The organism is Psychroflexus salinarum, from assembly GCF_042677225.1.
GTDB classification, from domain to species: Bacteria; Bacteroidota; Bacteroidia; order Flavobacteriales; family Flavobacteriaceae; genus Psychroflexus; species Psychroflexus salinarum.
This window is the reverse complement of sequence record NZ_JBHTIV010000005.1, coordinates 1-115,343: the sequence shown is the minus strand read 5'-3', so window position 1 is coordinate 115,343 and position 115,343 is coordinate 1. Positions and strand designations below refer to the sequence as shown.

107 protein-coding genes, 2 tRNA genes and 1 pseudogene (1 of these 110 running past the window's edge) are annotated in these 115,343 nt (G+C 35.1%); 73 read left to right on the top strand and 37 right to left on the bottom strand.

Annotation, left to right across the window (positions count from 1 at the left end; all coding sequences use genetic code 11):
- The 5 genes in view from ACFQ0R_RS02805 to ACFQ0R_RS02785 are tightly spaced (at most 10 nt apart) and all read left to right on the top strand, a layout consistent with a single transcriptional unit that may run on beyond the window.
- Positions 1-1,673: the 3' portion of a PAS domain-containing protein gene (locus tag ACFQ0R_RS02805; protein WP_379656854.1), read on the top strand. 1,837 nt of this gene lie to the left of the window's left edge; the window shows 1,673 of its 3,510 coding nt (coding positions 1,838-3,510); its start codon lies beyond the left edge, outside the window; the stop codon is at positions 1,671-1,673.
- Positions 1,651-2,850 carry a GAF domain-containing sensor histidine kinase gene (locus tag ACFQ0R_RS02800; protein ID WP_379656853.1) on the top strand — a complete coding sequence of 400 codons (1,200 nt, stop codon included), beginning with the start codon at positions 1,651-1,653 and terminating at the stop codon, positions 2,848-2,850. The genes ACFQ0R_RS02805 and ACFQ0R_RS02800 overlap by 23 nt, the downstream gene beginning before the upstream one ends.
- Before the next feature lie 10 nt (positions 2,851-2,860).
- Positions 2,861-3,298: a response regulator gene (locus ACFQ0R_RS02795; protein ID WP_379656852.1), complete on the top strand. Its 438-nt coding sequence runs from the start codon at positions 2,861-2,863 to the stop codon at positions 3,296-3,298.
- Positions 3,295-4,308 (top strand): response regulator, encoded by a 1,014-nt coding sequence (locus ACFQ0R_RS02790; RefSeq protein WP_379656851.1) that lies wholly within the window; start codon positions 3,295-3,297, stop codon positions 4,306-4,308. The genes ACFQ0R_RS02795 and ACFQ0R_RS02790 overlap by 4 nt, the downstream gene beginning before the upstream one ends.
- Before the next feature lie 3 nt (positions 4,309-4,311).
- The gene (locus ACFQ0R_RS02785) at positions 4,312-4,713 is read left to right on the top strand and encodes a response regulator (protein ID WP_379656850.1); all 402 of its coding nucleotides are present in this window, start codon (positions 4,312-4,314) and stop codon (positions 4,711-4,713) included.
- 3 nt (positions 4,714-4,716) lie between these two features.
- Here ACFQ0R_RS02785 and hflX read toward each other — a convergent pair whose 3' ends face one another.
- Entirely contained in the window at positions 4,717-5,949 is a 1,233-nt protein-coding gene (gene hflX / locus ACFQ0R_RS02780) for a GTPase HflX (RefSeq protein WP_379656849.1), read from the bottom strand.
- A gap of 177 nt (positions 5,950-6,126) precedes the next feature.
- On the opposite strand from hflX, the gene ACFQ0R_RS02775 reads away from it, so the two are divergent.
- The 6 genes from ACFQ0R_RS02775 to ACFQ0R_RS02750 all read left to right on the top strand — a co-directional run bounded on the left by ACFQ0R_RS02775 (position 6,127) and on the right by ACFQ0R_RS02750 (position 12,929).
- On the top strand, positions 6,127-6,516 hold the full coding sequence (locus ACFQ0R_RS02775; RefSeq protein WP_379656848.1) for a T9SS type B sorting domain-containing protein: 390 nt from the start codon (positions 6,127-6,129) through the stop codon (positions 6,514-6,516).
- Positions 6,517-6,540: 24 nt separating this feature from the next.
- Positions 6,541-7,449 (top strand): PorP/SprF family type IX secretion system membrane protein, encoded by a 909-nt coding sequence (locus tag ACFQ0R_RS02770; RefSeq protein WP_379656847.1) that lies wholly within the window; start codon positions 6,541-6,543, stop codon positions 7,447-7,449.
- An 18-nt stretch (positions 7,450-7,467) separates the two neighbouring features.
- Positions 7,468-9,366, top strand: a complete 1,899-nt coding sequence (locus tag ACFQ0R_RS02765) for an OmpA family protein (RefSeq protein WP_379656846.1) — start codon at positions 7,468-7,470, stop codon at positions 9,364-9,366.
- A gap of 82 nt (positions 9,367-9,448) precedes the next feature.
- Positions 9,449-9,799, top strand: coding sequence for a hypothetical protein (locus tag ACFQ0R_RS02760; protein ID WP_379656845.1), 351 nt, complete (start codon positions 9,449-9,451; stop codon positions 9,797-9,799).
- Entirely contained in the window at positions 9,799-12,120 is a 2,322-nt protein-coding gene (locus ACFQ0R_RS02755) for a M20/M25/M40 family metallo-hydrolase (RefSeq protein ID WP_379656844.1), read from the top strand. The genes ACFQ0R_RS02760 and ACFQ0R_RS02755 overlap by 1 nt, the downstream gene beginning before the upstream one ends.
- Complete coding sequence (locus ACFQ0R_RS02750; protein ID WP_379656843.1) at positions 12,117-12,929, top strand: NAD(P)-binding domain-containing protein; 813 nt, start codon at positions 12,117-12,119, stop codon at positions 12,927-12,929. Before ACFQ0R_RS02755 ends, ACFQ0R_RS02750 begins: the two co-directional genes overlap by 4 nt.
- A 65-nt stretch (positions 12,930-12,994) precedes the next feature.
- On the opposite strand, the gene ACFQ0R_RS02745 is transcribed toward ACFQ0R_RS02750, so the two are convergent.
- From ACFQ0R_RS02745 to ACFQ0R_RS02725, 5 genes are all read right to left on the bottom strand, one after another.
- On the bottom strand, positions 12,995-14,314 hold the full coding sequence (locus ACFQ0R_RS02745; protein WP_379656842.1) for an HTTM domain-containing protein: 1,320 nt from the start codon (positions 14,312-14,314) through the stop codon (positions 12,995-12,997).
- A complete protein-coding gene (locus tag ACFQ0R_RS02740) occupies positions 14,307-15,245 on the bottom strand; it encodes a bifunctional riboflavin kinase/FAD synthetase (protein ID WP_379656841.1) in 939 nt (312 codons plus the stop codon). Before ACFQ0R_RS02740 ends, ACFQ0R_RS02745 begins: the two co-directional genes overlap by 8 nt.
- Positions 15,246-15,251: 6 nt before the next feature.
- On the bottom strand, positions 15,252-15,878 hold the full coding sequence (gene pth, locus ACFQ0R_RS02735; RefSeq protein WP_379656840.1) for an aminoacyl-tRNA hydrolase: 627 nt from the start codon (positions 15,876-15,878) through the stop codon (positions 15,252-15,254).
- Positions 15,879-15,949: 71 nt separating this feature from the next.
- Positions 15,950-16,612 (bottom strand): 50S ribosomal protein L25/general stress protein Ctc, encoded by a 663-nt coding sequence (locus ACFQ0R_RS02730; protein ID WP_379656839.1) that lies wholly within the window; start codon positions 16,610-16,612, stop codon positions 15,950-15,952.
- Between the two features lie 27 nt (positions 16,613-16,639).
- Complete coding sequence (locus tag ACFQ0R_RS02725; protein ID WP_379656838.1) at positions 16,640-17,581, bottom strand: ribose-phosphate pyrophosphokinase; 942 nt, start codon at positions 17,579-17,581, stop codon at positions 16,640-16,642.
- A gap of 132 nt (positions 17,582-17,713) precedes the next feature.
- On the opposite strand from ACFQ0R_RS02725, the gene ACFQ0R_RS02720 reads away from it, so the two are divergent.
- Positions 17,714-17,795 (top strand) — tRNA-Leu (locus ACFQ0R_RS02720).
- Positions 17,796-18,006: 211 nt separating this feature from the next.
- Here ACFQ0R_RS02720 and ACFQ0R_RS02715 read toward each other — a convergent pair.
- Positions 18,007-18,408: a hypothetical protein gene (locus ACFQ0R_RS02715; RefSeq protein WP_379656837.1), complete on the bottom strand. Its 402-nt coding sequence runs from the start codon at positions 18,406-18,408 to the stop codon at positions 18,007-18,009.
- Between the two features lie 239 nt (positions 18,409-18,647).
- Positions 18,648-18,791 (bottom strand): hypothetical protein, encoded by a 144-nt coding sequence (locus ACFQ0R_RS02710; protein WP_379656836.1) that lies wholly within the window; start codon positions 18,789-18,791, stop codon positions 18,648-18,650.
- Positions 18,792-19,007: 216 nt separating this feature from the next.
- Here ACFQ0R_RS02710 and ACFQ0R_RS02705 point away from each other — a divergent pair, with 216 nt between their 5' ends.
- A complete protein-coding gene (locus ACFQ0R_RS02705) occupies positions 19,008-20,015 on the top strand; it encodes a zinc-binding alcohol dehydrogenase family protein (RefSeq protein WP_379656835.1) in 1,008 nt (335 codons plus the stop codon).
- A gap of 77 nt (positions 20,016-20,092) precedes the next feature.
- Positions 20,093-21,094 carry an NADP-dependent oxidoreductase gene (locus ACFQ0R_RS02700; protein WP_379656834.1) on the top strand — a complete coding sequence of 334 codons (1,002 nt, stop codon included), beginning with the start codon at positions 20,093-20,095 and terminating at the stop codon, positions 21,092-21,094.
- 46 nt (positions 21,095-21,140) lie between these two features.
- Here the strand turns inward: ACFQ0R_RS02700 and ACFQ0R_RS02695 are convergent, their stop codons facing one another.
- From ACFQ0R_RS02695 to ACFQ0R_RS02675, 5 genes are all read right to left on the bottom strand, one after another.
- Complete coding sequence (locus tag ACFQ0R_RS02695) at positions 21,141-22,052, bottom strand: patatin-like phospholipase family protein (RefSeq protein WP_379656833.1); 912 nt, start codon at positions 22,050-22,052, stop codon at positions 21,141-21,143.
- A gap of 95 nt (positions 22,053-22,147) precedes the next feature.
- Positions 22,148-24,655 (bottom strand): M14 family metallopeptidase, encoded by a 2,508-nt coding sequence (locus ACFQ0R_RS02690; protein ID WP_379656832.1) that lies wholly within the window; start codon positions 24,653-24,655, stop codon positions 22,148-22,150.
- A gap of 86 nt (positions 24,656-24,741) precedes the next feature.
- Positions 24,742-27,258, bottom strand: a complete 2,517-nt coding sequence (locus ACFQ0R_RS02685; protein WP_379656831.1) for a TonB-dependent receptor plug domain-containing protein — start codon at positions 27,256-27,258, stop codon at positions 24,742-24,744.
- Entirely contained in the window at positions 27,255-28,163 is a 909-nt protein-coding gene (locus ACFQ0R_RS02680; protein ID WP_379656830.1) for a FecR family protein, read from the bottom strand. Before ACFQ0R_RS02680 ends, ACFQ0R_RS02685 begins: the two co-directional genes overlap by 4 nt.
- 44 nt (positions 28,164-28,207) lie before the next feature.
- A complete protein-coding gene (locus ACFQ0R_RS02675; RefSeq protein ID WP_379657437.1) occupies positions 28,208-28,732 on the bottom strand; it encodes an RNA polymerase sigma factor in 525 nt (174 codons plus the stop codon).
- A 79-nt stretch (positions 28,733-28,811) separates the two neighbouring features.
- On the opposite strand from ACFQ0R_RS02675, the gene ACFQ0R_RS02670 reads away from it, so the two are divergent.
- Both ACFQ0R_RS02670 and ACFQ0R_RS02665 read left to right on the top strand, forming a co-directional pair.
- On the top strand, positions 28,812-29,465 hold the full coding sequence (locus ACFQ0R_RS02670) for a hypothetical protein (RefSeq protein ID WP_379656829.1): 654 nt from the start codon (positions 28,812-28,814) through the stop codon (positions 29,463-29,465).
- Between the two features lie 120 nt (positions 29,466-29,585).
- Positions 29,586-31,418 carry a fasciclin domain-containing protein gene (locus ACFQ0R_RS02665; RefSeq protein ID WP_379656828.1) on the top strand — a complete coding sequence of 611 codons (1,833 nt, stop codon included), beginning with the start codon at positions 29,586-29,588 and terminating at the stop codon, positions 31,416-31,418.
- Between the two features lie 76 nt (positions 31,419-31,494).
- Here the strand turns inward: ACFQ0R_RS02665 and ACFQ0R_RS02660 are convergent, their stop codons facing one another.
- The 3 genes from ACFQ0R_RS02660 to surE are packed head-to-tail and all read right to left on the bottom strand — an operon-like array spanning position 31,495 to position 33,041.
- Positions 31,495-31,977, bottom strand: coding sequence for an acyl-CoA thioesterase (locus ACFQ0R_RS02660; protein WP_379656827.1), 483 nt, complete (start codon positions 31,975-31,977; stop codon positions 31,495-31,497).
- 4 nt (positions 31,978-31,981) lie between these two features.
- A complete protein-coding gene (locus tag ACFQ0R_RS02655; protein WP_379656826.1) occupies positions 31,982-32,263 on the bottom strand; it encodes a hypothetical protein in 282 nt (93 codons plus the stop codon).
- Positions 32,256-33,041, bottom strand: a complete 786-nt coding sequence (surE, locus tag ACFQ0R_RS02650; protein ID WP_379656825.1) for a 5'/3'-nucleotidase SurE — start codon at positions 33,039-33,041, stop codon at positions 32,256-32,258. Before surE ends, ACFQ0R_RS02655 begins: the two co-directional genes overlap by 8 nt.
- Before the next feature lie 158 nt (positions 33,042-33,199).
- Between surE and ACFQ0R_RS02645 the strand changes: the two genes are divergently transcribed.
- Both ACFQ0R_RS02645 and ACFQ0R_RS02640 read left to right on the top strand, forming a co-directional pair.
- Complete coding sequence (locus tag ACFQ0R_RS02645) at positions 33,200-35,347, top strand: carboxy terminal-processing peptidase (protein WP_379656824.1); 2,148 nt, start codon at positions 33,200-33,202, stop codon at positions 35,345-35,347.
- A 21-nt stretch (positions 35,348-35,368) separates the two neighbouring features.
- Positions 35,369-36,457 carry an ABC transporter permease gene (locus tag ACFQ0R_RS02640; RefSeq protein WP_379656823.1) on the top strand — a complete coding sequence of 363 codons (1,089 nt, stop codon included), beginning with the start codon at positions 35,369-35,371 and terminating at the stop codon, positions 36,455-36,457.
- Here the strand turns inward: ACFQ0R_RS02640 and lepA are convergent.
- Complete coding sequence (gene lepA / locus ACFQ0R_RS02635) at positions 36,454-38,250, bottom strand: translation elongation factor 4 (protein WP_379656822.1); 1,797 nt, start codon at positions 38,248-38,250, stop codon at positions 36,454-36,456. The genes ACFQ0R_RS02640 and lepA overlap by 4 nt on opposite strands.
- A 149-nt stretch (positions 38,251-38,399) precedes the next feature.
- Here lepA and dusB point away from each other — a divergent pair, with 149 nt between their 5' ends.
- The 3 genes from dusB to ACFQ0R_RS02620 all read left to right on the top strand — a co-directional run bounded on the left by dusB (position 38,400) and on the right by ACFQ0R_RS02620 (position 41,419).
- Positions 38,400-39,395: a tRNA dihydrouridine synthase DusB gene (dusB, locus tag ACFQ0R_RS02630; protein ID WP_379656821.1), complete on the top strand. Its 996-nt coding sequence runs from the start codon at positions 38,400-38,402 to the stop codon at positions 39,393-39,395.
- A gap of 74 nt (positions 39,396-39,469) precedes the next feature.
- Entirely contained in the window at positions 39,470-40,531 is a 1,062-nt protein-coding gene (locus ACFQ0R_RS02625; RefSeq protein WP_379656820.1) for a serine hydrolase domain-containing protein, read from the top strand.
- Between the two features lie 339 nt (positions 40,532-40,870).
- Positions 40,871-41,419: an HNH endonuclease gene (locus ACFQ0R_RS02620; protein ID WP_379656819.1), complete on the top strand. Its 549-nt coding sequence runs from the start codon at positions 40,871-40,873 to the stop codon at positions 41,417-41,419.
- Between the two features lie 2 nt (positions 41,420-41,421).
- Here the strand turns inward: ACFQ0R_RS02620 and ACFQ0R_RS02615 are convergent, their stop codons facing one another.
- Positions 41,422-42,237 (bottom strand): endonuclease/exonuclease/phosphatase family protein, encoded by an 816-nt coding sequence (locus tag ACFQ0R_RS02615; protein ID WP_379656818.1) that lies wholly within the window; start codon positions 42,235-42,237, stop codon positions 41,422-41,424.
- A gap of 146 nt (positions 42,238-42,383) precedes the next feature.
- Between ACFQ0R_RS02615 and ACFQ0R_RS02610 the strand changes: the two genes are divergently transcribed.
- Positions 42,384-42,995, top strand: a complete 612-nt coding sequence (locus ACFQ0R_RS02610) for a DUF4136 domain-containing protein (RefSeq protein WP_379656817.1) — start codon at positions 42,384-42,386, stop codon at positions 42,993-42,995.
- A 131-nt stretch (positions 42,996-43,126) separates the two neighbouring features.
- On the opposite strand, the gene ACFQ0R_RS02605 is transcribed toward ACFQ0R_RS02610, so the two are convergent.
- A tRNA-Ile gene (locus ACFQ0R_RS02605) sits at positions 43,127-43,203 on the bottom strand.
- A gap of 71 nt (positions 43,204-43,274) precedes the next feature.
- Positions 43,275-43,679: a methylmalonyl-CoA epimerase gene (gene mce, locus ACFQ0R_RS02600; RefSeq protein ID WP_379656816.1), complete on the bottom strand. Its 405-nt coding sequence runs from the start codon at positions 43,677-43,679 to the stop codon at positions 43,275-43,277.
- Positions 43,680-43,742: 63 nt separating this feature from the next.
- Between mce and rbfA the strand changes: the two genes are divergently transcribed.
- From rbfA to ACFQ0R_RS02575, 5 genes are all read left to right on the top strand, one after another.
- Positions 43,743-44,135 (top strand): 30S ribosome-binding factor RbfA, encoded by a 393-nt coding sequence (gene rbfA, locus ACFQ0R_RS02595; protein ID WP_379656815.1) that lies wholly within the window; start codon positions 43,743-43,745, stop codon positions 44,133-44,135.
- On the top strand, positions 44,132-45,328 hold the full coding sequence (locus tag ACFQ0R_RS02590) for an ABC transporter permease (protein WP_379656814.1): 1,197 nt from the start codon (positions 44,132-44,134) through the stop codon (positions 45,326-45,328). The genes rbfA and ACFQ0R_RS02590 overlap by 4 nt, the downstream gene beginning before the upstream one ends.
- Positions 45,329-45,442: 114 nt before the next feature.
- The gene (locus ACFQ0R_RS02585) at positions 45,443-48,454 is read left to right on the top strand and encodes a T9SS type A sorting domain-containing protein (RefSeq protein ID WP_379656813.1); all 3,012 of its coding nucleotides are present in this window, start codon (positions 45,443-45,445) and stop codon (positions 48,452-48,454) included.
- Between the two features lie 4 nt (positions 48,455-48,458).
- Positions 48,459-48,662 carry a hypothetical protein gene (locus ACFQ0R_RS02580; protein ID WP_379656812.1) on the top strand — a complete coding sequence of 68 codons (204 nt, stop codon included), beginning with the start codon at positions 48,459-48,461 and terminating at the stop codon, positions 48,660-48,662.
- Positions 48,663-48,843: 181 nt separating this feature from the next.
- Complete coding sequence (locus ACFQ0R_RS02575; protein WP_379656811.1) at positions 48,844-50,898, top strand: T9SS type A sorting domain-containing protein; 2,055 nt, start codon at positions 48,844-48,846, stop codon at positions 50,896-50,898.
- A gap of 57 nt (positions 50,899-50,955) precedes the next feature.
- On the opposite strand, the gene ACFQ0R_RS02570 is transcribed toward ACFQ0R_RS02575, so the two are convergent.
- From ACFQ0R_RS02570 to ACFQ0R_RS02560, 3 genes are read right to left on the bottom strand one after another with little or no spacing between them, the layout of a single operon-like run.
- On the bottom strand, positions 50,956-52,782 hold the full coding sequence (locus ACFQ0R_RS02570; RefSeq protein ID WP_379656810.1) for a M1 family metallopeptidase: 1,827 nt from the start codon (positions 52,780-52,782) through the stop codon (positions 50,956-50,958).
- Between the two features lie 2 nt (positions 52,783-52,784).
- Positions 52,785-54,464, bottom strand: coding sequence for a S8 family serine peptidase (locus tag ACFQ0R_RS02565; RefSeq protein ID WP_379656809.1), 1,680 nt, complete (start codon positions 54,462-54,464; stop codon positions 52,785-52,787).
- Positions 54,465-54,477: 13 nt separating this feature from the next.
- Positions 54,478-55,338 carry an MBL fold metallo-hydrolase gene (locus ACFQ0R_RS02560; RefSeq protein ID WP_379656808.1) on the bottom strand — a complete coding sequence of 287 codons (861 nt, stop codon included), beginning with the start codon at positions 55,336-55,338 and terminating at the stop codon, positions 54,478-54,480.
- 99 nt (positions 55,339-55,437) lie between these two features.
- Here ACFQ0R_RS02560 and ACFQ0R_RS02555 point away from each other — a divergent pair, with 99 nt between their 5' ends.
- The 14 genes from ACFQ0R_RS02555 to ACFQ0R_RS02490 all read left to right on the top strand — a co-directional run bounded on the left by ACFQ0R_RS02555 (position 55,438) and on the right by ACFQ0R_RS02490 (position 67,457).
- Positions 55,438-57,387, top strand: a complete 1,950-nt coding sequence (locus ACFQ0R_RS02555; protein ID WP_379656807.1) for a cation:proton antiporter — start codon at positions 55,438-55,440, stop codon at positions 57,385-57,387.
- Between the two features lie 17 nt (positions 57,388-57,404).
- Positions 57,405-58,505, top strand: coding sequence for a DNA-processing protein DprA (dprA, locus tag ACFQ0R_RS02550; protein WP_379656806.1), 1,101 nt, complete (start codon positions 57,405-57,407; stop codon positions 58,503-58,505).
- 10 nt (positions 58,506-58,515) lie between these two features.
- A complete protein-coding gene (locus ACFQ0R_RS02545; protein WP_379656805.1) occupies positions 58,516-58,983 on the top strand; it encodes a hypothetical protein in 468 nt (155 codons plus the stop codon).
- A gap of 184 nt (positions 58,984-59,167) precedes the next feature.
- The gene (locus ACFQ0R_RS02540) at positions 59,168-59,497 is read left to right on the top strand and encodes a HesB/IscA family protein (RefSeq protein ID WP_379656804.1); all 330 of its coding nucleotides are present in this window, start codon (positions 59,168-59,170) and stop codon (positions 59,495-59,497) included.
- Between the two features lie 16 nt (positions 59,498-59,513).
- Positions 59,514-60,959 (top strand): Fe-S cluster assembly protein SufB, encoded by a 1,446-nt coding sequence (gene sufB, locus ACFQ0R_RS02535; protein ID WP_379656803.1) that lies wholly within the window; start codon positions 59,514-59,516, stop codon positions 60,957-60,959.
- Positions 60,960-60,965: 6 nt separating this feature from the next.
- A complete protein-coding gene (locus ACFQ0R_RS02530; protein ID WP_379656802.1) occupies positions 60,966-61,277 on the top strand; it encodes a hypothetical protein in 312 nt (103 codons plus the stop codon).
- Between the two features lie 87 nt (positions 61,278-61,364).
- Positions 61,365-62,126 (top strand): Fe-S cluster assembly ATPase SufC, encoded by a 762-nt coding sequence (gene sufC / locus ACFQ0R_RS02525; RefSeq protein WP_379656801.1) that lies wholly within the window; start codon positions 61,365-61,367, stop codon positions 62,124-62,126.
- Between the two features lie 33 nt (positions 62,127-62,159).
- The gene (gene sufD, locus ACFQ0R_RS02520) at positions 62,160-63,473 is read left to right on the top strand and encodes a Fe-S cluster assembly protein SufD (protein ID WP_379656800.1); all 1,314 of its coding nucleotides are present in this window, start codon (positions 62,160-62,162) and stop codon (positions 63,471-63,473) included.
- 49 nt (positions 63,474-63,522) lie between these two features.
- Positions 63,523-64,761, top strand: a complete 1,239-nt coding sequence (locus tag ACFQ0R_RS02515; RefSeq protein WP_379656799.1) for an aminotransferase class V-fold PLP-dependent enzyme — start codon at positions 63,523-63,525, stop codon at positions 64,759-64,761.
- Positions 64,758-65,198: an META domain-containing protein gene (locus tag ACFQ0R_RS02510; RefSeq protein WP_379656798.1), complete on the top strand. Its 441-nt coding sequence runs from the start codon at positions 64,758-64,760 to the stop codon at positions 65,196-65,198. Before ACFQ0R_RS02515 ends, ACFQ0R_RS02510 begins: the two co-directional genes overlap by 4 nt.
- A complete protein-coding gene (locus ACFQ0R_RS02505; RefSeq protein WP_379656797.1) occupies positions 65,191-65,625 on the top strand; it encodes a SufE family protein in 435 nt (144 codons plus the stop codon). Before ACFQ0R_RS02510 ends, ACFQ0R_RS02505 begins: the two co-directional genes overlap by 8 nt.
- A 4-nt stretch (positions 65,626-65,629) precedes the next feature.
- Positions 65,630-65,953, top strand: coding sequence for a DUF59 domain-containing protein (locus ACFQ0R_RS02500; RefSeq protein ID WP_379656796.1), 324 nt, complete (start codon positions 65,630-65,632; stop codon positions 65,951-65,953).
- Positions 65,954-65,956: 3 nt separating this feature from the next.
- The gene (locus ACFQ0R_RS02495; protein ID WP_379656795.1) at positions 65,957-66,466 is read left to right on the top strand and encodes a DUF2480 family protein; all 510 of its coding nucleotides are present in this window, start codon (positions 65,957-65,959) and stop codon (positions 66,464-66,466) included.
- Between the two features lie 85 nt (positions 66,467-66,551).
- Positions 66,552-67,457 carry a DUF3078 domain-containing protein gene (locus ACFQ0R_RS02490; protein ID WP_379656794.1) on the top strand — a complete coding sequence of 302 codons (906 nt, stop codon included), beginning with the start codon at positions 66,552-66,554 and terminating at the stop codon, positions 67,455-67,457.
- A gap of 118 nt (positions 67,458-67,575) precedes the next feature.
- On the opposite strand, the gene ACFQ0R_RS02485 is transcribed toward ACFQ0R_RS02490, so the two are convergent.
- The 3 genes from ACFQ0R_RS02485 to ACFQ0R_RS02475 form a co-directional block, all read right to left on the bottom strand.
- The gene (locus ACFQ0R_RS02485; protein ID WP_379656793.1) at positions 67,576-67,842 is read right to left on the bottom strand and encodes a hypothetical protein; all 267 of its coding nucleotides are present in this window, start codon (positions 67,840-67,842) and stop codon (positions 67,576-67,578) included.
- 192 nt (positions 67,843-68,034) lie between these two features.
- On the bottom strand, positions 68,035-68,274 hold the full coding sequence (locus tag ACFQ0R_RS02480; RefSeq protein ID WP_379656792.1) for a hypothetical protein: 240 nt from the start codon (positions 68,272-68,274) through the stop codon (positions 68,035-68,037).
- Between the two features lie 7 nt (positions 68,275-68,281).
- Complete coding sequence (locus tag ACFQ0R_RS02475) at positions 68,282-70,489, bottom strand: bifunctional alpha,alpha-trehalose-phosphate synthase (UDP-forming)/trehalose-phosphatase (protein ID WP_379656791.1); 2,208 nt, start codon at positions 70,487-70,489, stop codon at positions 68,282-68,284.
- A gap of 80 nt (positions 70,490-70,569) precedes the next feature.
- Here ACFQ0R_RS02475 and ACFQ0R_RS02470 point away from each other — a divergent pair, with 80 nt between their 5' ends.
- Entirely contained in the window at positions 70,570-72,339 is a 1,770-nt protein-coding gene (locus ACFQ0R_RS02470) for a glycoside hydrolase family 15 protein (RefSeq protein ID WP_379656790.1), read from the top strand.
- 1 nt (position 72,340) lies between these two features.
- On the opposite strand, the gene ACFQ0R_RS02465 is transcribed toward ACFQ0R_RS02470, so the two are convergent.
- From ACFQ0R_RS02465 to ACFQ0R_RS02450, 4 genes are read right to left on the bottom strand one after another with little or no spacing between them, the layout of a single operon-like run.
- Positions 72,341-73,384: a cytochrome-c peroxidase gene (locus tag ACFQ0R_RS02465; protein WP_379657436.1), complete on the bottom strand. Its 1,044-nt coding sequence runs from the start codon at positions 73,382-73,384 to the stop codon at positions 72,341-72,343.
- Between the two features lie 5 nt (positions 73,385-73,389).
- A complete protein-coding gene (locus tag ACFQ0R_RS02460; protein WP_379656789.1) occupies positions 73,390-74,154 on the bottom strand; it encodes an MbnP family protein in 765 nt (254 codons plus the stop codon).
- Between the two features lies 1 nt (position 74,155).
- On the bottom strand, positions 74,156-75,520 hold the full coding sequence (locus ACFQ0R_RS02455) for a hypothetical protein (protein ID WP_379656788.1): 1,365 nt from the start codon (positions 75,518-75,520) through the stop codon (positions 74,156-74,158).
- On the bottom strand, positions 75,520-76,935 hold the full coding sequence (locus ACFQ0R_RS02450) for a choice-of-anchor B family protein (RefSeq protein WP_379656787.1): 1,416 nt from the start codon (positions 76,933-76,935) through the stop codon (positions 75,520-75,522). Before ACFQ0R_RS02450 ends, ACFQ0R_RS02455 begins: the two co-directional genes overlap by 1 nt.
- Before the next feature lie 139 nt (positions 76,936-77,074).
- On the opposite strand from ACFQ0R_RS02450, the gene thiL reads away from it, so the two are divergent.
- The 13 genes from thiL to bioA all read left to right on the top strand — a co-directional run bounded on the left by thiL (position 77,075) and on the right by bioA (position 87,886).
- Positions 77,075-78,124 carry a thiamine-phosphate kinase gene (gene thiL / locus ACFQ0R_RS02445; RefSeq protein ID WP_379656786.1) on the top strand — a complete coding sequence of 350 codons (1,050 nt, stop codon included), beginning with the start codon at positions 77,075-77,077 and terminating at the stop codon, positions 78,122-78,124.
- 11 nt (positions 78,125-78,135) lie between these two features.
- Complete coding sequence (locus ACFQ0R_RS02440) at positions 78,136-78,339, top strand: putative signal transducing protein (RefSeq protein ID WP_379656785.1); 204 nt, start codon at positions 78,136-78,138, stop codon at positions 78,337-78,339.
- A gap of 84 nt (positions 78,340-78,423) precedes the next feature.
- Positions 78,424-78,834 carry an OsmC family peroxiredoxin gene (locus ACFQ0R_RS02435; RefSeq protein ID WP_379656784.1) on the top strand — a complete coding sequence of 137 codons (411 nt, stop codon included), beginning with the start codon at positions 78,424-78,426 and terminating at the stop codon, positions 78,832-78,834.
- Between the two features lie 155 nt (positions 78,835-78,989).
- Positions 78,990-81,296: a putative monovalent cation/H+ antiporter subunit A gene (locus ACFQ0R_RS02430; RefSeq protein ID WP_379656783.1), complete on the top strand. Its 2,307-nt coding sequence runs from the start codon at positions 78,990-78,992 to the stop codon at positions 81,294-81,296.
- A gap of 1 nt (position 81,297) precedes the next feature.
- Positions 81,298-81,711: a Na+/H+ antiporter subunit B gene (locus ACFQ0R_RS02425; RefSeq protein ID WP_379656782.1), complete on the top strand. Its 414-nt coding sequence runs from the start codon at positions 81,298-81,300 to the stop codon at positions 81,709-81,711.
- Complete coding sequence (locus ACFQ0R_RS02420; RefSeq protein WP_379656781.1) at positions 81,712-82,065, top strand: Na+/H+ antiporter subunit C; 354 nt, start codon at positions 81,712-81,714, stop codon at positions 82,063-82,065.
- On the top strand, positions 82,062-83,570 hold the full coding sequence (locus tag ACFQ0R_RS02415) for a proton-conducting transporter transmembrane domain-containing protein (protein ID WP_379656780.1): 1,509 nt from the start codon (positions 82,062-82,064) through the stop codon (positions 83,568-83,570). Before ACFQ0R_RS02420 ends, ACFQ0R_RS02415 begins: the two co-directional genes overlap by 4 nt.
- Positions 83,571-83,576: 6 nt before the next feature.
- Complete coding sequence (locus ACFQ0R_RS02410; protein ID WP_379656779.1) at positions 83,577-84,059, top strand: Na+/H+ antiporter subunit E; 483 nt, start codon at positions 83,577-83,579, stop codon at positions 84,057-84,059.
- Complete coding sequence (locus ACFQ0R_RS02405; protein ID WP_379656778.1) at positions 84,056-84,331, top strand: cation:proton antiporter; 276 nt, start codon at positions 84,056-84,058, stop codon at positions 84,329-84,331. Before ACFQ0R_RS02410 ends, ACFQ0R_RS02405 begins: the two co-directional genes overlap by 4 nt.
- Entirely contained in the window at positions 84,324-84,728 is a 405-nt protein-coding gene (gene mnhG, locus ACFQ0R_RS02400) for a monovalent cation/H(+) antiporter subunit G (RefSeq protein WP_379656777.1), read from the top strand. The genes ACFQ0R_RS02405 and mnhG overlap by 8 nt, the downstream gene beginning before the upstream one ends.
- Positions 84,700-85,875 carry an aminotransferase class I/II-fold pyridoxal phosphate-dependent enzyme gene (locus tag ACFQ0R_RS02395; RefSeq protein ID WP_379656776.1) on the top strand — a complete coding sequence of 392 codons (1,176 nt, stop codon included), beginning with the start codon at positions 84,700-84,702 and terminating at the stop codon, positions 85,873-85,875. The genes mnhG and ACFQ0R_RS02395 overlap by 29 nt, the downstream gene beginning before the upstream one ends.
- Entirely contained in the window at positions 85,868-86,491 is a 624-nt protein-coding gene (gene bioD / locus ACFQ0R_RS02390; protein WP_379656775.1) for a dethiobiotin synthase, read from the top strand. The genes ACFQ0R_RS02395 and bioD overlap by 8 nt, the downstream gene beginning before the upstream one ends.
- A 72-nt stretch (positions 86,492-86,563) precedes the next feature.
- Positions 86,564-87,886, top strand: a complete 1,323-nt coding sequence (gene bioA, locus ACFQ0R_RS02385; RefSeq protein WP_379656774.1) for an adenosylmethionine--8-amino-7-oxononanoate transaminase — start codon at positions 86,564-86,566, stop codon at positions 87,884-87,886.
- Here the strand turns inward: bioA and ACFQ0R_RS02380 are convergent.
- Entirely contained in the window at positions 87,883-89,709 is a 1,827-nt protein-coding gene (locus ACFQ0R_RS02380; RefSeq protein ID WP_379656773.1) for a T9SS type A sorting domain-containing protein, read from the bottom strand. The genes bioA and ACFQ0R_RS02380 overlap by 4 nt on opposite strands.
- 44 nt (positions 89,710-89,753) lie before the next feature.
- On the opposite strand from ACFQ0R_RS02380, the gene ACFQ0R_RS02375 reads away from it, so the two are divergent.
- Positions 89,754-91,181, top strand: a complete 1,428-nt coding sequence (locus ACFQ0R_RS02375; RefSeq protein ID WP_379656772.1) for a hypothetical protein — start codon at positions 89,754-89,756, stop codon at positions 91,179-91,181.
- Here the strand turns inward: ACFQ0R_RS02375 and ACFQ0R_RS02370 are convergent.
- Positions 91,178-91,816 (bottom strand): porin family protein, encoded by a 639-nt coding sequence (locus ACFQ0R_RS02370; protein ID WP_379656771.1) that lies wholly within the window; start codon positions 91,814-91,816, stop codon positions 91,178-91,180. The genes ACFQ0R_RS02375 and ACFQ0R_RS02370 overlap by 4 nt on opposite strands.
- Positions 91,817-91,955: 139 nt before the next feature.
- Between ACFQ0R_RS02370 and ACFQ0R_RS02365 the strand changes: the two genes are divergently transcribed.
- The 7 genes from ACFQ0R_RS02365 (at position 91,956) to ACFQ0R_RS02335 (ending at position 99,889) form a co-directional block, all read left to right on the top strand.
- The gene (locus ACFQ0R_RS02365) at positions 91,956-92,510 is read left to right on the top strand and encodes a YeeE/YedE family protein (protein WP_379656770.1); all 555 of its coding nucleotides are present in this window, start codon (positions 91,956-91,958) and stop codon (positions 92,508-92,510) included.
- Between the two features lie 3 nt (positions 92,511-92,513).
- Positions 92,514-92,927, top strand: a complete 414-nt coding sequence (locus ACFQ0R_RS02360; protein ID WP_379656769.1) for a DUF6691 family protein — start codon at positions 92,514-92,516, stop codon at positions 92,925-92,927.
- Between the two features lie 140 nt (positions 92,928-93,067).
- Positions 93,068-95,557, top strand: coding sequence for a zinc-dependent metalloprotease (locus tag ACFQ0R_RS02355; RefSeq protein ID WP_379656768.1), 2,490 nt, complete (start codon positions 93,068-93,070; stop codon positions 95,555-95,557).
- Positions 95,558-95,646: 89 nt separating this feature from the next.
- On the top strand, positions 95,647-96,276 hold the full coding sequence (locus ACFQ0R_RS02350) for a hypothetical protein (RefSeq protein ID WP_379656767.1): 630 nt from the start codon (positions 95,647-95,649) through the stop codon (positions 96,274-96,276).
- A gap of 290 nt (positions 96,277-96,566) precedes the next feature.
- Positions 96,567-97,430: an immunoglobulin domain-containing protein gene (locus tag ACFQ0R_RS02345; protein ID WP_379656766.1), complete on the top strand. Its 864-nt coding sequence runs from the start codon at positions 96,567-96,569 to the stop codon at positions 97,428-97,430.
- 35 nt (positions 97,431-97,465) lie between these two features.
- On the top strand, positions 97,466-98,536 hold the full coding sequence (locus tag ACFQ0R_RS02340; RefSeq protein WP_379656765.1) for a hypothetical protein: 1,071 nt from the start codon (positions 97,466-97,468) through the stop codon (positions 98,534-98,536).
- Between the two features lie 12 nt (positions 98,537-98,548).
- The gene (locus tag ACFQ0R_RS02335; RefSeq protein ID WP_379656764.1) at positions 98,549-99,889 is read left to right on the top strand and encodes a T9SS type B sorting domain-containing protein; all 1,341 of its coding nucleotides are present in this window, start codon (positions 98,549-98,551) and stop codon (positions 99,887-99,889) included.
- A 44-nt stretch (positions 99,890-99,933) separates the two neighbouring features.
- Here the strand turns inward: ACFQ0R_RS02335 and ACFQ0R_RS02330 are convergent, their stop codons facing one another.
- On the bottom strand, positions 99,934-101,094 hold the full coding sequence (locus tag ACFQ0R_RS02330) for a serine hydrolase domain-containing protein (RefSeq protein ID WP_379656763.1): 1,161 nt from the start codon (positions 101,092-101,094) through the stop codon (positions 99,934-99,936).
- A gap of 279 nt (positions 101,095-101,373) precedes the next feature.
- Complete coding sequence (locus ACFQ0R_RS02325) at positions 101,374-102,090, bottom strand: phenylalanine-4-hydroxylase (RefSeq protein WP_379656762.1); 717 nt, start codon at positions 102,088-102,090, stop codon at positions 101,374-101,376.
- A 282-nt stretch (positions 102,091-102,372) separates the two neighbouring features.
- Between ACFQ0R_RS02325 and ACFQ0R_RS02320 the strand changes: the two genes are divergently transcribed.
- The 8 genes from ACFQ0R_RS02320 (at position 102,373) to ACFQ0R_RS02285 (ending at position 110,615) form a co-directional block, all read left to right on the top strand.
- Positions 102,373-103,368, top strand: coding sequence for a Gfo/Idh/MocA family protein (locus tag ACFQ0R_RS02320; protein ID WP_379656761.1), 996 nt, complete (start codon positions 102,373-102,375; stop codon positions 103,366-103,368).
- A 156-nt stretch (positions 103,369-103,524) separates the two neighbouring features.
- A complete protein-coding gene (serS, locus tag ACFQ0R_RS02315) occupies positions 103,525-104,796 on the top strand; it encodes a serine--tRNA ligase (RefSeq protein ID WP_379656760.1) in 1,272 nt (423 codons plus the stop codon).
- Between the two features lie 88 nt (positions 104,797-104,884).
- Positions 104,885-106,699 (top strand): tetratricopeptide repeat protein, encoded by a 1,815-nt coding sequence (locus ACFQ0R_RS02310; RefSeq protein ID WP_379656759.1) that lies wholly within the window; start codon positions 104,885-104,887, stop codon positions 106,697-106,699.
- A gap of 1 nt (position 106,700) precedes the next feature.
- Positions 106,701-107,009 (top strand): DUF4286 family protein, encoded by a 309-nt coding sequence (locus ACFQ0R_RS02305; protein WP_379656758.1) that lies wholly within the window; start codon positions 106,701-106,703, stop codon positions 107,007-107,009.
- On the top strand, positions 107,009-107,875 hold the full coding sequence (rsmA, locus tag ACFQ0R_RS02300) for a 16S rRNA (adenine(1518)-N(6)/adenine(1519)-N(6))-dimethyltransferase RsmA (RefSeq protein ID WP_379656757.1): 867 nt from the start codon (positions 107,009-107,011) through the stop codon (positions 107,873-107,875). Before ACFQ0R_RS02305 ends, rsmA begins: the two co-directional genes overlap by 1 nt.
- Positions 107,865-109,214: a magnesium transporter gene (gene mgtE / locus ACFQ0R_RS02295; protein WP_379656756.1), complete on the top strand. Its 1,350-nt coding sequence runs from the start codon at positions 107,865-107,867 to the stop codon at positions 109,212-109,214. Before rsmA ends, mgtE begins: the two co-directional genes overlap by 11 nt.
- 2 nt (positions 109,215-109,216) lie before the next feature.
- The gene (locus ACFQ0R_RS02290; RefSeq protein ID WP_379656755.1) at positions 109,217-109,627 is read left to right on the top strand and encodes an acyl-CoA thioesterase; all 411 of its coding nucleotides are present in this window, start codon (positions 109,217-109,219) and stop codon (positions 109,625-109,627) included.
- A gap of 40 nt (positions 109,628-109,667) precedes the next feature.
- Positions 109,668-110,615 carry a 2-hydroxyacid dehydrogenase gene (locus ACFQ0R_RS02285; protein ID WP_379656754.1) on the top strand — a complete coding sequence of 316 codons (948 nt, stop codon included), beginning with the start codon at positions 109,668-109,670 and terminating at the stop codon, positions 110,613-110,615.
- A gap of 48 nt (positions 110,616-110,663) precedes the next feature.
- Here the strand turns inward: ACFQ0R_RS02285 and ACFQ0R_RS02280 are convergent, their stop codons facing one another.
- Positions 110,664-111,002, bottom strand: coding sequence for a single-stranded DNA-binding protein (locus ACFQ0R_RS02280; protein WP_379656753.1), 339 nt, complete (start codon positions 111,000-111,002; stop codon positions 110,664-110,666).
- A 620-nt stretch (positions 111,003-111,622) separates the two neighbouring features.
- Here ACFQ0R_RS02280 and ACFQ0R_RS02275 point away from each other — a divergent pair.
- Positions 111,623-112,192, top strand: coding sequence for a hypothetical protein (locus ACFQ0R_RS02275; RefSeq protein WP_379656752.1), 570 nt, complete (start codon positions 111,623-111,625; stop codon positions 112,190-112,192).
- 348 nt (positions 112,193-112,540) lie between these two features.
- On the opposite strand, the gene ACFQ0R_RS02270 is transcribed toward ACFQ0R_RS02275, so the two are convergent.
- Positions 112,541-112,879, bottom strand: a complete 339-nt coding sequence (locus ACFQ0R_RS02270) for a single-stranded DNA-binding protein (RefSeq protein ID WP_379656751.1) — start codon at positions 112,877-112,879, stop codon at positions 112,541-112,543.
- A gap of 725 nt (positions 112,880-113,604) precedes the next feature.
- On the opposite strand from ACFQ0R_RS02270, the gene ACFQ0R_RS02265 reads away from it, so the two are divergent.
- A complete protein-coding gene (locus ACFQ0R_RS02265; protein ID WP_379656750.1) occupies positions 113,605-114,207 on the top strand; it encodes a hypothetical protein in 603 nt (200 codons plus the stop codon).
- A gap of 105 nt (positions 114,208-114,312) precedes the next feature.
- On the opposite strand, the pseudogene ACFQ0R_RS13275 reads toward ACFQ0R_RS02265, so the two are convergent.
- A pseudogene (locus ACFQ0R_RS13275) lies at positions 114,313-115,343 on the bottom strand (transposase); the annotation flags it as partial.

Sequence of the window (115,343 nt, the reverse complement as noted above, 5' to 3'; positions counted from 1 at the left end):
AAGAAAAAAATAGAATAAAATTAAGTTACGGATTTCAAATTCGATCTCATGAAGTATGCTTAGGGGTTGTTATTCTTGGATTTCGTGACACCTATTCAAGAGAAGAGACTTTGGCTTCTATTTTTGATGAATTCTCGATTCAGCTTGCAAATGAGATTTTGAGAAAACGAACTGAAAAAGAAATGAGTATCTTTTTTGAATATACTCCAGACTTTTTAAGTGTTGCTGGGAAAAATGGATATTTGAAAAAAATAAATAAAAGAGCTTCTGAAATTTTAGGTTACAGTAATGAATTCTTTTTGGCAACACCGCTATTAAAATTTATAGAAGAAGGTGATCGACAAAAGGCTTTAGAATTATTAAATAAAGCAAGAGAAAATAAAGGTTACTATTCCGATGAGATACAAATCATATCTCAAAATTCTGAAATTCTGAATGTACATTGGACGGCTTTTAGTCTTGAAGGCGGTAACGATGTTTTCTGTGTTGGGAGAGATATTACGGCTTATAAAGAGAATTTAAGTGTTTTAAAAACTGAAATAGAAAAATTCAAAATAATAGCAGAAACAGTAAAAGATGCTGTTTGGGACTTTGATATAATCACAGAACAAATGAATTGGGGAATAGGTCTCAAAAAACTTTTTGGCTATGATCCAGATGACTTTGGCAAAGCCGAGGAAATATGGCTGGGAAAGATTCATCCAAAAGACAGAAGTCGTGTTAAGAAATCTTTTGATTCAGCAATAGCAAACTTTGAACAAGATGAATGGAAGGAAGAATATGAGTTCAGAAAAAAAGATGGTTCTTACGCCAATGTTTATGATAGAGGAAAAATTATAAAGAGCGAGAGCGGAAAACCGGTTAAAATGGTCGGTTCCATGCAAGATATTTCAGAATTTAGACAATATGAAAACATGCTTGAAAGTCTCAATCGCAGGCTTATAATTCAAACGGAGTCCTTAGCAAAGTCAAATAAGGATCTTGAAGAGTTTGCATACATAGCTTCGCATGATTTGCAAGAGCCACTTAGAATGGTTACTGGGTTTTTAACACGTTTGGAACAGAAGTATTCAGGGAAACTTGATAAAAAGGCAGAAGAATACATTAATTTTGCTGTAGATGGAGCTAAGCAAATGCGCCAAATCATTTTAGGATTGCTTAATTTCTCTAAAGTAGGTAGAAGTGACCTTACTTTAACAGAAGTTGATATAAATTCAGTTATAAAGGATGTTGAAATACTTTTACATGATGCAATTAAAACAAAAGGAGCGAAGATAGAAGTCGGTAAACTTCCTGTAATCTATACTGTTGAAGATGAGTTAAAAGAAGTGTTTTTAAATCTTATTGAGAATTCAATTAAGTATTCTCAACCCAACATCACTCCAAGAATTTATATTGATTATGAAGAACTTCAAGACTATCATATATTAAGTGTTGAAGATAATGGCTTGGGTATTTCAAAAGAATATTTCAAGAAGATCTTTGGAATTTTTCAAAGATTACATGGTCAAAGTGAGTATTCGGGTACCGGAATAGGCTTAGCAATTGTTGAAAAAATAATTAATAATTTCAAAGGTGAAGTTTCCTTAGAATCAGAACTTGGAAAAGGTTCAAAATTCATAATTAAACTTCCAAAAAAGTATATAGATAATGAAAAATCCACCGATTCCTAGTAATGAGGCAGATAGGCTGAAAGAATTATATAGCCTGAAATTGCTAGACAATCTCCCTGATGAAGATCTTGATTTGATTACCAAATTAGCTTCAGATATCTGCGGAACTAAAGTTTCCCTGGTGACTCTTATTGATACAAATACCCAGGTGTTTAAATCTAAGCACGGGACTGAGCTAGAAAAAACTTCAAGAGACATTGCATTCTGTTCACATGCTATCAATACTCCAGATAAAATGCTTATAGTTAACGATGCTACTCAAGATGAGCGTTTCAAAGACAATCCTTTGGTCACTGAGCAACCTCATATTGCTTTTTACGCTGGAATGCCGCTTTCGACAAAAGATGGTCTCGCACTTGGTACACTATGTGTTCTCGATTCCAAACCTAAAGTTCTTTCAGCATCTCAAATAGAATCTTTAAAATCTCTTGCAAAATTAGTAGAGCGATTGTTTGAGTCTAAGCAAAAGTCTCTTGATCTTGAAAAAGTTTACGATCAACTAAAATTACACAAAGACCAAACAGAAGAGGTTGCATATACAATTGCTCATGATCTCAAAAATCCACTTGATAGTATTCATGGATTTTTAGAATTATTACAACATGAGTCTGGCACTAGTCTAGGAGATGAGGCTCTTGAATATATTGATTATGCAAAGCAGAGTACTCAAAAAATGACAAGTCTTATATATGAAATACTTGCATTTGCTAAGGTTACATCACAACGCGATGAAAAGGAACAAGTTGATGTAGAATCTCTTATTCAAAACATCATGGAGCTCAATCTACCAACTATTAGATCAGAAAATATAGAAATTGAGTTTAATAACTTGCCTGTAATAAATACTTCAAAAGTTTCACTTTCTTCAGTTTTAAGAAACTTGATAGGTAATGCTATTAAATATAGAGCTGCTGAAAGACCACTAAAGATTAAGATCACCATTAAAGATAAGATCGACGAATGGCTTGTGAAAGTAAGTGATAATGGTAAGGGGATAGAAGAGCGAAATCTTGAAAAGATTTTCAGACCTTTTTATAAAGAGAATAATGCCAATACTGATGGAGTAGGTATGGGTTTGGCTACATGTAAAAAAATTATATTAAATTTAGGTGGTAAAATTTGGGTAGATTCTCAATTTGGTGAGCGAACTACCTTCAGTTTTACAATTCCAAAATAGAATATTTATAATGAACACTTTCAAAATTTTAGTTGTCGAGGATAATGATGGAGATGTTTTGATGATTACTGAAGCTTTGGAAGATTCAGAATTCGTAACTAAACAATGGGTTGTGAAGGACGGGAAGGCAGCTCTAGATTTTTTATCAAAAAAAAATTCATATAAATCTGTAGAGACTCCAGATCTGGTATTGCTCGATCTTAATTTACCTAAGTACAACGGACTTGAAGTTTTAAAGATTATAAAAAATGATGATGTTTTGAAGACTATTCCTGTTGTCATTTTTACAACATCATCTTCAAAAACTGATGTAATTGAGAGTTATCAAAATCATGTAAATTGCTATATAACCAAACCTCAAGACGCAGCAGGTTTTATGGAAGCTGTTACAAAAATAGAAGAATTTTGGATAAACCATGTAATCTCACCAAGCTTCCCTAGGCCATGACTACAATCAGAAAAGTGCTTAATATTCTTATCGTTGAAGACAACCTCGGCGATTACACGCTTGTGAAGGAATATTTGGAAGAGCGTTTTCAATATTTGACTTGTCAACATGCTATAAATTACAAGGAGGCAAAAGCTTTACTTGGTAGTGAATCCAAATTTGATGTCATTTTTCTAGATTTAACACTACCAGACTTATCTGGAAAGCCACTTATAAAAAAAGTTGTAAAGATTGCAAGCCAGACTCCTGTTACCATTTTGACAGGTTCACTTAATCTTAATTTTTGCATAGAATCGCTTCAGCTTGGAGCTTCAGACTATTTATTTAAAGATGAATTGAATCCGAATTCACTTTTCAAAAGCATTAATTATACGATTGAAAAGCAAAAACAAAGATTAAAACTACTTGAGTCCGAGAAAAAATACAGTGATTTATTTCATTTTTCACCGGTAGCTATGTTTGTATATGACGTAGATACATTAAAATTCTTAGATGTAAATTCAGCCGCAACAGAGCTATTTGGGTACGAAAAGGAAGAATTCCTTTTAATGTATCTTCATCAAATCCTTTTTTCAAAAGAAACAGATGTGTTTCTGGGAGCCCTCAGGAAAACAATCCATAAGGATAATTATCGTTTCGATGATTATTTTTTATACAGAACAAAAACAGGAGAGGAAATAAGAGCAGAAATTACAATAAAAACTATTATTTTTCAAAATAGAAAAGCTAAACTCGTAGTTGCCAAGGATATTACAGAGCGTTTGCTACATTATAAAGCATTAGCCTCACAGAATGAAAAACTGAAACAAATAGCTTGGCAACAATCTCATGAGATGCGTTCACCTGCCTCTAAGATTTTAGGTATTGTAGAGTTGTTGAACACAGATACCTGCTCTAAGGAAGAACAAGAACTTCTTATTCAGGAAATTGGCAGTACAATGAAAGAGCTAGATGATGTTATAAGGTCTATTTCTAAAAATGCAAAACAAATTGAACCAAAAAATAAGTAAGGAATGAACTTAGAGGTTTTAAACGTAGACGACGATAAAATGGTGCTTTTTATTCATGAAAAAATGATGATTCATTCAGAGTTTTCAAATTCACCAAAATCATTTGAAAATGGTTATTTAACCTTAACCTACATTTCGGAAAATAAATCTGAAGATAAAAAATTTGTCATTTTTCTAGATGTCAACATGCCCAATCTCGATGGATGGGATTTTATGGATGAGTTAGAAAAGCGTGAATTGGACAGCTATTGCTATATTTTCGTGGTTACTTCTTCTATAGATTCTAGTGATAAAGACAGAGCAGCGACGTATGACGCTGCTATAGGATTTGTCGAAAAACCATTAAGTATAGATAGACTTAAAGAGTTGAAGAAAACAAAAGAATTACTTCCGTTTTTTGATTAAGCCTTAATCTTCTAATTCTTCATCTCCAGTATAAGCATCATATTCTGGGTATAAAAAGTTGTTATAAGGAAACCTTGTGATGTGAATATCTCTTACAGTTTCGTAAACTTTTTTTCTGAATTCTTCAATATTTTCTTTTTCTGTAGCAGATATGAAAAGAACTTTGTCACCTTGTCTTTGCATCCAAGTCTTCTTCCATTCTTCTAACGTATAATGTTGGTAAGATCGTTCTACCATCAAATCGTCATCATCTATAGTTTCTGGCTCATAATTATCGATTTTATTGAATACCATAATACATGGCTTATCTCTAGCTTCGATGTCATCTAGAATACTGTTTACAGATTCAATGTGATCTTCAAAGTTCTCATGAGATATATCTACAACGTGCAAAAGCAAATCTGCTTCTCTGACTTCGTCCAAAGTGGATTTAAAAGACTCTATCAGTTGAGTTGGAAGTTTTCTAATAAAACCTACGGTGTCAGTTAATAGAAAAGGTAGATTTCTTATCACCACTTTTCTAACTGTCGTATCTAATGTGGCAAACAGCTTGTTCTCAACAAAAGCTTCACTTTTACTTATAACATTCATCAATGTAGACTTACCAACGTTGGTGTATCCTACCAAAGCAACTCGCACAAGACTACCTCTGTTGCCGCGTTGGACAGCCATCTGTTTATCGATAGTTTTTAGTTTTTTCTTTAGTAAAGTGATTTTATCTCTAACGATACGTCTATCGGTTTCAATTTCAGTTTCACCAGGACCACGCATACCGATACCCCCACGTTGACGCTCAAGGTGAGTCCAGAGTCCTGCAAGTCTTGGTAATAGATACTCGTATTGAGCAAGCTCTACTTGAGTACTGGCATAACTTGTTTTGGCCCGTTGAGCAAAAATATCCAGTATAAGGTATGTCCTGTCTACAACTTTACATTTTAGAATTTTTTCAATATTTTTCTGTTGAGCTGGAGATAATTCATCATCAAAAATAGCTGTACCAATTTCATGCTCTTCAACATAATCTCTTACCTGCTCTAGTTTTCCCTTGCCAATAAAGGTTTTGGGATGAGGTACATCTAATTTTTGTTGAAATCGTTTTTTAACCTCACCTCCTGCTGTGTAGGTGAGAAATTCTAATTCGTCAAGGTACTCTTTGGATTTCTCTTCATCCTGAGATTGATTTATGATACCAATGAGAACTGCAGTTTCGTATGTTGTAGTTTTTGCTTCTAGCATAGAATAATTTGTTATGTAAAATTATGAAAAATACTTCAGTTAATTCTGAATTTAAGATTTCTGAAGTATATGTAACTTTTGAAGATAAATTTATTTTCTATTCAACTTTTGAAAGTAAGTATAGCTTAAATACTAAAAATTCGCTTAATTCGTTTATTGTAATAAAATAAAACTATCATGAATCTCAAAAAGTACCTTCTAGCTTTCTCATGTGTCATATTGTTCTGTTCTTGTAGCTCAGATGATTCAGATGAAATTGATAATGCACAGGCAGATTGTAAGATATCACAAGGAATATCTCCCAATCAAAATCCAGATGGATTGAATGATAATTTTGATTTGTCTTGTCTGGCAGATCGAACTGGTATTGCAACTCTAGAAATTTTCGACAGAAATGGCTTGAAAATTTATGGAAGAGCTAACTACAGAGATGAATTTGTTGGTCAAAACGACAATGGAGATGATCTTGTCACTGGAACTTATTTTTACACCATTACTTTTGAAGCAGAAGATCCAGAATATGGCGTAACCAATAAAGGCTCGCTTTACATAAATGTTGAACAATAAATTAAATTATAAAGCAATTTCTCTATGAAAATTAGATATATCCCAATTTTAGGAGCTTTGTTGTTGCTGGCTACACAAGAAATCTCTGCACAGCAAGACCCTCAGTACACCCAATACATGTACAATATGAACGTTGTTAATCCTGCCTATGCTGGTTCCAAAGAAAATTTATCGGTAGGAGCTTTGTATAGAGATCAATGGTCTGGATTGGAAGGGTCACCACAAACATTCACATTCAATGCACATTCTCCGGTGGGGAACGGTTTTGGTTTAGGTGTTTCGGGTATAAATGACCAAATTGGTGATGTAGAGCAAACTAATATTTTTGCAGACATATCTTACACTTTAGACCTTGGTAAAAGTAGTAAGCTAGCTTTTGGTATAAAAGCAGGAGCAAGATTTCAAAGTATTGGGTTTACAGATTTATATTTTCAAGATGGTGCAGATCCTGCTTTTCAAGAAGATATTGATGAAACTTATCCAAATTTAGGTGCAGGTCTTATGTATTATACAGACAAATTTTACGTTGGTCTTTCCGTACCAAACTTTTTAAGCTCAACTCACCTGGAAGTTGATGGCAGAGAATTTGGCTCCGAACAAAAACATTACTTCTTGACTGCAGGTTACGTTTTCGATGTGAACGATAACATAAAATTTAAGCCTTCTACTTTAGTCAAATCTGAATTTAATTCAGACATATCTTTTGACGTAAATGCAAACTTCTTGTTTTATGATAAGTTTGAAGTTGGCGCTTCCTACAGATATGAAGACGCCATTAGTGGTTTGGCTAGTGTAAGAGCTACAAACTGGATGCAGATCGGTTTTGCATATGATGCAACTCAGTCTAATCTTAAAGAACCTTCCTATGAAGCTTTTGTTATTTTCGACATCTTCTTCAAAAAGAAAACCTATGTCTCGCCTCGTTATTTTTAATTTGAAATGATTCCACCAATGAAAAAATTATATATTCTTAGTATGTTTTGTTGTTTGTTCACCATTAGTTTATGGTCTCAAAATAGCGACACCAAAAAAGCAGATAAGCATTTTGATAGATTTGAATATGTCGATGCTATTGATGCTTATGAAAAACTAATCCGCAAAGGAAAAGCAAATAGCCATGTATATAAGCAACTAGCGATAGCAAACTATAAAACATCAAACTTTGAAGATTCTGAAAAATTTTATAAGCGATATCTAAGAAATAGTAGAAATGCTTCTTCTGAAGATTATTACAACTATGCTCAAACGCTTTTAATCAACCAAAAAACTGAAGATTACAAAAAGGCGATGCTCGACTTTTCTGAAAAAGCACCTAGTGACTCTAGAGCCAAAGCTTTTTTAGAAAATCCTGATTATCTTGAAGATCTGAAGTCAATGACTCCTAGATTTCAGTTGAATCCATTGAGTTTAAATTCTGAATATTCCGACTTTGGCGCTTATGAGCATGGAGGTAAATTATATTTTGTGTCTGCTAGGAATGAAACTAGAAAAACCTACGGCTGGAACAAACAGCCAACTTTAGATCTTTTTGTTGCAGATAATGTTGCTGGAACCTTCAAAAATTCTAAAGAGATAGAAGGTGAGATTAACACCAAGTTTCATGAAGGTTCTGTTGCTATAACAAATGATGGCTCCACTATATATTTCACTAGGAATGACTATGTTAATGGAAATTATAGAAAAGATGACGAGGGTATCAATCACTTGAAAATTTACAAAGCAACACTGGTTAATGGTAGTTTCCAGGATATTCAAGACCTGCCATTCAACGATGTTTCTTTCTCCAATGCCAATCCTGCATTGAGTCCCGATGAAAGCAAACTGTATTTTTCTAGCGATAGGCCAGGAGGTTATGGAGCTTCAGATCTTTATGTTGTTCAGATAGAAGGTGATGGAAGCTTTGGTAAGCCAAGAAATCTTGGACCTACAGTCAATACAGAACGAAGAGAGAGTTTTCCGTTTATTGATCAAGAAAATACGTTATACTTTTCTAGCGATGGTCATTTAGGCTTAGGCGGTCTTGATGTATATTATGCTAAAAGAGACTCTGGAGGTTTTCTTCCTCCTCAAAATTTAGGTTCACCTCTCAATAGTAGATCAGATGATTTTGCTTTCACCTATAATGGGAGTGTAGAAAAAGGCTATGTATCTTCTAACCGAACAGAAAAGAAGAAAGGAGAACGAATAGATAATATTTACAGAGCAAATTTGATACATCCATTAGAGCAAACATCTCTTTTGGTAGAGGTTGTTGATGCCAAAACAGACAGATTTTTAGAAAATGCACAAGTCATTTTTTATGGTGAGGATCAAAATGAATTTTCTAGAAGCCGAACAAATGACAGTGGTTTAAGTAAAAACTTTTTACCTACAGGTCAAAAATTTGATTTACAGGTAAACATGAAAGATTATCAAAGCCAATCGATTTCAATGCGTGTTCCTGAGACCCAAATGTTAATAAAAGTAGCTTTAGAACCCGAAGTTTCTCAGGCAGAAGCTGAAATGTTAATCTTGCAAGAACGTATATTTTTCGAATATGACGATGCAACTATAAGACCCGAAGCAGCTCTGGAACTTGATAAATTGATCTCAATTTTGAAAGAAAATCCAGAACTGAATATCAAGGTTATAAGTCATACAGATGAAAGAGGCTCTAAAGCTTATAATATGGAGTTATCTCAAAAAAGAGCTGAGAATACTGTAAACTACTTAGTAGAAAATGGTATTGATGCAAGTAGGTTAACTTCAGAAGGAAAAGGAAAGACAGAGCCTGTCAATAATTGTGATTCTGGCTGTAGTGAAGAAGAGCACGAAGAAAATAGAAGATCTGAATTTAAAGTTGTTGAGTAATTCTAAAAATTTAATCGCAAAAATCCTTCAGCATTTTAGTTGAGGGATTTTTTTATATTTACTAAGCGGTAAATAAGCCATTATGGAAAAAACTAAATGCCTTTCTTGTGAAGAACCCATTACAGGGAGAATTGACAAAAAGTTTTGTTCTGATTATTGCAGAAGCACATATAATAATCGGCTTAATAGTGATGCCACCAAGGTTGTGCGAAATATCAACAATAGGTTGAAAAAAAATTATAGAATTTTAAAAAGCATTAACAAAGATCAAAAAACAAAAACTACTCGGGATAAATTATTAGAAAAAGGATTCAATTTCACCTATTTCACAAGTCTTTACACTACTAAAAGCGGTCGTGTTTATTACTTTGTTTACGATCAAGGTTACTTACCTTTAGAAGATGATTACTACGCATTAGTAAAACGAGATTAATGAGAAAAAGTTCCTATAAAGCCATTGTCAGTCTGCTAGTGATAGCAGCTTCAATTTGGTATATTTTCTACGATTTATATCCTTCAGAAATTACAGATTTATCAACTCAGCCTTCAGAATTTTCAACCCTTAGAGCATTTGAACATGTTAAGAGTATTGGAGATGAGCCACATTATATCGGTTCTCGCGCACATAATTCCAAGCGAAATTATATCGTCAACGAGCTTGAAAAGTTAGACCTTCAAGTTCAGACTCAGCAAGGTTTTGTTTTGTCAAAAAACGGAGTTCTTACTGCACCACAGAATATTATTACAAGGTTAAAGGCCAATAATTCACAAGAAAACTCCAAAGCTCTATTATTATTAACACATTACGATTCTGCAGTGCATTCATCTCCTGGAGCAGCGGATGCAGCTTCTGGTGTAGCTACAATCCTGGAATCACTTAGAGCTTTTAAGGCTTCAAATTCTTCTTTTCAAAATGATATTATAATTGTCTTTACAGATGGAGAAGAAGTTGGGCTTTCTGGTGCAGAACTTTTTGTAAAGGAACATCCCTGGATAGATGAGGTTGGATTGGTTCTTAATTTTGAATCTCGTGGGAGTGGTGGCCCTAGTAACATGATTGTAGAAACCAATTATGGCAATTCCGGTTTAATTGAACTTTTTGGAAAAGCTCAGGGAGAACACCCATTGGCAAATTCACTTATGTATAGTGTTTACAAACTTTTACCGAACGACACCGATTCTACGATTTTCAGAGAAATCGCAGATGTTCCAAGTTTTTTCTTTGCGTTTATAGATGACCATTACGATTACCACACAGCTTTGGATATCCCAAAGCGTCTCGATAAACGATCTCTTGCTCACCAGGGCGATTACTTGATGTCTACATTGGATGAATTCTCCAATTTAGACTTAACAGATTTGAAATCAGATCAAGATAATGTTTATTTTACTGTTACTGGTTTTGGTCTTTTTGATTATCCGTTTTCCTGGGTTTGGTTCATTTATACAATTGCTCTCGTCGTTTTTGTTGCTTTACTAATTTTTGGTTTCAAAATTAATTCTTTAAACAGAAGAGAAGTCTTTTTAGGCTTTGTGCCTTGGTTTTTAAGTTTAGTTATCGCTGGATTAGTAACCTATCTCGGGTGGCAATTTATTTTAGAATTATACCCGGATTATTCAGCTATTCTGCAGGGATTCACTTACAACGGACATGATTATATTGTGTTTTTTGTAGCGCTAACTTTATTTATTCTGTTTTCGATTTATCAGTCATTTGATGAAAAACTGAACCCGAAAAACGCAATGGTAGCACCACTATTTACTTGGTTCGTTGTTATTTTTCTATTGAATATCTTTTTGAAAGGAGCTGCATTCTTCATTATTCCTTTATTATTTACACTCTTAGCTTTTTTCTTGATGATCAGGTTTCAAGTCCCTTCCTATCTTTTTCTTCTGATTTTAATACTACCATCTTTAAGCATTATAGCTCCATTTATTCAGTTTTTCCCTGTTGGACTTGGTCTTAAGATGACAGTGGTTAGTGCTGTTTTTACGGTTTTACTTTTCGGAAATTTGCTTCCTGTTTTTGGCTACTTTTCTGTAAAAAGAGGAGTGGCAGCTATGGCTTTGCTTGTAGCTATTGGCTTTTTTATCAAAGCTCATTTACATTCAAATTTTACAGAAGAAAGCCCTAGACCAAATAGTTTAGTTTACACTTTAGACACCGAATCCAACTCTGCCACTTGGAATACTTACGATGAAAATTTAGACTCATGGACTTCACCTTATTTTGAAACCTATGAGGATCTGACTAGTGCAATTGATTATCAAAGCAAGTACAATACAGCTTACACTAAAGCCTCTGAAGCGGAAATGATTCCTGTTAAAAGCTCCACCATTCAAGTTGATACTTTAGAAGCATCTCAATCTTATTTGAAAAAATTCAGAGTTCAGTTAAATTATAAAAGGAACCTTAACAGAATAATTGTTTCAGAACCTTCCCAGTTTAATTTTAGATCGTTCAAGGTCAATGGAGAAATTGCAGATAATTATGGAAATGATCCCCATAAATATCATGTTCATAAAAACCGTTTCAAGGATAACATTATTGATTATTATGTGGTAAACCAGGAGCCACTATATTTTGAATTTGAGGTCGATAAAGACCAAGACATAGAATTTGTTTTCAATGAAATAAGTTTTGATTTGTTTTCACATCCGTTATTTTCTGTAAAAAAGAGACCAAAAGATAAAATGCCAAAACCCTTTGTTGTAAACGATGCCATTATCACCAAGCAGAAATTAAGATTATGATAAAACAACAAGTATCAATTTTAGGTTGTGGATGGTTGGGATTACCGCTTGCTAAGCATTTAATAAAAAATGGATGGGAAGTTAAAGGATCTACAACATCTTTAGAAAAAATTGAAAAGCTCGAATCTGAAGGCATTCAAGCTTTTAAAATTGAACTTCAGGAAGACAAAATCATAGGAGAGATTCATAGTTTTTTAGAAAACTCTGAACTTCTCATTATTGACATTCCACCTGGATTGAGAAGTGATCCAAATTCTAATTTTACCGCTAAACTCAAAAAGCTCTCGGAGACAATTCCAGAATCAAGTATTAAAAACATCCTCTACGTAAGTTCCACGGGAGTTTTTCAAGACCACGAATCCATTCCAACCTTTACTGAACATTACAAGTTTACACAAAGAGAAGTTGCTAATAACCAATTGATCCAGGCAGAACAATTATTACTGACTTTCAAAAAAGCTGAAACTAGTGTAATAAGGTTTGGAGGTTTAATCGGAAACAATCGACATCCTGTTAAATACCTTGCAGGCAAACCAGACATCAAAAACCCTGAAGCCCCCGTAAATTTGATTCATCTTGACAATTGCATTTTACTGATTTTAGAGATAATTCAGCAGGGAAAATTCGGAAAGATTTTCCATGGGGTTGAAGCCGTTGATTCTACAAAAGAAGAGTACTATACCAAAAAGGCTAAGGAATTTGATCTCCAAACTCCTGAATTTGATCACGAAATAATTTCAGTAGGCAAAAACATCAGTATGACGTGGACTGCTAAAGAGTTAGATGTAGGGGTTCCAAAAAAGGTGTGAGTGATATTTCTTTATTTTTTTAATTTTTACTCATCTCCAATAGCTATCTGGATGAGACTTACAGCTTAAAAATTAAGACTTTTAGGCTCTGGAAGAATCCAGTCATTGTGAAAGAAATAATTCCACTCTATGGTTGTCAAATCTAGTTTTGGATCTATTAGAAATTCTGACTTTCTCCCGTTTAAACTAACTTTTATTCGGGTGTAAATTTCAATAGGAATGTTTTTTTCAGCGTATTCTTTTCTCAGCTTTTGGGTGAATTGATAAATGCCATCTGGTTTTAAAAGATTGCGTTTTTGTTTTGGGGTTAAATACTCATCAAGTTTGACATATTCAGTTTTGCCCGTATTCAAATTTTTGACTTGAAAACTGGCATAGCCACTTTTCGACCTAAGCATCATCCTCCAGCTCATTCGGTGACCTTCTTCTGTCCAGAAAACATTGCTATTAATAAAATGATGGCGAATGGGAAGTAGCAGCTGTATTGTAAACCAAATCACAAAAAAGGTTTTAAGTACTGGTGCTAAATTTGGAATTTTAGTTTCTGATGATTTGTAAAAGGGTTTGAACTTGAGGAATTTCCTGTGAATGTATTCTTTTGGGAAAAAGAACACTGTAAATGCTAGAGACATGTATGGGAAAATCCCAATTTGAAAGACGATGCTGTTAAATAAATGGAAAAACACACTTATCCAAAACATAGGAACCCTTGTTCGTTTCCACAAAAGCAATGGAACAACAAGCAAGTCAAATAAAACTCCAAAATATACAATACTCATGTGCACCCAGGGTTCTTGGAGCAAGTCACCAACCAGCCAATAGTGTGCTTTGCCTTTCATCAAAAGTTCTGGAAAGGTGCCGTTGAGCCAATCTGGATATAGTTTAGCAAGACTCGCATAAGTATATACAATCCATATTTGACCTATAAGAAACAGAACTACCCAATTGGGCATACTGATGGATTTCAGGTCTGGATTTTTTCTTGTATCTGCAGAAAAGTATCTATGTGCAGGAACGATGCACATGAAGATAAGCAGAAGAATGAGTAAATAGTAATGGTTGTTGTAAGACGTTTTCTGCATCAGGTAAACGCAGGTCCAGAGGAGTGTGTAAGCAATTATACTGAATCGATATTTGAAGCCCAGCATCACAAAAACTCCAAACAAACCCATAAGTGCAAAATAAAAATACATCCCGGAGCCAGGTAAAGGCTGCAGGAAGTCAAAACCAATAAAATTAAAAGTGAATTGAGGATCAACAAGCGTTCGTTTAACCCAGCCAGTGGCAATCGCCCCCCAGGCCTCTAAGGCAATAAGCAAACCGAATAAAATTCTAAACACAATGAGTGGAGAATTGTCAACATGCTTAAAGAGAAGCTTATTCATTATTGCGATTTTTAATATAGTTTCTTGCAAAAACTTCGTCAGCTTTCATCGCATCTATTAAAGCTTCTAAACCATCGAATTTCACTTCACTCCGAATACGCTTGAGTAGTTGTATGTGAAGGTGTTTGCCATACAAATCTTTATCAAGATCAAAGAAATAAGTTTCTATGCTCCGCTCTTGCCCGCCAACTGTTGGGTTGGTTCCAATATTCATCATGCCAAAACGCTTATCTCCATCAATGACAGAGGCTACAACGTAAACGCCTTGTTTGGGGATAAGCTTGTAAGATTCTGGAACTTTAAGGTTAGCTGTAGGGTAGCCCATGTTTTTCCCTAATCCTTTTCCACGGATTACTTCTCCGGAGAGGAAAAATGGTCTTGTGAGGTATTCATTTGCTTTTTCGAGGTCGCCTTCCTCAAGAGATCGTCTAATTTTAGTAGAACTTACCGCCACATCTTCGATATCTTGTTTTGAAATTTCATCCACTTCAAAACCATATTCTTTTCCGAAGGCTTTCAAATCTTCAATGTCTGCAGTTCTGTTTCTTCCGAAGTGATGATCGTAACCTATGACAATCTTTTTGGCGTTTAGTCCTTTTGCTAAGATTTCTTCAACGTATTCCCTGGCTGTTAATCGTGAAAATTCTAGTGTAAATGGATGAACGATGAGGTGTTCTAAGCCAGTTTCTTTAAGAATAAGTTTTCGCTCATCAATGGTATTTATCAGTTTTAAGTCTGCACTCTGTTGCAACACCATTCTTGGATGAGGGTAGAAGGTGAGCAATGCAGTTTGTAAATTCTCTTTTTTGGCAGAATTGACCAGACGCTGAATTATTTTTCTATGTCCTAGATGTACTCCGTCAAAAGTGCCAATAGTGACCACAGTTGGAATTGAAGAATTGAATTCTGAAACTTTATTATAAATCTTCACGTGTGTCTATTTTCCGTTAAAGCTGTTCATAGTATTGTTTATGCCAGCTGTTCCAAATGAAAGAATCAATTCTGATGACGTTTCCAAGCGTTCTTTCAGTTTTTCATTTTCTTCTGAAGTCCATTCGCTCAGGACATAATCTATTTGATTGCCTTTAGAAAATTCGTCACTTATTCCGAATCTAAACCTTGGATATGCCGTAGTCTGTAGTAGTTCCTGAATATTTTTTAACCCGTTATGTCCACCATGACTTCCTTTTGCTTTTAATCTTAATGTGCCAAAAGTTAAGTTAAGATCATCAGTGATAACCATCAAATTTTGAACGGAAATCTTCTCTTTGTCCAACCAGTAGCGAACTGCTTTGCCGCTGAGGTTCATAAACGTACTAGGTTTTATAAGTACAAATTTTCTTCCCTTAAAATTAAATTCTGTTTTATCCCCGTAGCGATCAGCTTCAAAAGTGATATCTCTTTTTTCTGCTAAGGTGTCCAAGATTTTGAATCCAATATTATGTCTTGTATTCTCATATTTCGGGCCTGGATTACCAAGTCCAACAATCAAAAACTTTTTCATAGGGTCTTTCTCTTCTTCTTTTTTGTCTCTGGATAAAAGTCTAGCGAAAAAAGCTCTCATCTACATTTTTTGTAAAAATAAAAAAGCATCCTGAAAAACAGGATGCTTTAAGTAAATTATAAATCTGTGATTTATTCTTTGCTTTCTTCAGCAGCATCATCGCCACCTTCAGCAGAGCTTTCTGCTCCTTCTTCACCTTCTGCAGTTTCGTCTTCGTCTTCTTCGTCTTCATCAACTCCGATGAGTGAAACGTTTCTAGAAGTTCTTACTTGACAAATAACAGTGTTGTCTGGATGCATGATCTTGTAATCTTCACTAGCAACTGCTGTAACGTATAACTTTTGTCCAATCTTAAGTGGAGTCACGTTAGCAACAATATAATCTGGAAGATTTTTAGCAAGACCTCTTACAGTCATACGTCTTAAGTTAAATCTTAAAACACCACCGTTTTTCACACCTTTAGGAACACCTTCAGAGTGAACAGGAATTTCCATAGTAATTTCTTGTCCTTCGTGGAATTCGTAGAAATCAATGTGCAGAATTTCATCTGTCACAGGGTGGAATTGAATGTCTTGAAGTACAGCGTTTGTTTTGTTGCCCTCAAGGTCAACAATTACAGTGTGTACATCGGGAGTGTAAATCAACTTGTTGAAAGACACTTCTGGCGCAGCAAAATGCACGATATTATCCCCCCCGTAAATAACGCAAGGGACCTCTCCAGCATTACGTAAGGCTTTCGTAGCTTTTTTGCCTACGCTTTCTCTTTTAGATCCTTTGATCGTAATCGATTTCATAAAAAAATTAAATTAAATTAAATTAAACTACATTAAAAACTTACCGCTGATAGACTTGTTATAATGGACGGCTTTCATCACATCTGCAAACAAATCTGCACAGCTAAGTACTTTTATTTTGGGACTGTCTTTTTTCAACGGAATACTATCCGTAACAATCAATTCTTCTAGTTTTGAGTCTTCAAGCTTTTCGTATGCGTTACCAGATAATACAGGATGAGTACATATTGCTCTTACACTTTTAGCTCCTCTTTCCATCATCAAGTTAGCAGCATGTGTTAAAGTTCCTGCAGTGTCAACCATATCATCCACCAACACTACATTCTTACCAGTAACATCACCAATCAATTCCATGTGAGAAATTTTATTGGCTTTTGCTCTTTGTTTGTAACAAATCACAACATCACTTTCTAAAAATTTAGAATAGGCATAAGCTCTTTTAGAACCACCCATATCTGGTGAAGCAATAGTAAGATCATCGAGTTTCAAACTTCTTAGGTAAGGTAAGAAAACAGTTGAAGCATAAAGATGATCAACTGGCTTTTCGAAAAACCCCTGAATTTGATCTGCATGCAGATCCATTGTAATAATTCTAGTTGCTCCTGCAGTTTCAAGCATTTTTGCCACCATTTTGGCAGCAATTGGAACTCTAGGCTTATCTTTTCTATCTTGTCTCGCCCAGCCAAAATAAGGTAGAACGGCTGTGATGTGTCTAGCCGAAGAACGTTTTGCAGCATCCAGCATCAATAGCATCTCCATCAAATTGTCTGAGTTTGGAAACGTTGAGCCAATGATGAAAACTCGAGAACCTCGAACACTTTCCTCGAAGGAAGGTTGAAACTCACCATCGCTAAAGTGCATCGTATTGACTTGTCCTAAAGGAATACCATAGGATTCTGCAATAGACTTAGCTAATGAAGTGCTCTGTGAACAAGCAAAAATTTTTGCAACTTTTTCTACGTCTGCCATAACTTATTGACCTTTTGAGGGATATTAGATTTATGGATTGCAAATTTAGATAAATAATTGAAGTTGGATATAAATAAGCGTACTATTTTCTGTATAGAAACAAATAATTTTATATTTTTGCACTTCCAAAATGCCTAGGTGGCGGAATTGGTAGACGCGCTGGATTCAAAACCCAGTATCTTACGATGTGCGGGTTCGATTCCCGCCCTAGGTACTTAAAAACCCTTGAAAGCTCATTGTTTTCAAGGGTTTTGTTTTTTTGAGTAACGTTTTACTACCTAGTCTTTGCTAAAAACTGAAATTAAAACCTTTTTGAATGTTAGCTTTCACAGTAGAAAGTGCCTTGACAGAATTACTCAGAAACATCATGATCACCTTTTACCTGGCTCATCTTGGTAATCTTGGATTTGAGAAAGTCCAGAATATCAGGATATGAAATAACTTATAATTAAAGCACCTGCAGATAATAATATCAAAACGATATCTTTTGCAATATCAAATCTATATTTTACTTTTTCTCGTCTTTCCTTTTTAAATCTTTCTTTAACCATTTTCGTATATCCACCTTTAAAAAGTATAAAAGAACTGCCTTTATCAGTTAAAAAATAATCGAAATCTCCTGTAGGTCTAATTTCAGTTTTCACAATTAACTTGTCTGAAGTGAATAAAGAAAAATATTCATCCTCTCTAAATTGATAGTTTTCTCCTTCTTTCGAGTCTATGTAATCTTTTTTTAAAACTGGGTTTCTTCCAACCTTTTTATATTTATTGGTAACTTGTATATCTTTTAAAATTCTATCTGCAATTTTAGCTTCTTGAAGTGTCATAAATTAGTGTCATTTTTTCAATTCTCCAACCTTCCAACTGAAGTTCAGAATCATGAAGGGTTAGTAAAAATTTGTATCGCTTTCGTGAATTTCTGGGAAAAGGTAATAAAATGATCCTTTGCTCTCCTTCAATCTTATTTTGAAATTATCAAGAAAATTTGGAAATCTTACTCCTTTCATTATATAATTCCTGAAGTCTTACTTTATCAACTTTCAGCAAAACACTTTCCACAGCTTTTCTATCTGAATTCACAAATGAAATTTTCCGTACCAGAAATTACTTTAATATTATTTTCATCTACAATCTCAACATCGATGTAATGGATGTATTTTTTAATTGCATCTCTAGTATCGAGACTAGTGAAACTCATTAATGTATCCAAGGCTTCTTGTTTGCTTAACAAGCTATGTATTGAGATTCAATTTTGCTGATTACATGGAAATCAACTCACACTTGAGTAAATAATCCTGATTAAACGAGATAAGCAAAATATCTGAAATACAAAAGATTCCTACAGAACCGGAAACCATAACTTTTATACATCCTATAACACCCTTTTAGACTTAATAATCCTAGATTAGTGGATAAAACAACACAAATGAAAGCTATAGGATTCAAGGAAAACCTAGATATAGATAATAAAGAAGCACTGCAGGATATTGAGATGCCTAAACCCGAAGCTAAAGGCAGGGATCTTTTGGTGGAAGTAAAAGCGATCTCCGTTAATCCTGTCGACTATAAAATCAGAAAAAACAGAACACCTGATGATGACCAGTGGGAAGTTATAGGCTGGGATGCCGCAGGAATCGTGAAAGAAGTTGGAGAAGACGTGTCATTATTTAATGTAGGTGATGAAGTCTGGTATGCCGGAGAGTTGAAACGACAGGGGAGCAATGCCCAATTTCAACTGGTCGATGAAAGAATCGTAGGTAAAAAACCGTCCAGTCTATCTTTTGCAGAGGCGGCCGCGATGCCATTAACCTCCTTGACAGCCTGGGAAATGCTTTTTGATAGAGTAAAGGTAGATCAAGAAGATGATGATAAATCTATTTTAATCGTTGGAGCTGCCGGTGGTGTAGGGTCGATTATGGTACAGTTGGCAAAAAAACTAACCAACTTGAAAGTCATAGGAACGGCTTCACGGGATGTAACCAGAAAATGGCTAAAGGAATTAGGGGCAGATGTTGTGATTGATCACAGTAATAAATTAAGCGATGAATTTGAAAAAGAGGGACTTTCCGATCCAGATTATGTCATCGGTATCAATGCTACTGGAGAACATTTTGAAGAAATTGTGAAAGTTATCAATCCTCAGGGTAAGTTTGGATTTATCGATGATCCTAAAGTGATAAATGCCACATCATTTAAGCCAAAGTCGGTTTCTATTCATTACGAACTCATGTTTACCAGATCCTTGTTCAAAACACCAGATATGATCAAACAGCATCATATTCTCAATAAAGTATCTGAGCTCGTTGATGAGGGGACAATCAAAACAACCCGAGGGGAACATTTTGGAAGCATCAATGCAGAGAATTTAAGAAAAGCGCATCAATTGCTGGAATCTGGTAAAGCCAAGGGCAAAATTGTGCTGGAAGGGTTTTAATCACATGATATTTTATCCAAATTTTCATCAGCTCAAAGTAAATTACTTTAAGTTTAATCAAATCAAAATTCAAAATAATGTCAACTACAAAAACTATCAACTTAAAAAATAGACCCAAAGGAAAACCTGAATTGTCGGACTTTGATTTTACAACTTCAGAAGTTCCTGAATTGAAGGACGGGGAAATTTTGCTCAAGACTACGTATGTGTCTGTAGATCCTTATTTGCGGGGAAGAATGTCAGATGCCGAATCTTATATAGAGCCTTTTGAGCTTAATGAGCCTATAGTTTCTGGTTGTGTGGCAGAAGTTTTAGAATCGAAATCTTCTAACTTCAGCTCAGGAGATTTTGTGACTGGAATGCTCGAGTGGAAAGAAAAACAGGTTGTAAATGCTGAAAACTTTAGAAAAGTGGATCCAGATCAGGCACCACTTTCTGCATACCTTGGCATTTTGGGAATGACTGGGCTCACCGCTTATTTTGGGCTTACGGATATTGGAAAACCCAAAGAAGGGGAAACGCTTCTCGTTTCTGGAGCTGCTGGAGCTGTGGGCACTGTGGTTGGACAAATAGGAAAGATTCTTGGCATGCATGTCGTAGGTATTGCTGGTACCGATGAGAAAATCGAGATGATCAAATCCGAGTTTGGTTATGATGAAGGCATTAATTATAAAACGACAGAAAACATGGCTCAGGCTATCGCCAAAGCTTGTCCTGATGGAGTGGATGTTTATTATGACAATGTAGGGGGAGAGATTTCTGAAGCTGTACTTTTCAACATCAATAAATTTTCAAGAACAGTAGTGTGTGGTGCCATATCCGTTTATAACAACACTGAATTACCAAAAAGTACGAGTGTGCAGCCGTTTCTGATTAAAAAGAGCTCATCTATGCAGGGATTTGTCATTTTTGATTATAAGGACAGACATCCTGAAGGAATTGAGCAATTAGCAGATTGGCTTCAGAAAGGGAAACTTCATTATGAAGAAACAATCCAGGAAGGGTTTGACAATATTCCACAGGCTTTCTTAGATCTTTTTGAAGGTAAAAACAAAGGAAAAATGCTGGTTAAGATTTAAGCAGCTTAAGAGTTTTTAAGTTTCATCAATCAGTAAATGGCTATTTCTATTGATACATACTGGTTTCAATGCGTTTGCAATAAGGGCTATTTTTTTTGGCATATTCAAAACCCATATCCCACCAGTTTTTCATTTGTTCAGGATCAAAAATCAATGAGTTTTTGGTAAGCATTGCTGGAGGGTGGTAAAAGTTCAGATCAACATGTTCATGTTTACTTCTTAACTTTCCTATTGTAAGATCGTTTCGGATGATTTGATCCATTAAAAAGTCAAATACCCTAGTAGTAAGTTCCAGTGCATTTTTAACAGGCTTTTTTTGATACTGTTTTTCAGTTTTAAGAACGATGACATCCACTTCAGAAGCCCCTCTGTTAATGGCTTCAGAAATAGGAACAATATTTCCGAGACCACCATCTCCGTAATCAAAATCATTTTTTTTCATCAGACTCATAAAAGGAATCATATTAGCAGATGCCCATATCCAGTCGCAAAAATCTTCTCTGTTGAAATCATTCAAAGATTTATATTCTACCTGTCCTAAACTGATGTTGGAGACGGTAACGACCACTTCAACATTTTGATTTTTCATTTTTTCAAAAAACTCTGTAGTAATGGTATCCAAAATCAGTTTTCTCAAGTGCTTACTTTCTCCAAAAGTTCTTGAGCCCTTCAGAAATCCTAAAAGAATATTTAAATGATTGATTTTTATTTCGAATTCACCGTTTCTCTTTTTGATGATAAAAGGATTTCGACTAAAAATTGAATTTTGGGTGACAGATGTATAAATTTCTCTCAGCTTTGAAATTTCTCCAATGGACAATAATGGAACGAGAAGGCTTCCGGTTGAAGTTCCCAGAAATAAATTATAATCGTTTTCACATTCAGAAATGAGATATTCTGCAATACCGCCTGCAAAAGCTCCTTTGCTTCCTCCTCCAGAAATAACCAATGCTTTCATTATTATCTTTTAAAATGAAATTACAATAATTTATAAATTAAAAAGCCTGTTTCTTTTTAGAAACAGGCTTTTATCAATTAAATGAATACTTCAACCTACATCTGGTCACTAAAGAATATAGAGTTGAGGAACAACTTAAAGGTTCCCAGCCAAAATGCTCTAAAGTTGGTGTTGTCTGTAAAAATCATCACATCACCTCTGCCATATCTATTGTGTTTGAAAGGAACTGTGCCTTTGATCAATTCTAAATTTTCTTTGTTGATATAGCCACTCAATAAAGGAGAATTGGTGTATTGAATTGGATTGTTAAAACTCAAGTCATCCGCTTCCAGCATCATATTAGAATTTCTGAACATCGCTAATTCACTGTCGTTATAGCCATAAAGTAAAGGGTGAGATAAGTCAACCTTAGTATTAAAAATAGCCCCACCAATCCGCTTTGCTCCATAAAATTCACTGCGTTCAGCAAATTTGACATCTTTGGCCACAACAGAATCTTTTTTAGTTTTGAAATCGATCATTTTTTCTTCCCTCAGCCAATTTGCTGTGCCCTTATAAGCAATAATGCTTCCTCCTTTTCTTATCCAATCTTTCAGTTTTGTTTTATCTGAACCGCTCAAACTATTAGAGCTAGAACTTGGGATAATAAGATGAGTGTATTTGTCCAAACTTGTTCTGTTGAAATCTTTAGTATCTAATTTAGTGACAGGAATTTCGAATCTGTAATCCAGCATATGCCACATTTCACCAGCGTCATAAGATCTTACTCCATCGCCAACGAGCATAGCAATTTTAGGCATTTTTAAGTGTTCCATATTTGGACTCCCTAGATTAATTCCTTGTGTAAGCCCTGTTTCTAAAGCTGACATGTGCACGTGATTTTCCTTTTGTAGAACATTCAGCAGATTATAAATTTCATCAGCACTTTTATTCTGATTTTGAACTGGAATTAAAATAGTACCATAATCAAATTCCTCGGTTTCAGATTGAAATGGCTTTTGAGCTACTTTCACTCTGATGTCTGCCTCCATAATTTTATGCAAGACTTTTGCAGAGTTGAAATCACTCCATCTCATGGCGTAAGCATAAGGTGACTTGTTGAGGTCTGAGGGAGTTCCAAGCTCTGGAGAATCTACTTTTTCTCCCATGTCAACAGATTTAACTTCAGTAAAATCTACATCAAAGGCATGTCTAAAACTCCAAGCGGAAACATCATAAAAAATACTGTCTTTGAAAGTTTTCCGCTCTTCAAACATCGCTTCAACCAGTCTGTTTTGCAGTTGATTTTTTGGAATGATATAAGACGAATTAGCTTCAAAATCTTTTCCGTTGATGGTTTCATCTTTTTCCAGTTTGTAAAGTTCAACTTGATGCTGGCTTAAGACTTTAGCTAATTCATTGGTTAGCACAGGATCTCCTTTTCTACCAAATACATAAGCTCCTTTTTTGGCTTTTTTCTCAGCATTTCTGTAAAACTGATGTTGTAATCCTAAAATCTCGTCTTTCAATTCCAGGGAAGCTTCCAATGTGGAAAGCGCTGTTGTAAACTGGTTTTTTATGGTGAAAGGAAAACTTAAAAGTCCATTATCGGTTAGCTGTCCAGAACCTCTAGAGCTTGCTTGCTCAAAGAGAATTCCTATGGCACCATTGATATCCGGAAAGGTGGAACCTTTGCCATAATAAAAATCATCAAAACTTTCTTGAGAGTAATAAAGCGAACCAATACTATCTAAAGCTGAAGCGTGATAATTTCCAATCTTTTCTGTCAAATCCTGATTGAGTTGAGGAGTAAGTGGATTGGTACGTGATGGAATTCCTGGTTGGAAGAAGAACGATGAATTGGATCCCATTTCGTGATGATCTGTGAGTACATTTGGTCTCCAGTCATAAAAGGTCTTAATTCTTGCCTGACTTTCAAGAAGTTGAACTGGAAGCCAGTCTCTGTTCATATCGAACCAGTAATGGTTGGTTCTTCCGCCCGGCCAAACTTCAGAAAATTCTCGATCCTGTGGGTCAGGATTCAAATGTGTACTTCTATTGGTGTTGGTCCAGTAGGCAAAACGTTGCAGTCCATCTGGATTGAAACTAGGGTCGAGAAGGATAATGGTGTTTTCTAAAATCTTATCAATTTCAGGGCCTTCAGCAGCAGCTAAATAATAGGCTAAAACTAGAGCTGCATTTGCTCCACTGGGCTCGTTACCATGAATAGAAAACCCTTGGTTCACAACTACTGGCATAGATTCAAATTCTGACTCAGAAACTTCTCCTGAAACGATTTGGAGATGCTTTTTTTTGATTTCAGAAAGATTATTATGGTTTTCTGGGGAGGTTACCGTAAGTAAAAGCAAAGGTCTTTTTTCGTAGGTAAAGCCTCTATTTTTTATACTAATCCTGTCTGATGATTCTGCAACTACGGTCATATATTGAACCAGCTTATCGTGGCTGACGTGCCATTCTCCGGGAACATAGCCCAGAACTTCACTCGGTTTTGGAATATCTTGGTTATAAGAAACATCTGTTGGTAAATAATAATCCAAGCTCACATCCTGAGCTTGAGAAAAAATACTTGTAAAAATTACAAGTGCAAAAAGTAGTGACTTCATAGAGTTTTATTTTCAATGATTAGTATTAGAGGTCAAAATTAAGACTTAAATTATTCAAAAAAGTTGAATCTGATTTTAGAAAGACATTAGAATTTTAGTCTAAACACAAAATTAGGAGTAAAGCCTAATCCCTTCTGCTTGAAATTCTGGATGTTCTGGTTTTCATCCAGCCAATAAAACTGATTATAAACATTTGAACTCCCGAGTACATTCCACATAGAAAAACCAGCTAAAGTCTGGATATTCTTAAAAATTGAGAAAGTGTATGTGGAGGAGAAGTCAAGTCTAAAATAATCTGAAAGTCTCTCAGAATTCGGAGCTTGATATAGTATCTCCTGTGGATTTTGTGACTGGTCATCAGAAGGAATAGTAACTGTAGCCCCAGAGTGCCAGTTGAAGCCAGCAGATATTTTCAACCCATTTTGCTCATATGTCAAGCCAGTTGAGACCACATGTCTTATGTCCAAATTATTTTGAAACGTTGAAGGTTCAAGTGATTCAAATTCATAACTATTTTCTGACAAACTGTAACTTATCCAACTAGAGAATTGGTTCAAATTTTTATTTATTAGAAAGTCTATTCCTTTCACTTCATAATTTCCATGGTCTTGTGCGAATCTAAATTGATTCTGAAATCCTTGTCCCTCTGTAGTGATTCCTTCTACTTTTTTATAAAATAGATCCACATTTATAAACCAACTTGGTTTAATATAATTGAATCCCGTAGAAACTTGTTGGCTTTGAATAATTGGACGATTGTTGAGGTTTGATAATACCCATCTTCGGCTCTCAACTCCCAGAAAATCTGTTTGCAAATCAATTACTTGAGAAGTGACTTGACTTTTTTCTTCTCCGAGAAGTTCAAGGAATAAGTCACCTATGAGTTTGTAACTTAGATTGAATCTTGGCTCTATGGTTACTTTTTCAAATTTTGAAAAATGATTCAGACGTCCTCCAAGCTGAAGATTCAGTCGTGAGTTTTCAGATTGATAATTGATTTGTGAGTAAATACTATTTGTAATAATTGAATTCTGAGTTTCTCTAAAGAAACCTGGATTATCAATTCTTTCAGAATTTGAAATTCCAGTTTCATTTAATTGATAGCCTCCTTCAAAAGCAATATTTTTATTAAGTTTTGTTTGTAAATTTAGTTTAATACCAATCTCTCGCACTTCGTTAATTTGTTCCAATCTTTGTTTATCCAAAAAATCAGCATTTATTGAATTTTGATTGTACCTGGATGCGTAGAGTTGAATTTGAGTTTTTGTAGTTTTTGTCCAATTTCTATTGTAATAAATTCCTCCAGCAGCATTAGATTGGTTTAGATTGCTAGACCTTATGTTTACTCTATTTCTTTCAATTTCAAACCTGTTAAGTGAAAATTCATCATGACTATAAAAGAAATTAGCTTTTAAATAATCATTTCTAGAAAGTTGGTTTTTATAATTGAGACTAGCATCATAAAATGAAAAGTCATTGTTTTGTTGTGCTGTAGGAGATTCTTGAATGGTAACCTCAGTATTTTGAAATGTTTTATCGAAGTATCGGTCATAGGTAGGACTTTCCCAGAGGGAATTGATGGATTTTCTGAATGAAAATTCAATAGATGATTTTTGATTTAAAGGAGCCTCGATGATGGCGTCTGTATTAATAAGATTTAAACCAACCTCTGCCTTAAAAGTACTATTGATAGAGTCACTTGTTTGCATGTCTATAAGACTCGAAACTCCGTCTCCAAATTTTGAAGAAGTGCCGTTCTTTACTAGCTTTACTTTTTTAGTCATGTATGGATTGAATGCTGAAATCATTCCAAAGAAATGTGAAGTATGATACATTTTAATGCCGTCCCATAAAATTAAGTTTTGGTCATGAGTTCCGCCCCTCACATTTATGTATGAAACGCTTTCATTCCGACTTGTTATTCCCGGTAAAGATTTTAAACTTAAAAGCACATCTGGTTCTACCAAACCGGGTAAGAGTCCAAAATCTTCATAGTTGATTTCTAAAACACCAGATGTAAATTTTTGTATTCCGCTAGTTAAAAAATTTTCAAGTAAGACTTCGTCCAAAACTTCATAAAATGGTGAAAGTTCAAATACAGGGCAATCATTTTTTTTTCTGGTATCAATTTCTAACTGCTTTGGTATATAACCATTTGCATTAATATATAAATTTATGACAGCAGAATTTATTGGAATTTTGAATTGACCAAGACTATCAGAATTGAAAATATACTGATCAGTTTTTAAAAAAGAATTAGTTATGCCTTTTTGAGTAAGCTTGTCTTTAATGGTGATACAAAGCATTTTAAATCCAGATTTTGGGATGATTAAAATATTTGTGTCAGAATGATATTTGTAATTAAAAGGAGTTGTTTCTCTTAGAAAGCGAAGATTTTCGTCTAAACTGGAAAATTTCTTTTTTGTAGGCACAATAACATTATCGATCTCATCATCTGCATATGAAAAAAGTACTTTGTACTCTTTTTCAAGTAAATTAATGAAACGTATTAATTCTTGAGCTTTTTCAGTCCTTTGAGCATATGTAATAGAAGATAAACCAAATGCTAAAAGAATAAATAAAAATTGTTTTAGAAATTTCACCTAGTTTTTAAAACGACCTTTTCTTTCTCTATTTCGTAGGTCAAGTCTAACGGCAAGGTAATAGATTTTAAAGCATTTTCTAAATCATTATGAACAAAACTTCCTGTGTATTGTCGAGAAGTATCAACATTTGAAGTTTCAAAATTGATATTATAATAATTTTGAAACTCTTTTAGGACAACTTCCAAAGACGTACTTTTCAAAACTGTAACGTTCCTTTTCCAAGCCGGAGAAGTTAAAATGGTCTTACTTCTTAAGATATTTTGATTTTTTAAAATTAAATTATCCCCTTCTTTTAGAATGTAGATTTTATCACCAACCCTTACCTGGACAGAGCCTTCATAACAAGTGACTTCAAAACTGTAGTTTCTAGATTTTACATTAAATTGAGTCCCTAAAACCTGAATCTTACCGTAGGATGTTTCTACAGTAAATTTTTCACCATTCTCTACACTGAAAAAAGCTTCCCCTTTTAATTCTAAATTTCGCTTTTCTTCCCAGTTGGTTCTATTGTAAGATATTGAAGAGTTTGCACTTAGATTTACTATTGAGTTGTCAGGTAAATTTATGGTTTCCGTTTTAGCTATTTCTGTGCTATACGATTCATAATCAGTATTACTGTTGAGTATTTTTACAATAGTGAAGGCTATAATTAGTATTGCAGCAACAGCAGCTAGATATTTATATTTAATTTTATTTGGCGGATTGTTGTTGAATTTGATATTAGATTCAATTTCTTTTAGAGACTCATCCGTATTAAAATCCGGGGATTTAAAAAATTTAGCCTTTTCTGAAATCTTAGTATAAGAAGAGAAGGTGTCCAATTTTTTAAACGCCTCAAATTCTTTATTTGTTAACTCATTATTGAGCCATTTATTAATTAATTCTTCGTTTTTTATTTTCATATTTATATGACAACTAAACCTTCTATTTTCCTACTTGTTATTCGTTAAATTCCGTCAATTTCTTTTCTCAATTGCTCTAGCGCTGTATAAATTCTTTTTTCAACTGCCTTTCTTGATATACCAAGAATCTCTGCTATTTCTTTATGTTTTTTTCCTTCAACTCTATTTAATAAAAATGCCACTCTTTTTTCTTCTGTAAGATTGGATAATGCTTCTTGATATTTATCTAGGTATTCTTTTTCTTCTAATATAAACTGTGGATCCTGGTTGTCTGAGTTATTTTGTTTTGAATTTAATTCATAGTTCAAGACTACTTTTTTATGTTTTATAACATTTAATGTGGTGTTGTTTGCTACAGAAAACAAATAGCTTCTAGCTTTTTCTGGAATAATCTTTTTGCAATTTTCCCATAATTTTAAAAAAGCTTCTTGAACTTTATCTTTTGGATTATGTGCCTCGCCAAATTTGTAATAAATGAAGTCGTGCAAATCTTTGGCGTATTTTTGATGAAGTTTTGAAAACACAGATTTTTCGCAGCAATTTTTAACTATTGAATGAGTTCTTTTCATATATTTCAAAAATATAAAAATAACTTATGAGGTAGGGATTTAAGTGTTTTAGTTGTCTTAATAATAGAATTATTTTAAAATGGTTAAATATTATAAATATACTTTACTTTTTTTTACTATCTCAATTTTTGGATGTTATAATGATGACGATAATCAAGTTGTTGAAGCCTTCAATGCGACGCACAAATCTTCTGAACTTACTTCTGTTATAAAGTCGATTACTTCACATGATGGGTCTTTTGATGATCATATTGACAATACTTCTTGTTTTAGTTTAGTATTTCCTTATCAACTGAAAATAAATTCAAAATTACAAACATTCAATTCTTCAAGAGAACTTTTAACTATTAACGACACTGACGAAATTGAAATTGTTTTTCCGATATCCATTGCATTAAAAAATTATCAAATCTTCGAAGTGAATTCTTCTTCAGAATTAATGACTCATAAATCAATATGTGAAGAAAGCCTTCATATTGAGTCTAATTCATGTTTAGATTTAGTCTATTCAATTACGATTAAAGAATTCAATGAATTAAATGGCACTTTTGAAACTTTTCATTTTACTAATAATAAAGACATTTATTTATATCTGGAGGAATTACATGATAGTGATGTTTATGAAATTCAATACCCTATTTCACTCACCGATAATAATTCTGAAACCACAATTATCAACTCCAGTCATGAATTCATTGAAGCTTATGAATTTGTTGATAGCTATTGTGATTAACAATAAATAATAGTTACAATAAAGTAGATGCTTTTGTTAAATTCATATTAAATAGAAATTTCTAGGTAGTAAATTTTAGTTCTGTCTTGTCTTATCACTGAACAATAAAATAAAAAACCTATGAAATTTTTATCGAAATTATTGCTTTTGGTGATTTTAGCCACAGCATCAGTATCATGTTCAGATGATGATGATGCTCCAGTAATTCCTCCATCGGGAGATCCAACAATTGCAGATTTAGTGACAGAGAATGATCAATTTTCCTCGCTTTTAGCTGCTTTAGAGCGTACAGATTTAGTTACACCATTTGTAGGTGGTAGCGGAAATCTTACAGTATTTGCACCAACGAATGACGCTTTTAGCTCATTTTTACAAACAAACGGATTTTCAAGTCTTGAAGAAGTGCCAGAAAGTTTATTAAGAGAAGTCCTTTTAAATCATGTTGTCAATGGAAGAATCTTAGCAGCTGATTTATCTACTGGCTATGTGAGCTCTTTAGGAACAGGAAGTGCTTCAGAAAGCAACCTTAGTCTATTTATTGACACAATCAGTGGTGTAAGAGTCAATGGTGTTTCTAGTGTTACTACAGCAGATATCTTGGCAACCAATGGAGTTGTGCATGAAGTAAATGCAGTGATAGGTTTACCGAGTATTGTAACACAGGCTCTTGCAAACCCTCAGTTTTCAACACTAGTAGCTGCTTTACAACGCGCTAGCACAGAAACTACAAATTATGTAGAGATTCTTTCAGGTTCTACAAGCTCACCTTTTACGGTATTTGCTCCGACAAATCAGGCTTTTGAAAATTTATTAGATGCTCTTGGAGCGCAAAGCTTAGATGATGTTGCTCCCGAAACTTTAGCCACAATTTTAGAATATCATGTCATTGCTGGTAGTAATGTAAGATCTGGAGATTTATCTGACGGATTATCTGCGACTACTCTTCAAGGAGAAAATCTAGTCTTTGATTTGACAGATGGTGCGCAAGTTAGTGATGCTACAGATAATAATGCTAATATCGCTGTTGTTGATGTTCAGACAAATAATGGTGTAGTTCATGCAATTGATAAAGTTTTACTACCCCAGGAGATAGTTGATGTTATTGATCCAACAATTGCTGGTCTTGCGATGATGAATGATGATCTTTCAAGCCTAGTAGCCGCTTTAGAGTATACAGGTTTAGATGATGTTTTAGCTGATAGGTCTGGAGAATATACTGTATTTGCTCCAACAAATGCAGCGTTTGATACTTTCTTGGGTGGTGCAGCTTTGACAGACCTGCCTGTAGAAACGGTAGAGCAGGTTTTATTAAACCATGTTCTTACTGGAACAGCACTATCTACTGATTTAAGCACGAGTTATACTAATTCCCTTGCTACTTATGGAAATACAGAAGACAATCTGAGTTTTTATATCAATGTAGATAATGGTGTTGTAATAAACGGTATTTCAACTGTAACAATGCCAGATAATGAAGCAGCAAACGGTGTTGTGCATATTGTGGATGCTGTAATTGATCTGCCAACAGTTGTTACTTTCGCAACAGCAGATCCTAATTTTAGTAACCTTGTTGGAGCACTACAAGCCGCTGATACAGATTTTGTGAGTGTACTTTCTGGTACAACAAATTCACCTTTTACAGTTTTTGCACCAGTAAACTCAGCATTCGATGCGATTACAGTGCCAGGCGAGCCAGTCCTTAGCGAGGTCCTTAGTCATCACGTAATTATAGAATCTAATATTAGATCTGAGAATTTGTCTGATGGTGCTACAGTTCAGTCACTGCAAGGTGATGATATTACAGTCACTTTACCTGGAACTGGTGATAACATTGCCGACCTTACAGATGGCGCAGGAAATACAGGTATTGGTGTTATAGCAGTTGATGTGCAAGCAACAAATGGTGTTATTCATGCAGTAGATGCTGTATTGCTTCCAGAGCAGAATAATTAATTTATTAAATATTAAAATCTTAAAACTAAAAAGGGTTCAATTTAATTGAACCCTTTTTTTATCTCCTATTTCAAAATTAAACTTCATTAAGGTGTTTTGGCTTCACCCCAAATTTCCTTGTATCTTCTTTTGTTAATACTTTGTAATCTTCCGTTTTAGATAAGTTTTCTAGTGGTTTCAATAAGTGCTTTGGAAGTTCTCTTAATTGTCTTGTGTTTAGATCAAGCCAGGAACCCATCATTTCACACCTCGCGCTATTTTCGCCCCTTTGATTATAAATATTATGTTCAAATTGAAAAAACATCCCATCTGCACTTAATCCCTTTAACTCAAGACTCACTTTTACATGGTCTTCAGGCTTTAACTCCTTAAAATAAAAGATATGTTCATAAAAAACAACAGGTCCAAGATTGTGTTTAACAAGCTCTTGTTGTGAAAATCCATTTTCAACCAAGAAAGCCATTCTGGTATGACTCATAAAATTTTGATAGGATGAATTGGCCAGATGTCTATTGGCATCTAGATCGCTCCATCGTATTTCAAATGATTTAGTGTACATGTAATTATAAAAATTTTGATATTAAAATGATTGCAGCACTTAAAATTGTTGTTATCAGTACTCCTCTGGCTCTATAGTCCTGTTTTTTTTTGATAAACACAAAAAAGGGTAAGAAATTTAAGATTGCTCCTAATGCTATGATAGTTCCTAAAACACCTTCTTCCGAGGCTCTTCCTAGAACGACTTCAAATTCTTTTTGCATGATTAGGCTTATGTATAAAAACATACCAGCAAGATTTGCAGCTATTCCTACTAAAAACCCAATAGCTATTTCTTTTTTAATCATTGATGTTCCAGGAGTTAAGTTCATTTATAAAATCATGCGCGGTCAAATCAAATTTAACTGGAACTACCGAAACATAATTAGCTTCTAGCGCTTCTACATCTGTATTTTTTCCTTCATCTTGGTTTACAAATTCGCCAGAAAGCCAGTAGTAATCACGTCCCTGAGGATTTTGACGTTTATCAAATCTTTCCTCCCAACGCGCATTGGCTTGTCTACAGACTTGTATTCCTTTGATTTTTTCCTCACCTGCCTTAGGAATGTTTACATTTAATACTACTCCTTTTGGTAATCCATTTTTGATGACGCTCTCGGTGATGCGTTTGACATGTTTGGTGGTATGATCAAAATTAGCCTCCATAGAATAGTCTAATAATGAAAAACCAATGGCAGGAATTCCTTCTACACCAGCTTCAACAGCTGCACTCATTGTTCCAGAATATATCACATTGATAGATGAATTGGACCCATGGTTAATACCACTTACGCATAAATCTGGTTTACGTTTTAGAATTTCTTGAGTTGCTATTTTAACACAGTCTGCCGGAGTGCCGGAGCAAGAAAACTCTTTGACCTTGGAGTATTTATCAATGGTTACAGGATCACAATATAAATTATCACTTATGGTGATAGCATGGCCCATACCACTTTGAGGGCTATCAGGGGCTACAACAACAACCTCTCCTATAGTTTTCATTATTTTGATGAGGTGCCTTATTCCGGGAGCTGTTATTCCATCGTCATTGGTAACGAGAATTAATGGTTTTTCTTCTGTTTGCATTGTTCATTTTTTCTGATAGCTAAAATAAACATTTCAGAAAGCAAAACAGCTAATAATCACGTTTAACAAATTATTAGCTACAATTAAAATATGTGGTATAGTTTTTACTGTAAATTGGAAAATATTACATTAGTTTACATTTAATGAACTTTGATACAATGAAACGATACAAATTAAGAAACAATCTCGTTATTTTATTATTAGTAACCCTGCTAGCTGTAACATCCTGTAGCTTTACTGCCAAAAATTTTGATGAAGATTCAGATAAAGATCAAGTACTTATAGAACTTATATCTTATGTGATCGAGCAAGGACATTTTGATATGAAAGATGTGGATGATGATTTTTCACAAGCAGTTTTCAAAGATTACATAAAAGGATTAGATCCAATAAAACGACATTTTCTGGAAAGTGACTTTGAAGAATTCGAAGCGTTTGAAACTTTGATAGATGATCAAATTAAAAATAAAAATTTACTTTTTTTCAATCTTACAGTAGATCGTTATAAAAAGCGGATGGAAGAGTCAAAAGCTTTTTATGCCGAGCTACTCGAAAAACCTTTTAATTTTCAGGAGCAGGAAACTATCAACACAGATTATGAAAATGCAGATTATGCGGTAAATAAAAAGGGATTAAAAGAAAGATGGAGACAACAATTTAAGTTTTCTACACTTTCCACTTTTCATGACTTAAAGCTAGAGCAAAAAGATAAAATTGAAAACGATGAAGATGTTGAGGTAAAATCTGATGCTGAGTTAGAAAAAGAAGCACGTGAAATTACTAAGGAGTCAATCGAAAATTATTTTGATACAATGTCCGATTTAGAACGTAAGGACTGGTTTAGTTTGTATATCAATTCATTTGTAAGTCAGTTTGACCCGCATACCAATTATTTCGCACCTCAAGATAAAGACAGATTTGATATTTCTATGTCTGGGAAATTAGAAGGTATTGGTGCTCGACTTCAGAAACAAAGAGATAATGTAAAAATTGTGGAAGTCATTTCCGGAGGTCCAGCCTGGACAAATGGAGAATTAGAAGTTGGTGATCTTATCCAGAAAGTAAAACAGGAAGATGAAGACGAACCAGTAGATATTCGTGGTATGCGTTTAGACGATGCTGTAGATCTCATAAAAGGACCAAAAGGAACTAAAGTCGTTTTGACAGTAAAAAAAGTCGATGGTAGTACTCAAACTATTAGCATTGTAAGAGATGTAGTTGAGATAGAAGAAACCTATGCAAAATCTTCTACTGTAGAAAGAAACGGAGAATTATTCGGAGTCATAAATCTGCCAAAGTTTTACTTTGATATGCAAAACTATGATGAAAGAAATGCAGCTTCTGATATTAAAAAGGAACTTGAGAGGTTAAATGAGATTGATGCTAAAGGTCTTGTGATGGATCTAAGAAATAATGGCGGTGGTTCTTTGTCAACAGTTGTTGACATTGCTGGATTTTTTATTGAAAAAGGCCCTGTAGTACAGGTGAAAGATGCTAAAAATAATACTGAAGTTCTAAAAGATACAGATTCTAATGTTATATGGGATAAGCCACTTGTCATACTTGTGAATGAACTTTCTGCTTCAGCTTCAGAAATATTGGCAGCAGCAATGCAAGATTATGAGAGAGCTATTGTGATAGGAAGCAAGCAAACCTATGGTAAAGGAACGGTTCAAAATGTAGTTGATCTCAATAGGTGGATGAGAAATAGTTCCTTTGGAGATATGGGCGCATTGAAAATTACAACTCAAAAATTTTATAGAATAAATGGTGGCTCTACTCAATTGAAAGGAGTGGAAAGTGATGTGGCTGTACCGGATCGTTACTCCTATATAGATATTGGTGAAAGAGATTACGAAAACCCAATGCCATGGGATAAAATTGCTCCTGCGAATTATAAGGTTTGGAAAGGTTATTCAAATTTGGATGAAGTTATCTCATCAAGTAAAGGACGCTTGTCCAATAACGCTCAAATTCAAATGATTGATGAAAATGCCAAATGGATTCAATCACAGAGAAATCAAAATAGCTTTAGTTTAAATTATGAAAGCTACAGTAAAGAAATTGAGAAGGTAGAGGAGATGGCTCAAAAGTTCGAAAAAATTAATAATTATAATACCAGCCTAACTTATGAATCTCTTCCTTATGAAGAAGCTTTGATGGCTCAGGATTCATCTTTGACTCAAAAAAGAAAAAGATGGCACGAAAGCTTATCGAAAGATGTGTATGTAGAAGAAGCTATTCAGGTGCTTCAAGATTTGAAAGTTGATGAAGATTCCATTAAACTTGCAGCTAGAAAGGATTAGGCTAATATCAATTCAGCACGTTTGAAAAAAAATACTTCTTTACAAAACTTAGCGCTCCAAAAGTTTAAAAAAAACCTTTGGGGCGTTTTAAGTTTCTGGTATATAGTGCTTTGTCTGTTTGTGGGAGTGTTCGCTTATTTCCTTGCTCCAGACAGTTCTGAGAACGCTAATTCTATGGCGCTCAGTATTCATTCAAAATCGCCAGGCTTTTCTGTACAGGTCATCGAATTTCCAAATACTAATACTGGAAAGCAATCTTGGCTATCAAAATCTTTCTTTGGAAATGAATATCCCAACGAAATCATTCCAATAGAGTCTTTTAGAAAAGAAGGGAATAAACTCTTTTATCAAAACTATGGAGTAAAAGATCAGTCTTTAGAAAATGAGATCGATTTAACTCAATTCGCCCCTGATTTTGCATCTGAACATATATACGAAAGAACCTACTGGTTAGGCACCGATAAATACGGTCGTGATTTGCTGAGTAGAATGCTTATAGGCTTACGAATTTCCTTTTCAGTTGGATTTATATCCGTATTTATTTCTCTGCTTTTAGGATTGTTTTTAGGATCTATTTCCGGGTATTATGGAGGCAAAATTGATGCTGCTGTGATGTGGCTGATCAATGTCACTTGGTCAATTCCTACCTTACTTTTGGTAATTGCCATTACGCTTGCACTCGGTAAAGGTTTCTGGCAGGTTTTTATAGCAGTTGGCTTAACAATGTGGGTAGAAGTAGCTCGTGTGGTACGAGGTCAGGTTATGAGTGTTAAATCCTCTCAATTTGTAACAGCAGCACTGGCTTTAGGTTTTAAGAATCAAAGAATAATAATAAGACACATCTTACCCAATGTACTTGCGCCAGTAATAGTTATTTCTGCAGCTAATTTTGCCGCTGCGATACTGATTGAAAGTGGACTTAGCTTTTTAGGAATAGGGGCACAACCGCCAACACCAAGCTGGGGAGCAATGATTAAAGATCATTATAGTTATATCATTTTGGGAAAAGCTTATTTAGCCATCATCCCAGGATTAGGCATCATGAGTTTAGTGATGGCTTTTATGCTTATCGGTAATGCTTTACGAGATGCTTTGGATGTGAAAAACTAGTCGTTAAGTTTCAAAACAGCCATAAATGCTTCTTGAGGAATTTCTACATTTCCTACCTGACGCATACGCTTTTTACCTTTTTTCTGCTTTTCTAAAAGTTTACGTTTTCTGGAAATATCACCTCCATAACATTTTGCCGTCACATCTTTTCTTAATGCTTTTACAGTCTCTCTAGCAATAATTTTAGCACCAATCGCAGCCTGAATTGGAATATCAAACTGTTGTCTCGGAATTAATTCTTTCAGCTTTTCACAGATTCTCTTACCAATATCGTAAGCATTGTCAACGTGTAATAATGCCGAAAGCGCATCTACTGTGTTTCCATTTAATAACACATCTACCTTTACCAATTTAGATTTTCTCATACCAATCGGAGAATAATCAAATGAGGCATAACCTTTAGAAACAGTTTTTAATCTATCATAGAAATCGAAAACAATTTCAGCGAGAGGCATATCAAAACTAAGTTCCACACGATCTTGGGTCAAGTAAGTTTGATTAGTGATTTGTCCACGCTTTTCTATACACAGAGACATCACTGGTCCTACAAAATCAGACTTGGTAATAATACTAGCTTTTATGAATGGCTCTTCAACACGATCCAGATAAGTAGGTTCAGGTAAGTCTGTAGGATTACTAACTATGATGGGTTTATCTTTATCTTTTAATGTATAAGCGTTGTAAGACACGTTGGGCACTGTTGTGATAACCGTCATATCAAACTCACGTTCCAAACGTTCTTGTATAATTTCAAGATGGAGCATTCCAAGGAATCCACATCTAAAACCAAATCCAAGTGCTGCAGAACTTTCGGGTACAAATACCAGTGAAGCGTCATTAAGTTGAAGCTTCTCCATCGCTGTTCTCAATTCTTCATACTCATCGGTTTCCACTGGATAAATTCCTGCAAAAACCATCGGTTTTACATCTTCAAAACCAGCAACAGCATTTTTAGTAGGATTCTCGGCATCGGTGATTGTGTCACCAACTTTGACTTCTTTGGCATTTTTTATACCTGTGATAAGGTAGCCCACATCTCCTGCTTTTATTTCTTTTTTAGGAAATTGTACCAACTTCAATGTCCCTACTTCATCTGCAGAATAGTTTTTATCTGTAGCTACAAATTTTATATTCTGACCTTTTTTGATACTGCCATCAAACACTCTAAAGTAAGTTTCAATACCTCTAAATGGATTGTAAACAGAGTCAAAAACCAAAGCTCTAAGCGGAGCATCTGGATCGCCCTTCGGTGCTGGAACGCGTTCCACAATGGCATTAAGAATTTCTTCAATACCAATACCTTCTTTGGCGCTGGCTCTTATAACATCTTCACGTTTACAGCCAATAAGGTCTACAATATCATCAGTCACTTCGTCTGGATTGGCACTTTGAAGATCTACTTTATTTAGCACAGGAATGATTTCTAAATCGTTTTCTAGAGCTAAATATAAATTTGAAATAGTTTGCGCCTGTATGCTTTGTGCGGCGTCAACAATTAGTAACGCGCCTTCGCAGGCGGCAATAGATCTTGAAACCTCGTAAGAGAAATCTACGTGTCCTGGCGTATCTATAAGGTTAAAAACATAGTCTTCTCCTTTATAATCATAAACCATTTGTATGGCGTGACTTTTTATTGTGATGCCGCGCTCGCGTTCTAAGTCCATATTATCCAAAAGCTGTTCTTTACGTTCGCGTTCAGTTACAGATTTTGTAAAATCCAATAAACGGTCGGCTAGAGTGCTTTTTCCGTGGTCAATATGGGCAATTATGCAAAAATTTCGAATATTCTTCATAGTCCGTTTTCCTAATCTTAAGCTTCTGTTGCTTTAGAATTTAATGTGGCAAATATACAGGATTTGTTTGGCTTAAGAGATGTATTTCAAGCACTGATAAAAGCTTTATGTAAATTGTTTATAATTCCCTAATTTTGCAATAAAAAGTTGTGGCTAAGATAGATAACATAGATTTAGGAGAATTCCCTCTTCTGCTCGCTCCTATGGAAGATGTAAGTGATCCTCCTTTTAGAGCTTTATGCAAGGAATATGGAGCAGATATGGTATACACAGAATTTATTTCTTCAGAGGGATTGATTCGTGATGCTGCGAAAAGTATGATGAAGCTGGATATTTATGAGAAAGAACGTCCAGTCGGCATTCAGATTTTTGGAGCCAACTTAGAATCTATGTTAAGGTCTGTGGAAATTGTTGAGAAGACCAAGCCAGATGTTATTGATATCAATTTTGGTTGCCCTGTGAAAAAAGTTGTTTCTAAAGGAGCTGGAGCAGGAATTTTGAAAGATGTTGACCTTATGGTGAAATTGACAGAAGCCATGGTAAAACACACCAACCTACCTATTACCGTCAAAACTCGTTTGGGCTGGGATCATGATTCGATAAAAATTTATGAAGTTGCCGAACGATTACAAGATGTGGGGTGCAAAGCGATTTCGATACATGGGCGTACACGAGCTCAGATGTATAAAGGCGAAGCCGATTGGAAGCCAATTGCTGAAGTTAAAAACAATCCGAGAATGCACATTCCAGTTTTTGGAAATGGCGACGTAGATACGCCAGAAAAAGCTGCGCTTATGAGAGATGAATATGGTCTGGATGGAGCTATGATTGGCAGAGCGAGTATTGGTTCTCCATGGTTTTTCAAAGCTGTAAAGCATTATTTTGAAACAGGAACACATTGCGAGCCGCCATCACTCGTGGAGCGCGTGGACATTGCAAGACGTCATCTCCAAATGTCTATCGACTGGAAAGGAGAAAAGCTTGGCGTCTTTGAAACTCGCAGACATTATACTAATTACTTTAAAGGAATTCCTCATTTTAAGGAGTACCGAATGAAAATGGTTACTTCCGATCATGCTGAAGATGTTTTTGCCACGTTTGATGAAGTTGAGGAGAAATTCGCAGATTATCAATTTGTTGAGTAACTTTTTTATTTATTCTGAAGCTGCTTTTCAAGAAACGCAGGCAGGCTTAATACCACTCACTTAATTTATAAAGAATGAAATCTATTGTTTTAGTTGCATTAATGGCGGTTTTTGGCTCTGTGACACAAGCTCAAACCTTTGATGATAATACCAGTCAAACTTTAAAAAATTATATAAGTGAATTTCCTAATCAAACACAATTTTCTGTAGCGATAGTAGATGGAAATGAAACTCAATTTTATGGCCAAGTCAAGTTTGCTGACGCTATTAATCAATTGGATAATAGTGCTTCTGTATTTCAAATTGGCTCCGTGACCAAGGTTTTTACTTCCACATTACTAGCTCAGCTTGTAATAGAAAAAGAGGTGAGACTCACAGATTCTATACAGAAGTATTTTAGTTTTTCATTAAATGAAAAAGGGATGACTTTAGAAGAGCTTTCAAACCACACCTCTGGATTACCAAGATTACCATCCAATTTGAATTTAGCAAGTGTAAATCCCCAAAACCCTTACAGAACTTATGCAGAAGCAGATCTAGAATACTACTTATCAACAGAAATGGAGGTTTCTTCTGATGAAAAGACTTATCAATATTCAAATATAGGAGCTTCTGTTTTGGCTAAAGCACTAGAAAACGCTAGCAGGAAAAGTTATGAAGAATTACTTTCAGAAAAAATATTTCATCCCCTAGAAATGAACCAATCTACATTAAGAGAGACTGAAATACAAAGTGGACTTGTGCAGGGTTTAGATCAAAATGGAAATCCTACACCAGCTTGGGAGATGGGAGTGTTTGAAGGAGCAGGTGCAATTTTATCTTCTACAAAAGACTTGTCGCAATTTGTAAAAGCTCATTTTAAAGAAGATGAAGATGCATTTTCATTAACATTAATGCCAACATTTCTCGTTAATCCAAATTTACGATTGGGTTTAGGCTGGCATATTCTTCAGGATGATGCTGGGAATGATTTGTATTGGCATAATGGAGGAACTGGAGGGTATTCTGCATCTATCTATATGGTCCCAGAATCCCAAAAAGCTGTTGTTATTTTAACCAATGTATCTGGTTTTCACCCCAAAGCTTCTAGTGTAGATGAATTGGGCTTTAAACTGTTGAATTCAATAGGAAATTAAAAAGCGCCAATGATGATCAACATGACGCTTTTAAAAAGATGACAGTTGAAATAAAGTATCTTCCGGTCTGTCATTTGGTATCTCGTCAAGTCGATTAAATCTTCTTCTGTCATTCAGTCTGTGGTAACCTTCAATTTTAATAGCTATAGACAATTTAGAGTTCTATTGTTTTTTTAAATAAATATTATTAACAGTAGATATTAAAATCTTAAAAGTCTTCAGCGAGATTATTTTTTTAGAATAAAAATAAATCGATTATATTGCGTTAATTAATTACCAGTTTTTTTTGATTCGGAACTCCTTCGTCCTAATGAATTAAGTCTCAAAATCAAAAAGCAAATGATTCGTAATTACTACAACGAAAAATGGAAAAATGTCGTCTTTGACGATAAAATTGCCAAGTTTGAAAAGTATAAAATTTCAAATTATGGCAGGATGCTCAATTGTAAAGGCCCGGAAGAAGTTCTCGTAAAGGAGTCCTTTATTAATGGTTACCAAACTATCCCTCTTAAGCAAGAAGAAAACAAAAAATCTACTAGTAGATATGTTCATAAATTGGTTGCAGAGCATTTTTTGGAACGAGGTGATGGAATCTATGTGATTCATCTCAACTATGACAAATTAAATAACAAAGTTGAAAATCTTAAATGGGCTACTAAGAAAGAGAAAGAGAACCATCAATTTAGCAATCCAGAATATATAAATAGACCTAAAAAACGAACTTACTCCAAATTGACGGAAGCAAAGGTAAGGTTGATCAAACGAAAAATTCACGATCCTAATCGACGTACTCGTATGAAAATGATAGCAAAGCAATTTGGTATATCAGAGATGCAATTATATCGAATCAAAAGTGGAGAGAACTGGGGGTCTGTGACTGATTATTAATATTATTTAAAATCAAATTCAACCCAAACGGGAATGTGGTCTGAAATCGCTCGTGCTGATTTTAAATTGGGAAATGACTTATAAAATGAATTTACTCCATTTTGAAGCATTTTGAAATGTTTACTGTCCAGGAAAATATTATCATATTCTGAAGCGAGACATTCATTTGAGACACATTTCATCTTTAGACTTGTTTTTTGATTTACTAATGCAGGAATGAAACCTTTTGATTTCAAAGGGTTAAAAATCGTGTGTGATTGTGGCAAGTTAAAGTCTCCAAGGAAAATTAAATTTTCTTCAAAATAAAGGTCTGGATAAAGTTTTAAATTCTTGAGTTCCTGTTCTGGTTGTTTAGATTTTGGAAGAGCATGGATGTTGACAAGCGTGAAGTAATCCTCTTTATACTTGAACTTTATAAAATAAGGCTCACGTTCAAAATCCTCAACACAATCTAAGTCTAGCCAGGCTTTCTTCATCAGTTTTACTCTGCTCGGTTTCCAAAGGTAAGCATATCTCTCTGAGCTATAGCTTCCTCCTTGAGTAGGATTGCTCACCACATAGTTCCATTTGAAACCAGTTCGGTTTAATTCATCGGCTAGCTTTGCAACAGCCTGAGCGCCGCCATCTCCAGCAACAACCTCTTGGATAGCCACTATGTCGTATTCTTTTAAAGTTTTAGCCATAAAAGTTATGGCTTGATTGGATTTTGAATTTCCAAGGTGTCTGATATTCCAGGAACTCAGTTTGACTTGACAAATGCTGATATTTCCAGAAAAAATAAATATGCTATATATAAATAAAAGGTAGTATTTTCTCACGAATAATTTAATTTGAAATAATTCTCTGTTGTCACTAGATAGAAATAATTTTTGCTGTTAAATAAGTTTTAAAATCACAATATCGGTTTTCATTGCCGTAAAATCTGTTATGTTATGATTAATATTAATTTTTAAAACTAGACATAGTGAAGCTTTTAAAAAATACTTTACCAATTATACTAGGTTTCTTACTTTTTGGATGTGGGGCATCAGACGTTCAGACAGTTAGACCTAACAAAGCAGATTTAAGCAAATATGAGACATTCGCTTACTTGCCCAATGCGTCTATAGAAATTCGCAATTCAGCAGTTCAGACCGATTTTTTAAATTCATTTATTATTGAAACAATCAATGAACAAATGAAAGCGACAGGTTATACATTAGATAGAGATAATCCAGATCTTTTAGTGCTTATTAGTATTACAACAGACTTAAAAACTAAACGACAAGAAGAGCCTGTGTATGCTAGCTATCCATATAATAACTCTGTTGCAGGTATGCCGGTAAGTCCATTTTATCAGCCTTTTTATTACAGAGGATGGTACGACTGGTACTATCCAGGGGGAGTCATTGGTTATACAACAGATACCTATTCATATAAAAAAGGTACAGTGGTAGTTGATTTGGTTGATAGAGAGACAAAACAATCAGTTTGGAAAGGAATTACTTCAGAACCAATAATGGATCAATCTGAAACGGAAGCAGTTCAAGAGTCGATTAGAGATATATTTCAAGAGTATCCTCTAAATAATAAGTAATTATTTTAAATCTCAATTTTTAAAGACTGTCTTTATAAGGCAGTTTTTTTTTAAAACAAACCTACTGAACTGAAATCGTATAAAGACAAAAATAAAAAAAGCCCTACATTTCTGTAAGGCTTAGTGTTTACTGGTGGTCCCACTTGGACTCGAACCAAGGGCCACCTGATTATGAGTCAGGTGCTCTAACCAGCTGAGCTATGGGACCGATACTGATTATTAAGGATGGCAAAAATAAGTATAAGTTTATTATCAGCCAAAATATTTTTCAATTTAAAATCAAGTTCTGTCTTCGCATAATTCTACGAGGACGCCATGACTACTTTTGGGGTGCAAAAACACTATGGATTTCCCATCAGCTCCAGCTTTTGGTTCTTCGCTAAGTAATTGGAAACCTTCGCTTTGTAGTCTTTTCATTTCAGATTTGAGATCATCCACAAAAAAAGCGATATGATGAATTCCTTCTTTTTGCTTACTCAAGTATTTTCCTACAGGACTATCCTCACGCGTAGCACCAAGGAGTTCAATTTTACTTTCACCACATTCGAAGAAGACAGTTTTGACGCCTTCTCTTTCAACGATTTCAGTTTTATACGGAGGTACATTTAGTAAAGCTTCATAAGTTTTAGTAGCTTCCTCAATATTATTTACGGCAATGCCTAAGTGTTCAATTTTTTTAATCATAAGATATACTCACAAAGTTTTACCACAAAACTAGCATTTATATATTTATTCTAACTTTGCAGTATGGAATCAAATAGACAAAAGAAAATAGCTGGAATTCTTCAGAAGGACTTAGCTGAAGTCATTCAGCTTGAATTGAAAGCAGCAGGGACTCAAAATTTAATTATATCTGTAACCAAAGTTAGAGTTACACCAGATTTACTTCAGGCCAAAGCACACTTAAGCATTTTCCCTTCAGAGAAATCTGAGAAAATAGTTGAAGAAATTCGAGCTATGAAGTCAAAAATAAAGCATGAAGTTGCACAAAGAACCAAGAATCAATTGCGACGAATGCCAGAGCTCACTTTTTTCAATGATGATTCAATAGAATATATCAACGATCTGGAGCAAGCCTTCAAAGGTAAAAATGACCCTATCAAGAATCCTGACTTATTAGACAAGCGTAAGAAAAATTGAACGTATCCTTTTACATCGCCAAGCGTTATTTCTTTTCTAAAAGTTCCAACACAGCGATAAATATCATCACTTGGATTGCCTCTATTGGAGTAATCGCTGGGGCCTTGTCTCTATTTGTAGTTTTGTCCGCATTTGCAGGGCTAAAAGAGTTCAGTCTTTCCTTTACCAATAAATTTGATCCGGACCTGAAGGTCATGCCTTCTACAGGTAAGTTTTTTGAAGTAGATTCTCTTCAGAATTCTCAACTTCAAAATAACAAAGATATCGTAATGTATTCTGAAGTGATTGAGGAGCGAGTTTTGTTAAGTTTCAAATCTAAAAACACTCCTGCATTTATCAAAGGTGTGGATACTACTTTCCAGGCCATAAGTGATATTAAAAATTCAGTATTTCTTGGTCAATGGCTCGAGCAGAATGCAAGCCAGGTGGTGCTCGGTAACGATTTGTCTCGGAAACTTTCTGCAGGAGTTAGAGATTATTCGGGTTTACTAAGTTTATATGTTCCTAAACCAGGCAAAGGCCAGATTTTAGATGTCAAAGATGCCTTTAGAACAGGGAGTGCAACTGTAGTTGGTATTTATTCTATAAATGAAGAGTTGGACAAAAAATTCGTTTTTACGGATATTGGTTTTGCCAGAAGGTTACTGCAGCTTAATGAAAATGAGGTCTCTGCTATTGAGGTAAAAGTCGCATCATCGGCGGATTTAAATTCAGTTCAAAAAGACTTAAAAGATATATTTCATCAGCAAGTTGATGTAAAAGACAGAATCCAACTCAACGACAGTCTCTACAAAATGCTAAATACTGAAAATTTAGCGGTGTATTTAATTTTTACTTTGGTGATTATTATTGCTTTGTTCAATGTGATAGGTTCTATTATTATGGCTGTATTGGAAAAGCAACAAAATTCAAAAACACTTCTGAATTTGGGGCTGACCAAAACTGAAATCCAGCGTATATTTTTCTATCAAGGTGGACTGATGAGTGTTGCAGGAGGTATAGTTGGACTTACGCTCGGTATTCTTTTGGTCATCTCTCAACTTCATTTAGAGTGGATCATGATAACTCCAAGTTTAGCTTATCCTGTGAAACTTGAATTTGTCAATATTCTGATTGTTTTTGTGACCATCTCAGGATTAGGTTTTTTAGCGTCCTATATTTCATCGAAAAGTGTGAAGCGTTCTCTTCATTAATATTTCCTCTTATTACTTTATGTTGTTTAAATAAAGTGATTTAAGTTAGATTATCGAACTAATTCTACAAGAATTTAAGATTTGTACACCTAGTTTTGTTCTAAATCTTTTATTATGAACAAAATTACGTTTTTAGGAATATTTCTTTTCCTATTTATATCTCTAAACTCTTTTTCTCAAAATTGCCCTCCAAACCTACCAAGTGATCCTGTAGAAGGGGAATTTGGTAATAATGAATGGATTGCATATGCCTATAATCATAACAACTATACCACTACTAACTTTAATTTATTAAATTATAGAGGATATTATGTAGATTCTGGCTATGGAAATAGTGGGGTGAGTTTTGACTCCTCTAATTCCTGGGGAGAAAATTCCAATCCTAGTACTTCAGTAAATTATGAAGGCTGTTCTGTTACAGATGAAAATCATAATGTGAGGTATATGCGTAGGGGATTTCCAGAAGGAAATTACGTCATTGATGTAGCCTCGCAAAATGGAGGGAATGGCCATGATGATGCTGCTATTTTATATATAGATGGTGTTCAAGTTTGGAACAATACTGGTTGCTGTGCACCACGCCTTAATGTTTGGTCAGGGACACTAGACGCGAATTCTGAAATAGAATTCATTTGGTCTGAAAGGACTGGTGATTCCTATGGAAGATTAAGATTTAAGGAAGCAACACCAGCTTCCGGCGATGAGGGAGATTTTGGCGATAACGAATGGCTAGTTTCTGCTTACAATGGCACAAATTTTAATACTTATGCGGGAATTTATTCACAAAGTGGATTAGATTTTGATAGTAGAGATCTATGGCCTGCAAATGGATCGCCTTCTCAAGCGCAAACTTATAATGGTGTTACTGTTGCTGGTAATAATCACTCTTATATATATAGAAGGAGAGGTTTCCCTTGTGGTATTTACCAATTAAATATTCCTGCTCATGACGATGATGTAGTTGTTACTATAGATGGTGATGAAGTCTTTTCTTCAGAATATGTTGATGGAGATAGGATTAATAATGTTTGGCAGGGATACTTAGGTCCAAATTCAGAAATTGAATATAGTATTGTTGAATTTGGAGGACAATCTTACGGTAGTTTAGAGTTTATAGATATAGCAGGTCCCAATCAATTTATTTGGACTGGTGATATAAATACATCGGTAACAAATACAGGAAACTGGTGCGGGGGAGTTTTACCATTGAATAACGGAACTTCAAACCTATATATTCCTAAGAACGTACCTAATTTCCCAATTTCTAATTTGAACTCTTCTATCAATGACATTCTTATTGAAACTGGAGCTGCTTTGACCCTGAATTCAGATTTACAATTAAGAGGTAATCTTGTTAACGATGGAACCTTAAACGGAGCAAATGGTTCTTTGGATTTCGTTGGTCCAAATAACCACAGCATTTCAGGAAACGGGTTTGAGATAGAAAATCTTTCTATGGATAATGATGTTATCTTTAGCTTGAATCTTGGCGAAGTCATTAGCCTTTCAGATATATTGACCGTTGATGGCGGCACACTAAACACTAATGATCGCCTTAGTTTAACGTGCGACTTCACTTCAGGTAAGGCTGCTCAGGTTGCCCCTGTATTAGGAGCCATTGTAGGCGATGTTACAGTAGAACAGTGTTATCCAGCAAGAAGAGCTTTTAGGTTTATATCACCTTCTGTGACTACGAGTTCAACAATCAGAGAAAACTGGCAGGAAGATGCCCAGGCGTATAATATTCTAGAAAACACGGATGGTGATCCAATACCTAATGGTTACGGAACCCATATCACCGGTAATAATACTAGTGAAATTGATAATTCTCTTAATGGAGGTCTGGACTATACTCCGAGTGGTAATCCTTCTATGTTTACTTTTGATAACATTGGAAGAGGGTGGAATCCGGTTACTTCTACTGAACAGCCTTTAGAAGCTGGAAGTCCATACCGATTGATGATAAGAGGGGATAGAGGTATTGATGTTACTAGTAATTCAGCTACTCCTACTAACACTAGACTAAGGACTACTGGAGTTTTAACAACTGGGCCAAACTCACAAACTAATTTATCCGACGTTGCAGGAAGCTTTAACTTTATAGCTAATCCGTACCATGCACAGGTGGATATGAATTTGTTAACCACTAATTCATCAAACATAAGAAACACTTTTTACTATGTATGGGACCCTACGCTTGCTGGATCTGGCGGTAGAGGAGCTTATGTCACAGTTGATTTATCAGATGGAAGCACCTCATTTACAGATACTGGAATTTCAGGTTCTCCATTAAACACCGCTAATGAATTTTTACAGCCAATGCAAGCAGCATTTGTTTTAGTTGATACTAATACTGGCCCAACTTCAGTAGATTTTGAAGAGTCACATAAAAATGTTAATCCAGACCAAACAGAGACTAAATCTTTGTCTCAATCTGAATATATCAATATTCAATTATTTGATGCTGATTCCTATACTCAAGGCAATACTGCATCTGATGGTTTGAAAATAAAATTTGACAAATCTTATAGTACTACATCAAAAGATGATGCTCCTAAGCTTGGTAATTTAGACGAGAACTTAGCTAGAAAAGTGGGAAGTGATTTTTCTTCGATTGAACTTAGACCTTTTCCGGAAGAAGAAGAGCGACTAGAATTATTTATAAATCAATATCGAAGAGAAGCTTACGTGATGAAATTTGACCTGACCGATAACTTAAATACTCAAGTCTTTATTGAAGACAAATATTTAAATCAAGTAACAGAGGTCACTCAAACTGAAGACACTTATTCTTTCACTGTAGATGAGTCAATTCCAGAATCTGAGGCTTCAGATAGATTTAGTCTGGTCTTTGAGCCAGTGAGTTTATCAACAATAGAAGAGACTCTGGTGAATGCCAGCTTATATCCAAACCCAACAAAAGGGAGCTTTAGCATAAGTGGAGAGAATTTAGGAGAAGAAACAGAAGTTGAGATTTATAATATGATAGGACAGCAGGTTTATAAAACAAACCTTGAAAACCAGCTTACAACTGAGATCACAGATTTTAACGGAAGCGCTGGCGTGTATCTAGTTAAATTAAAAACCAATCAAGGCGAGAGAACTTTCAAATTGATAAAACAATAAGCTTATGAAACTTCAAAATTCACATTATATAACACTAGTTATTATTATCACTTTACTACTAGTAACCACAACAAGTCATGGACAAGGGCTTGGTGATATAGGTTTTCCAGAGGATGTTGATGACGAAATCGCAGCACCAATCAATGGTCTTATCGCTTTAGGCTTAGCTGTTGGAGGTTATTTAGGGATAAAAAAAGTAAGGAAGTAGATTAACTTTCCTAACTATAAACACAAATCCACCTGAATTTTCAGGTGGATTTTTTGTTATGAATTTTAAATTAAATTAGAATTATTTTTAAAATGAAGAAAGTTCTATATAATGGATTTCGAACTTATTCTACATGAAAGATTCAACTTAGCCTATACATTTGTTCAAATTCTAGATATTTTTGAGCAAAATAATTTCCATACTTTTTTTTACGGTCATAGTAAGCGCAAATCTGCCATGCTTTTCTCAGTCAGATTTATATGAATCTTCAAGTGAAAATGAGTCAGTTTTTATTTCTAATGGAAACTGGAGCAATCCTCAAAACTGGAAAAATCAAAACTTACCTACCTCAATTTCAAAAGTCATTATTGAGGCAAATGCAGTTTTGGATGTTTCGTTCCAGGTAAACGAACTTAAAATCGATGAAAATACCACGCTGTTAATTAATCCATCCACCAAGCTTTTTATAAAACAAAACATTGAAAATAAAGGCCGGGTTCTTGGAGGGGGTGAGCTTGTTCTGAATGGAAATTCTGCTCAGTTTATTAAAGATGAGGGCAGTTACAGTAATTTGCGTATTTCAAACCCGTCAACAGTCCACTTGAATGATGAGATCGAAGTGTATGGTAGTTTATATGTAGATGCAGGAAAGCTTAAAACCAAAAATAACCTTTACTTAAGGTGTGATTTTGAAACTAATAGAACAGCTCAAGTAGGAGGGGTTTTTGGAGAAATTACTGGCAAAGTTCAGGTCGAACAGTGCTATCTTGCAAGAAGGGCAAATCGATTAATAAGTCCATCAGTAAACACTTCAACTTCTATTCATAAGAACTGGCAGGAAGATGCAGACAGTTATTTTGATGATGATGTGCCAGAGGGTTATGGGACGCATATCACAGGATTAAACCCCGGAACTGGTCCAGCTTATTTGGAGGAGGATGGCGAAAATGGATTTGATTATAATCCATCCGGAGATGCCTCGATGTTTATTTATGATAATCAAAACAATGATTTCAATCCAATAAATAATACTAACGTAAATCAACTAAAGGCTGGAGATCCTTATATGCTTCTCGTGAGAGGAGACAGGACTGTGAATATTTACTCAAATTCAGCAGAGCCTACAGCAACAAGACTTAGAGCTAAAGGAGAACTTGTGACAGGAGATTATTCAACCACTGATTTGTCTCAAACTAAAGATGGGTTTAGTTTGATTGGGAATCCTTATCACGCTAAAGTAGACATGAACTCTGTTTTATCTAAATCAAATAATATAAAAAAGGATGTTTATTATATCTGGGATCCAAAACTAGGGGGAGTTCAAGATTTAAATCAATCTGGCGGCAGGGGAGCATTTGTAGTTGTGGAATTGCCTTCAGGAAATAATTCCTCAAATTCTGATGCAAATCAATATCTTCAGCCTATGCAGTCAGCGTTTGTTCAAACAATAGGTGATAATTCTGCTGCACAAATAAATTTTTCAGAGAGTGATAAAGCTTTAAATGAAAATCCTAAAACCAATATTGTCTCTGAGTCTGATGACCAATTTTTGAATATACAACTCTACAATAAGGTATCTTACAATTCAGTTAGTACAACTTCTGATGCTTTGCGAATAAATTTTGGGAGTAGTTACTCTAAATCATCTATAGATGACATTCTTAAGCTTCAAAATATTGATGAAAACTTTGCTAGAGTTATAGGTCAAAACTTGGTTGCTTTAGAAAGAAGGAATTCACCTGCTGTAGAGGAAATCTTACCTCTGTATGTAGATCAGTATAGAAGAGCTGATTACATATTAAAGTTTGAGTTTTCAAACTCATTTGATGGAGATGTCTATTTGATAGATCATTATTTGGAAACAGAAACACTCATGACTAAGCTTAATTCGACCTATTCATTTAATGTGAACTCTTCAGTTTCAGGTTCTAAAGATGAAAATAGATTTTCTCTTAAATTGAAGCCTGTTAGTTTATCAACCTCAAATTCGGTTTTGTCAGAGGTGAAGATTTACCCAAATCCTATGATAGAAAAATTCAGTATTACTGGCTTGAAAGGCCAAACTGATGTGGAAGTTAATATCTATACTATTGCGGGTCAAAGAATTTATTCTGAAAAAGTAGGCTCTGTTTCAAAATTCAATATTGAAAATTTTAATGCTGAAGCAGGAATTTATTTAGTCAAACTTACTTCAGGAAGTGAGGAGCAAAGTTTCAAGTTGATCAAGCAAAATTAAATCAAAAAAAAGCTCATTCAAATATTTGAATGAGCTTTTAGAATTACTAATTACTTTCTATTCTTCTTCTAAGACTTCAATGTTATTATCGCGATTTACATCTGCCATATACCCTGAAGGGTCGATTTCAATTCGTTCAATACCATATTGCGTAGTAGGGATTTGTAAATCGTATGTTGGATAAGCCCAGGGCCAGTCCTCTACAACTTCTCCTGCGTTAGGTTTTTCCCATCTCATCATACGAAGAGGAATGTAATAGGTTTCTGATGTTCCTCCTTTATAATCGACTTTCACTTCCAATGGCATTGGAGTAAGACCTATGCGTTCTAAAGTAACTATTGTATTTTGTCTATCAACACTTACGTCTTTGATACCGTAATCAACAGTGTTGGTAGTCCTGGTCCAATCGTTAAGATACCAGCTAAGTTCTGCACCGCTTACTTTTTCTGCGACACGTATAAAATCATTTGGTGTTGGATGTTTAAACTTCCATTCATCAAAATATCTATTTAAGACTTTCTCTAAATTCTCTTTTCCAATTAAATAACCAAGTTGACCTAAAAATACAGCACCTTTAGAATACGCTGAGGTTCCGTAAGCTTGATTGTATTCATAACGATCAGCATGAGTGGATTGTGGCTGCTCATATCCTGAATTTGCAAGACTTATATAACCTTTATAATTGCCAGCTGTAGGATTTTCTCTGTTTTGGTCCATTACTTTATTCATAGCCAGTCCTGAAATGTAAGATGTGAAGCCTTCATCCATCCACTCGTGTTGAGCTTCGTCAGTAGCAAGTATATGTTGAAACCAAGCATGGGCCATTTCGTGAGCTGTAACACCTACGAGGCTTCCAAACTCTCTTTCTCCTGTAATTAACGTACACATTGCGTATTCCATACCGCCATCACCACCTTGGATAATAGAATATTGATCGTATGGGTATGGACCGATATGCTCATTGAAATAGTCTAAAAGTTGAACGGTTTTTGATTGTAAATTTTTCCAGTTTTCTTTAATGTCATCATTATCTTTATACAAGAAATGAAGAGTAGTGCCGTCGTTTCCTGTGACTTTATCATGAATGTAATCTTTGTCAGCAGCCCAGGTAAAATCATGAACATCTGGTGCCACAAAGTGCCAGGTTAATTTTTTTCCTCTTCGTCTTACTTTCACTCCTTCATCTTCATAGCCATAACCAACTTCGTTTGGATTTTGAATATAACCAGAACCTCCCAGGATAAAGTCTTTGTCTATCGTAATTTTAACATCAAAATCGGCCCAGACTCCATGGAATTCTCTGCCGATATAAGGATCTGCATGCCAGCCTTCGAAGTCATATTCAGCCATTTTGGGATACCATTGTGTCATCGAAAGTTCAACACCTTCAGCATTATTTCTACCAGATCTTCTTATCTGAACAGGGACCTGGCCCAAAAATTCCATTTCAAAAGTGGTTGAGTTTCCTGGTAAAATAGGTTCAGCAAGTTCAACTTCCAAAACAGTTCCTGCAAGTTCGTAATCCAAAGCTTTACCATCTTGTTTTAAGGATTTAGCTCGCATAAACCCGATCTCTTCTTCGCTTAGTTTAGAAATACGATCTCTTACTCGAGAGTCGGGGTCTTGTATGGTTCTGGATCTTACATCCATTTCGCTTCCTGGCTGGAATGCGTTGAAGTACATATGATAGAAGACTCTATTGAGTGTATCTGGTGAATTGTTGGTATAGACTAACTTCTGTTCGCCTTCGTATTGATAATTTTTATCATCAAAATCTATTTCCATTTCATAGTCAGCATATTGTTGCCAATAGCTAGTATTGTTTTGAGCAAGTACTGCTGATATGGAAATCAATAAAATAAGTGTAAATGTGTTTTTAAACATGTTTATTTGGTTTTAGAAGCTAATATAATAGCATTATACATATTTACCATATTCCCAGAAACTGAAATTTCGCTAAAGGGTTTTGTGTTTTGTGGATCTCCACCGAGAATAACTTCCTGGTCTGTACTCAGTCCAGATTCCATCAAGATTTCTTTTACTTGGGAAGCGCTAAGTTTTGGAAATAAAGATCTTATCATGGTTGCTACTCCAGTAACATTTGGTGTAGCCATGGAAGTTCCTTGTAAAAATTCATAAGTATTTAGCGGTGTTGTAGCGTAAATTGATGATCCTGGGGCGAAAACATCGAGACTGTTTTTGCCATAGTTAGAAAATCCAGACACCAAATTTCCTCCGTATTTAGACGTAATTGATCCCACATTGATGAAATTGTTAACGACATTTACAGGATTATCTGGAGTCTCATCATTAGGATAGACACGTTTTTCATCAAGATTAATACCCTCGTTACCGGCAGCGTTTACAATAAGTACATCATTCTCTTCTGCATATTTAATAGCATCCATCACCCATTGAGGGTGCTTAGAAAAATATTTACCGAATGAAGTATTTATGATGCTAGCTCCGTTATCCACGGCATATCGAATGCCCAGAGCAATATCTTTATCGTATTCATCTCCGTCTGGAACAGCTCTTATAGGCATAATTAAAACATTCTCTGCAACGCCTTTTATTCCTTTATCGTTTGATCTATTTGCTGCTATTATGCCAGCAACATGAGTTCCGTGTTTAGCGTCATTTTTATCTTCATTTGGGCCGCTTACTTGATTATTTCCGTAAATTTTCGTTGAAAAATCATCAGCATCATCACCTAGAATTCTCGCCCTAGCATTCAAGTCTAAATTGAGATGGTATTTTTTTTTATTACCAAAATACTCCATAGCTTCAGCTAATTGATCTTGAATATTTTGAAGATCCTCGTCGATGTTATTCATAACATTGAGTAATAACATTTTCTGATTTAAAGAAGTGTCATCTTGTGGCTTGAATGAAGTTACATTTTCAATAGTAAGCTTGTCTGTATCTAGTTCAATTTTTAAACTTTCTTCAGCTTCTTGTAACTGATTATTCATCATAACATACCTGTTGATGCTATTTTCAGTGGTTGTCATTTCTTCATCGTATTTAGCTTTTGCAGCTCTATACATTTTGAATTCTTCAAGGCTGTTCGGATCAATATCGCTTGCTATTTTTCCCTCAAACTGATCTTCATAATCCCTTACTATTCTCGTATATTCTAGGTTTTCCTCTACGACATCACCAAGAAAATTCCAGCCGTGTATATCATCGATGAATCCATTATTGTCATCGTCTTTGTCATTGTTTGGAATTTCATCAATATTAGTCCAAATCACTCCTTCAAAATCTTCATGTTCGATATCGATTCCGCTATCTAGAACTGCTACTATGATAGTTTTTCCGTTGTAGTCTTTTATAAGTTCTTGATAAGCTCTATCAACACTCATCCCCGGTATTGTATCATACATGAGATCTTTACTTCCCCAGTATTCAAGCTCATCATCTGTTAATTCAACTTTCTTTTCGCTTACATTTTGCAAATTCGGAATAGGTTCTGAATTGATTTTAGGTCCACTTGCACAGGCAATTAGAAGGCTTGATATAAAAAGGCCTAAGCCTCCAATCTTTAAAAATTTATTATTCATGGTTTCAATTAATTTAGTTTGTAAAAAGTTCTGAAAACGTAAATGTTGAATTTAATCTAGCGCCTTTTTCAGTATTCTTAAGGTTTATGACTTCATTGTGAGCATCGTGCTCTAGGAAAAGATAATAATCATTAGCTACTGCTTCATCAAGAAATAGTTTTTTCTCATTGAGGGTTTTTAAGGGTCTTGTGTCAAACCCCATAACATAAGGCAGAGGGATGTGACCAGCTGTAGGTAGCAAGTCTGCGGCAAATACGAGTTTTTTACCTTTATAGTCAATAATAGGTATCATTTGCTTGTCTGTATGACCATCTACAAATAGAACTTCAAAACCCATATTTTCGTAAAAGTGTCTATTTTTTGATCTTTCCAAAAAGTTGAGTTGACCAGATTCCTGCATAGGAAGAAGATTCTCCTTCAGGAATGAGGCACGTTCTCTATCGTTTGGGTTTACAGCCCAGTCCCAATGTTCTTGATTTGTCCAGATTTTTGCATTTTTAAACGCAGGTTCATAACCTGTTTTGCCTTTATTCCATTGTATACTTCCGCCACAATGATCGAAGTGAAGGTGAGTCATAAAGACATCTGTAATGTCGTCTCTATGGAAGCCATATTTCTTTAAAGAACTGTCTATGGAATGATCTCCCCACCTATGATAATGGCTAAAAAACTTTTCGCTTTGTTTATCTCCTAAACCTGTATCGATAAGAATAAGTTGTTTACCGTTTTCTATCAATAAACTTGTGGCTGCAATGTCTATCATGTTATTTTGATCTGCGGGATTGGTACGTTGCCAAAGAGTTTTTGGAACAACACCGAACATAGCACCGCCGTCGAGTTTGAAATTGCCAGTTTCAATAGGGTATAAAGTCATAAAAAATGTATTTTGCAGCAAAATACTAAAAGAGTCTTAACTTTGAATTTCGAGTCTTTTAGATTATGCTATTTTTAACGACTCAAATTTAACGCTTTTATGATAGAACTGGCAGGAATAATAATTCTAGGGATTTTGGCTCAGTGGTTTGCATGGAGATTCAAGATTCCAGCAATCTTACCTCTTATACTTATTGGCTTATTAGTAGGTCCGATTGCTTCCTTATATACTGAAGACGGTTCCAAGCTTATTGAGCCTATTTGGAATGGAGAAACAGGCTTGTTTCCTGGAGAAAGCCTGTTTTATTTCGTTTCACTTGCGATTGGTATAATCCTTTTTGAAGGGGGACTTACATTAAGACGCGGAGAAATACTTCATGTAGGGCCTGTTATTGTCAAATTGATTACAATAGCTGTTGTTATCACCTTTGTTGGTGCAGGTATGGCAGCTCACTGGATTCTAGGACTAAGCTGGCAAATTTCTCTTTTATTCTCAGGGCTTATCATCGTGACAGGACCTACGGTGATTACACCTATTTTGAGAAATATACCTTTAAAAAAAGATGTTTCTACAATTTTAAAGTGGGAAGGAATTTTAATTGATCCTATTGGAGCGCTTGTTGCGGTTTTGGTTTTTGAATTTATTTCTGCAGGAAAAGGAGAAGCCTTTACAACCACAGCTTTGATTGAGTTTGGTAAAATAGTACTATTTGGTTTTACTTTCGGTTTTACTTTTGCTAAAGCCTTAGCTCTGGCAATCAAATCTAAAGTTATTCCTCATTATTTGCTCAATGTAGTCACACTAGCTGTTGTTCTAGGGGTATTTGTTTTAGCAGATCATTTTGCACATGAAAGCGGGCTTCTTGCTGTTGTAGTCATGGGAATTATAATGGGAAATACAAATTTGCCTAACTTGAAGGATTTACTTTATTTTAAAGAATCTTTGAGTGTTTTACTCATATCCATACTCTTTATCTTATTAGCGGCAAATATCAATTTTGATAATTTGATGTTAGTTATCAATTGGAATACTTTAATTCTTTTTGCAGTTGTTGTATTTGTTGTAAGGCCACTTGGTGTCTTTCTGAGTAGCTATAACTCTACCTTAGAAACCAAAGAAAAGCTATTTATAAGTTGGGTAGGTCCGCGTGGTATTGTAGCAGCTGGTGTTGCTTCCCTTTTTGGGCTTAAACTAGTGGAGCAAGAGGTTCCGAGTGCAGAATTAATTACACCTCTTGTCTTTGTGGTTGTATTAGGAACTGTGCTTTTAAATGCTACCACCGCAAGACCTTTTGCAAAGCTAGTTGGTGTATTTTTGAAAGATTCTCAAGGTATTTTAATAGTAGGATCGTCATCTTTTTCAAGAATTATAGCAAAATATTTAAAGGATAATGAAAGACATGTTGTAATTGTCGATAATAATAAAAGTAATATAGATAAGGCTAAAGAGATGGGGCTAGACGCCATCAATTCAAATATCTACTCTGATGACTTAATAGACAATGTGGAATTGAGTGATGTAGGTTACCTTATGGCTTTAACTGGTAATACGGCAGTGAACAAGAAGGCGATTGAAAACTTCTCCAAACAGTTTGGTGAACAAGGAACATACCGAGTCATATCTTCAGAAGAAATGGAAGATCCGGAAAATAATCCAGATCACGGGTTATTTTCACAAACCGATGATTACATAAAACTTGTAAACCTTACAAGAAAATATCCTGAAATACATGAAATTGCTCTTAATTCTAAGGAGCATTTTGAAGGATTAATTGAGATAAGTAAAGTGGAATCAGAGATAATACCTCTCTTTATAAAGACTCCTAAAGGAAGGCTTGAAATTCTTCCTAACGACACTAACTCTGTTGAAGTTGAGCCAGAATCTAAATTAGTTTATCTTGGTAAATCATTCGAAAAAGAGCCGTCAAAAATGGTTGTTGAAGAGAAATCTATCAAGGAGGATGAAGAAAAAATGACCAAAGAAGAGAAGGAAAGGAAGAGGAAGATGGAAGCTGAGAAAGAAGAAGAAAATATTGAAAATGAAAAATAGTCTTAATCCATTTTTGAATGCAGGAACAGGAGCTTCTTAATCTGTTAATGTTACAAAACCTTTCAGGTATTGGTCAAATCAATGCCAAAAAGTTATTGCAGCATTTTGGGAGTGCTACCAGTTTGTTTGAGGCCGACATAAAATATTTATCTACAATAGATGGTATAGGTGAAAAGCGTTTGAAAACTCTTAAAGATTCTTCATGTCTGAAAGAAGCTGAAGATGAGCTGAAGTTTATCAAAGATAACAATATCGATGTTCATTATTATAAAGAGGAAGATTATCCTTCACGTCTAAAACAATGCATTGATAGTCCAATTTTACTTTTTTCCAGAGGTAATATCAATCTGAAAAACAAACCAATATTGAGTATCGTAGGGACGCGTCAAATAACTAGTCATGGAATAGCTTTTTGTGAGCAACTTATTAGCGATTTAGCTCCTCTTGAGCCAGTTATCGTGTCAGGGCTTGCTTATGGAGCAGATATTGTTGCACATAAGGCAGCTATTGATCATAATTTGCAGACTGTTGCTTGTCTTGCGCATGGGCTAAATCAGATTTATCCTAAAGTGCATCAGAAATATGTTGCTGCCATTGAAAACAATGGTGGATTTTTTACAGATTTTTTTAGTAATTCTACTTTTGATAGAAAAAACTTTTTGAGCAGAAATAGAATTGTTGCTGGTCTAAGTGAAGCTACAATTGTTATCGAAAGTGCAGAAAAAGGCGGCTCTCTAGTGACAGCAGATATTGCCCATTCCTACGATAGAGAGGTTTTTGCAATTCCGGGTCGACCACAGGATAAATTCAGTAAAGGTTGTAATATGCTTATCAAGCAGCAAAAAGCTCAAATGATTACTAGTGCAGCAGACCTTGTTTATTTTTTAAACTGGGACATTGAAACGAAAAAAGAGAATAAACAAACGCAGCTTTTTTTAAATCTAGAGGGTGAAGAAAAACTTGTTTTTGAAAAACTTAAAGAAATTGGTAAAGTAGAAATTGATGTCTTATCTTTGACTACAAATCTACCAACTTACAAGTTGGCTTCTATCTTGATGAATTTGGAATTGTCAGGACATGTGAGGCCACTTCCTGGTAAACAATTTGAAATAATTTAAATTAAAACAAATGAAGACATTGATAAAAGTATTATTTATTGCATTAGTAACTGTTTCTTCTTCATGTGTGGAAGATCAGTCTGAAGACTCAAAAGCTTTTGATGCTCAGATGAAAGAAACTGTTCAAATTCATGATGATGTCATGCCAAAAATGACAGAACTCAACAGTTTAATTTCTAAGCTTAAAAAAGAGAAAGAACAAATTGAAACCGCAGAGGGAGTTGATGCTGAAGAAGTAGAAAAGTATGAAATTGCAATTAAAGATCTAAAAGAGTCACACGACCTTATGATGTCTTGGATGAAAAATTTCAGTAACACATTCTCAAGGACTGAAATAAATAGTGGGCTAGCAACGACAGACAAAGACAGTATTAAAGCTAAGCAAGAAATGCTAAACGCCCAGTATAATTCTGCGGAAGAAATGCAAAAAGCTATCACAGATGCTATTGAAAATGCTCAACTAGTTCTATCGAAGTAGTTGTTTAAAGTCCAAAGAAAAAAAAGCCAGCATTTGCTGGCTTTTTTTTCTTTGAAAAACTCAGAAAAGCCCTTTAGAATAACAAAATCTTATAGTCAATATTCTAAATAATTATGTTAAGTGATATGTGAAACTAATTCATAAATCCTATATTTGTTTCTAATTTAGAATTAATTCATATAACATGATTAAAGTAAGTGAAACAGCCAAACAAAAGATCATCAATTTGATGAGTGAAGATGGCTTTAATGCAAGTGATCACTTCGTGAGAGTAGGAGTTAAAAGCGGTGGTTGCTCAGGGTTGTCTTACGAATTAAATTTCGATCAAACTCAGCTAGATCAAGATAAGATTTTTGAAGATAACGATATCAAATTAGTTATCAATAAAAGTAGCTTTTTATACTTAATAGGTACGACTCTAGAATATTCTGGAGGATTGAATGGAAAAGGATTTGTATTCAACAATCCTAATGCACAGAGAACATGTGGTTGTGGTGAAAGTTTTTCACTTTAATTAAAACAAAAGATTTATGGCTTATACAGAGCAGGAATTAGAAAAAGAACTTCAAAATAAAGAATACGAATACGGTTTTTATACTGAGATGGAGGCAGATACTTTTCCTCCAGGACTCAATGAAGACGTTGTTATTGGTATTTCCAAAAAGAAAGGCGAACCAGACTGGATGACGCAATGGAGGCTTGAAGCTTACAGGCATTGGTTGACAATGACAGAGCCAAACTGGGCTAACATTGGTTATGAGAAACCAAATTATCAAGCAATTTCTTATTACTCAGCGCCTAGTACTAAACCCAAGTATGATAGCTTGGATGAAGTTGATCCAGAAATGCTTGAAACTTTTAAAAAGTTAGGTATCTCTATTGATGAACAAAAGAAACTAGCTGGAGTGGCTATGGATGTGGTAATGGATTCAGTATCTGTAACCACCACTTTTAAAAAGACTTTGGCTGAAAAAGGAATTATTTTTTGTTCTATTTCAGAAGCTATCAAGGAACATCCAGAGCTGGTCAAAAAATACATTGGAAGCATAGTTCCATCTACAGATAATTATTTTGCGGCTTTAAATTCGGCAGTGTTTAGTGATGGTTCCTTCTGTTATATTCCTAAAGGCGTAAGATGTCCTATGGAATTGTCAACTTATTTTAGAATTAACCAGGCAGGGACAGGTCAGTTTGAGAGAACTCTCGTTATTGCAGAAGATTCTAGTTATGTAAGTTATTTAGAAGGTTGTACAGCACCTTCACGTGATGAAAATCAGTTGCATGCTGCGGTTGTAGAACTTGTTGCTTTAGATAATGCTGAAATTAAATATTCTACAGTCCAAAACTGGTATCCAGGGAATAAAGAGGGCAAAGGTGGAGTTTACAATTTTGTAACTAAGCGTGGTCTTTGTGAGAAAAATGCTAAAATCAGCTGGACTCAAGTCGAAACTGGTTCTGCAGTGACATGGAAGTATCCGAGTTGTATTTTAAAAGGTGATAATTCTACGGGTGAATTTTACTCCATTGCTGTTACTAATAACTTCCAGCAAGCAGATACTGGTACGAAAATGATTCACTTAGGTAAAAACACTAAAAGTACGATCATCTCTAAAGGTATTTCTGCAGGAAAATCTCAGAATAGCTACAGGGGTCTAGTGCAAATTAATAAACGCGCTGAGAATGCAAGAAATTTCTCTCAGTGTGATTCTTTATTGATGGGGAATAAGTGCGGTGCACATACATTTCCATACATCGAAGCCAAAAATAAAACCGCTCAAGTAGAGCATGAAGCTACAACAAGTAAAATTGGCGAAGACCAAATTTTTTATTGTAACCAGCGTGGTATTGATACAGAGAAAGCTATTGCACTCATCGTGAACGGATTTAGCAAAGAAGTCCTTAATAAGTTGCCAATGGAATTCGCTGTAGAAGCTCAAAAATTACTTGAAATTTCTTTAGAAGGTTCAGTTGGATAAAAGGTTATGAAAAAGTATCTCATATTAATTACATTATTTACTTTTTTAGGATCTTGCAAATCTGATTCTAAAACAACAGATTTCGAAAAAAATCTTCAAACTGAATCTAATTTAGATTTGAAAACTGTCTCAGGAGAATTTATTTATACTGACTCTGTTGCTGTATTTAAAAGGGAAGATGGTATTTATGGTGTCGTAATGAATTCTCAAGCTAAAGACTTAATTGCTCAAGTAAAGGAAATCAATTCAGATCCATTTGCATCTTTTGATGTTACCCTAAAAGTTGACATTAAAGACAATCCAGAAAAAGATGCTTAGCCTCAAATAATGAATATTCAAAATATAATTAAAGTAAAACCATCGTCAAACGACGATAGTTTAAGATTAGATAAATAAGAATAAGATATGTTAAAGATAAAAAATTTACACGCCAGCGTAGAAGGTGAGAAAATACTTAAGGGAATTAACCTTGAAATTAATCCTGGAGAAGTTCATGCTATTATGGGGCCTAATGGGTCTGGTAAAAGTACACTTGCTTCGGTGATTGCAGGAAACGAAGATTTTGAAGTGACAGAAGGTGATATTCTTTTTGAAAAAGCAAATATTTCTGAGTTGTCTCCAGAAGAGAGAGCTCATAAAGGTATCTTTTTATCGTTTCAATATCCAGTTGAGATTCCAGGTGTTTCTGTAACGAATTTTATAAAGACTTCTATTAATCAAGTTAGAAAATCAAGAGGTCAAAAGGATATGCCAGCGAATGAAATGCTGAAAAAGATAAGAGAGAAATCTGCTTTGCTAGATATGGATAGAAAATTTCTCTCCAGATCACTCAATGAAGGATTTTCTGGTGGTGAGAAGAAGCGAAATGAGATTTTCCAGATGGCAATGCTTGAGCCTAAACTGGCTATTCTTGATGAAACTGATTCTGGTCTTGATATTGATGCCTTAAGAATTGTGTCTGATGGTGTCAACAGACTGAGAACCAAAGAAAATGCAACTCTCGTCATTACACACTACCAGCGTTTATTAGATTATGTCATACCAGATGTTGTTCATGTATTAATGGATGGTAAGATTGTAAAAACTGGAGGTAAAGAGTTGGCTAAGGAGCTTGAAGAAAAAGGTTATGACTGGCTAAAAGAGGAACGTGCAGAAATGTCCTCATAATAACCTTCATAAGAACCCAAACGATTGAAAACTATGGAACTTAAAGATAAATTAATGTCCTCTTACCTTGCTTTTGAAGAGCAGGTAGATTTGGAGAACGATATCCATGACGTAAGGAATAAAGCTATAAAGTTCTTTGAACAGACAGGTTTTCCTACAAAAAAACTGGAAGCCTGGAAGTATACGTCTCTCAACTCAATTTTGAAAGAAGACTATAGCATATTCCCCAAGAAAGAAGATGCAATAGATTACAAAGACATCAAAAAATACTTGATTCACGATATTGATACCTACACTATTGTATTTGTTGATGGCATTTATTCATCGCATTTATCGAGAACAACACACGATAAGCTGGATGCTTGTCTGATGTCTTCGGCTTTAGACAAAGAAAAGTACAAGCCAGTGATCGATAAATACTTCAATAAAATAGTTCCTGAAGAAAGCATGACTTCATTGAATACAGCTTTTGCCAAGGAAGGAGCTTACATCAGAATTCCAAAGAATTTAGTGGCAGAAAAACCTATTCAGGTGATGAATTTCTTCACTAGCAATGAGGCGGCTTTGATGGTACAGCCAAGGAATTTGATTATTGCAGAAGAAGGCGCTCACGTTCAGATCATAGAAAGACATCAAAGTTTGACAGAACATCCTGTACTTACTAATTCTGTGACTGAAGTGTATGTGGGTAAAAATGCTGAAGTGGATTATTATAAAATTCAGAATGATAAAACCACATCCTCTCTAATTGATAACACATTTATCAAGCAGGAAAGAGACAGTAAATGTTCTATGCATACCTTTTCACTAGGTGGTAAAATTACAAGAAATAACTTGAAATTTTACCAGCACGGAGAAAACTGTAATTCAGTCCTGAAAGGAGTAACAATTTTGGAAGGTAAGCAGCATGTAGACCACAATACATTGGTTCACCACACACAGCCAAATTGTGAAAGCCACCAGGATTATAAGGGAATCTTTTCTGAAAAATCCGTAGGAGTATTCAATGGTAATGTACTTGTAGATCGTGTTGCTCAAAAGACGAATGCGTTCCAAAGCAACAACAATATTTTAATTGACGATACTGCGACTTGTAACTCAAAACCACAATTGGAGATTTTTGCAGATGATGTGAAGTGTAGCCACGGGTGCACGATAGGTCAGCTGGATAATGAAGCTTTGTATTATTTAAGAACAAGAGGTATTCCTAAAAAGGAAGCCAGAGCTTTATTGATGTTTGCCTTTGCAAATAAAGTATTAAGTAGCGTAAAAATACCAGAAATTAAAAAGAGAATAACTAAACAAATTGCATTGAAACTTGGTGTTGAACTCGGGTTCAATCTTTAAGATTTCAATTCAGTCAACTTGTTTAGAAGTAAATAAAACGAAACGAAACATGACGAATACTTCTGAACAAATTTTAGATATAGATAAAATCCGTAAAGATTTCCCAATCTTACACAGAGAAATAAATGGAAATCCTTTGGTGTATTTTGATAATGCAGCAACTTCGCAAACACCGAAGCAAGTGATAGACTGTATCGTAGATTATTACGAAACCAAAAATGCCAATATACACAGAGGAGTGCATTCATTGTCACAAATTGCTACGGATGCCTATGAATCTGCCAGAGAAACAGTGAGGAAGCACTACAATGCTGAATTTGCTCATGAAATTATTTTGACGGCAGGAACAACTCATAGCATCAATCTGGTAGCCAATGGTTATGCTTCTATTTTGAAACCTGAAGATGAAATTTTAGTCTCGGCGATGGAACACCATTCCAATATTGTACCCTGGCAAATGCTTTGTCAGAAGACAGGTTCCAAATTGAAAGTTATCCCTATGTCGCATAATGGCGAATTAGAAATGGAAACTTACAAGGAACTTTTGAATGAAAACACCAAGTTGGTTTTCGTTAACCATGTATCCAATGCTTTAGGGACTATTAATCCTATAAAAGAAATCATAGATTTGGCTCATGCAGTAGATGCTAGAGTTTTAATAGACGGGGCTCAAGCGGCACCACACCTTAAAGCAGATGTACAAGCATTGGATATTGATTACTATACAGTTTCAGCTCACAAAATTTGTGGTCCAACTGGAGTAGGTATGCTATATGGAAAAGAAGAGCTTTTGAATATGTTACCCCCATATCAGGGTGGAGGCGAAATGATTTCTGAAGTAACTTTCGAAAAAACGACTTACTCAGGATTGCCTCACAAGTTTGAAGCAGGAACACCAAACATTTCTGGAGGAATTGCTTTTGGGGCAGCTTTGGATTATATGAATGACATCGGGTTTGATGCTATTGCAGCTTATGAGATGGAATTGCTCAAATATGCTACTTCAGAAATCGAGAAAATTGAAGGAGTAGAAATCTATGGGTCAACACCAGATCGAAAAACAGCTGTATTATCTTTCAATATTGAAGGGCTTCACCCTTATGACATAGGAACCCTTTTAGATAAAATGGGGATTGCAGTAAGAACCGGCCATCATTGTGCTCAACCTATAATGGAATTTTACAAAATACCAGGAACTGTCCGTGCTTCTTTTTCATTTTACAATACAAAAGAAGAAATTGACTCTTTCACAACTGCTTTAAAGAAAGCTAAATCAATGCTATCATGAAAAAAATATTAAACGTCCAAGTTAGTGCTATGTTATTATCAATTGCTTTTTTGCTTGGTTCTTGTAAAGCTTTAACTCAGGGTAAAATGACTTCAGAAGAATTATTAGATCAAGATTACGTAGTTACTCAACTCGGAGATAAAAAGGTTTCAAATTCCAAACTTACTTTAAAGGTTAACCCTGAAAATTCAACAATATCTGGGTATTCAGGTTGCAATAATTATAATTTTAGTTATAAATTAAAGGATGGTAAACTAGATTTAGGTTATGCTTCTGCTACCAAGATGTATTGTGAAGATGCCATGGAAATGGAAAATTTATTTTTCCAAAAGGCAGCATCTGTAACTCAATTTGAAAACTCAAAGCAAGAAATTAATTTAAAAAACAAAGACGGAGAAATCGTCATCAAAGCCAAAAAGCAAGAAAAAAGTGAGTAGTATTCAAGAAAGACAAGAAGAGATAATTGAGGAATTTAGCATGTTTGAAGACTGGATGCAGCGCTATGAATACATGATAGAACTTGGTAAATCTCTACCGCTTATCGACGAAAAGCACAAAACTGAAGAAAATATAATCAAAGGTTGCCAGAGTAGAGTATGGGTATATGCCGAAATGGATGATGACCAAGTCGATTTTACAGCAGATAGTGACGCCATCATTACCAAAGGCATTATTGCGATTCTGATAAGAGTATTTTCTGGACAAAAGCCCGAAGATATCATCAATGCCGATACAAGTTTTATCGACGAAATCGGCCTCAAAGAACACCTATCGCCTACCAGAGCCAACGGCCTAGTAAGTATGATAAAACAAATGAAAATGTACGCTATTGCTTACAATAGCCAACAAAATAATAAAGCTTAAGATTATGGCTGAAGAACTAAATACAGAACAATTGGGAGAAGATATTGTAAGAGTTTTAAAAACCATTTACGATCCTGAAATTCCTGTTGATATTTACGAATTAGGTTTGATTTACGATGTTTTTGTAAATGAAGATAATGACGTTAAAATCTTAATGACTTTAACTTCGCCTAACTGCCCGGTAGCAGAATCTTTGCCTCAGGAAGTCAAAGAAAAATCAGCGTCTCTGGACTGGGTGAATGAATGTGAGGTTGAATTGACATTTGACCCCGCCTGGTCACAGGACTTGATGAGTGAAGAAGCAAAATTAGAATTGGGAATGTTGTAAATTATGGCAGAAATCGTCAATAAAGTAGCTCAGAGTTCACTTAAAACTTTCAATTTGGAAGAGTATTATCCAAATGGAAACAGACAAATGATCAACATTAAAGATTGGTTGTTTGAAGGTATAATCCTAAAGGAAAAGGACTTCAGAGAAACTTTAAAACATCACGACTGGTCACAATACAAAGATACTTATGTGGCTTTGCATTGTTCAAGCGAAGCCATAGTGCCTGGGTGGGCTTATTTGCTTATTACTTCATATTTGCAAGGTATATCCAGAAAGGTAGTTTACGGAGATTATGAACTATTGAACTCTATTCTTTATGAAGAAGTCTTAAGCGATCTCGATGTTTCAGAATACCAGGACAAACCTGTTATCATCAAAGGATGTTCTCATAAACCCGTGCCAGAAAATGCCTATTTGATGGCTCTACAAAAACTACAGCCTGTCGCTAAATCCATTATGTATGGAGAAGCCTGTTCCGCAGTGCCACTCTACAAAAGGCCTAAAAACTAAATTCTTGCTTCATTATCATAATTTGATTTTGTAACAACCTTATCTTATATAATTATTTACATTTGTAGCCGTAAAAAAGCTAGAAATGAATCAAAATAGTCTATTAAGTGCATTACTCATCTGTTTTGCTACGGTTATCACTTTTGCCCAATCCGATTCCAACTCTACTACACCAAAAGATTCAATCTGGAATTTTGAAGGTAACTTTCAATTTTTGATCAATCAAGCCGCCTTCAATAGTGAGTGGCAAGGTGGCGGAACTAGCAATTACTCAGCCAATGCAGTGGTCAATTACGATATTAACTACAACAAAGGTAAATACACCTGGGATACTAAAATTCTTGGAGATTACGGTATCAATAAGACCAAAAACCAAGAATTTAATAGGAAAACCAACGATCGTCTGGAAATCAATTCCACAGTTGGACGTCAAATCGGTAAGTCTAAATGGTACACCTCAGCGTTTATGAATTTTAGAACTCAGTTTGCTAAAGGTTATGAATTTGGTGAAGATGCCAACGGGAATGAAACCAGAACTCTACAGACAGAGTTTATGTCCCCAGCTTTTACTCAGCTTGGTTTGGGTGCGTTGTGGAAGCACAGTGACGACATACGAGTAAACATTTCTCCTGTGACTGGGCGTATTATTACCGCCAATAGTAAGTTCACAACAACTCAAGGTTACGTAGATGGTGATTTTTTTGGTTTAGATCAAGGCAGTTCTATTCGCACAGAATTCGGGGCGTCTGTAAATGCCTTCGTCAAATTCAAGTTGATGGAAAACATCACAGTTGGTAACGTCTTAGGATTATATTCTAACTATTTGGAAGATCCTCAAAACGTTGATATCGACTACACTCTCAATTTGGTTATGAGTGTAAATAAATATATTTCAGCTAACTTCACTTTCCAGACTATATATGATGACAATGCCGTGAAAGGTTTCCAAGTAAGAGAAGTTTTGGGCGTAGGGTTTAACTACGACTTCTAAATATTTTTAGGCGCTTAGCTTTGGTATCCTTTTCAACTCTACCCCAAAGTATTCTGGAATTTCTGAATCTTCAGTTCTATCAGAAGCGTGCGGCTTTTAGGAAAGTTATTACATGTTATCAATTTAACTCAGCTTCATTTCTGGCTTTAAGCTCAGATCTTATTCGCTTTATATTTATAAGTTGTAAGGGTAATATAGCACCGCAAGATATGGCTATTACGATTAAAGTCATAAATGTTGACGTTTCCTCTTTCATCAATATGCCATAAATGCAAACACCTAATAAAGTAGATGAAGAAGCAATGATAAGTATGCTTAGCACTTTAAACTTTGTTAGATTCGATTTTAATTGCTTAGGGGTTTTAGCCTTTGGGTTGATGTTCATTATGTTATTTATTCTTAAGTATACGTCTGGTGTGGTTTAAGTTTTCCCATGCAAGGCTTTTACAATTCTAAGTGGGTTATTAACAGCCTTTCTGAGGGTTGAGTTCCTTAATCTTTTACGCTTACCAATAAAAGAATTGAAGCATAAATAATCTTATTAGAGCATTTCATTATTCAAATAAATCATTAAATATCAAGGAGTATAAACCTGTCCTCGATGAGGTTTAAGTCGGTCTCTAAAGTCTTTCATTTGTACTTCATCCACAACAAGGAATGCTAAAAAATGAAACTCATTTATTTGTTCAACACCAGTTAGATGATTGTCCATCGCATTTATTTTTAAGAAATCTTTGAGATGGATTTCGTGATGCTCGGCTGTTTTCTCTGCGTTGGGACCTCGAAAATCCCAAATTAATTTGATTTGTCTGTTCATTAAATTTTTATTCAATCATTGCTTTTAAAAGTTCTCTCACTTGCTCAACCGATTTCACATAATAGTTGGCTTTAGTCTTTTGCACCCCAACTTTTACGCTTAGTGCTCGTTCAGGGAGTTCTTCAAACATGAATTCGTCTGTCCAATCATCGCCAAAAACAAAAATGTGATCAGAAGGGAATAGGCTGACTAAATTTGAACAAGCTCTGCCTTTATTCACTTTACTGCTTTTTATCTCAATGACTTTATTTCCTTCCAGCAAGGTAAGATCTGTATTCGAAATAAAACTTGTCAATACTGTTTTGATTTCTACCAAGCGTTTTTCTGCTAATTCTACATCGGTGTTTCTGTAATGCCAAGCCAGTGAAAATTTCTTTTTCTCTACCAAAGTTCCTGGAGTTCTGTCCACAAAGGTTTCCAAAACGGGGAGCACATCTTCCATCCAATCTGTTTTGAGACGTTCCATAGTTTTCCAATTTTCGCTTTCTAGTCTCATAGAAACTCCGTGATCTGATACCAATATATATGGAGTATGACCAAACCACTTGTTGAGTGTTTTTTTATCTCTACCACTTATGATAACAAGTTTAGTATTTTTCTTAGCATTTAATTTATTTAGGATAGAAAATAATTCTTGGTCTGGTTTTGCGTCTAGAGGATTGTTCGTGAAGTTGACTAAGGTTCCATCGTAATCCAAAAACAATATCTTCTGTTTGTTTGATGACATTCGTGTTTTAAAAACTTCAAGATCTTTCTTTTTAATTTTTTTGGCTTGGATGATATGGTAGGCTTTATCAACTTGATGAAGCGAATTCATAAATTCGTTGGCCCATTTTTTTACACTATATCTTGAAACCCGCTTTTGGAGCGCTATCATTCTTTGTTTCTGTTCAGGTACAGGCATCTCTAAAGCTTGTTTTATACTATCAGCAATTTCCTCAAAATTGAATGGATTTATAAGTAAAGCTTCATTTAGTTCTTTTGAAGCACCTGTCATTTCGCTTAGTATCAAAACGCCATCTTTTCTAGTTCTTGTAGCAACATATTCTTTGGCGACTAGATTCATTCCATCTCTTACAGGAGTGATAAGTGCAATATCAGATGAAGTGTAAAGATCTATTAAATTTTTAAAGGGTAAGGTTCTATAAAAATACCAGATAGGCGTCCAACTCACCGTAGAATATTTACCATTGATTCTTCCGACGAGTTCATCGGTTTCCTGCTTTAGTTTTTGATATTGAGGTACTTGGGAGCGGGAGGGTACGGCCAACATAATCAATCTAATTTTTTCATGAAACTCAGGATATTTATTTAAAAAATACTCAAAAGCTTTGATTCGATTAGGGATGCCTTTAGTGTAGTCCATTCTATCAATAGAGAGAATCATTTTTACACCATCTTCTTTTTGTAAATGTTGGTCAAGACGTTTCTGAATTTCAGATTTTTCATCTTCATTCATTTTGTCATGATCTAGCGCAGCTTGTTTAAATTTCTTGTAATCAATTCCCATTGGAAAAGAATCTACTTTGATAATTCGATTTTCGTAAGTAACCTTATTGAAGTTGACATCAAGGCTCAGAATTCGCTTTACTGAACTTAAGAAATGCCGTTCATAATCGTAGGTATGAAAACCAATAAGATCTGCTCCAAGCATCCCTCGTAATAATTCTTTTCGTTTTGGAAAGGTTCTGAAAATCTCGTAGGATGGAAAAGGAATATGATTAAAAAAGCCGATAGAAATATCAGGCTTGTTTTTTTTTACTAGGGCAGGGACGAGTAATAATTGATAATCTTGTATCCAGATTTTGTCACCATCTTCTGCATATTCCAGCACTTTATTTGCAAACTTCTGGTTGACCCTTTTGTAAGCTTCCCAGGATTCTGTATTATATTCTGTATATTCAATAAAGTAATGAAATAAAGGCCAAAGAGTACGATTACTGAATCCATAGTAATACAGATCTAAATCACTTTCGGTGAGATTTACAGATACGCATTGTTCTTTGGTAATAGCTTCATTTACTTCAGCTTCTAGCCTAGGGTCTAGCTCTTCTTGTGTTATCCCACTCCATCCTATCCAAATCCCGTTACCGTCTTTGTGTACAGATTTTAAACCTGTAGCAAGTCCTCCAACACTAGGTGTAACTTCTAACTCTTCATTTTCTATACTTATTTGTAAAGGCAGCCTATTGGAAACAATTATTGTTTTATTCATAATAAATATTTCTTTAACTCACATTATTTACTTTATTTTTATCAAAAATATGATTTTAATACTCCAAATACTTTAAATATATGAATAATCTTAATTATGGAATTATTGGAAATTGTAGAACAGCTGCTTTAGTGTCAGAGACAGGTTCATTGGATTGGTGCTGTTTACCAGAGTTTGATTCGGCTTCAATATTTGCTAAATTACTTGATAATGAAAAAGGAGGTCAATTCGCTTTTAAAGTAAACGATTCATATGCAATTACTCAGACTTATGTCGAAAACACCTGTATTTTAAAAACTGAATTTACTTCTGAAGAAGCAGGTTTTGAGGTTTACGATTTTTTACCTAGGTATGCTAAAACAGAAAAAGTTTATCATGCTCCGCCAGAAGTCATCAGGTATCTAAAAGTGACTAAAGGTGTTCCGAAACTCAAAGTGGATTATTTCCCAAAATTAGAATATGCCTTAGGTCATACTGAAATTTATATAAAAGAAAACTTTATCGTAGCTCTTACAGAGGAAGATGAATTTGATTCGTTATTTCTATATACCTCTCTTCCAAAACAAGCCGTGACAAATTCCGAAGAAATAGAATTGACAGAGGATGTTTTTTTTCTTCTATCCTACAATGAAAAAATAGACTTGCCGAGTATGGATTTTATAGAACGGGATTTTGAAAAGACCCTAGCTTATTGGATCAACTGGACAGATAATACACCACGTTTTGATAGGTATAATGATATGATTTTAAGAAGTGCAATGACACTAAAATTATTGAGTTATGAAAAAACTGGGGCTATTCTTGCTGCAGCAACCACTTCTTTGCCCGAAACTATTGGGGAAGTGAGGAATTGGGATTACCGATTTTGTTGGATACGAGATGCCTCTATGGTGGTGAGAGTTGTCTCACAACTTGGTCATACGAGATTGACTAAACGCTACCTTCAATTTATTATTGATTTGATCCCCGATAAAAATGAGAAACTTCAAATCATGTACGGTATTAATAAGGAGAAAGAGCTTACAGAGAAAATACTTACGCATCTTTCAGGATATATGGATTCTAAGCCAGTTAGAATTGGGAATGCAGCTTATGCACAGAAACAAAATGATATTTATGGAATTTTGGTGGATGTTATTCATCAGGAGTTGTTGAAATTCAAGTCAGATGCGGATAATAAAGAGGAGTTATGGACAATTACCAAAGGTATTGCTTGGGTGGTTGGTAAACATTGGCATGAAGCAGACAAAGGAATTTGGGAATTTAGGACAGAAGAGCGACACTTTACTTTTTCTAAAGTTTTGTGCTGGGTAGCGATTGATAGAGCAATAAAAATTTCAAAATTATTCAATAAAACCTCTAAACTTGAGAGATGGAAAACTCTGGAACAAGCCATCAAAAATGATATTTTTGAAAATGCTTGGAATGAAGAAGTGCAGGCTTTTACACAGTCTTATGAGTCAAAAGATTTAGACGCTTCTGTACTGTTAATGGAATCCTATGGATTTATTGATGCCAAAGATCCAAAGTATGTGAGTACAGTAAAAGCCATTGGCAGGGATCTTACCAACGACGGACTTTTATACAGGTATAAAAATAGAGATGATTTTGGCTTGCCAAGTTCTTCATTCACCATTTGTACGTTTTGGTACATTAATAGTTTGTATAAAATAGGTGAAGCTGAAGAAGCTAAACGTCAGTTTGAAAGACTTGTTAGTTACTCCAATCATTTAGGCCTAATGAGTGAAGATATAGATTTTAAAACCAAACGTTTATTGGGAAATTTCCCACAGGCTTATTCGCATCTGGCTTTAATTGAAACGGCTATTAATTTGTCTAAAGCAAACTAGGTTAAAATTCAGAAAAACGCTGGTCCAGTAAAAAATTATCGTCGGTAAGGGTTTTAAGAAAAGCAATAAGATCTTGTTTTTCTGTTTCGGTTAGGGGTATACCCAATCGTCCTTCCTCTTCTAGGCTAGGGTCGAGATTATCTGTCGCTTCTACTCCAGAGTCATAGAAGTCCAACACCTCTTTTAGGGTTTTGAATCTTCCATCATGCATGTAGGGTAAGCTTACAGCTATATTTCTTAAGGAAGAAACTTTGAATTTGTATTTGTCTGTTTCAAGACCAGTCACTCGTTTTCTGCCTATATCATTATATATGGGATCAATAGGTAAACCATTATTTCGGTAAGATTGATCAGTGAAAAGAATACCTTCATGACAACCAGAACATTTGGAATCAAACAAGGCTTTACCTGCAGCTTCAGCTTCAGTGAATACGGCGTTGCCCTCTAGGACTTTATCGTATTTGGTATCTGCAGATACCATCATTACCATAAACTGAGACAAAGCTCTGAACATATTTCTAGTATTGACTTCTCCGTTTTCAAAAGCCTCAGAGAAAAGGTCAATATACTCTTCGTTATTTTCAAGTTTGTTCAATACATTGGTAACCGTTTCATTCATTTCTATATCTGTAGTGATAGGGATAATAGAAAATGCATCTAGGTGAGGTGCTGCACCATCCCAGGAAAACTCATTAAAATAAGCCAAATTGACCAAAGGTTGTGCATTCCTTGTACCCAGAGCTCCATTTACACCATGGCTAACCTCGTGGGTGTGGTGTGTAAATGAAAATTCTTGGATGTGACAAAAGCCACAGGAGATGACTCCGGTGGAGGAAAGCCTCCCGTCGTAAAATAATTTTTTACCCAACTCAAAACCTTTTTCGGTAGGAGGATTTTCATCTAAATCATAAACGGGTTGAGGAAAAAAATCAGGTTGAGGAAAATCTAATCTTTTATTCTCAGAAATTTCTACGTAATCATTGTCTTCGTTAGTGCAAGCGAAACAAAATATAAGAGAAATAATTAAAATAGAAAATTTCACAATAGGTATTAATTTGATGTATTTATAGATATTAAAGAAAACATTTGACTTACGTTTTCAGCAATTTGGGGAGCATTTTCAAGATCTACTTGAATGTCGGGCTTATCATTAATGCTTATTTCATGTGTAGAGTTAAATAGTTTTTCCAGGTCAGCTTTCACAGCTATCAAATCTTTATCTCTCAAATCCAAATCAAATTCTGATGATAACACAACAGTTTTATAATTATCTAAATTTGTCCCGTGACTTCCAATGTGGAATAAAAAATTTTCTTCTTGGTTATTCTCAGAAACTTGATAGCTTCCTTCTATTTTGAAGAAAATATAACCTGCAGACCAGCTCCACAACATTTGATTTTCTTCTGCTGTAGGTACAAAGTTATCTACACCATTAAGTGGATAATTAGATTGATCTACACCAATTCCAAACCTCAGTGATCTGTAATTTTCTATAGGAATATTTTTTAGATTTAATATTTGACCCTTTTGATTTTCTTCGTTTATTAAAAAATAACTTTCATCAATTGGGTAGGTGAAAATTTCACCATTTTCCTTTACAAGTTCAATATTGCTGATGATGTATTTCAATTTATTTATTGAAAAAGATTCACCAGATGAATTTTGATAAAATTCAGAGTTTAAAACAATCGGGTGACCATTAATTTCATTTGCAAATGTTATAGCAATATTTTTGGTTTCACTAGAACTATTATCATCACTACTACAAGAAGACATCAAAAAAAAGATAGCGAGTATATTTATTATCTTTATCATTTCATTTGAGTTTTAAAATAAATGCATCCTTGTCACCTTTATTGATGGGGAAGTCGTTGTCCTCACTTTCAGTGCTGCCCACTACAAATATGTCACCTTTTGTATTTGCTGCAGCATCGTTTCCAAAATCAAGATTACTTCCACCAATATTTTGTTGCCATTTTAAGTCTCCATTGCCGTCAATAATAAATGTCCATAAATCATTAAGCCCATAATTCGAAGATAATTGATCGGTTTCACTTTGGGAGCTACTTGTTATAAAATATTCATCATTACCAATTGGTATAATAGATCTTCCAGAGTCAAAATTGGGTCCTCCATAAGTATTTTCCCATATTTTATTTCCATCCTTATCAAACTTGATAATCCATACATCAGCATTCCCTTTGAGGCTTTCAACATCTTTGTCACTGCTTCTTGTATCACCTATAAGCATGTAATGGTTGTCGTCGGTTTTGATAACACCGTATCCAATTTCAATATTACTTCCTCCAAAATTCTTTTGCCATTCCAAACCTCCATCCACATTTGTTTTCACTACCCATACATCATAACTGCCTTTAGGTTCTGTAATGTCAAAATCATCACTTTCAGAATGACCAACTTGAATAAAACCTCCGTCTATTGCTTGTAATGCATTATAACTTCTGTCGTTGTTTGTTCCTCCAAAATATCTTCTCCATTCTATTTTGCCTTCGCTAGAAAGTTTAATACCCCAATATTCACCCACGCCATGTTTTGGAAAGGATTGCTCAAATTTATTTTTGTTATTTCCATAATTATCGTTTCCTTCTCCACCAGAGGCTGTTACATCTAGGAACCCAGTAGCGAAATAACCTCCATCATTTGTGTTTGTAATGCCATAACCGCGGTCATTACCAGAAAAACCTATGCTTTTTTCCCATAAAATCCCTCCATTAGCATCAAGTTTAACCACCCAATAATCTTGGAATCCGGAATTTTGAGTGATGTCGCCGTCTATACTTCTGGTGAAACCATTAACTATAAAACCCCCATCTGAAGTTTGAATCATGTCCTGTCCGCGATCATCATTACTGCCTCCAAATACTTTTTGCCATTCTATATTAAGATTCTTATCAAATTTCACAAGCCAGTAATCACTATCTGTCGTAGATTTGGCGACAATATCTCCATCATTACTTTGGGTAAAACCAAAAGCAGCAGCGCCACCATCTTGAGTAGCTACTACAGAAAGAAAATCGTCCTGATGAGATCCGCCTATAGTTTTAACCAAATCAATTTCACCCAAAAATTCTTGGACTTCATTCGTTTGTTCATTATCATCATCACTCGAGCATGAGATTAAGAGACATATGAGAAAGAGGAAAACAACTTTTTTGAACATTACTTTATAACAAATTTTCTTGTTAATGAATTATTGATTTTGAGTAAATAAACGCCTGACTTAAAGGATTCAATATTTATTTTAATTTCACTTTCATTGTCAAATTCTTTTGTAAGAACTTTCTGCCCTAGTAGGTTGAATAGTTCTATAATTTTTATTGATTGAGATGAGTCTTTTATTTGAACAAAAGATTTAGCTGGATTTGGATAAACTGAAAAGCTATTTTTATCAAAACTAGATGAACTTAAAGTGCCGGATTTTCGTACAAGGAAAAAGCCTCTATTAATGTCACTTATTATAATATTCCCACTTTCAAAATAAGGATAATTATTCCAAGCTCCATCAAAACTTCCATTATCATTTTCAGGATAGGTGTCAAAATAACCGACTTCAGAAATACTTTGCGAAGTTACATTTGAAATGTCCACCATGCGTAAACCTGCTGAGTAGTTCGATAAATAAAAAATACCTTCGTGTATATATCCATTATGATCTATGGCAGAAGTTGGTCCAAAATATTCTTGATGTATAGATGGATTATCTAAATCTTCTAGATCAAAAACTACTGTCTTGGTATTAAACCCGAAATTAATCTCATCAAGCTCGTCCCCTAAAAAGAAAAAACGATGATCTTCAGTAAGCCATCCTTGATGAGTATAGCCAATATTACTATAGGAAATTGTGGAAATTAAAACCGGGTTAGTTGGAATGCTCACATCTACAAAAACAATCTCATCTTCATTACTTCCTAGAAAAATTTCCTTACCTACATATTCGCTGTCTGGTCCGTTGTAGGTGACTACCTGAGCATCATGTGTATAAAAGCTAGCTGAATAGCTTCCTGCAAAAGAAGGGGAAAGTGGATTCGAAATATCCACAATGTGAGCACCTCCGCCGAAAGTGGAAGTCCCTACTGCATACGCATATGGTTTATCATTGTTTATGACAATGTTGTGAGCGTTTCCGAAACCGTCGTAATGAGCATCACTTGAAAATGTTGTAGGCATATTAGTCACATTTCTTAACTTTGTGAGGTCAAACACTTGCATGCCGTGTTCTGAAGCTTCAGAAACAATAAATGCATAATTGTTATAAACTTTTATATCTCTCCATGAACTAGCTTGTGTATGAGTAGGTAGTTTACCTAAATAATTAGGATTGATCGGATCTGATATGTCTATAAAGGCAGTTCCGTTAGATAAGCCCATAAGAGCGTATTCTTTTCCATTTTGGGGGTCTGTCCAGCCCCAGGAATCATTCCCAGCATTTGCTGAAAGTTCATTGAGATCTATATGTGACATAAGATCATAATTATTACAAGGATATTGTCCAGCAAACCCATTCTCACATGGTGTTTGAGAATGAGCAAGAGCGCATGCAAAAAAGCTGATAAAAGGAATGAGTATTTGTTTCAAAATCTTAATTTTAAAACAAATGTAGTTAAAATAGTTTCATCTCATTAATATGTTTTTTAAAGGGTAATCACATTTGTTAAATTTCGTTTACAACTTTACAAATCCTTTTGAGTAACTTTGCTTTTCAAAATAAAATGACATGTTTCAAAATACGAAAGACAGCAAAACTAAATTATCTGAACTAGGGGAATTTGGCCTGATAGATCATCTTACCCAGTTTTTTAAAGTCAAGCAGATTTCAACTGTTAAAAGTATTGGAGACGATGCTGCTGTCTTAAATCATGATAAATTTACTGTTGTGACGACCGATCTCTTGGTAGAAGGTGTGCATTTTGATTTGGCTTATATGCCATTGAAGCATTTAGGATATAAAGCCGTCATGGTTAACTTGTCGGATATTTATGCTATGAATGCTCAAGCAGAACAAATCACGGTCTCTATAGCCTGTTCTAATAGATTTACAGTAGAGGCTCTTGAAGAATTGTATAGTGGTATTACTGCAGCAGCAGAACTTTATAATGTTGATGTAGTTGGTGGAGATACCACTTCTGCCGTAAAAGGTATTACAATAAGTATTACAGCCTTAGGTCAGGCTAAAAAAGAAGACATAACTTACAGAAGCGGAGCAAAACCAAATGATTTGCTGGTTGTGTCTGGTGATTTGGGTGGTGCGTTTTTAGGTTTAAAAGTATTGCAAAGAGAAAATGAAGTCTTTAAGGTAAATCCTAATGCACAGCCAGAACTTGAAAAATATACTTATATTGTTGAGCGTCAACTGAAACCTGAAGCAAGAAAAGATATTGTAGAATTATTGAAAGCCTTGGGAGTTAAACCTACTTCTATGATAGACATAAGTGATGGCTTATCTTCAGAATTAATGCACTTATGCAAGAATTCTAAAGTAGGTGCTAATTTATTTGAGGATAAATTGCCACTTGACCCAATGAGTATTTCAACTTGTGAAGAATTTGAACTCGATTCTACAACGGTTGTGCTCAATGGAGGTGAAGATTATGAGCTGTTGTTTACCATAGATCAGTCGGATTTTGACAAGATAAAAGCAAACCCCAACTTGACTGTGATAGGACATATGGCAGAACAAAGCGAGGGAATTCATCTTATTTCTAGGATGAATACAAAAATTCCAATAAAAGCTAGAGGGTGGAACGGAATGGAAGATGAAGATTAAAATAAAAAAAGATGGATAAAAGAATATTTTACACAAAGTCGAAAGTAGAGCTGATGGGAGTTAAGAACCTTTTGGAATCACAAGGAATTAAATGTTATGAAATCGATAAAGTCGACTCTTCTTACGGAGGGGTTTTTGGGAATTATGAACTTATGGTTGATGAAAGTGATGAAGAAAAGGCTAAAGAAATTATTGATCAATTTGAGTCCAAGTAAAGTTTCAAGCTCAGTATTTGGTTAATTTTATTTGAAAACCAATTGCATAAAAGGAATAATATCTAAATTTAGAAAAAAGTAATCATGAAGAGACACGCAACAGCAGTTTGGAAAGGAAGTATAAAAGATGGTAGTGGATCAATTTCCTCGCAAAGTGGAATATTGGATAAAACACCATATTCATTCAAATCTCGTTTTGAAGAAGGTAAAGGTACCAATCCGGAAGAATTGATTGCTGCCGCTCATGCAGGTTGTTTCGCTATGCAATTATCTGCTTTTTTAACCGAAGAAGACTTTGAGCCAGAGAGTTTAGATGCCAAGGGCGAAGTCACCCTAAAAGATGGAAACATTACTAGTTCTCATCTTATTCTTGAAGCTAAAATCGAAAAAATCGAAAAAGAGAAATTTGACGAACTAGTTGAAAAAGCTAAGAAGAATTGTCCGATTTCTAAACTTTTAGATACTGAAATTTCAGTTGAGGCTACTTTAAATTAAATTACAGTTTAGGATTTGTAAATATGCTGTTGAAAATTCAACAGCATATTTATTTATAAACTAACGCAAAGTATTTTTACTTTTAACCACCTAAGTGCTCAAAGAACCATTCTCTTTGTGAAATATCAATATATTTGTAAAAAATAAATTTAAGCATGCTTGGAGCAGTACTTTTAGGATTTTTATTTTCTTTATTTCTGGTGTTTGCTGGATCTTATTTTAGAGGCAAGCTTGCTGTTCTATCCTCACTTATACCCATAAGTCTGTTTGTTTATTTTCTAAGTTTTATCCCTGAGGTTTCAAACGGAGAAGTGATTTATGAAAATTACGAGTGGATACCGAGCTTTGGAGTCAATTTGAGTTTTACTCTAGATGGGCTAGCTTTGCTTTTCGCATTGATGATTACTGGAGTAGGTTCTCTGGTTTTTTTATATACCTCTGCATATCTAAAAGATCACAAATATCTAGATCGATTTTATGGCTACTTAAGTTTATTTATGGCAGCCATGCTAGGTTTGGTGCTCTCAGATAATTTAATGTCCTTATTTATTTTTTGGGAGTTGACCAGTATTTCTTCTTTTTATCTGATAGGTTTCAATAATGACAAAGCAGACTCAAGAAAGTCAGCGCTTGTAGCTTTAGGGATCACAGGAATTGGAGGATTGTTATTATTGGGTGGAGCTGTTTTACTAGGAGATTTTGCAGGAACTTATCGTATTTCTGAAATGTTATCGATGAGAGATGCAATTACAGACAGTTCCAATTATCTGCTTATTCTACTCTTGATATTTGGTGCTGCGTTTACCAAATCAGCGCAATTCCCATTTCATTTTTGGTTGCCAGGTGCGATGAAAGCTCCTACACCCGTTTCTACTTACTTGCATTCTGCAACCATGGTAAAAGCTGGCGTTTATTTGTTATTTAGGATGACACCTGTATTGAATGGAGGTGATATTTGGCATACAATTTTGATTATAGTAGGCGCTACAACTATGGTTTATTCTGCGGTTCATATCATCTTCAGAACAGACTTGAAAGGCATCTTAGCCTACTCCACAATATCCGCTTTAGGGATACTCGTGTTTTTAATAGGAATTGGCACTCAGGCTGCACTCACTGCAGCAGCAGTATTTATCGTCGTTCACGCACTTTATAAAGCTTCATTGTTTTTGATTACAGGAATTATAGACCACGAGACAGGAACTCGGGATGTAACTCAGTTAGCTGGTTTACGCAAAGTCTTGATGCCTGTCGCCATTGCTGGATTCATAGCAGCTTTAATCAGTGGTGGTGTTCCACCAACTTTGGGTTTTGTAGGCAAGGACTTGATTTATGAATCTACTTTACATTTTACCAATAATGCAGTATTACTTACGATAATTGCTATTTCTACTAACGTTTTATTGTTTTATGCTGGCTTCGTAGCAGGTGTGAAGCCATTTATGGGTAAACTCCCAAAGGAATATGAAAAATTGCATTTACCTAGTCCATTGATGTGGGTTCCACCACTCATTATGACAGTAGCAGGTCTCGTTTTTGGGTTATTTCCAAGTCTAATAGAAACTACATTTGCAAAACCGATTGCGATGACTCAGGCCATTGATTTTGAAGATTTTCATTTGAAACTTTGGCATGGTTTCAACACCATTTTAGGTTTAAGTGCTATAACATTAGCGCTGGGAGTGGTATTATATTTTACACTGAAACCTAAGCATACTTTGGAAAATAAGATTGCAAAGCTTGATTTTATAGCTCCTGAAGTTCTACTTCTGAAATTGTCTGAAGGTTTTGCCGTTTTTTCAAGATACTGGACTAATTTCTTCCAGACAGGGTATTTAAGACATTACATTTCTATAATTGTTGCCTTTTTAATTTTGCTTCTTGGCTATCTTATTTTTTCAGATTTCTCTCTTAATACTGATTTCTCAACCCTGGCAGATTTAACAATTTATGAAATATCTATTTTACTAATGCTCTTGATGGGTGTTCTTTATACAGTCTTTACCAAATCTCGTTTAGCTGCAGTAGCCGCCCTTGGAGTTGTAGGTCTGTCCTTTAGTTTATTGTTCCTGTTTTATAGTGCTCCGGATTTAGCGATGACACAATTTTCTGTCGATACACTTACGGTTATTTTATTTGTATTGGTACTTTATAAATTGCCCAAATACTTACAGCTTTCTGACAGAAGACTTAGAATAAAACACGGTGTATTATCCGTTAGTTTTGGAGTCTTGATTACTCTATTGATTTTAAGAGTTCTAAACGAACCTAAAAACACTGAGATTTCAGAGTATTATGCTGAGAATGCTTATAAGCTGGCCCATGGTAAAAACATTGTCAATGTCATTTTAGTTGACTTTAGAGGAATTGATACGATGATTGAGATTTCTGTATTGATTGTAGCTGCTTTGGGTGTTTTTGGATTACTAAAATTAAGATTGAAAACTCGAGATAAAAAATAAGATGAAAACTATAATTTTAAAATCTGCTTCAAGTTACCTTTTACCAGTATTATTATTGTTTTCAATATTTATATTACTAAGAGGACACTATCTGCCTGGAGGAGGTTTTGTAGGAGGCTTGGTGGCAGCTATTGCTTTTGTGCTGGATGCTTTTTCTAATGGACTAGATAAAACTAAAGGCATTTTAAAATTTCATCCTGGCTTTTTAATGCCTCTGGGGTTACTTGTTGCATTTTTCAGTGGAATTTCTCCTATTCTGTTTGCAGATTTACCGCTTATGACTGGACTTTGGGCCGAAGATCCTATTCCTGTCATTGGACAAATTGGTTCAGCCTTATTTTTTGATATAGGTGTTTACCTTGTGGTGATAGGAGCTTCCTTAACCATCATATTTACAATTTCAGAATCAGTTTAAATGGAAATAATATTAGCGATTATTACTGGAGTTCTTTATGCTTCTGGCATCTATATGATTTTACGAAGAAGTATGGTGAAGCTTATTTTAGGAATTATTTTATTGGGTAATGGTGTCAATTTATTGATTTTCTTATTGGGCAGAATCACAAAGGGAGAGCCTCCAATTATAGATTCTGCAGAAAAAGTCCTTGAGGGTGTCTATGCAGACCCAATTCCTCAGGCTTTAATTCTTACAGCTATCGTCATCAGTTTCGGTTTACAAGCCTTTGCTATTATTCTAGTCAAACGAACTTACAAAGTATTAAAGACAGACGATCTAGATCAACTTAACACAACAGACGAAGATTCATGACAAACGATATTATTATACTACCGCTGGTAGTTCACCTGTTTTTTAGCATTCTTTTAATGTTTTTTTGGAACAAAGTCAATTTCCAAAAAATTGTAAGCGTGGTGGGTAATGCCGTGGCTTTGGGTGTTGCGATTTGGGCATTTGCTTTTGTCTACAATAATGGAACTCATATTGTAGAATCTGGAAATTGGCCTGCTCCCTTTGGGATTGTATTTGTAGGCGATATGCTTGCTGTCACTTTAGTTTTGCTTACTGCTATTGCAGGGTTTGCAGTCTCTATTTTTTCAACAATTTCTGTTATCAATGCAAGATTGCGTTTTGGATATTTTAGTGTTTTTCATTTTCTACTATTGGGACTTAATGGAGCTTTCTTGACTGGCGATATCTTCAACCTCTATGTTTGGTTCGAGATCATTATCATCAGTTCTTTTGTGTTGATAAGTATTGGTGGAGAGAAAAATCAGCTGGAAGGTGCCGTAAAGTACTTTGCACTCAATTTTTTTGCATCCATGATTTTTCTTACAGCTTTGGGAGTCCTTTACGGTCTGGTAGGAACACTAAATATGGCTGACATTTCACTCAAGATAGCTGAGATAAAAGACACAACTCTTGTAGATATAAGTGCAGTTCTCTTTTTGGTTGGTTTTGGAATTAAGTCGGCTATATTTCCCTTATATTTTTGGCTGCCCGCTTCATATCATACTCCGCCATCAGCGGTGTCCGCTATATTCGCAGGTTTGCTCACCAAAGTAGGTGTTTATGCCCTTATTCGTGTGTTTACATTGATTTATGGTGGTGACTCTTTTCTTACAGTTTTATTATTAGCATTAGCTATTATGACAATATTTAGTGGTGGAATAGGAGCTATTATTCAGAATAACATCAAGAAGGTATTTATGTATTTTATCATTTGCCATATTGGTTTCATGATAGGTGGTTTAGCTCTATTTACAGAAGTAGCTATGGCTGGGGTGATCTTTTATTTGATTCACGATATCATCATCAAAACAAATTTATTTCTGATAAGCGGTTTGATTTATAGAATTAAAACCACCACCAATATGAAGAAACTAGGAGGTTTGTATGCCAATTATCCTAAGTTGAGTTTACTTATTGCTATTCCATTATTTTCTTTGGTGGGAATTCCTCCACTTTCGGGATATTGGCCTAAAATTTCACTTATACTAGCTAGTTTCAATGCTCAAGAATATTGGTTTTTTGGAGCTTTGATTTTTGGGAGCTTAATCACGCTTATTGTAATTGCAAAGCTTTGGGCTGAGGCATTTTGGAAGGATCAGCCAAAAATAGACTTTCCTAAAAAGTTTATTTATTTTGATCAACTGAGACTTTGGCAAAAGTTCAACTTCATATTTCCTGTAGCGTTTCTAACTTTTGTAACTTTATATATCGGGTTTGGCGCAGAACACATTCAGCAGTTATCTCAAAGAATTGCCTCAGAGCTTATGAATAACGAATTGTACATCAATGCAGTTTTAAAAAGATAAATCCAGATGAAAACTAAATTTCTTTCTAATATATTATTGATGCTTATCTGGGTATTCCTTACGGGAGAATACAACTTCAATAATTTCTTATTTGGATTAGGACTTAGCTTTATTATTCTTTGGATTATAAGTGGGAACGATGACAAATCCTCAAAAAAATACTTTAAGATTGTTCCTAAAATAATAACTTTTGTTTTGTTTTTCTTCTGGGAGTTAATAAAGGCAAATATTCAAGTGGCTTATGAAGTGATTACTCCAAATCTTAATATGAAGCCAGGTATTGTAGCTTTACCACTCGATGCTAAGACAGACTTAGAAATTACGCTTTTGGCCAATTTGATTACGCTTACACCTGGAACTTTAGCTTTGGATGTATCCACAGACCGGAGTGTTTTATATGTGCACGCCATGTATGTGATAGATAAGAAGGATTTTATAGAAGATATTAAACAAGGTTTTGAAAAACGCTTACTAGAAATATTGCGATGAACGTACACGATTTTTTATATTACATCATATTGCCCATTTTGTCGATTTCGTCTCTCTTGGTATTTGTAAGATTTATAAAAGGCCCAAGCATAATCGATAGAGTTGTCGCTTTAGATTTATTGATTACTATTGGAATTGGTATTATAGCAATCTATAGCGTATTGAGTAATAAACCAACATTTTTGGATATTTCGTTGGTTCTTGCTCTCATTGCCTTTCTAGGTACAGTTGCTTTCGCTTATTATCTCGAAAAAAGAAATAAAAATGATTGATATTTTAGTTTACATCACTTCAGGTTTAGGAGCACTTTTTGTTCTGTTAGCAGCAATAGGTACACTTAGGATGCCAGACCAGTACCTAAGAATCTCTGTAAATACTAAAGCAGCAACACTTGGCGTAGGGCTTTTACTCATCACTGCGGCTTTATTTTTCTTGGAAATGTCTGTTACAACAAGAGTTATAGCTGTTATTATTTTTATTCTCATAACGGCTCCTGTAGGTGCTCACCTTATAGGAAGAACCTCCTATTTTATTGGGAATAAACTTTGGGAAAATTCTTATATAGATGATCTAAAGGGGAAATACAATAAATCGACTCATGAGCTGAAAGGACTGGATAAAATTGACACAAAAGAGGAAAATGAAGAAGAAACAGATTCAAAACCCTAAATTTATTTTTCCAAATTCCTTAAAGAAAAAATTAATTCAACGTCATGAGGAAGGTGCTTTGAGATTACTTAGAACACCAGACCCGAAACTTATAGATTTCTCATCCAACGACTATTTGGGCTTCTCAAACAATCCATTTATTTCTGATCTTGCTCAAGACAAGCTTCAGGCATATTCCAGTCAGGCTCACGGCGCTACTGGCTCTAGGCTGCTCACTGGAAATTACGCTATGATTGAAGACCTTGAGTCTTATCTAAAATACTATTACAGCACTGAAGCTGCCACGGTTTTTAACTCCGGATACGATGCCAATTTGGGTTTGATATCATCAGTAGGGCAGCGCCAGGATTTAATTCTTTACGATGAATTAAGCCATGCTTCCATAAGAGATGGCATCGCATTGAGCAAAGCCAAAGCCTACAAATTTAGCCATAACAACTTGAAAGATTTAGAACAGAAGCTAACTAAGTTTCAAGATCAATTTCAGACGATTTACATCGTAACAGAACTTGTGTTTTCTATGGATGGCGACAGCGCAGATGTAGATATATTAGTTGAGCTATGTGAACAATTTGGAGTTTATATAATTTTAGATGAAGCTCATTCGATTGGGACAATTTCCAAAAAAGGGAGCGATAATTTAGACGTGAAATTATTTGCTAGAATTATCACTTTTGGGAAATCTTTTGGGTCTCATGGAGCGGTAGTTTTAGGATCAAATGATCTAAAACAGTACTTAATCAATTTTGCTAAAAGCTTTATATACACTACTGCCCCAAGTGTTGAGACTACCGCCAGAAACTGGGCATCACACCTATATTTAGAATCAAATTCAACTGAATTTGAAACTTTAGGATCAAATATCAAATGCTTTAAGAAGCAAATCGAAGCCAATCAGCTTTCAGATTTTTTTATAGAAAGTCAATCCGCAATCCAGTCTTGTGTAATTGGCGGAAACGAAAACGTAAAGTTGATTTCAAAACAACTTCAGCAAGAAGGGTTTGATGTCCGACCGATTTTATCACCAACTGTACCTAAAGGGAAAGAAAGGCTTCGGTTTTGTTTGCATAGTTTTAATACTGAAGAAGAAATAAGAAGTGTTTTAAATGTTTTATCAAACTATCTAATTCAAACAAAAAATGAATAGCACTTATTTTATCACAGGCATTAGCACTGAAGTCGGTAAAACAGTTGTTTCTGCTATCGTCACCGAAGCTTTAGAAGCGGATTATTTTAAACCTATACAAGCTGGGGATCTTGATTATTCCGATACACATAAAGTGAAAGCCTTGGTTAGTAATACCAAATCTACTTTTTTTGACAATGCCTATGCTTTAAAGACTCCGATGAGTCCTCATGCCGCCGCTGATATCGATAATTTGGAAATTGATCTGAACAAAATCCAAAGACCAAAAACTGAAAATAATTTAGTGATCGAAGGTGCTGGAGGTTTATTAGTTCCGCTAAACTCAAAAGATTGTATCATCGATTTGATAGAGAAAACCGATAAAATCATTTTGGTCTCCAGACATTATTTAGGTAGTATCAATCATTCACTTTTGTCTGTTGAGGCTTTGAAAAATCGTGGGTTTTCAAATATCGGAATCATTTTCAGCGGTGACGAACATCCCACTACTGAAAACATTATTTTAGAAAAAACTCAACTGCCTTGTGTAGGCAGAATTTCACAAGAAGACAACTTTTCAAAAGACGTGGTTTCAAAGTATGCTAAACAGCTTAAACTGAATCTAAAAAAGCTTTAAGTTAACCAGATTAAATTCAGAAGAAATATTTCTTAGCTTTAAGAAGTTTAACTTTGTAATAAATACGTTATCATGAAACTTTTCGGCAAGCATATTTCATTACCGTTTACCAACCCATCTATTTCCAAACGGGATCAAAAGCATATTTGGCATCCGCTTACTCAACATAAATTGAACTCAGAGCTGCTTGCTATAAAGTCGGCTAGTGGTGCATTGCTTACAGATGAATCTGGCAAAACTTATATTGATGCAATCGCATCCTGGTATACAAGCATGTACGGACATTGTCATCCGCATATTATTAAAAAAGTAAAAGCTCAGATGGAAACACTTGATCAAGTTGTTTTTAGTGGATTTACTCATGAACCTGCGGTGGAGTTATCTGAAAAGCTGATGGAGATTTTACCTAAAAATCAAAACAAACTTTTTTTTAATGATAATGGGTCAACCGCTACTGAAATAGGTATTAAAATGGCGTTGCAATATCATCATAACCTTGGAAATAACAAGAAGGTAATGCTCGCGCTGGAAGATGGATTTCATGGCGATACGTTTGGGGCAATGTCTGTTTCTGGTTTATCGGTTTATAATGGTGCTTTTGAAGATCATTTTATCGAAGTAAAAAGGCTTCCGAAACCAGATGGTAGCAATAATGCAGATGTAATTGCTCTATTGAAATCTATTTTGGAAGAAAATTCTATAGCTGGTTTTATTTACGAGCCTTTAGTACAAGGTGCTGCAGCTATGCAAACTTATGACCTCAATGGACTTGATGAGGTGTTGAAGATATGTAAGGCTAATGATGTGATTTGTATAGCAGATGAGGTGATGACCGGATTTGGGAAAACAGGAAAGCATTTTGCTTCAGATTATTTGTCTGAAAAACCAGATGTGATGTGTTTGAGCAAGGCTTTGTCAGCCGGTATGGTAGGTATGGGCATCACGAGCTGTACCAAAAAAATTTATAAAGCCTTTTATGCCGATGAGGTGTCTAAAGGTTTGTTTCACGGTCATACGTATACGGGCAACCCGCTTGCTTGTGCAGCAGCAATCGCAGGATTGGAGCTCTTGCAGTCACAAGAGATTCAAGAATCTATAAAAAATATAATGAGTCTTAATCAGTTGTTTGCCGACAAGATGCGTAAACATAGACTCATAAAAGAAGTGAGGCAAATAGGTGTAATATTAGCTTTGGATTTGGATATTGAAATGGAACGTTATGGTAATGCTAGAGATGAAATGTTCAACTATTTTATGAACAACGGAATATTTCTAAGACCTCTTGGTAAGACAATTTACATATTACCACCTTATGTCATTACCGAGACACAATTATCAAAAATATATGCAGTGATTGAGGACTACCTGGAAGTTTTAAATAAAGAAAAGAATTAAATCTTTACAAACTTTAAAGTTTCTTTCAAGCTTTTGTTATCAGTAATCACTACGAGGTAAACTCCCGTAGGAAATGAAGATATATCAAAGTTTGAAACTTTATTCTGATTTTTAAAATCAGCTTCAGCTACTTTTTGTCCTAGAAGTGAATAAATTTCAAATTTCAGATTTTGATATGAACTATTTAAAATTTCAATATTCAAGACATCTTTTGCCGGATTGGGATAGACTTGAAAGTTTTTAGAAGTAAACTCTTCCGTATTCAAAGTTTCAGCTCCAATTATAAAACCGAATCTTAAGTCTGGTTCTCCTTCAGCTACTTGGTAATCAATAATAAGATCTTGATTTGGTTCAAGAGTATATTCTTTATCCAGATAGAAATCCTTCAAGACAATTTCAGTTTGTGACAGATTAGAGCTGTTTAAAATGAGTTTATAGTTGTCTTTTCGTTTTTGATACGTATGCAGCATCACAGTGTCAAGACTTTGAGGGAAAGCCCTTTCTTCAATACTTAGATATCTTTCCTGTGAGTAAATTGAAATATTTTCATCATAATTCCAGAACTTTTTTGCGTCTTTTCCATCTACTTCTGAATTTGCTCCGTGTTCCAGCTTTAAGCTTACAGCATCAATGGTTTTATTTTCACTCTGTAACTTCAAGTTGATTCTTGTTGGTGTGCTAAATGTTGCCACTTGAGGTTGTGATACATCCTTGTTACTTTCAGAAAAAGATAGATTCAAAGTTGTGGCTCCGATATTTGTTACTTCTACAAAAACAGACTGCCAGGGCTGGATGAATTGATTAGCATCGGAATCTTGTTGATTTGTTCCACCTGTCAATTCAACAGTCGCATATCCCCCTTGTGTGTTGAGGGTCGGGTCGTAAACATAGATGAAGTTATTATTTAAGCCTGTATTATTTTGTAATACAAGATTAGCATCTATGGCGGCATGATAAGGATTCCCGAGTAAGACGAAGCTATTATCTTCTATTAAATCAACCTGCTTAGTGAAATCAAGAATCGTTGGGTTCCCTGTTAGTCGTAGTGTTGTTGCCGGACCTATAGCAGTATTTGAGTTTAGTGATGCAGCTCGGCTACCACGGATTAGCAGTGCAAAGGGTTCTCCCTTTTCTAAAGTTTTTATGTCTGTGTTTCCGATAGATGACCAAGATTGTGGCGCTGCATCCCAGCTAAACATGGAGGGATTCCCTGTGAGTGTGGCATCAAAGCCATCGGCTCCAGTTGTTGATCCTGTAATATGAGTTCCAAAGCCAGGTTTGTCATTAATATTATCAGCTGGGTAATTAGTTCCTTGATTGTTTTGACCTTCCTGAAGGTTCATCAATATACTCTCTGAAGTAGAAACTGGTGAAGAAAAATAACGATAGGCTCGGTTTGATTTTGGAATATAACGTTCAATTATAAAATCACCTGTTATGAATCCACCAGTGTTTTGACCGATTTGCGCTGTAAGTGTATCTGAGCTCTTTAAAGTTAATTTACCATTTGGAATCAAAGATCCACTGTGAATTACAAAAATCTTTATAATATCTTGGTTTCCTGTAGTTACTTCAACTTGCCCACCACTTTTGTTAACACTTAAATTTTCAAGAACTCCATTTCCAGAGATGGATTGTGATTTTCCTCCTGAAATATTCAGGAAACCTGTTCCTGCAACCTTTCCATTATTTTCAAAATTTCCTGTTAAAGAAAAATCAACTCCATTTTTCAAATTAAGACTAGTACCTTCACTAACAAACACCTGAGACAATAGGCTGTTTGAAATAAATGTGAAAATTAGTAACAATATTGTATTTTTCATAGAGCAATATTACTAAATTTGCAACAATAAAACACTTAAATATTATGAAAAAGGGCTTTTATTTTATATCTTTTGCGTTAATTATTTGCTTTAGTGTCCCAGCTCAGGTTGGTATTGGGACAGAATCACCAGCAGTTTCTTCGATACTTGATGTTGCATCTACCGAAAGCGGAGTATTACTTCCACGGATGACAACAGTTCAGCGCAGTGCAATCACAGATCCAGACAATGGACTGACTGTTTTTGACACCGATACACAATCTTATTATTTTTACAACGCTACTGAAGCTAGTTGGGAGAGCTTAAGTTCTTCCAGACTGGAAAGGGATAATTATGTATTGGTAAAGTCACAAGATGATTTTCCAGATCCAGTAGGAGGTAAGATTACTCTGGACCCAAACACCTTTTATGAAATCAACGGAATAATAAGCTTAGATGCTTCCATAGAATTAAATGGTGCTTATATTTCTGGATTAGATTCTTTCCAAGATGAATTGAATAAGCCTAATGGAGATTTATTTGTCGGAAATACTGGAGGAACCATTCGATTCTTATCACTATCTGGAGTAGGTAATGCTTTTAATGTATCTGGAGGTACTTCAGTAATCGTTCAAAATACAGTAATACATGATTTTTCTAATGTTGGAACTATTTCCAATGTTAACTTGGTCTTTCTAAATACAGTTCAATATTTGAATAATTCCAATGGAATTGTGTTTAGTGATATCGATAATCTGCTCATAAATAATGCTGCTTGGCAAGCATCCAATTCTGGTACTTTTGAAAAGTTTGTCGGAAGCTTTGATTTGATTCAAAAAGCAAGTGGATTTTCAATCACTAATGGTAGCGCCATTGCTATAGATGTTTCTGAAAATCCCATAGTAGGAGATGGGGTCATAACAGGAACTGTATTTACAGGCACCTCTACAACTAAAGTAAACAAATATACAACTACGCCTCTCAATACGAATTTCACAAAAAATTGGTTTATCCAAGCGCCTGGAATAAAAGATGAGTATGACGATGTGGCAACAGGAAATATTTATTATGATGGTGGTTTAAACTTCGGGTACTCTATGACATCAGCTGCAGTGGGTACTGCTTTTAAATTAACTGGAGGAGACGTCAATTCCAATCTTCTTAGATTCACTTCAGATGATGCTATAGTAAATCGACTTAGATATGAAGGTAAAGAAGCAAGAGCTTTTTTTGTTAATGCGTCCTTATCGGTAAGAGGAACAAATAGGCAAGGTGATTTTTATTCTTTTTTTATTAGAGTAAATGGAAACACAACTTTAAACAGAACAAATGCCATATTTTATGTGGATAATATTACAAATGTATCTAGTATATCTTTATCGGGTACGGTAGTTTTAAATCCAAACGATTTCGTTGAAATCTGGGCTCAAAAATTAACAGGTACTGAATCTGGAAACTTGACTATTTTTTCCCAAAATTTAAACATCAATTAAAACACATACCCTACAGAAAAGCTAAAGATGCTGTTGTATTGATCGCCAGTTTCAATTTTGTTAATGTCGTTAATGCTATTTGTATATCTAGCCTGAATCATAAAATTTCGATTAAGTTTATAACGTAATCCTCCAGCTAAACCTACATCAATGCGTTCATAATTGTCTGTTTTTCCTTCGTTTATCGTAGTACTTTTAACAGAGCCTAGATTATTAATCTCAATTCTTTCTCGATCTGATTCAGCATTAACAAGATATCCTACTTGAAATCCTCCCTCAACCCACAAGTTTTCAATCACATTGTGGCTCGCTAAAACAGGAAGATTGATATACTGCATTCTTAAGATTTCTTCTATTTTTTCTACATCAGCTGCATCAGGAATACGGTCATTAGAAAACCCCTGTTCAGAATAAAGTAACTCAGCTTGGATTCCGAGTTTGGGTAAAATTTTATACAGACCGTAAGCTCCAATGTTCATGGAAGTTCTTGTTTCGTAACTTGATGGAACATCTTCTGTTATATTGGATAGGTTAATTCCGCCTTTAAAGCCATATTCAAAATACTCTTGTTGAGCATTCATGTTAGTAAACGAAATGATAAACAGTACAGCAATTGATATAAAAGATAATTTCATGATATAATTTTTGTTAAAATTAGACTTTTTGAAAGGTTTGAGAGACTACTTAATTCAATTTTAACCTTGAATTCAATTAGTAACTATTGTTACAATAAATAACTGAAATATAGTTTTACTTTGCATAAAATTTAAAATTATGGAATGGATTATGAATCCTTGGCCTTGGTACGTTTCTGGGCCCCTTATTGCACTGATCATGTTTGCCTTGCTCTTTGTGGGTAAACAATTTGGGATGTCATCCAATTTAAGAACCGCCTGTTCTATTGGTGGTGCTGGAAAAGCCTCAGACTTTTTTAAGTTTGATTGGAAAAAAGAACGATGGAACCTTATTGTAGTTTTAGGTGCTGTCATAGGTGGTTTCTTATCTGCCAATTACCTGTCAGATAATAAAGTAGAAATAAATCCGGATGTAGCAAATAAACTCGAAACCTATGGAATCACAAGTACAGGAGATGCTTATTTGCCAACCGAAATTTTTGGAACAGAAAGCTTAAGTGATCCCAAGATTCTTGCAATTTTACTTATCGGTGGATTTCTTGTAGGATTTGGATCCAGATATGCTGGAGGATGTACTTCCGGCCATGCAATATCTGGTCTTAGTAATCTTCAATTACCTTCCTTAATTGCCGTTATAGGCTTTTTTATAGGAGGTTTGATTATGATTAATTTTATATACCCTTTAATCTTTTAAGACATGAAAACATTAGTATATTTAATTATAGGAACATTTTTTGGAATTGTGATGTATAAGTCTGAAGCTGCATCGTGGTTTAGAATTTATGAAATGTTCGAGTTTGGATCTTTCCACATGTATGGAATTATAGGATCGGCCTTAGTTCTTGGAGTAATTGGAACTCAGATTATAAAACGAAATAATATTAAAGCATTAGGTGGAAAAGAAATGGAGCTAAAACCCAAAGCCATGAGTGTTCCTCGCTATCTTATAGGAGGTGCTTTGTTTGGTCTTGGATGGGCGCTAGCTGGGGCCTGCCCAGGTCCTATGTATGTTTTAGCGGGTGCTGGTTTCGGTTCAATTTTGATCGTAATTTTCGGAGCTATCCTTGGGACTTTTATATATGGAGTTTTAAGAGACAAGTTACCGCATTAATACTTTTTAGTCTCATAATCAAAAAGCTCTGCAATCGCAGAGCTTTTTTTTGTGCTTTCCATTAAACCATTCATGACTTTCTAAGTCTTATTTAAAATCGCAATTGGCTAATTTCAATTGTTTTAAAACTATATTTCAATATGATCAAAAAGTTTCTTTACTACACGTTCGTAGCGGGGATGGTAGTTTCGATGTCATCATGTTCCATTTTTCAAGGGAAAAAAGATGATAAATCGGCTGCTCAATCATCCAAAAAGGAGTCCAAAAATGGAGTAAAACCTTACAGCAAAATTATTACTAGCGAAGCTAAATCAGACGAAGGTCTATTCAAAGTTCATAAAGTAGAACAAGACTATTTCTTTGAAATTCCAGATTCTCTTTTCAACAGAGAAATGTTGATGGTTACGCGAATTGCTCAAACTGCACAAGGCATTGGTTTTGGTGGTGGTAAGCAAAATGAACAGGTTTTACGCTGGCAGAAAAAAGGCGATAAAGTTTACCTTAGAGTTGTCTCTTATGATATTGCAGCAGCAGATTCTTTGCCAATAAATCAGGCAGTTGTCAACTCTAACTTTGAGCCAATTCTTTATTCTTTTGATGTCAAGGCTTATAAAAAAGATTCAATCAATAACAACACAGTAATTGATGTTACAGATTTGTTTCAAAAGGATGTGGAAGCTATCGGTCTCCAGAGTAGAAGAAGAAAACCTTACAAAATTTCACGTCTAGATGATAGTCGTTCTTATATAGACACTATCAGAAGTTATCCTGAAAATATCGAAATAAGACACGTCAAAACTTATAATGCAGGAGATCCACCTTCCAATTCTAGTACAGGATCTGTTTCTTTAAAGTTTAGCAATTCCATGGTACTTTTACCTAAAGTCCCAATGAGAAGACGTTATTTTGACCAACGTGTTGGCTGGTTTACAAGCAATCAAACTGATTATGGCCTAGATAATCAAAAGTCTGAAACCGTCACTTACTTGGATAGATACCGTCTTGAAGTTAAAGATGAGGATATCGAGAAATTCAAAAACGGAGAATTGGTTGAGCCAAAAGAACAAATTATTTATTATATTGATAGAGCAACTCCACAAAAATGGAGAAAATATATCAAGCAAGGTATCGAAGACTGGCAGGTAGCTTTTGAAGCAGCTGGTTTCAAAAATGCTATTATTGCTATGGATCCTCCTACAAAGGAAGAAGATCCAGACTGGAGTCCAGAAGATGTGAGATATTCTGTAGTGAGATACTTGGCTTCCCCAATTCCAAATGCTAATGGACCTCACGTTAGTGATCCACGTTCTGGTGAGATTTTAGAATCAGATATCAACTGGTATCACAACGTAATGACCTTATTGCGTAACTGGTATTTTGTACAAACAGCAGCTATCAATCCTGAAGCAAGAGGAGTAGAATTCAAGGATGAGGTGATGGGACGATTAATTCGGTTTGTGTCTTCTCACGAAGTTGGTCATACGCTAGGTTTACCTCACAACATGGGGAGTAGTGTAGCCTACGATGTAGAAGATTTGAGAGATCCGGAATTTACTAAAAAGAATGGTACAGCACCTTCAATTATGGATTATGCGAGATTCAATTATATCGCGCAGCCTGGAGATGGAGATGTTTCTTTAATGCCAAATGTGGGGCCTTACGATAAATATTCTATCGCTTGGGGTTACAGACCTATTTTGGACAAAACTCCGGAAGAAGAGAAGCAAATTCTTGATGAATGGATTCTTGAAAAAGCAGGAGATCCTGTTTACAGATTTGGAAAACAGCAGTCTGGAGGAGTAATTGATCCTAGCTCTCAAACCGAAGATCTTGGGGATGATTCTATGGAAGCGAGTACTTATGGTATTGCCAACCTAAAAAGAATTGTTCCAAACTTGATAGAATGGACTGCAGAGGACGGTAAAAATTATGATGATCTTGAAGACCTTTACGGTCAGGTTTACGGTCAATACAATAGATATATGGGTCACGTTGCTGCCAACATTGGTGGAGTTTATGAAATCTATAAAACTTATAATCAAGAAGGTCCAGTTTATACACACGCACCAAGAGATAAGCAGGTGAGAGCTATGGAATTTCTTCAAAAAGAACTTTTTGAAACTCCAGAGTGGTTGATTGACCAGGATATTTTCAATAAAATCCAATTTGATGGATACTTGGAAAGAATAAAATCTTATCAAGAAAGAGCTTTAAACAACGTATTAGATTTTGGTCGTTTCGCTAGAATGATGGAGAATGAAGAGCTTAATGATGATGCTTACACCATTGTAGAAATGATGGAAGATCTTAGAACTGGACTTTTCAGCGAATTGAGAAGTGGTGGTGAAATAAGCAGAATCAGAAGAAATCTTCAAAGAGCTTATATTACTAGAATGCATCATTTAATGACAGAAAAGCAATCTAGTATTCCTGCTCAGTACAGAAGATACATAAGCAGAAGTAATATTGATGTAGAAACAAGTGACATAAGACCACTTGTAAGAGCAGAATTAAAAACTCTACAAAGAGACATGAGAAGAGCAATCAGCAGAACAAGAGATACAATGACTAGATACCATCTTGAAGATGGTGTGGAGAGAATTGAAAAAATACTTAATCCTGAGGCTTAACTCTTAGTTTTGTTCATTTATTTTAAGCCACTTCCTTAGGGGAAGTGGCTTTTTTATTACTTAATCAGTTACATTTAAACAAAAAACAAATGAAATACTTTCTTTTTACCTCATTGATGATCTGTCTTGTCAGTTGTCAGAATTCTTCCGAAAACAATGCTAAAACTGAAATGTCTTCAGCTAAAACTGAAGCTATTTTAGAAGAGAATATTAATCAAGAATTTTGGGATAGGATAAGCAAATTGAAAGGGGAAACTTTTGAGGGGGTTGTGATTGAAGCTCCAGATGGTGATGATTTTAGAGGGAAAAGGCTATTGATGCATGTACTTGATGTGAAAAAAGACACGATTTACATTCCTTTTAATGTAGGAGAAAATAGATCTAGAACCTGGATTTTGACTAAAACTAAAGATGGAATTCAATTGAAACACGATCATCGAAATGAAGATGGAAGTGACGATGAGGTGACTATGTATGGCGGTGTGACACCAAATACAGGATTTGATGGTTTAGCGATGTTTCCTGCAGATCAAGAAACAGTACATTTACTTCCAGGAACAGCAACAAACCTTTGGTGGATAACAATTGATGACAAAAAATTCACTTATAATTTAAGAAGAATAGGTTCTTCAGTTAAGTTTTCAATCGGCTTTGATTTAGAATCACCAATTGATAAACCAGAACCATCTTGGGGTTGGGAAAATTACAAATCAGAGTAAGAGTCATATATTTTAAAAATGATATTTACTTAGGAACAATTAGATACTTAATTATAAAATAAAGATTTGATCTACAGGTAAGTATTTAATAAAGTAAGAGATTTATAATGATAAAAAGCTGACTAAAGTAAAATTTAGTCAGCTTTTTATTTGAATAGTATTAACTTTTATTTAATAAATATTAAACTATATATACATAATAATTGATATTTATATCATTTTATTGCTAATAATAAAATCTATTTCATACTTTTAAACCTTTAAACGGTTGTTCCTTTTTAACGGTATTTATGAAATTGAAAAATTCATTGTTTCTTTTTTTCGTTTGGATTTGCGTAAGCTTATCGGCCCAGGAGCGTATTTATTTTAATGATTTTGAATCTGGTGATCTTAATCTTAACCAATATACCGGTAATCCAGAAATTGCGGATCATATCTCATCTACAATTTGGACAAATGATTCTAAATCCAATTTTTCTGAAAAAGAAGGCGCTGGCGGTTCTAAAGCCATTAGTATTACTAAAGGTGAAGTGTCTATTTTTTTTGATATCGAAATTGAACCTGGATATCAGCTAGATATCACAGGTTATGAATTTTGGTCAAAAAAAACAAAGGCTAACTCTGGATGGAATTTATACCTAGAAGGTGATGATGACGCAGTAACCGATGGAGGAGATACTGGAACTGAAGGTACTGTCTCTGAAGGCAATTTAGAATTTCTTAACCAAAGGGGTACGATTAGATTAGAATTTAGGGTTAATGGTCTAGGTAATGGCTTTTATATCTTAGATAATTTTGAGCTCTTTGGTCAAGTGACGAAAATTTGTGACGATCCGCTCATTACAACTCAACCCAACGATATTAATGTTTGTAGCGGCGATCAAGCCGTGTTCTCTATAGAAACTATTCCAGGAGAAACTGCTACCTATCAGTGGCAAATTTTGTCGAATGGCAGTTGGGAAGTTCTAGTTGATGACCAAAATTACAGCGGTGTTAACACAAGCACTTTAGTGATAGAGAATACAAATTTAACGTTCAATCAAGATATTTATCGCTGCATCACTTTTATAGATGGTTGCGAAGAAGAGTCAAGCCAGGCAGAGCTCAATGTTATTGCTTTACCAGAAACCGAACCTATAATTTACAGTAATTGAATCTAAATAAATTAAAAATCCTAAAATAAGAGACCATGAAACAACTTAACTTTAAAAGCTATGTGATTGCTTTTCTATGCTTTGCGGGCATGATAGCAAATGCTCAAGACACAGGAGGAACGCAAGAAATTTGTATAGGCGATATAGAGACTTACTCTGTAACCGAAAATCCAGGATCAAGCTATGATTGGTATGTAGTAGAAAATGCTTTCGAAGGTCTAATTACAGATACTACTGCCTCAGGTAATGGAATTCAAATAGACTGGCAAACTACACCGGTTGGTAGTTACACTTTAACGGTGATTGAAACTAATGCAGAAAACTGTCCCGGGGATCCAGTTTCTATAACTGTAAACGTAAATCCACTACCAGATGCACCTGAAGTTGCATTAACTCAACCAGGTTGTGGTGAGGAATTTGGTAGTGCGGAAGTTACTTCTCCATTAGGTGCAGATTTGCAGTATAGTATAGATGGTGGTACAACATACCAGTCTTCTGTTACTTTTGAAGATTTAGCCCCAGGTAATTACGAAGTGATTGCTCAAAATGCATCAGGCTGCGTGTCTGAACCAACAGAATTTGAAATTTTGGAACCACTAGTAATTCCTGAAACTCCTGCCGTTACTCTTATCAATCCTCAATGTGGTGAAACCACAGGTTCTTTAGAAATTACTGCACCAACTGGAACAGGATTGCAATATAGTATTGATGGAGGAACAACTTTCAGTACCGATTTGGTTTACACGGATTTAGCACCAGGCGATTATACGGTTATTGTTACCAATGGAGATTGTGAATCTGAACCTGCTACCTACACTATAAATCCTGCTCCAGAAGTTCCAGAAGATCCTATTTCTACCGTTATTCATCCAGATTGTGGGGAACTAGAAGGAACGATTACCGTTACAACTCCTACAGGTACTGATGTAGAATATAGCGCAGATGGTGGAGTTACTTGGCAAGATGACCCAGAATTTACTTTAACAGCTGGTACCTACCAGATTCAAGTGAGAAACACAACTAGTCTGTGTACTTCAGGAATTGTTGAAGAAACTATAAATGAAGCACCACCAACACCAGTAACATCTCCAATTCAGTTTAATTAAACTGAAGCTGAGTTGAAAAGCGCACAAAAGCATAGCTCCTGGGAATCAGGAATAAAAGGTAAAATCACTTTTTATTCCTGCATAGCTATGTTTTTTTGTGTTTACCTCAGTTCAGCACAAGATCAAATTATTTGTGATTCTGAATTCAATTTTTTTGGGGTTGATATGGATGAAAATAATGGTAATGGCTCAACAAATTCTACTTATGAATGGTCTGTCTTTGAAAATGAGTTTGATGGAGAAATAATTCCGCAGACTCCCTCGAGTAATCAGATTATTATCGAATGGGACAATACACCTGCAGGGAAGTACACAATTTTGGTTCAAGAGGTTAATAGTAATTTTGTTTGTGAATCGGACCCTCAGCAAATGGTTATTGATCTTAAGGATTTATTTCCTGAAGATATTTTGGGTCCAGACTTCGTGTGTGAAGGAGAAACTATTGAATTAAACCACCCATTTTCGGAAAATGGAAACTGGACGTTGGAAAATGAAAATATTGGGAATATTGATCAAAATGGTAATTTTGTAGGTTTAGAAACTGGCTATGTGATTGTCAATTTCAGTTATTTGAATAACGGCTGTGAGTTTTTGGTTTCAAAATTAATTCAAGTACAACCTAAGCCTCAACCCAAACTTCAAGGTCAAGAAATCTGCATAGATAGAGATGGTAAAGAAATTGTTGTTTTAGATTCGGGTTTGTCACAAGAAAATCATGTATTTGAATGGTATCATAATGATCAACTTTTAACCATTTCACAAAATCATATTTCAGTGTCAGATACAGGAGAATATAAACTTCAGGTTTTAAATTCTCAAACTGGTTGTGTTTCAGAAGTGATTACTACTAAAGTGACAGAGTTTCCAAGACCTTCTATTTCAGCAGATGTTAATACAGACTTTCATGATAACCAAAGAATTGTCGTCAATATAGAAAATCCTCAAAACTATCTTTTTAAACTTGGAGATGGTGAATTTCAAGACAACCATATTTTCCAAAACGTAACTACTGAAGGTTTACATTTTATATCAATTATAGAAAAGGAAGGCTGTTTTTCAAAAGAAATTGAGGTTACCGTCATCAATTACCCTAAATTTTTCACACCAAATGACGATGGTACTAATGATACATGGAATATTGAAAGTTTAAAAGACGATCCAACTGCTCAAATTTTCATTTTTGACAGGTATGGGAAGTTTATAAAAACTATTACACCTACCTCAAAGGGCTGGGATGGTATTTATAACGGTAAGAGAATGCCAACAGATGACTATTGGTTTCGAGTGGAATATACAGACAGGAATGATGGTAGCCAGAGAACTTTTAGATCCAGTTTTACTTTAAAGCGCTAGTTTTATAAAGAATAAACAATCTTCATCGTAGTGAGTGTCTACGATTAAAGTATCAACTCAGACTCTCTTTCTTCTAGCTCAAGTCTTATTTCAGAAGTTTTGATAAGATCTTTTGCGTCCTTTACTATTTGTTTTTGGAAGTAATGTTTTCTTTTATTTTGTGTATGAGTCATGACGATAACAACGAGATCATCTTTAGGGTAGTAAACTAATCCGTTTCGGAAACCATCCCAAAGCCCGTTATGAAAAATAACGGGCTCATTATTTTTATTTTCAAGTCTAAAGCCCATGCCATAACGCTTATTTTTTTTGTCATCATCTCTGCCAAACATTAAGTCAACGTTTTCTTTGCTTAAAATTTCTCCGTTTTTAAGATCACGAAACCAGGTGTGCAAATCTTTTGCAGAAGCATAAATTCCTTTATCTCCAATAGCATTATTATGGAAACCAGCAGGAAGCTCTATAAATGAACGACGGTAAGGCTGGTAACCTTTCAAAATTGTTTGTTTGTTCTTTTCAGTTTTTTCAACAAAAGTCTGGTCTAGGCAAAGAGGCAATAGAAATTCCTCTTTAATATACTCTCCAAGTGAAAGCAAACTTACTTGCTCTACGATAGCGCCTAAAACAACATAGCCAGTGTTGCTATAACTGAAATACCTTCCAGAAGGGAAATTTAACCTAGGAGCATGAGTGTTAATTAAATTAACAACTTCTAGATTATTAGGAGCAATATCTTTATCCCAATACTGCTCTGTGAGATACATATAATTCCAAAGTCCAGATCTATGTTTTAATAAGTCTCTGATTGTGACTTCTTCGAATTTAAAATTTGGTAAATAATTAGAAACAGAATGGTCGATATCGATGACCTTGTTTTCGTGTAATTTTAGAATTGCTGCAGCGGTAAATTGTTTGCTAACGGAGGCTAGTTGGTAAGATAAGCCAGGCTCCATCAGGGTCTTTTTTGTTGGGTCTTTATATCCAAAATCTCCTTCGTATAAGATTTGATCTTTATATGCTACTAATACAGAACCGTTTATCTTATAACGCTTAGCTTTTTTCTGAATTTGATCCTGCAGGATTTCAATTTCTCGAGATAATATTGATTTATATTTTGGTGTTGGTTCTTTAGGTTCAGGCTCTGTAACCTCTGATGTATCTACTGGATATGTTTCGTAATTGCTAAATGCAAAATTTTGAAACATAGTATATGATACGATGAGAGCCAGTGTGACAAACAATATCAGCCTAAAAAAGAATTTTGAATTAAATTTCATCTAATACTTAAAACTTCATTTATAGTGCAATATATTAAAAATTATTGCTGTAAATTTTATTCATAAACAATTATAAATAAATATTTTTTTAAAGCATGATTCAAAGCACACTATAACTTGACTTTATCATTTGGTAAAAGTTAAAAGTACAAGTGAAAAACTTTAAGCTACATTTACTATGTATTCTATTTCTTCAAGAATGATTTTTTATGCTTCAGTCAGTTCTTTATTCCAGACACGAGAGAGTCTTTTAAGTGATTCAAAAAGCATTTCAAAAGAAGAAATAACATAGTAGTCTTCCTGCATGATATCCGTTCTAAAAACTTTTTGAATGATTGCTTCTATTGAGTAGTCTAGAAAATTTGCGTTTTGTTCATGAATTTGATTGGTTTCTCCATAAGATGATAAAATACCAGCACCGTAAGACTGTATTTTTCCTTGCTCTTGAATCACACCAAATTCAATTGTAAACCAATATAGTCGCTGAAGCTGGAGAAGCTTTTCTGGATCATCGAGAAATTGACAACCGAGTTTTCCAAACTCATGAACAAATTCAGAAAAAACAGGATTACTTAGTAAGGGCACATGGCCATATATGTCGTGAAACATATCTGGTTCTTCTAAATAATCTAGACTGTTTTTTGAACGTAACCACGTTGAAGAACAAAATTTGCGTTCAGCCAGAAGTTGAAAAAACTCCTGAACAGGTATAAGACCTGGAACCACCTGCAATTCCCATTTGGTTTCAGTCTCGAACCAAGTATTTATTTTTTCAAAACTTGGAATTTCATTCGCATTCAAAACCGGCGACATATGCTCCAAAGCATCTATGTATGCTTGTGAAGCTTTACCTGGTATGTTGTTTTTTTGTCTGGTAAATAGTGTTTTCCAAACCCATAAATCTTCTTTGGTGTACTTGGACATGTCTTGCATCAGAATTATTTTTTAAATAAAAATCCCGATTCGTGATCGAATCGGGATTGATTTAGGTTTATTAAATTAATTATACCATTAACCGATTCTAAAGTTTAGAAGTGGATAATAGTAATAATATGTCTTCGTATTATTCATTGGCCCAAAATTAGATAATATCTCAGAATACGCAAATCAACAAATGTTAAACTAAAAAAACACTTCAAAAAGTCATTTCTCAAAAATTATCCCTAATATCAAAACAGTTATTTTAATTTTAAAAAAAATCAATGGATGATTAATAGAACTCACAACTGGGGAATTATAGGTCTAGGAAGTATCGCACAAAAATTTGCTTCAGATTTGAAAGATGTTGAAGGGGCTCGACTTTACGCTGTTGCTTCAAGAACTCAAAGAAAAGCTAGACATTTTGCGTTAAAGTTTGAAGTTGAAAAGGTTTACGGAGCCTATGAAGAGTTAGCAAATGATCCCGATGTTGATATTATTTACATAGCTACACCACACGTATTACACGCTGAAAACACTTTAATGTGTCTTGATCGTGGTAAAGCCGTATTGTGTGAGAAACCCATAGCTATAAATACAGCGCAGCTGAAAAACATGATAGAAACTGCAAAGCAAAAGTCTTTGTTTTTGATGGAAGGGCTTTGGACCAATTTTATGCCTCATCTGCAAAAAGTCAATGAGCTTACTCAGAATAAAACTTATGGTGAATGTCTAAAAGTTGAAGCTGACTTTTCCTTTAAAGCTGAATTTGATGCAGAAAAAAGATTATTCAACAAAGAGTTGGGTGGTGGAGCTTTGCTAGATATAGGAATTTATCCAGTGTACTTAGCTTTAAAGCTTTTAGGAACTCCTGAAAATATTAAAGCTAATTGTAAGTTTTCATCGACGGGGGTTGATATCTCGAATCAAATAGATTTTAAATATGCCTCTGGAGCAACAGCTCAATTGTCTTCCAGTTTTGCTAGAACTACGCCTTCAAAAGCAAGAGTCTATTTTGAAAATGCCACGGTGGAATTGGGTTATAATTTTCATGAAACCGATCAACTCGATATCAAAACCAATTCTGGCGTAGACCATATGGATTTCAATTATCCGTCACATGGTTATCAGTTTGAAATTGAACACGTCCAGGATTGTTTGGAAAAGGGCTTGACACAAAGTCCAGCTTGGCCGCTTCAGTCGTCTTTAGAATTGACTGAAACGTTGGATAAAATAAGGAACATAATGGGACTGGTTTATAAGGAGGATGAGATTTCCAAATAATTAAAAGTGGTCAATAAGATTAGATCAAATACAATAATTATTCTAACTATAATTTTTATTTGATTTTAAAATTGCTCAAGCCTTGCGATTTGCTAAATTTGCGTGAAATAAGAATTTCAGAAAATTTTAATTCTGAAATAACAATGACAAAGCACTATGTTGGAAGTTAAGCACATTCGGGCACATCAGGAAGAATATACACAAGCTCTTAAAAAAAGAAATTTTGAGGCTGAAGCTGTTTTTAAATCTATTTTAAAATTAGATGAAAAACGTCGGGGGACTCAAAAACAACTGGAAGAAATTCTTTCAGAATCCAATACCCTTTCCAAAGAAATCGGAATGCTTTTCAAATCTGGCGAAAAAGAAAAAGCTAACGAGCTTAAAGAAAAAACAGCTGGGCTGAAGGAGGATTCCAAGCGCCTTGGAGAAGAAATGAGTCAGGTAGGAACAGAATTACAGGCTTTGTTATATCAAGTTCCAAATATTCCTCATTCATCTGTTCCGGCAGGAAAAAGTGAAGAAGATAATGAAGAGGTTTTTAAGGAAGGGGATATTCCTGTTCTTTCAGAAAATGCACTTCCACACTGGGAGCTGGCCAAAAAATACGACATTATAGACTTTGAACTTGGTAATAAAATTACTGGGGCTGGATTTCCTGTGTACAAAGGAAAGGGGGCGAGATTGCAAAGAGCTCTTATTTCTTACTTTCTAGATAAAAATGTAGAAGCAGGTTATAGCGAAGTTCAAGTTCCATTATTGGTAAACGAAGCTTCAGGCTATGGAACTGGACAATTGCCCGACAAAGAAGGTCAAATGTATCATGTTGGGAATGATGATTTATACTTGATACCAACTGCGGAGGTGCCAATCACCAATATTTACAGAGACGATTTGTTAACGGAGAACCAGTTACCAATTCAGTTAACGGGTTATACGCCATGCTTCAGAAGAGAAGCTGGTAGTTATGGTGCTCACGTACGTGGTCTTAACCGTCTGCATCAATTTGACAAAGTAGAATTGGTCAATATCGTAAAGCCTGAAGATTCTTATAAAGTCTTAGACAATATGGTGGAACACGTCAAATCTATTTTAAGAGATTTGAAATTGCCTTATCGTGTGTTGAGACTATGCGGTGGAGACTTAGGATTTACGTCTGCATTAACCTTTGACTTTGAATTATTTTCTACAGCTCAGGATCGCTGGTTGGAAATTTCTTCAGTGTCCAATTTTGAAACCTTTCAAGCAAACCGATTAAAGATTCGATACAAAGATTCCAATAAAAATAAATCTTTGGTGCATACTCTAAATGGAAGTTCGTTGGCTTTGCCAAGAGTTCTGGCTGGTATTCTTGAAAATTACCAAACTGAAGATGGTATTTTAATTCCTGAAGTATTAAGACCTTATACCGGATTTGATAAGATCTCGTAAAACTTTATATCTTAGTAATTAGAAAAGCTCATCTTACAATTCTTTCTCAAAAATTACGACACCGAAAAATATTTAGGTAAATTTGAGCATGTTATTAGAATTACCTGGATCTTTTACAATGAAACCTTTTTTGACTTTTCTGTCATCGCTTGTATTTACTTTTAGCTTTAGTCAAAGTGCAGAGCTGGCAGAGAATTACTTCGATCAAGGTGAGTATGAAAAAGCTGAAGCTGTTTACGCAAAACTTCAAAGCAACAACCCAGGTCATCAAAATTGGTTACTTGGTTATGTTGAAACACTTCAGGCACTTGAGAAGGTGGAGAGGGCTGAGTCCGCGTTAAAAAAATTCCTAGATGAAGTTGGAGAATATCCTAATATCCAGATAGAACTTGGTTATTTATATCAAAAGCAGCAAGATTCACTAAAGGCAAATCAATACTATAAAAAAGCGATTTCTCAGGTAGAATCTAGACCTGGATTTGCGTATTCGGTTGGCAATGTTTTTCAAAAATATGGTTTGCTAGACCTCGCAATAGAAACTTATGAAACCGCTCAAAGCATTGAACCGCGAAGTAATAATACCATTCAGCTTGCAAAAATTTACGGAGAGCAAAGTGAATACAATGAAATGTTTGAAAACTACATGGACTTAATTGTGGAGAACCCTAGTTATTTTCAAATTTTGAATCGAAATTTTTCACAATACATAACAGAAGACTCAGCTAATGAGGCCAATCAGGCTTTAAGGCGGGTGTTGCTTCAGCGTAACCAGAAAGAACCAAATATCATCTTTAATCAGATGTTAAGTTGGTTGTTTGTTCAGCAGGAAGATTATTTCAAAGCTTTTGCACAGGAGAAGGCAATTTATCAGCGTTCGGAGTCTAAATCTTTGGACAGGTTTATAGACTTAGCTTTGATTTCTAAGGAAAATGACGACTTGTCTAGTGCCAGAGAAATGCTTGAGTTTGCGGTCGAAAAAGCATCAAGTAAACGGGATTTACTTTCAGCAGAAAGACAATTACTTCTTATCAAAAGAATGCAGGCTCAACCTATGGACTATGCAGAAATTGAAACTGCTTATAAAGACTTTTTAGCCAAAATCGGCAGGACTAAAGACAGTTTTTTGGTTCAAAAAGATCTAGCTGAATTTATAGCGTTTCAGAAAAAAGATATTGAACAAGCTTTGACTCAAATAGAAATTATCAATTCTCAAGATTTATACCAGCAACAAGGTGCTGAGTTGAAATTGTTGGAGGCTGACCTAAATGTACAACTGTCTAAATTTAATCAAGCTCTATTGCTGTACACTCAAGTTGAAAAAATGATCCCAAATAGCGACATCGCTAGAGAAGCAAAATTTAAAGTCGCTAAAACCAGCTATTTCACTGGAGATTTTGACTGGGCGTTGACTCAGCTCAAAGTCTTGAAGTCCTCAGCTTCGCAATTGACTTCCAACGATGCACTAGAATTATCTTTGTTAATTAAAGACAACAGCCATGAAGATTCCACAAGAACCGATTTGAAGTTAGTAGCAAAATCAGACTTGCTCCAATTTCAGAATAAACCTGAGCAGGCTTTAGATATTTTAGAAAAAGTGCTTGTCGATTATCAATCAACAACAATTGTGGATGAAGTCCTTTTGAGAATTGCAAATTTACATCTGTCCAATGCAGATGTTGAAAAAGCCATTCCATTCTTACAGCGGATTATAGACGAGTATGGTGACCAGATATTGGCTGATAACGCTAACTTCCTTTTGGGAAAACTTTATATGGAGCGACTGAATGAGCCCGAAAAGGCCAAAAAATATTTTGAAACTTTAATTTTTAATCATCCCGATAGCATTTATTTTGTAGAAGCAAGACAACGCTTCAGAAAGCTAAGAGGAGATCAAATTCAATAATATGTTTATTTACAATGTGACGACCAACGTTGAAGAAAAAATCCATGATGAGTGGATAGAATGGATGAAGACCAAACACATTCCATCTATGTTGGAAACAGGAAAATTTGAAGGTGCAACTATGAGTAGAGTAGATGTCGTAGAATCTATGGGAGGTATCACTTATTCAGTACAATATAGAGTAAAGAATAAAGCGACTTTGGAGCGCTATTTTGAAGAAGACTCTGAACAATTACGGGCCCAAACCAAACCTTTCGAAGGTAAGTTTGTGAGTTTTAGAACAGAAATGGAAATAGTACACGAGCAATAATGAACAATAAAGAAAGAACATCTATAGACGACGAAATCTTCAGAGCTAATTTTGAGCAGGGCGTGCGTGAGGTAAAAGCTAAAAAGCATTTAGGCCAACATTTCTTAACCGATGAGGACGTGTCAAAGCGTATTGCTGAAACTTTGCAAAAAGATAACTATGCAAATTTGCTAGAAATAGGCCCGGGAATGGGTGTTCTTACTAAATATTTACTCGAAAATTATGATCAGTTTGTCGCAATGGACCTCGACAGAGAATCTATAGCTTATCTCAATACTACTTTCAAAGTAGAACATGACATTCAAAATAAACCCGAAGCGCTTAAAGTAGTTGAAGCTGATTTTTTGAAAGCTGATTTGAGTGACTATTTTGGCAAAGAACAGTTCGCCATTATTGGCAACTTCCCTTACAATATTTCAACCCAAATTGTTTTTAAAGCATTAGAATACAAACAACAGATTCCAGAATTTTCTGGGATGTTTCAAAAAGAAGTAGCAGAACGAATTTGCGCCAAAGAAGGAAGTAAGACCTATGGTATTCTATCGGTGTTGACTCAAGCCTATTACACTGCTGAATATTTATTTACCGTTCCACCAGAAGCTTTCGATCCACCACCCAAAATCAATAGTGGTGTACTAAGATTACAACGCAAGGAAAATTACGATTTGCCCTGCGAAGAAAAGAAACTTAGAGATGTTGTGAAAACGGCTTTTCAACAGCGAAGAAAAACGCTACGCAATAGCTTAAAAAAATTCAACCTATCGCCAGAATTACGAGAAGATCCTATATTCGCGCAACGCCCAGAACAATTGAGTGTAGAGCAGTTTATAGAGTTGACACTAAAAATAAGCAAAGATGCCGTTTGAACTCACCAAAGAATTAATTGAGAAGATAGAATCTCTTATTGAAGAGAAAAATGACCAGGAGTTAGAATCACACCTGGAAAAATATCACCATGCTGATATTGCCGAAATTCTTGATGATTTAAGTTTGGATGATGCGACTTATATCATTAAGCTGCTAGGTAGCGATCGAACCTCAGAGGTTTTGATGGAAATGGATGACGACGATCGGGAAAAGATTCTGAGAAATCTTAACGCCAAAGAAATCGCTGAGGAAATTGAAGAGATGGATACCGATGACGCGGCGGATATTGTTTCAGAATTATCTGAGGACATCAAGTCTCAAGTCATCTCCAATATTAAAGATAAGGAGCACGCAGAAAATATTGTGGAGCTTCTCAAGTATGATGAAAATTCAGCTGGTGGATTGATGGCTAAAGAATTAATTAAAGTCAACGAAAACTGGAGCGTCACGGGCTGCATGACCGAAATGCGTAACCAGGCCGAAAATGTGACCAGAGTTCATTCTATCTATGTCGTTGATAATAAAGGAAAACTGAAAGGGCGTTTGTCTTTAAAGGACTTGATAACCGCGCCCAGCAAAGCTGAAATTGGCGATGTTTACATCAGAAATGTAGATTATGTGGATGTTCATACTGCCGGAGAAGAAGTAGCTAGAGTCATGCAGAAATACGATTTGGAAGCCATTCCTGTGGTTGATGAATTTGGAAGACTGGTTGGAAGAATTACAGTAGATGACATTATAGATTTTATAAAAGAAGAAGCTGAGAAAGATTACCAAATGGCTGCTGGTATTTCTGAAGATGTAGAAGCCGATTCTACCATCTGGCAACTCACAAGAGCGAGGTTACCCTGGCTTATTTTAGGCCTTTTTGGAGGTCTGGGAGCAGTATATGTGATGCAGGGATTTGACTCTGCTTTAGAAAAATATGAAATTTTATTCTTTTTCACTCCGCTTATCGCTGCGATGGCAGGAAATGTTGGAGTGCAATCGTCTGCGATTATTGTACAAGGTCTGGCCAACGATTCGGTAAGAGATAGCCTTGTGAAACGTTTACTCAAAGAAGTAACGCTTAGTATCATCAACGGAACAGCCCTTGGTTTGCTGGTTATTGGTTTTGGAGCTATCACATCCATGGCATTTTTGGTGAGTATAACCATTGCTATTTCCATACTTTCGGTCATTATTATGGCGGCATTAATTGGTACTTTTGTCCCGATTATTTTAAACAACAGAGGAATTGATCCTGCTATTGCTACAGGCCCATTTATTACCACAAGCAATGATATTCTCGGAATTCTAGCTTATTTCTATATCGCCAAATTAATCTTGAATTTCTAGAGATGATACCTATTCCATTTCAACTTGATTTAAAAGTGACAAGCAAACATTTGGACGAGCAAAACCATGTGAATAACTTGCAATACATGAAGTGGGTGTTAGACATTTCAGAAGCGCACTGGGTAGCCAAAACACCCTCAGAAATTAGAGAGAAATACGCCTGGTTTGTTTTAGACCATTACATCCAATACAAGCAACAAGCTTTTTTAGGAGAAGAACTGACCATAACAACCTGGATAGAAAATTATTCTAAAGTCAGGTCAGAGCGTCGCGTACACATCACGCGTAAAACTGATGGTAAAACCATTGTTGAAGCCAGGACCAACTGGTGTTTTATAGATCAGCAAACCAAAAAGCCAACACGAATTACCTCTGAGGTGGTAAAACCTTATTTTGAATTTGAATCTGCTTAGCTTTATGCTTTAGCGATATTCAGCCTAAAACTTAAGCCTTATGAAGATACTACATCTGGATAACAACCACCCACTAATGATTCAGGAATTAACCAAACTGGGTTTCGATAACACTGAAGATTTCACGAGTCCCAAAGCAGTGGTAGAAGCTAAAATTCATGAGTTTGATGGCCTCATCATCCGCAGTCGATTTACGATTGATAAAGCATTTCTGGATAAAGCGACCCACTTAAAGTTCATAGGACGAGTAGGGGCGGGTTTAGAAAATATCGACGTGAACTATGCTCAGCAGAAAGGCATAAAACTCTACAATGCTCCAGAGGGTAACAGAAACGCAGTGTCAGAACATGCATTGGGGATGCTTTTGTGTTTATTCAATAAACTAAGAACGGCGCATAACGAAGTCGTAAACGGACAATGGAGGCGAGAAGCTAACCGAGGCTACGAGATAGAAGGCAAAATCATTGGGTTGATTGGTTATGGCAACACCGGAAAAGCCATGGCCAGCAAGCTGAGTGGCTTTGATTGTGAAGTCTTATGTTACGATATTTTAGAGAATGTAGGGGATGAGAACGCCAGGCAAGTGGGTTTAGATGAGTTGAAGTCCAAAGCAGATATCATTAGCTTACACACGCCGCAAACCCCAAAAACACTCGGCATGATCAATACAGAATTTATCGATTCTGTGTCAAAGCCCTTTTGGTTCATCAACACGGCCCGAGGCAAAAGTGTGGTCACGTCTGACCTTGTGGACGGACTAAAATTGGGTAAAGTCCTGGGTGCAGGTTTGGATGTGTTGGAATACGAAAAAACCTCTTTTGAAGATTTATTCTCTGCCGATCATCAATTGACAGAAGCTTTTCAATATTTAATGGAAGCCGACAACGTCCTCTTGAGTCCTCACGTTGCTGGCTGGACCTTTGAAAGTCACGTGAAACTCGCCCAAACTATTGTGGATAAGATTAGTGGAGATTTTAAGACAAAATAAACCCTCTCCTTGTTATCAAAACAAGAAGGGGTTTTAAAATTAATTTGCTTAAGCCTTCTGACTCGTCGGCACAATTTCCGAACAATTGATTTCTGTGATGTAGCGCTTTTCGCCGTTTTTGGTTTCGTAAGAACGTGGAGCGAGTTTACCTCTCAATAGGACTTCCTGTCCTTTCTTGACGTAAGTTTCTATAAAACTGGCCGTCTTGCCCCAGGCGATGATATTGTGCCAGTAGGTGTTGGTGATTTTTTCTCCGCTAGTGTCGTAGTAGAATTCGTTGGTAGCGAGTGAGAATTTGACTAATTTCTTTCCAGAGTCTAGGTTCACAACTTCCGGATCCTGGCCTAAGTGGCCCATTAACTGCACGTGATTTTTTAAAGTACTCATAACTATAAAATTTAAATGGTTTTAAAACTGACTGGGACTATCCAAGCCAAATCGATGGTATTTCCAATCGACAGGGCAAAGATGCGGCGGGAGTTTTATTGTAGCCGTCTGTTATCCAGTTACTTTCTTTTACTTACGTTCACAAACGTTTGTAGTCGTTTGTAAACGATTGTAGTCTGCCAACAAACAAATTAAAAATGAAACAAGTTACTTCTGGGAATTTCAAAAACTAGAAGAATTTTTTCTGAAAAACAAGGTTTTTTGTAGTGCGAAAATAGTAATCTTCTGTAAACAGTGGGATGAGAAGTTTTTTAGATCAAAATTTGGCTTGAAAACATTTACGGTTTTCCCGTACCAAAAGTACGGTCGAACCGTAAGTGTGAAAGAATTGTTAATAATATCTTTATAAAAACAAAAATCACATGCGAATGAGATAGTAATAAGGATTAAAAAGAGAAAGCTCCTGCCAGGCAGAAGCTTCTCCCGTAAAGGCATGAACACATACGCTTCACTTCGCTTCGCAATGTATGGGTTTTCATGAGATGTGCAACTTCTTCTGTAAGAATATAATAATCCGGTATGATGATAAACTGCCCGTATCACCATTTAAAAATTTAATCATGAAAAATTTAAAAATTAAGTTAACCATTATAAGCAGCTTAATCCTGTGTTCGTTATTCTTGAATAGTTGTGAAACTGAAAGTAGCGAGGAGTTTAATCAATCATTTAAAAAAGAATTTTTGAGTTTCAAATCTTCGTTTCCAGAATTGGCTAATAAAATTGATTATAAAAGTATTCAAGAAACTAGTGCTGAAAATAATGGTAAAAGCATGACAAAAACAAGCGGTGTGTCTTTTCCAATAATTAATAATAATAAAATTATTGGAAGATACATTGCTACAATCGACGAGAGGTCTGCGGTATATATTGATTTTAGTGATTACCAAAATAAAATTATCATATATGATGTAAATAATCCCTCCAAATTTGAGAGCTTTGAAATGGTTTTAAACGAAAAATCTAATACTTATAGTCCAGTTTATAATTCATCTCTCGAAAAAGGATTTTGGTGTGATGCACAATGTACTTTGGCTGCTATTGCAATTGCTGCTTCAGATGGTCCAGCACCTCTTATGGATATACTTGCAATAAGTTTTCAAATTACATGTCTTGCTTCCTGTAGAGAATAATTAATATTACGAATGATGAAAAATTTATTAACTTATAGAATTGGACCTATTAGATTTATTACTTTGCTGATAATGATAGGTGTATTTGTTGTTTTTTATATCTTTATTTAATTCAAAATTATGAAATTATTCAATAAAAAAAATGGAAAAATTAGCGGTATTACCTTATTTATTATTTTAACAATATTACTAATTCTAAGATTAATTTTTATACAAGAATAAATTGTACAGCTATTTTTAGGGCTATAATTAGGTCAAGAATTATAAAATGTTTTTTTGATATAAATCTTAAACCAAACCCTCCCTTGTTTTAAAACAAGGGAGGGTTTTAAATTGGATCAATTAGGATTAAGCCTTCTGAGACCTTGGTGCTATCTCAGAACAATTGATTTCTGTGATGTAGCGTTTTTCACCGTCTTTGGTTTCGTAAGAACGTGGAGCGAGTTTACCTCTCAATAGGACTTCCTGTCCTTTCTTGACGTAAGTTTCTATAAAACTGGCCGTCTTGCCCCAGGCGATGATATTGTGCCAGTAGGTGTTGGTGATTTTTTCTCCGCTAGTGTCGTAGTAGAATTCGTTGGTAGCGAGTGAAAATTTAACTAATTTCTTTCCAGAGTCTAGGTTTACAACTTCTGGATCCTGGCCTAAGTGGCCCATTAACTGAACTGAATTTTTTAAAGTACTCATAACTATAAAATTTAAATGGTTTTAAAACTGACTCGGACTATCCAAACCAGATCGAGGTTACTTTCCATCGACAGGGCAAAGATGCAGCAGGAATTTTGTTGTAGTCGTCTGTTATCCAGTTACTTCCCTTTACTTGCGTTTACAAACGAATGTAGTCGTTTGTAAACGATTATAATTTGCCAACAAACAAATTAAAAATGAAACAAGTTACTTCTGGGAATTTCAAAAACTAGAAGAATTTTTTTCTGAAAAACAAGGTTTTTTGTAGTGCGAAAATAGTAATCTTCTGTAAACATTGGGGTGAGAAGTGTTTTAGATCAAAATTTGGCTTGAAAACATTTACGGTTTTCCCGTAACACAAGTACGGTCGAACCGTAAGTGTGAAAGAATTATCAATAATATCTTTATGAAACAAAAATCATATGCGAATGAGATAGTTATAAGGATTAAAAAGAGAAAGCTCCTGCCAGGCAGAAGCTTCTCCCGTAAAGGCATGAATACATACACTTCACTTCGCTTAGCAAATGTATGGGTTTTCATGAGATGAGCAACTTCTTAAGCGAGAAGTATGAAGAATCCGGTAAGATGATAAACTGCCAAAATTATTATTTAAAAATGTTAATCATGAATTCAATTTTCAATCAAATCAGAAATAGAAAAAGTTACTTTACTTTTAACTTTAGTGCTATTATTTAGTGTTGTGCAACATTTGACTTAATCGAAATATGAAAAGAATAATATTTACCATAATTTTAATTTCTTCATTTCTATTTGGCTTTTCCCAAAATGATTCGACTTTTTACAAAAAAGGAATTTATAAGACATTCTCCGATTTCAAAAATAAAATCCCGAATGAATCAGTAGAATTTACAACTCATCAATTAAAAAATAACTTGTCAATTGGATTTCAATTACGAGATGAAAATAACAAACGGATTAAAAAAGCATTTGCTGTTTCTGATGGAAAAACCGTTTTTGTTAAAGTTAAAGAAGTTCAAAAATTAGTACGAAAAAACCAAAAAGTAGGAACACCTCTTGACTCAGGCTGGGACTTTATGCCGTCGCTTTTAAAATCAAAGGATATAATTTATTTCGAAAATTATTATGTTGGTATTGGAACTCAAATATTTGGAGGAAAATCATATTTGACCGGAATTATTTATAATTTCAAAACAGAAAATTTTACAGTTTTAAGCTCAAATGATAAAATAAATGAGTTTATAACCGAATTTGATTCAGATTTAACCAATAAATACAGTTTTTCAGGAAAAACAGTTGACCTAAATAAAGTTAGAAAATTAATTAATGAAATTATAACTGGATTTTAAAAACGTTGCACAACACTGGTAACCGTTGCACAAGCCAATAAAAATCCAAAAAGCAAGTCATTTTAAGCCCTTTTCAGGGCTTTTGTCTTTTTATCAGAGTTGGTTTTACGCTAAATTATGCGGGCTTAAATCAAAGTTGATTAAGTATTTCAGGGTTTTTATTTCACAAAGCAAAGACCGCAGAGCTTTTGCTCCACTTTTTGTTCGTTTTTGAGTGAATTTTAGGTACTTCTTCAGATTATAAGCTATGGCTGAAAGGTGCATCACCTTGTTGGCTTGCTGTAGTCCGATAGTGTTGATTTTTCTTAAGCCCATGAATTGAGTGAGTGTCCCAAAGACAGGCTCTACTGTGCTTTGGCGTTTGGCTTTCATGTATCTGCCTTGTTTGCTTTCTACTCGCTCTATGTTTCGATCATACTCTTCTTTGTAGTAGGTCACTGAGAACTTTTTCTCTTTGGCTGTTCTGCCTAAACATTCAGCTTGCAACGGACATCCTTTGCACTGTTTACTTGAGCTTCTGTATTCTTTCTTTAAAGTTGCTGTTCTGTAATCTTTAAACACCTTTTTGAAGGGAATAATCTCTCCTTTGGGACAGATGTAATGAATCTTGCTCCTGATTATATTTAAAGCCTACTGGGCCGCCTCTATAGGTTCCGTGAGCTGGAATAAAACTTTGTAATCCTTTTTGTTCTAGGTAGGCATAATTCTCTCCGCTACTATACCCTGCATCTGCTATGCAGTTTCTCCAAAGCAATCCTGTTTTATGCAATCTTGGTTGTAATCGACCAACAATATCCTGAAGGTATTGGTTGTCTTTCTTGTCCGCATGATAGGCTCTTATATCGGTAATGACATGGTGTCCAGTATCTACGCTTAACTGACTCAGGTAATTCAGCTTTCTGGCTTTGCCTGGTTTAACACTAATGCGAGCATCTGGATCTGTCGGGCTGTAGTGGGTTTTATTACTGGTATAGCGAGCCCCTTTGTTTTTTGCCCCTGGACGGTAGTCTTGATCTTTTGACCATTTTTTATTTCTGGACTTTAGGGCTGCCAGCTCTTGTTTATTAGCACTGATGCTTTGTTGCTCTTTGCTAGCTTTATTCTCCTTAGCTTTTCTATAGACTTCTTTATCTCGG

Coding starts and splice junctions, on each gene's coding strand:
- ACFQ0R_RS02410 (WP_379656779.1), top strand. CDS start 83,577: ATGAAAACTAAATTTCTTTCTAATATATTATTGATGCTTATCTGGGTA.
- mnhG (WP_379656777.1), top strand. CDS start 84,324: ATGATTGATATTTTAGTTTACATCACTTCAGGTTTAGGAGCACTTTTT.
- mce (WP_379656816.1), bottom strand. CDS start 43,679: ATGATTAAAAAAATTGAACACTTAGGCATTGCCGTAAATAATATTGAG.
- serS (WP_379656760.1), top strand. CDS start 103,525: ATGTTGGAAGTTAAGCACATTCGGGCACATCAGGAAGAATATACACAA.
- ACFQ0R_RS02785 (WP_379656850.1), top strand. CDS start 4,312: ATGAACTTAGAGGTTTTAAACGTAGACGACGATAAAATGGTGCTTTTT.
- ACFQ0R_RS02700 (WP_379656834.1), top strand. CDS start 20,093: ATGTCAACTACAAAAACTATCAACTTAAAAAATAGACCCAAAGGAAAA.
- ACFQ0R_RS02750 (WP_379656843.1), top strand. CDS start 12,117: ATGATAAAACAACAAGTATCAATTTTAGGTTGTGGATGGTTGGGATTA.
- thiL (WP_379656786.1), top strand. CDS start 77,075: ATGTTTCAAAATACGAAAGACAGCAAAACTAAATTATCTGAACTAGGG.
- bioA (WP_379656774.1), top strand. CDS start 86,564: ATGAAACTTTTCGGCAAGCATATTTCATTACCGTTTACCAACCCATCT.
- sufD (WP_379656800.1), top strand. CDS start 62,160: ATGGAACTTAAAGATAAATTAATGTCCTCTTACCTTGCTTTTGAAGAG.
- rsmA (WP_379656757.1), top strand. CDS start 107,009: ATGAACAATAAAGAAAGAACATCTATAGACGACGAAATCTTCAGAGCT.
- ACFQ0R_RS02485 (WP_379656793.1), bottom strand. CDS start 67,842: ATGAACATCAACCCAAAGGCTAAAACCCCTAAGCAATTAAAATCGAAT.
- ACFQ0R_RS02435 (WP_379656784.1), top strand. CDS start 78,424: ATGAAGAGACACGCAACAGCAGTTTGGAAAGGAAGTATAAAAGATGGT.
- ACFQ0R_RS02660 (WP_379656827.1), bottom strand. CDS start 31,977: ATGTACACTAAATCATTTGAAATACGATGGAGCGATCTAGATGCCAAT.
- ACFQ0R_RS02430 (WP_379656783.1), top strand. CDS start 78,990: ATGCTTGGAGCAGTACTTTTAGGATTTTTATTTTCTTTATTTCTGGTG.
- ACFQ0R_RS02760 (WP_379656845.1), top strand. CDS start 9,449: ATGGAAAAAACTAAATGCCTTTCTTGTGAAGAACCCATTACAGGGAGA.
- ACFQ0R_RS02620 (WP_379656819.1), top strand. CDS start 40,871: ATGATTCGTAATTACTACAACGAAAAATGGAAAAATGTCGTCTTTGAC.
- ACFQ0R_RS02645 (WP_379656824.1), top strand. CDS start 33,200: ATGAAACGATACAAATTAAGAAACAATCTCGTTATTTTATTATTAGTA.
- ACFQ0R_RS02470 (WP_379656790.1), top strand. CDS start 70,570: ATGAATAATCTTAATTATGGAATTATTGGAAATTGTAGAACAGCTGCT.
- lepA (WP_379656822.1), bottom strand. CDS start 38,250: ATGAAGAATATTCGAAATTTTTGCATAATTGCCCATATTGACCACGGA.
- ACFQ0R_RS02695 (WP_379656833.1), bottom strand. CDS start 22,052: ATGAAAGCATTGGTTATTTCTGGAGGAGGAAGCAAAGGAGCTTTTGCA.
- ACFQ0R_RS02690 (WP_379656832.1), bottom strand. CDS start 24,655: ATGAAGTCACTACTTTTTGCACTTGTAATTTTTACAAGTATTTTTTCT.
- ACFQ0R_RS02455 (WP_379656788.1), bottom strand. CDS start 75,520: ATGTTCAAAAAAGTTGTTTTCCTCTTTCTCATATGTCTCTTAATCTCA.
- hflX (WP_379656849.1), bottom strand. CDS start 5,949: ATGCTAGAAGCAAAAACTACAACATACGAAACTGCAGTTCTCATTGGT.
- ACFQ0R_RS02745 (WP_379656842.1), bottom strand. CDS start 14,314: ATGAATAAGCTTCTCTTTAAGCATGTTGACAATTCTCCACTCATTGTG.
- ACFQ0R_RS02800 (WP_379656853.1), top strand. CDS start 1,651: ATGAAAAATCCACCGATTCCTAGTAATGAGGCAGATAGGCTGAAAGAA.
- ACFQ0R_RS02325 (WP_379656762.1), bottom strand. CDS start 102,090: ATGTCCAAGTACACCAAAGAAGATTTATGGGTTTGGAAAACACTATTT.
- ACFQ0R_RS02715 (WP_379656837.1), bottom strand. CDS start 18,408: ATGACACTTCAAGAAGCTAAAATTGCAGATAGAATTTTAAAAGATATA.
- ACFQ0R_RS02280 (WP_379656753.1), bottom strand. CDS start 111,002: ATGAGTACTTTAAAAAATCACGTGCAGTTAATGGGCCACTTAGGCCAG.
- ACFQ0R_RS02320 (WP_379656761.1), top strand. CDS start 102,373: ATGATTAATAGAACTCACAACTGGGGAATTATAGGTCTAGGAAGTATC.
- ACFQ0R_RS02565 (WP_379656809.1), bottom strand. CDS start 54,464: ATGAATAATAAATTTTTAAAGATTGGAGGCTTAGGCCTTTTTATATCA.
- ACFQ0R_RS02555 (WP_379656807.1), top strand. CDS start 55,438: ATGATAGAACTGGCAGGAATAATAATTCTAGGGATTTTGGCTCAGTGG.
- ACFQ0R_RS02585 (WP_379656813.1), top strand. CDS start 45,443: ATGAACAAAATTACGTTTTTAGGAATATTTCTTTTCCTATTTATATCT.
- ACFQ0R_RS02670 (WP_379656829.1), top strand. CDS start 28,812: ATGGTTAAATATTATAAATATACTTTACTTTTTTTTACTATCTCAATT.
- ACFQ0R_RS02350 (WP_379656767.1), top strand. CDS start 95,647: ATGAAATACTTTCTTTTTACCTCATTGATGATCTGTCTTGTCAGTTGT.
- ACFQ0R_RS02395 (WP_379656776.1), top strand. CDS start 84,700: ATGAAGAAGAAACAGATTCAAAACCCTAAATTTATTTTTCCAAATTCC.
- ACFQ0R_RS02405 (WP_379656778.1), top strand. CDS start 84,056: ATGAACGTACACGATTTTTTATATTACATCATATTGCCCATTTTGTCG.
- ACFQ0R_RS02530 (WP_379656802.1), top strand. CDS start 60,966: ATGAAAAAGTATCTCATATTAATTACATTATTTACTTTTTTAGGATCT.
- ACFQ0R_RS02790 (WP_379656851.1), top strand. CDS start 3,295: ATGACTACAATCAGAAAAGTGCTTAATATTCTTATCGTTGAAGACAAC.
- ACFQ0R_RS02425 (WP_379656782.1), top strand. CDS start 81,298: ATGAAAACTATAATTTTAAAATCTGCTTCAAGTTACCTTTTACCAGTA.
- sufC (WP_379656801.1), top strand. CDS start 61,365: ATGTTAAAGATAAAAAATTTACACGCCAGCGTAGAAGGTGAGAAAATA.
- ACFQ0R_RS02515 (WP_379656799.1), top strand. CDS start 63,523: ATGACGAATACTTCTGAACAAATTTTAGATATAGATAAAATCCGTAAA.
- rbfA (WP_379656815.1), top strand. CDS start 43,743: ATGGAATCAAATAGACAAAAGAAAATAGCTGGAATTCTTCAGAAGGAC.
- surE (WP_379656825.1), bottom strand. CDS start 33,041: ATGCAAACAGAAGAAAAACCATTAATTCTCGTTACCAATGACGATGGA.
- ACFQ0R_RS02560 (WP_379656808.1), bottom strand. CDS start 55,338: ATGACTTTATACCCTATTGAAACTGGCAATTTCAAACTCGACGGCGGT.
- ACFQ0R_RS02305 (WP_379656758.1), top strand. CDS start 106,701: ATGTTTATTTACAATGTGACGACCAACGTTGAAGAAAAAATCCATGAT.
- ACFQ0R_RS02495 (WP_379656795.1), top strand. CDS start 65,957: ATGGCAGAAATCGTCAATAAAGTAGCTCAGAGTTCACTTAAAACTTTC.
- ACFQ0R_RS02775 (WP_379656848.1), top strand. CDS start 6,127: ATGAATCTCAAAAAGTACCTTCTAGCTTTCTCATGTGTCATATTGTTC.
- ACFQ0R_RS02730 (WP_379656839.1), bottom strand. CDS start 16,612: ATGAAATCGATTACGATCAAAGGATCTAAAAGAGAAAGCGTAGGCAAA.
- ACFQ0R_RS02345 (WP_379656766.1), top strand. CDS start 96,567: ATGAAATTGAAAAATTCATTGTTTCTTTTTTTCGTTTGGATTTGCGTA.
- ACFQ0R_RS02500 (WP_379656796.1), top strand. CDS start 65,630: ATGGCTGAAGAACTAAATACAGAACAATTGGGAGAAGATATTGTAAGA.
- ACFQ0R_RS02675 (WP_379657437.1), bottom strand. CDS start 28,732: ATGAAAAGAACTCATTCAATAGTTAAAAATTGCTGCGAAAAATCTGTG.
- mgtE (WP_379656756.1), top strand. CDS start 107,865: ATGCCGTTTGAACTCACCAAAGAATTAATTGAGAAGATAGAATCTCTT.
- ACFQ0R_RS02475 (WP_379656791.1), bottom strand. CDS start 70,489: ATGAATAAAACAATAATTGTTTCCAATAGGCTGCCTTTACAAATAAGT.
- ACFQ0R_RS02290 (WP_379656755.1), top strand. CDS start 109,217: ATGATACCTATTCCATTTCAACTTGATTTAAAAGTGACAAGCAAACAT.
- ACFQ0R_RS02275 (WP_379656752.1), top strand. CDS start 111,623: ATGAAAAATTTAAAAATTAAGTTAACCATTATAAGCAGCTTAATCCTG.
- ACFQ0R_RS02270 (WP_379656751.1), bottom strand. CDS start 112,879: ATGAGTACTTTAAAAAATTCAGTTCAGTTAATGGGCCACTTAGGCCAG.
- ACFQ0R_RS02310 (WP_379656759.1), top strand. CDS start 104,885: ATGTTATTAGAATTACCTGGATCTTTTACAATGAAACCTTTTTTGACT.
- ACFQ0R_RS02285 (WP_379656754.1), top strand. CDS start 109,668: ATGAAGATACTACATCTGGATAACAACCACCCACTAATGATTCAGGAA.
- ACFQ0R_RS02680 (WP_379656830.1), bottom strand. CDS start 28,163: ATGAAAATAAAAAACGAAGAATTAATTAATAAATGGCTCAATAATGAG.
- ACFQ0R_RS02355 (WP_379656768.1), top strand. CDS start 93,068: ATGATCAAAAAGTTTCTTTACTACACGTTCGTAGCGGGGATGGTAGTT.
- ACFQ0R_RS02415 (WP_379656780.1), top strand. CDS start 82,062: ATGACAAACGATATTATTATACTACCGCTGGTAGTTCACCTGTTTTTT.
- pth (WP_379656840.1), bottom strand. CDS start 15,878: ATGAGAGCTTTTTTCGCTAGACTTTTATCCAGAGACAAAAAAGAAGAA.
- ACFQ0R_RS02625 (WP_379656820.1), top strand. CDS start 39,470: ATGAAATCTATTGTTTTAGTTGCATTAATGGCGGTTTTTGGCTCTGTG.
- ACFQ0R_RS02570 (WP_379656810.1), bottom strand. CDS start 52,782: ATGTTTAAAAACACATTTACACTTATTTTATTGATTTCCATATCAGCA.
- ACFQ0R_RS02420 (WP_379656781.1), top strand. CDS start 81,712: ATGGAAATAATATTAGCGATTATTACTGGAGTTCTTTATGCTTCTGGC.
- ACFQ0R_RS02705 (WP_379656835.1), top strand. CDS start 19,008: ATGAAAGCTATAGGATTCAAGGAAAACCTAGATATAGATAATAAAGAA.
- ACFQ0R_RS02375 (WP_379656772.1), top strand. CDS start 89,754: ATGAAAAAGGGCTTTTATTTTATATCTTTTGCGTTAATTATTTGCTTT.
- dprA (WP_379656806.1), top strand. CDS start 57,405: ATGCAGGAACAGGAGCTTCTTAATCTGTTAATGTTACAAAACCTTTCA.
- ACFQ0R_RS02490 (WP_379656794.1), top strand. CDS start 66,552: ATGAATCAAAATAGTCTATTAAGTGCATTACTCATCTGTTTTGCTACG.
- ACFQ0R_RS02365 (WP_379656770.1), top strand. CDS start 91,956: ATGGAATGGATTATGAATCCTTGGCCTTGGTACGTTTCTGGGCCCCTT.
- ACFQ0R_RS02755 (WP_379656844.1), top strand. CDS start 9,799: ATGAGAAAAAGTTCCTATAAAGCCATTGTCAGTCTGCTAGTGATAGCA.
- ACFQ0R_RS02665 (WP_379656828.1), top strand. CDS start 29,586: ATGAAATTTTTATCGAAATTATTGCTTTTGGTGATTTTAGCCACAGCA.
- ACFQ0R_RS02330 (WP_379656763.1), bottom strand. CDS start 101,094: ATGTTTCAAAATTTTGCATTTAGCAATTACGAAACATATCCAGTAGAT.
- ACFQ0R_RS02725 (WP_379656838.1), bottom strand. CDS start 17,581: ATGGCAGACGTAGAAAAAGTTGCAAAAATTTTTGCTTGTTCACAGAGC.
- ACFQ0R_RS02765 (WP_379656846.1), top strand. CDS start 7,468: ATGAAAAAATTATATATTCTTAGTATGTTTTGTTGTTTGTTCACCATT.
- ACFQ0R_RS02510 (WP_379656798.1), top strand. CDS start 64,758: ATGAAAAAAATATTAAACGTCCAAGTTAGTGCTATGTTATTATCAATT.
- ACFQ0R_RS02480 (WP_379656792.1), bottom strand. CDS start 68,274: ATGAACAGACAAATCAAATTAATTTGGGATTTTCGAGGTCCCAACGCA.
- ACFQ0R_RS02380 (WP_379656773.1), bottom strand. CDS start 89,709: ATGAAAAATACAATATTGTTACTAATTTTCACATTTATTTCAAACAGC.
- ACFQ0R_RS02360 (WP_379656769.1), top strand. CDS start 92,514: ATGAAAACATTAGTATATTTAATTATAGGAACATTTTTTGGAATTGTG.
- bioD (WP_379656775.1), top strand. CDS start 85,868: ATGAATAGCACTTATTTTATCACAGGCATTAGCACTGAAGTCGGTAAA.
- ACFQ0R_RS02440 (WP_379656785.1), top strand. CDS start 78,136: ATGGATAAAAGAATATTTTACACAAAGTCGAAAGTAGAGCTGATGGGA.
- ACFQ0R_RS02370 (WP_379656771.1), bottom strand. CDS start 91,816: ATGAAATTATCTTTTATATCAATTGCTGTACTGTTTATCATTTCGTTT.
- ACFQ0R_RS02770 (WP_379656847.1), top strand. CDS start 6,541: ATGAAAATTAGATATATCCCAATTTTAGGAGCTTTGTTGTTGCTGGCT.
- ACFQ0R_RS02265 (WP_379656750.1), top strand. CDS start 113,605: ATGAAAAGAATAATATTTACCATAATTTTAATTTCTTCATTTCTATTT.
- ACFQ0R_RS02795 (WP_379656852.1), top strand. CDS start 2,861: ATGAACACTTTCAAAATTTTAGTTGTCGAGGATAATGATGGAGATGTT.
- ACFQ0R_RS02340 (WP_379656765.1), top strand. CDS start 97,466: ATGAAACAACTTAACTTTAAAAGCTATGTGATTGCTTTTCTATGCTTT.
- ACFQ0R_RS02460 (WP_379656789.1), bottom strand. CDS start 74,154: ATGATAAAGATAATAAATATACTCGCTATCTTTTTTTTGATGTCTTCT.
- ACFQ0R_RS02580 (WP_379656812.1), top strand. CDS start 48,459: ATGAAACTTCAAAATTCACATTATATAACACTAGTTATTATTATCACT.
- ACFQ0R_RS02545 (WP_379656805.1), top strand. CDS start 58,516: ATGAAGACATTGATAAAAGTATTATTTATTGCATTAGTAACTGTTTCT.
- ACFQ0R_RS02540 (WP_379656804.1), top strand. CDS start 59,168: ATGATTAAAGTAAGTGAAACAGCCAAACAAAAGATCATCAATTTGATG.
- sufB (WP_379656803.1), top strand. CDS start 59,514: ATGGCTTATACAGAGCAGGAATTAGAAAAAGAACTTCAAAATAAAGAA.
- ACFQ0R_RS02655 (WP_379656826.1), bottom strand. CDS start 32,263: ATGATTAAAAAAGAAATAGCTATTGGGTTTTTAGTAGGAATAGCTGCA.